Origin of the sequence: Pseudomonas sp. FeN3W (assembly GCA_030263805.2) — a bacterium.
Taxonomy (GTDB): domain Bacteria; phylum Pseudomonadota; class Gammaproteobacteria; order Pseudomonadales; family Pseudomonadaceae; genus Stutzerimonas; species Stutzerimonas stutzeri_G.
Genome location: CP136010.1, coordinates 2,297,065 through 2,408,881, shown reverse-complemented (window position 1 = coordinate 2,408,881; position 111,817 = coordinate 2,297,065). Strand labels below are relative to the sequence as shown.

111 protein-coding genes and 3 pseudogenes (2 of these 114 running past the window's edge) are annotated in these 111,817 nt (G+C 64.4%); 56 read left to right on the top strand and 58 right to left on the bottom strand.

Features of this window, described 5'->3' with window-relative positions:
• From P5704_011525 to P5704_011505, 5 genes are all read left to right on the top strand, one after another.
• Window positions 1–122, top strand: partial view of a sulfite exporter TauE/SafE family protein gene (locus P5704_011525; GenBank protein WOF81050.1) — the 3' end only. The gene continues 661 nt to the left of window position 1, outside the view; the window shows 122 of its 783 coding nt (coding positions 662–783); its start codon lies beyond the left edge, outside the window; its stop codon occupies window positions 120–122.
• 10 nt (window positions 123–132) lie between these two features.
• Window positions 133–933: a prolipoprotein diacylglyceryl transferase gene (gene lgt, locus P5704_011520; GenBank protein ID WOF81049.1), complete on the top strand. Its 801-nt coding sequence runs from the start codon at window positions 133–135 to the stop codon at window positions 931–933.
• 105 nt (window positions 934–1,038) lie between these two features.
• A complete protein-coding gene (locus P5704_011515; protein WOF81048.1) occupies window positions 1,039–1,833 on the top strand; it encodes a thymidylate synthase in 795 nt (264 codons plus the stop codon).
• Between the two features lie 89 nt (window positions 1,834–1,922).
• Window positions 1,923–2,693, top strand: coding sequence for a ParA family protein (locus P5704_011510; GenBank protein WOF81047.1), 771 nt, complete (start codon window positions 1,923–1,925; stop codon window positions 2,691–2,693).
• A gap of 455 nt (window positions 2,694–3,148) precedes the next feature.
• Entirely contained in the window at window positions 3,149–3,688 is a 540-nt protein-coding gene (locus P5704_011505; protein WOF81046.1) for a hypothetical protein, read from the top strand.
• Window positions 3,689–3,845: 157 nt separating this feature from the next.
• Here the strand turns inward: P5704_011505 and P5704_011500 are convergent, their stop codons facing one another.
• The 7 genes from P5704_011500 to P5704_011470 form a co-directional block, all read right to left on the bottom strand.
• Window positions 3,846–3,986, bottom strand: coding sequence for a hypothetical protein (locus tag P5704_011500; GenBank protein WOF81045.1), 141 nt, complete (start codon window positions 3,984–3,986; stop codon window positions 3,846–3,848).
• 105 nt (window positions 3,987–4,091) lie between these two features.
• Complete coding sequence (locus P5704_011495; protein WOF81044.1) at window positions 4,092–5,078, bottom strand: branched-chain amino acid ABC transporter permease; 987 nt, start codon at window positions 5,076–5,078, stop codon at window positions 4,092–4,094.
• A complete protein-coding gene (locus P5704_011490) occupies window positions 5,078–5,965 on the bottom strand; it encodes a branched-chain amino acid ABC transporter permease (protein ID WOF81043.1) in 888 nt (295 codons plus the stop codon). The genes P5704_011495 and P5704_011490 overlap by 1 nt, the downstream gene beginning before the upstream one ends.
• Window positions 5,965–6,669: an ABC transporter ATP-binding protein gene (locus P5704_011485; protein ID WOF81042.1), complete on the bottom strand. Its 705-nt coding sequence runs from the start codon at window positions 6,667–6,669 to the stop codon at window positions 5,965–5,967. Before P5704_011485 ends, P5704_011490 begins: the two co-directional genes overlap by 1 nt.
• Window positions 6,662–7,468, bottom strand: coding sequence for an ABC transporter ATP-binding protein (locus tag P5704_011480; protein ID WOF81041.1), 807 nt, complete (start codon window positions 7,466–7,468; stop codon window positions 6,662–6,664). Before P5704_011480 ends, P5704_011485 begins: the two co-directional genes overlap by 8 nt.
• Before the next feature lie 2 nt (window positions 7,469–7,470).
• Window positions 7,471–8,676: an ABC transporter substrate-binding protein gene (locus tag P5704_011475; GenBank protein WOF81040.1), complete on the bottom strand. Its 1,206-nt coding sequence runs from the start codon at window positions 8,674–8,676 to the stop codon at window positions 7,471–7,473.
• A gap of 394 nt (window positions 8,677–9,070) precedes the next feature.
• A complete protein-coding gene (locus P5704_011470; protein ID WOF81039.1) occupies window positions 9,071–9,883 on the bottom strand; it encodes a universal stress protein in 813 nt (270 codons plus the stop codon).
• Window positions 9,884–10,061: 178 nt separating this feature from the next.
• On the opposite strand from P5704_011470, the gene P5704_011465 reads away from it, so the two are divergent.
• Window positions 10,062–10,979 (top strand): response regulator, encoded by a 918-nt coding sequence (locus tag P5704_011465; protein WOF81038.1) that lies wholly within the window; start codon window positions 10,062–10,064, stop codon window positions 10,977–10,979.
• A 146-nt stretch (window positions 10,980–11,125) separates the two neighbouring features.
• Window positions 11,126–12,022, top strand: a complete 897-nt coding sequence (locus tag P5704_011460; GenBank protein WOF81037.1) for a peptidoglycan DD-metalloendopeptidase family protein — start codon at window positions 11,126–11,128, stop codon at window positions 12,020–12,022.
• A gap of 90 nt (window positions 12,023–12,112) precedes the next feature.
• Here P5704_011460 and P5704_011455 read toward each other — a convergent pair whose 3' ends face one another.
• The 6 genes from P5704_011455 to glcC all read right to left on the bottom strand — a co-directional run bounded on the left by P5704_011455 (window position 12,113) and on the right by glcC (window position 18,096).
• Complete coding sequence (locus P5704_011455) at window positions 12,113–13,453, bottom strand: hemolysin family protein (protein WOF81036.1); 1,341 nt, start codon at window positions 13,451–13,453, stop codon at window positions 12,113–12,115.
• A 98-nt stretch (window positions 13,454–13,551) separates the two neighbouring features.
• Complete coding sequence (phoR, locus tag P5704_011450) at window positions 13,552–14,853, bottom strand: phosphate regulon sensor histidine kinase PhoR (protein ID WOF81035.1); 1,302 nt, start codon at window positions 14,851–14,853, stop codon at window positions 13,552–13,554.
• A 68-nt stretch (window positions 14,854–14,921) separates the two neighbouring features.
• The gene (phoB, locus tag P5704_011445) at window positions 14,922–15,611 is read right to left on the bottom strand and encodes a phosphate regulon transcriptional regulator PhoB (GenBank protein ID WOF81034.1); all 690 of its coding nucleotides are present in this window, start codon (window positions 15,609–15,611) and stop codon (window positions 14,922–14,924) included.
• Between the two features lie 120 nt (window positions 15,612–15,731).
• Entirely contained in the window at window positions 15,732–16,625 is an 894-nt protein-coding gene (gene ubiA, locus P5704_011440; GenBank protein ID WOF81033.1) for a 4-hydroxybenzoate octaprenyltransferase, read from the bottom strand.
• A gap of 43 nt (window positions 16,626–16,668) precedes the next feature.
• Window positions 16,669–17,208 carry a chorismate lyase gene (locus P5704_011435; GenBank protein WOF81032.1) on the bottom strand — a complete coding sequence of 180 codons (540 nt, stop codon included), beginning with the start codon at window positions 17,206–17,208 and terminating at the stop codon, window positions 16,669–16,671.
• A 114-nt stretch (window positions 17,209–17,322) separates the two neighbouring features.
• Window positions 17,323–18,096, bottom strand: a complete 774-nt coding sequence (gene glcC / locus P5704_011430; GenBank protein WOF81031.1) for a transcriptional regulator GlcC — start codon at window positions 18,094–18,096, stop codon at window positions 17,323–17,325.
• A gap of 237 nt (window positions 18,097–18,333) precedes the next feature.
• On the opposite strand from glcC, the gene glcD reads away from it, so the two are divergent.
• The 11 genes from glcD to P5704_011375 all read left to right on the top strand — a co-directional run bounded on the left by glcD (window position 18,334) and on the right by P5704_011375 (window position 30,665).
• The gene (glcD, locus tag P5704_011425) at window positions 18,334–19,833 is read left to right on the top strand and encodes a glycolate oxidase subunit GlcD (protein WOF81030.1); all 1,500 of its coding nucleotides are present in this window, start codon (window positions 18,334–18,336) and stop codon (window positions 19,831–19,833) included.
• Window positions 19,833–20,894: a glycolate oxidase subunit GlcE gene (gene glcE, locus P5704_011420; protein WOF81029.1), complete on the top strand. Its 1,062-nt coding sequence runs from the start codon at window positions 19,833–19,835 to the stop codon at window positions 20,892–20,894. The genes glcD and glcE overlap by 1 nt, the downstream gene beginning before the upstream one ends.
• A gap of 6 nt (window positions 20,895–20,900) precedes the next feature.
• Window positions 20,901–22,118 carry a glycolate oxidase subunit GlcF gene (gene glcF, locus P5704_011415; GenBank protein WOF81028.1) on the top strand — a complete coding sequence of 406 codons (1,218 nt, stop codon included), beginning with the start codon at window positions 20,901–20,903 and terminating at the stop codon, window positions 22,116–22,118.
• A 183-nt stretch (window positions 22,119–22,301) separates the two neighbouring features.
• A complete protein-coding gene (locus P5704_011410) occupies window positions 22,302–22,706 on the top strand; it encodes a heme-binding protein (GenBank protein ID WOF81027.1) in 405 nt (134 codons plus the stop codon).
• Window positions 22,707–22,724: 18 nt separating this feature from the next.
• The gene (locus P5704_011405; GenBank protein ID WOF81026.1) at window positions 22,725–24,905 is read left to right on the top strand and encodes a malate synthase G; all 2,181 of its coding nucleotides are present in this window, start codon (window positions 22,725–22,727) and stop codon (window positions 24,903–24,905) included.
• Between the two features lie 216 nt (window positions 24,906–25,121).
• Window positions 25,122–26,825 carry an L-lactate permease gene (locus P5704_011400; protein ID WOF81025.1) on the top strand — a complete coding sequence of 568 codons (1,704 nt, stop codon included), beginning with the start codon at window positions 25,122–25,124 and terminating at the stop codon, window positions 26,823–26,825.
• Between the two features lie 115 nt (window positions 26,826–26,940).
• The gene (locus P5704_011395) at window positions 26,941–27,108 is read left to right on the top strand and encodes a rubredoxin (GenBank protein ID WOF81024.1); all 168 of its coding nucleotides are present in this window, start codon (window positions 26,941–26,943) and stop codon (window positions 27,106–27,108) included.
• Between the two features lie 36 nt (window positions 27,109–27,144).
• Window positions 27,145–28,329, top strand: coding sequence for an FAD-dependent oxidoreductase (locus P5704_011390; GenBank protein ID WOF81023.1), 1,185 nt, complete (start codon window positions 27,145–27,147; stop codon window positions 28,327–28,329).
• Window positions 28,330–28,478: 149 nt separating this feature from the next.
• Entirely contained in the window at window positions 28,479–28,751 is a 273-nt protein-coding gene (locus P5704_011385) for an HU family DNA-binding protein (protein ID WOF81022.1), read from the top strand.
• Between the two features lie 142 nt (window positions 28,752–28,893).
• On the top strand, window positions 28,894–29,268 hold the full coding sequence (locus P5704_011380) for a helicase (GenBank protein ID WOF81021.1): 375 nt from the start codon (window positions 28,894–28,896) through the stop codon (window positions 29,266–29,268).
• Between the two features lie 230 nt (window positions 29,269–29,498).
• Window positions 29,499–30,665, top strand: coding sequence for a Fic family protein (locus P5704_011375; protein ID WOF81020.1), 1,167 nt, complete (start codon window positions 29,499–29,501; stop codon window positions 30,663–30,665).
• A 28-nt stretch (window positions 30,666–30,693) separates the two neighbouring features.
• Here P5704_011375 and P5704_011370 read toward each other — a convergent pair whose 3' ends face one another.
• Complete coding sequence (locus P5704_011370; GenBank protein ID WOF81019.1) at window positions 30,694–31,614, bottom strand: LysR family transcriptional regulator; 921 nt, start codon at window positions 31,612–31,614, stop codon at window positions 30,694–30,696.
• Between the two features lie 172 nt (window positions 31,615–31,786).
• On the opposite strand from P5704_011370, the gene P5704_011365 reads away from it, so the two are divergent.
• Window positions 31,787–32,968 carry an acyl-CoA dehydrogenase gene (locus P5704_011365; GenBank protein WOF81018.1) on the top strand — a complete coding sequence of 394 codons (1,182 nt, stop codon included), beginning with the start codon at window positions 31,787–31,789 and terminating at the stop codon, window positions 32,966–32,968.
• Window positions 32,969–33,101: 133 nt separating this feature from the next.
• Window positions 33,102–34,325, top strand: coding sequence for a CaiB/BaiF CoA-transferase family protein (locus P5704_011360; protein WOF81017.1), 1,224 nt, complete (start codon window positions 33,102–33,104; stop codon window positions 34,323–34,325).
• A gap of 6 nt (window positions 34,326–34,331) precedes the next feature.
• On the opposite strand, the gene P5704_011355 is transcribed toward P5704_011360, so the two are convergent.
• Window positions 34,332–35,345 (bottom strand): zinc-binding alcohol dehydrogenase family protein, encoded by a 1,014-nt coding sequence (locus P5704_011355; protein ID WOF81016.1) that lies wholly within the window; start codon window positions 35,343–35,345, stop codon window positions 34,332–34,334.
• A 100-nt stretch (window positions 35,346–35,445) separates the two neighbouring features.
• Between P5704_011355 and P5704_011350 the strand changes: the two genes are divergently transcribed.
• From P5704_011350 to P5704_011335, 4 genes are read left to right on the top strand one after another with little or no spacing between them, the layout of a single operon-like run.
• Entirely contained in the window at window positions 35,446–36,381 is a 936-nt protein-coding gene (locus P5704_011350; protein WOF81015.1) for a LysR family transcriptional regulator, read from the top strand.
• 46 nt (window positions 36,382–36,427) lie between these two features.
• Entirely contained in the window at window positions 36,428–37,051 is a 624-nt protein-coding gene (locus P5704_011345) for a LemA family protein (protein ID WOF81014.1), read from the top strand.
• Window positions 37,048–37,806, top strand: a complete 759-nt coding sequence (locus P5704_011340; protein WOF81013.1) for a TPM domain-containing protein — start codon at window positions 37,048–37,050, stop codon at window positions 37,804–37,806. Before P5704_011345 ends, P5704_011340 begins: the two co-directional genes overlap by 4 nt.
• An 18-nt stretch (window positions 37,807–37,824) precedes the next feature.
• The gene (locus tag P5704_011335) at window positions 37,825–38,442 is read left to right on the top strand and encodes a TPM domain-containing protein (protein ID WOF81012.1); all 618 of its coding nucleotides are present in this window, start codon (window positions 37,825–37,827) and stop codon (window positions 38,440–38,442) included.
• A gap of 34 nt (window positions 38,443–38,476) precedes the next feature.
• Here the strand turns inward: P5704_011335 and P5704_011330 are convergent, their stop codons facing one another.
• Complete coding sequence (locus tag P5704_011330; GenBank protein ID WOF81011.1) at window positions 38,477–40,453, bottom strand: AAA family ATPase; 1,977 nt, start codon at window positions 40,451–40,453, stop codon at window positions 38,477–38,479.
• A 498-nt stretch (window positions 40,454–40,951) separates the two neighbouring features.
• Between P5704_011330 and P5704_011325 the strand changes: the two genes are divergently transcribed.
• From P5704_011325 to P5704_011315, 3 genes are all read left to right on the top strand, one after another.
• Entirely contained in the window at window positions 40,952–41,710 is a 759-nt protein-coding gene (locus P5704_011325; protein WOF81010.1) for an ABC transporter substrate-binding protein, read from the top strand.
• A 297-nt stretch (window positions 41,711–42,007) separates the two neighbouring features.
• Window positions 42,008–42,469, top strand: a complete 462-nt coding sequence (locus tag P5704_011320) for a FecR domain-containing protein (protein WOF81009.1) — start codon at window positions 42,008–42,010, stop codon at window positions 42,467–42,469.
• Window positions 42,466–43,050 (top strand): OmpA family protein, encoded by a 585-nt coding sequence (locus P5704_011315; protein WOF81008.1) that lies wholly within the window; start codon window positions 42,466–42,468, stop codon window positions 43,048–43,050. Before P5704_011320 ends, P5704_011315 begins: the two co-directional genes overlap by 4 nt.
• A 41-nt stretch (window positions 43,051–43,091) precedes the next feature.
• Here the strand turns inward: P5704_011315 and P5704_011310 are convergent, their stop codons facing one another.
• The 5 genes from P5704_011310 to P5704_011290 all read right to left on the bottom strand — a co-directional run bounded on the left by P5704_011310 (window position 43,092) and on the right by P5704_011290 (window position 47,678).
• A complete protein-coding gene (locus P5704_011310; GenBank protein ID WOF81007.1) occupies window positions 43,092–43,472 on the bottom strand; it encodes a RidA family protein in 381 nt (126 codons plus the stop codon).
• 104 nt (window positions 43,473–43,576) lie between these two features.
• Complete coding sequence (gene spoT / locus P5704_011305) at window positions 43,577–45,685, bottom strand: bifunctional GTP diphosphokinase/guanosine-3',5'-bis pyrophosphate 3'-pyrophosphohydrolase (protein ID WOF81006.1); 2,109 nt, start codon at window positions 45,683–45,685, stop codon at window positions 43,577–43,579.
• A 60-nt stretch (window positions 45,686–45,745) separates the two neighbouring features.
• Entirely contained in the window at window positions 45,746–46,009 is a 264-nt protein-coding gene (gene rpoZ / locus P5704_011300; protein WOF81005.1) for a DNA-directed RNA polymerase subunit omega, read from the bottom strand.
• 115 nt (window positions 46,010–46,124) lie between these two features.
• Window positions 46,125–46,745, bottom strand: a complete 621-nt coding sequence (gene gmk / locus P5704_011295) for a guanylate kinase (protein ID WOF81004.1) — start codon at window positions 46,743–46,745, stop codon at window positions 46,125–46,127.
• A gap of 69 nt (window positions 46,746–46,814) precedes the next feature.
• Window positions 46,815–47,678, bottom strand: a complete 864-nt coding sequence (locus P5704_011290) for a YicC/YloC family endoribonuclease (GenBank protein WOF81003.1) — start codon at window positions 47,676–47,678, stop codon at window positions 46,815–46,817.
• Between the two features lie 152 nt (window positions 47,679–47,830).
• Between P5704_011290 and rph the strand changes: the two genes are divergently transcribed.
• Window positions 47,831–48,553, top strand: a complete 723-nt coding sequence (gene rph / locus P5704_011285) for a ribonuclease PH (GenBank protein ID WOF81002.1) — start codon at window positions 47,831–47,833, stop codon at window positions 48,551–48,553.
• Window positions 48,554–48,570: 17 nt separating this feature from the next.
• Complete coding sequence (locus tag P5704_011280; protein ID WOF81001.1) at window positions 48,571–48,939, top strand: DUF4870 domain-containing protein; 369 nt, start codon at window positions 48,571–48,573, stop codon at window positions 48,937–48,939.
• A 197-nt stretch (window positions 48,940–49,136) separates the two neighbouring features.
• Here P5704_011280 and P5704_011275 read toward each other — a convergent pair whose 3' ends face one another.
• Window positions 49,137–49,916, bottom strand: a complete 780-nt coding sequence (locus tag P5704_011275) for an exodeoxyribonuclease III (protein ID WOF81000.1) — start codon at window positions 49,914–49,916, stop codon at window positions 49,137–49,139.
• Between the two features lie 85 nt (window positions 49,917–50,001).
• On the opposite strand from P5704_011275, the gene pyrE reads away from it, so the two are divergent.
• The 3 genes from pyrE to P5704_011260 all read left to right on the top strand — a co-directional run bounded on the left by pyrE (window position 50,002) and on the right by P5704_011260 (window position 52,921).
• Window positions 50,002–50,643, top strand: coding sequence for an orotate phosphoribosyltransferase (pyrE, locus tag P5704_011270; GenBank protein ID WOF80999.1), 642 nt, complete (start codon window positions 50,002–50,004; stop codon window positions 50,641–50,643).
• Between the two features lie 47 nt (window positions 50,644–50,690).
• The gene (locus P5704_011265) at window positions 50,691–51,257 is read left to right on the top strand and encodes a DUF4124 domain-containing protein (protein ID WOF81214.1); all 567 of its coding nucleotides are present in this window, start codon (window positions 50,691–50,693) and stop codon (window positions 51,255–51,257) included.
• Between the two features lie 188 nt (window positions 51,258–51,445).
• Entirely contained in the window at window positions 51,446–52,921 is a 1,476-nt protein-coding gene (locus tag P5704_011260) for a DUF3360 family protein (GenBank protein WOF80998.1), read from the top strand.
• A gap of 59 nt (window positions 52,922–52,980) precedes the next feature.
• Here P5704_011260 and argB read toward each other — a convergent pair whose 3' ends face one another.
• The 4 genes from argB to coaBC are packed head-to-tail and all read right to left on the bottom strand — an operon-like array spanning window position 52,981 to window position 58,178.
• Window positions 52,981–53,883, bottom strand: coding sequence for an acetylglutamate kinase (argB, locus tag P5704_011255; protein ID WOF80997.1), 903 nt, complete (start codon window positions 53,881–53,883; stop codon window positions 52,981–52,983).
• Between the two features lie 15 nt (window positions 53,884–53,898).
• Window positions 53,899–56,469 (bottom strand): phosphomannomutase/phosphoglucomutase, encoded by a 2,571-nt coding sequence (locus P5704_011250; GenBank protein ID WOF80996.1) that lies wholly within the window; start codon window positions 56,467–56,469, stop codon window positions 53,899–53,901.
• A 43-nt stretch (window positions 56,470–56,512) separates the two neighbouring features.
• Window positions 56,513–56,968, bottom strand: coding sequence for a dUTP diphosphatase (gene dut / locus P5704_011245; protein WOF80995.1), 456 nt, complete (start codon window positions 56,966–56,968; stop codon window positions 56,513–56,515).
• A gap of 1 nt (window position 56,969) precedes the next feature.
• Complete coding sequence (gene coaBC / locus P5704_011240) at window positions 56,970–58,178, bottom strand: bifunctional phosphopantothenoylcysteine decarboxylase/phosphopantothenate--cysteine ligase CoaBC (GenBank protein ID WOF80994.1); 1,209 nt, start codon at window positions 58,176–58,178, stop codon at window positions 56,970–56,972.
• Between the two features lie 138 nt (window positions 58,179–58,316).
• Here coaBC and radC point away from each other — a divergent pair, with 138 nt between their 5' ends.
• Window positions 58,317–58,991, top strand: a complete 675-nt coding sequence (gene radC / locus P5704_011235) for a DNA repair protein RadC (protein WOF80993.1) — start codon at window positions 58,317–58,319, stop codon at window positions 58,989–58,991.
• A 3-nt stretch (window positions 58,992–58,994) separates the two neighbouring features.
• On the opposite strand, the gene P5704_011230 is transcribed toward radC, so the two are convergent.
• Window positions 58,995–60,338: a hypothetical protein gene (locus P5704_011230; GenBank protein ID WOF80992.1), complete on the bottom strand. Its 1,344-nt coding sequence runs from the start codon at window positions 60,336–60,338 to the stop codon at window positions 58,995–58,997.
• A gap of 3 nt (window positions 60,339–60,341) precedes the next feature.
• Window positions 60,342–60,785 (bottom strand): PaaI family thioesterase, encoded by a 444-nt coding sequence (locus P5704_011225; GenBank protein ID WOF80991.1) that lies wholly within the window; start codon window positions 60,783–60,785, stop codon window positions 60,342–60,344.
• Between the two features lie 118 nt (window positions 60,786–60,903).
• Between P5704_011225 and P5704_011220 the strand changes: the two genes are divergently transcribed.
• The 3 genes from P5704_011220 (at window position 60,904) to P5704_011210 (ending at window position 64,793) form a co-directional block, all read left to right on the top strand.
• Window positions 60,904–62,427, top strand: coding sequence for a 3-hydroxyacyl-CoA dehydrogenase (locus P5704_011220; GenBank protein WOF80990.1), 1,524 nt, complete (start codon window positions 60,904–60,906; stop codon window positions 62,425–62,427).
• A gap of 172 nt (window positions 62,428–62,599) precedes the next feature.
• Entirely contained in the window at window positions 62,600–64,165 is a 1,566-nt protein-coding gene (locus tag P5704_011215; GenBank protein ID WOF80989.1) for a methyl-accepting chemotaxis protein, read from the top strand.
• A gap of 103 nt (window positions 64,166–64,268) precedes the next feature.
• A complete protein-coding gene (locus P5704_011210) occupies window positions 64,269–64,793 on the top strand; it encodes an Mpo1-like protein (protein ID WOF80988.1) in 525 nt (174 codons plus the stop codon).
• 2 nt (window positions 64,794–64,795) lie between these two features.
• Here the strand turns inward: P5704_011210 and P5704_011205 are convergent, their stop codons facing one another.
• The 4 genes from P5704_011205 to P5704_011190 form a co-directional block, all read right to left on the bottom strand.
• Window positions 64,796–65,539: a hypothetical protein gene (locus P5704_011205; GenBank protein WOF80987.1), complete on the bottom strand. Its 744-nt coding sequence runs from the start codon at window positions 65,537–65,539 to the stop codon at window positions 64,796–64,798.
• Window positions 65,540–65,852: 313 nt separating this feature from the next.
• Entirely contained in the window at window positions 65,853–67,400 is a 1,548-nt protein-coding gene (locus tag P5704_011200) for a phospholipase D family protein (GenBank protein WOF80986.1), read from the bottom strand.
• A gap of 59 nt (window positions 67,401–67,459) precedes the next feature.
• A complete protein-coding gene (locus P5704_011195) occupies window positions 67,460–68,770 on the bottom strand; it encodes an FAD-binding oxidoreductase (GenBank protein WOF80985.1) in 1,311 nt (436 codons plus the stop codon).
• A gap of 127 nt (window positions 68,771–68,897) precedes the next feature.
• Entirely contained in the window at window positions 68,898–69,386 is a 489-nt protein-coding gene (locus P5704_011190) for an Lrp/AsnC ligand binding domain-containing protein (protein WOF80984.1), read from the bottom strand.
• Window positions 69,387–69,532: 146 nt separating this feature from the next.
• On the opposite strand from P5704_011190, the gene dadA reads away from it, so the two are divergent.
• The 5 genes from dadA (at window position 69,533) to P5704_011165 (ending at window position 73,103) form a co-directional block, all read left to right on the top strand.
• The gene (dadA, locus tag P5704_011185) at window positions 69,533–70,831 is read left to right on the top strand and encodes a D-amino acid dehydrogenase (protein ID WOF80983.1); all 1,299 of its coding nucleotides are present in this window, start codon (window positions 69,533–69,535) and stop codon (window positions 70,829–70,831) included.
• The gene (locus P5704_011180) at window positions 70,806–71,180 is read left to right on the top strand and encodes a RidA family protein (GenBank protein WOF80982.1); all 375 of its coding nucleotides are present in this window, start codon (window positions 70,806–70,808) and stop codon (window positions 71,178–71,180) included. The genes dadA and P5704_011180 overlap by 26 nt, the downstream gene beginning before the upstream one ends.
• A gap of 118 nt (window positions 71,181–71,298) precedes the next feature.
• Complete coding sequence (locus P5704_011175) at window positions 71,299–71,847, top strand: cupin domain-containing protein (GenBank protein ID WOF80981.1); 549 nt, start codon at window positions 71,299–71,301, stop codon at window positions 71,845–71,847.
• Window positions 71,848–72,008: 161 nt separating this feature from the next.
• Complete coding sequence (locus tag P5704_011170; protein ID WOF80980.1) at window positions 72,009–72,434, top strand: c-type cytochrome; 426 nt, start codon at window positions 72,009–72,011, stop codon at window positions 72,432–72,434.
• Window positions 72,435–72,569: 135 nt separating this feature from the next.
• Window positions 72,570–73,103, top strand: a complete 534-nt coding sequence (locus P5704_011165; protein ID WOF80979.1) for a cupin domain-containing protein — start codon at window positions 72,570–72,572, stop codon at window positions 73,101–73,103.
• Window positions 73,104–73,146: 43 nt separating this feature from the next.
• On the opposite strand, the gene P5704_011160 is transcribed toward P5704_011165, so the two are convergent.
• The 4 genes from P5704_011160 to P5704_011145 all read right to left on the bottom strand — a co-directional run bounded on the left by P5704_011160 (window position 73,147) and on the right by P5704_011145 (window position 77,611).
• A complete protein-coding gene (locus P5704_011160) occupies window positions 73,147–73,719 on the bottom strand; it encodes a xanthine phosphoribosyltransferase (protein ID WOF80978.1) in 573 nt (190 codons plus the stop codon).
• Window positions 73,720–73,855: 136 nt separating this feature from the next.
• Window positions 73,856–74,443: a DUF1080 domain-containing protein gene (locus P5704_011155; protein ID WOF80977.1), complete on the bottom strand. Its 588-nt coding sequence runs from the start codon at window positions 74,441–74,443 to the stop codon at window positions 73,856–73,858.
• A 10-nt stretch (window positions 74,444–74,453) separates the two neighbouring features.
• A complete protein-coding gene (locus P5704_011150) occupies window positions 74,454–76,073 on the bottom strand; it encodes an alpha-amylase family protein (protein WOF80976.1) in 1,620 nt (539 codons plus the stop codon).
• Between the two features lie 2 nt (window positions 76,074–76,075).
• Complete coding sequence (locus P5704_011145; GenBank protein WOF80975.1) at window positions 76,076–77,611, bottom strand: alpha-amylase family glycosyl hydrolase; 1,536 nt, start codon at window positions 77,609–77,611, stop codon at window positions 76,076–76,078.
• A gap of 188 nt (window positions 77,612–77,799) precedes the next feature.
• Here P5704_011145 and gap point away from each other — a divergent pair, with 188 nt between their 5' ends.
• From gap to P5704_011120, 5 genes are all read left to right on the top strand, one after another.
• Complete coding sequence (gene gap, locus P5704_011140) at window positions 77,800–78,810, top strand: type I glyceraldehyde-3-phosphate dehydrogenase (protein WOF80974.1); 1,011 nt, start codon at window positions 77,800–77,802, stop codon at window positions 78,808–78,810.
• Entirely contained in the window at window positions 78,810–79,391 is a 582-nt protein-coding gene (locus P5704_011135; protein WOF80973.1) for a cyclodeaminase/cyclohydrolase family protein, read from the top strand. Before gap ends, P5704_011135 begins: the two co-directional genes overlap by 1 nt.
• A 164-nt stretch (window positions 79,392–79,555) precedes the next feature.
• The gene (locus P5704_011130; GenBank protein ID WOF80972.1) at window positions 79,556–80,722 is read left to right on the top strand and encodes an iron-containing alcohol dehydrogenase; all 1,167 of its coding nucleotides are present in this window, start codon (window positions 79,556–79,558) and stop codon (window positions 80,720–80,722) included.
• Window positions 80,723–80,726: 4 nt separating this feature from the next.
• Window positions 80,727–82,229, top strand: a complete 1,503-nt coding sequence (locus P5704_011125) for a CoA-acylating methylmalonate-semialdehyde dehydrogenase (protein ID WOF80971.1) — start codon at window positions 80,727–80,729, stop codon at window positions 82,227–82,229.
• A 91-nt stretch (window positions 82,230–82,320) separates the two neighbouring features.
• Complete coding sequence (locus P5704_011120) at window positions 82,321–83,109, top strand: IclR family transcriptional regulator (GenBank protein ID WOF80970.1); 789 nt, start codon at window positions 82,321–82,323, stop codon at window positions 83,107–83,109.
• A 57-nt stretch (window positions 83,110–83,166) separates the two neighbouring features.
• On the opposite strand, the gene P5704_011115 is transcribed toward P5704_011120, so the two are convergent.
• Together P5704_011115 and rep are read right to left on the bottom strand one after the other, a co-directional pair.
• Window positions 83,167–83,784: a hemolysin III family protein gene (locus P5704_011115; GenBank protein ID WOF80969.1), complete on the bottom strand. Its 618-nt coding sequence runs from the start codon at window positions 83,782–83,784 to the stop codon at window positions 83,167–83,169.
• Between the two features lie 88 nt (window positions 83,785–83,872).
• On the bottom strand, window positions 83,873–85,882 hold the full coding sequence (gene rep, locus P5704_011110; protein ID WOF80968.1) for a DNA helicase Rep: 2,010 nt from the start codon (window positions 85,880–85,882) through the stop codon (window positions 83,873–83,875).
• A 247-nt stretch (window positions 85,883–86,129) separates the two neighbouring features.
• On the opposite strand from rep, the gene P5704_011105 reads away from it, so the two are divergent.
• Entirely contained in the window at window positions 86,130–87,767 is a 1,638-nt protein-coding gene (locus tag P5704_011105; GenBank protein ID WOF81213.1) for a bifunctional diguanylate cyclase/phosphodiesterase, read from the top strand.
• 39 nt (window positions 87,768–87,806) lie between these two features.
• Here P5704_011105 and betT read toward each other — a convergent pair whose 3' ends face one another.
• The 3 genes from betT to P5704_011090 all read right to left on the bottom strand — a co-directional run bounded on the left by betT (window position 87,807) and on the right by P5704_011090 (window position 91,705).
• Window positions 87,807–89,780 carry a choline BCCT transporter BetT gene (gene betT / locus P5704_011100; protein ID WOF80967.1) on the bottom strand — a complete coding sequence of 658 codons (1,974 nt, stop codon included), beginning with the start codon at window positions 89,778–89,780 and terminating at the stop codon, window positions 87,807–87,809.
• Between the two features lie 132 nt (window positions 89,781–89,912).
• Window positions 89,913–91,409 carry a YifB family Mg chelatase-like AAA ATPase gene (locus P5704_011095; protein ID WOF80966.1) on the bottom strand — a complete coding sequence of 499 codons (1,497 nt, stop codon included), beginning with the start codon at window positions 91,407–91,409 and terminating at the stop codon, window positions 89,913–89,915.
• Between the two features lie 35 nt (window positions 91,410–91,444).
• The gene (locus tag P5704_011090; protein WOF80965.1) at window positions 91,445–91,705 is read right to left on the bottom strand and encodes an accessory factor UbiK family protein; all 261 of its coding nucleotides are present in this window, start codon (window positions 91,703–91,705) and stop codon (window positions 91,445–91,447) included.
• A 399-nt stretch (window positions 91,706–92,104) separates the two neighbouring features.
• On the opposite strand from P5704_011090, the gene glnK reads away from it, so the two are divergent.
• The 6 genes and pseudogenes from glnK (at window position 92,105) to P5704_011060 (ending at window position 96,908) form a co-directional block, all read left to right on the top strand.
• Complete coding sequence (glnK, locus tag P5704_011085; protein WOF80964.1) at window positions 92,105–92,443, top strand: P-II family nitrogen regulator; 339 nt, start codon at window positions 92,105–92,107, stop codon at window positions 92,441–92,443.
• A gap of 39 nt (window positions 92,444–92,482) precedes the next feature.
• Window positions 92,483–93,799, top strand: coding sequence for an ammonium transporter (locus tag P5704_011080; GenBank protein ID WOF80963.1), 1,317 nt, complete (start codon window positions 92,483–92,485; stop codon window positions 93,797–93,799).
• Window positions 93,800–93,923: 124 nt separating this feature from the next.
• Window positions 93,924–95,174, top strand: a complete 1,251-nt coding sequence (locus P5704_011075) for an ammonium transporter (GenBank protein ID WOF80962.1) — start codon at window positions 93,924–93,926, stop codon at window positions 95,172–95,174.
• Between the two features lie 102 nt (window positions 95,175–95,276).
• The gene (locus P5704_011070; GenBank protein ID WOF80961.1) at window positions 95,277–95,702 is read left to right on the top strand and encodes a secondary thiamine-phosphate synthase enzyme YjbQ; all 426 of its coding nucleotides are present in this window, start codon (window positions 95,277–95,279) and stop codon (window positions 95,700–95,702) included.
• A gap of 78 nt (window positions 95,703–95,780) precedes the next feature.
• Window positions 95,781–96,110: a transcriptional regulator SutA gene (sutA, locus tag P5704_011065; protein ID WOF80960.1), complete on the top strand. Its 330-nt coding sequence runs from the start codon at window positions 95,781–95,783 to the stop codon at window positions 96,108–96,110.
• Between the two features lie 117 nt (window positions 96,111–96,227).
• Window positions 96,228–96,908: pseudogene (locus P5704_011060) on the top strand (transposase domain-containing protein).
• 46 nt (window positions 96,909–96,954) lie between these two features.
• Here the strand turns inward: P5704_011060 and P5704_011055 are convergent.
• Genes P5704_011055 through P5704_011030 form a run of 6 tightly spaced genes read right to left on the bottom strand, consistent with a single transcriptional unit; the run spans window position 96,955 to window position 101,549 of the window.
• Window positions 96,955–97,656, bottom strand: a complete 702-nt coding sequence (locus tag P5704_011055) for an HAD family hydrolase (GenBank protein WOF80959.1) — start codon at window positions 97,654–97,656, stop codon at window positions 96,955–96,957.
• On the bottom strand, window positions 97,653–98,558 hold the full coding sequence (gene xerC, locus P5704_011050) for a tyrosine recombinase XerC (GenBank protein ID WOF80958.1): 906 nt from the start codon (window positions 98,556–98,558) through the stop codon (window positions 97,653–97,655). Before xerC ends, P5704_011055 begins: the two co-directional genes overlap by 4 nt.
• A gap of 57 nt (window positions 98,559–98,615) precedes the next feature.
• A complete protein-coding gene (locus tag P5704_011045) occupies window positions 98,616–99,311 on the bottom strand; it encodes a DUF484 family protein (GenBank protein ID WOF80957.1) in 696 nt (231 codons plus the stop codon).
• Window positions 99,308–100,138, bottom strand: coding sequence for a diaminopimelate epimerase (dapF, locus tag P5704_011040; GenBank protein WOF80956.1), 831 nt, complete (start codon window positions 100,136–100,138; stop codon window positions 99,308–99,310). The genes P5704_011045 and dapF overlap by 4 nt, the downstream gene beginning before the upstream one ends.
• A 10-nt stretch (window positions 100,139–100,148) precedes the next feature.
• Window positions 100,149–101,396: a diaminopimelate decarboxylase gene (gene lysA / locus P5704_011035; protein WOF80955.1), complete on the bottom strand. Its 1,248-nt coding sequence runs from the start codon at window positions 101,394–101,396 to the stop codon at window positions 100,149–100,151.
• A gap of 12 nt (window positions 101,397–101,408) precedes the next feature.
• Window positions 101,409–101,549, bottom strand: coding sequence for a lipoprotein (locus tag P5704_011030; GenBank protein WOF80954.1), 141 nt, complete (start codon window positions 101,547–101,549; stop codon window positions 101,409–101,411).
• A gap of 189 nt (window positions 101,550–101,738) precedes the next feature.
• Here P5704_011030 and cyaY point away from each other — a divergent pair, with 189 nt between their 5' ends.
• Both cyaY and rnk read left to right on the top strand, forming a co-directional pair.
• Window positions 101,739–102,071 carry an iron donor protein CyaY gene (cyaY, locus tag P5704_011025; GenBank protein ID WOF80953.1) on the top strand — a complete coding sequence of 111 codons (333 nt, stop codon included), beginning with the start codon at window positions 101,739–101,741 and terminating at the stop codon, window positions 102,069–102,071.
• 159 nt (window positions 102,072–102,230) lie between these two features.
• The gene (gene rnk, locus P5704_011020) at window positions 102,231–102,635 is read left to right on the top strand and encodes a nucleoside diphosphate kinase regulator (GenBank protein WOF80952.1); all 405 of its coding nucleotides are present in this window, start codon (window positions 102,231–102,233) and stop codon (window positions 102,633–102,635) included.
• 81 nt (window positions 102,636–102,716) lie between these two features.
• Here the strand turns inward: rnk and P5704_011015 are convergent, their stop codons facing one another.
• From P5704_011015 to P5704_010980, 8 genes and pseudogenes are all read right to left on the bottom strand, one after another.
• On the bottom strand, window positions 102,717–102,947 hold the full coding sequence (locus tag P5704_011015; protein WOF81212.1) for a DUF4880 domain-containing protein: 231 nt from the start codon (window positions 102,945–102,947) through the stop codon (window positions 102,717–102,719).
• A gap of 78 nt (window positions 102,948–103,025) precedes the next feature.
• Complete coding sequence (locus tag P5704_011010) at window positions 103,026–103,346, bottom strand: sigma factor-like helix-turn-helix DNA-binding protein (GenBank protein WOF80951.1); 321 nt, start codon at window positions 103,344–103,346, stop codon at window positions 103,026–103,028.
• Window positions 103,347–103,591: 245 nt separating this feature from the next.
• The gene (locus P5704_011005) at window positions 103,592–106,414 is read right to left on the bottom strand and encodes a class I adenylate cyclase (GenBank protein ID WOF80950.1); all 2,823 of its coding nucleotides are present in this window, start codon (window positions 106,412–106,414) and stop codon (window positions 103,592–103,594) included.
• A gap of 151 nt (window positions 106,415–106,565) precedes the next feature.
• Complete coding sequence (locus tag P5704_011000) at window positions 106,566–106,811, bottom strand: TIGR02647 family protein (GenBank protein WOF80949.1); 246 nt, start codon at window positions 106,809–106,811, stop codon at window positions 106,566–106,568.
• Between the two features lie 78 nt (window positions 106,812–106,889).
• The gene (locus P5704_010995) at window positions 106,890–107,333 is read right to left on the bottom strand and encodes a hypothetical protein (GenBank protein ID WOF80948.1); all 444 of its coding nucleotides are present in this window, start codon (window positions 107,331–107,333) and stop codon (window positions 106,890–106,892) included.
• A 72-nt stretch (window positions 107,334–107,405) separates the two neighbouring features.
• Window positions 107,406–107,933 (bottom strand): hypothetical protein, encoded by a 528-nt coding sequence (locus P5704_010990; GenBank protein ID WOF80947.1) that lies wholly within the window; start codon window positions 107,931–107,933, stop codon window positions 107,406–107,408.
• Window positions 107,934–108,026: 93 nt separating this feature from the next.
• Window positions 108,027–109,175 (bottom strand): NnrS family protein, encoded by a 1,149-nt coding sequence (locus P5704_010985; GenBank protein WOF81211.1) that lies wholly within the window; start codon window positions 109,173–109,175, stop codon window positions 108,027–108,029.
• A gap of 35 nt (window positions 109,176–109,210) precedes the next feature.
• Window positions 109,211–109,606: pseudogene (locus tag P5704_010980) on the bottom strand (GNAT family N-acetyltransferase).
• Between the two features lie 74 nt (window positions 109,607–109,680).
• On the opposite strand from P5704_010980, the gene P5704_010975 reads away from it, so the two are divergent.
• Complete coding sequence (locus P5704_010975; GenBank protein WOF80946.1) at window positions 109,681–110,706, top strand: IS110 family transposase; 1,026 nt, start codon at window positions 109,681–109,683, stop codon at window positions 110,704–110,706.
• 260 nt (window positions 110,707–110,966) lie between these two features.
• Here the strand turns inward: P5704_010975 and P5704_010970 are convergent.
• The 3 genes and pseudogenes from P5704_010970 to argH all read right to left on the bottom strand — a co-directional run.
• Window positions 110,967–111,047: pseudogene (locus tag P5704_010970) on the bottom strand (GNAT family N-acetyltransferase).
• Between the two features lie 18 nt (window positions 111,048–111,065).
• The gene (locus P5704_010965; protein WOF80945.1) at window positions 111,066–111,611 is read right to left on the bottom strand and encodes an AAA family ATPase; all 546 of its coding nucleotides are present in this window, start codon (window positions 111,609–111,611) and stop codon (window positions 111,066–111,068) included.
• Window positions 111,608–111,817, bottom strand: the 3' end of a protein-coding gene (gene argH / locus P5704_010960) for an argininosuccinate lyase (GenBank protein ID WOF80944.1). 1,185 nt of this gene lie beyond the right edge of the window; 210 of the gene's 1,395 nt are visible here — the last part of the coding sequence; its start codon lies beyond the right edge, outside the window; it ends in the stop codon at window positions 111,608–111,610. The genes P5704_010965 and argH overlap by 4 nt, the downstream gene beginning before the upstream one ends.

Here is a 111,817-nt window from a genome sequence, read left to right as displayed (position 1 = left end):
CCATCACCAGCATGTTCTTCGCCCGTATCGGCGCGAACCTCGCGCACCGGCTGTCGGCCAGGGTCCTGAGACGCCTGTTCGCCCTGCTGCTGGTGAGCGTCGGCATCAATTTTCTGGTTTGAGGAGTAACGGATGCTGCCCTATCCGCAGATCGACCCGGTGGCCATCGCCATCGGCCCCTTGCAGATTCACTGGTATGGCCTGATGTACCTGATCGGCATCGGCGGCGCCTGGTGGCTGGCTTCGCTGCGGGTGCAGCGCTTCGCACCCGAGTGGCCGAAGGACAAGCTCTCCGACCTGGTGTTCTGGGTCGCCATGGGGGTGATCGTCGGTGGGCGTCTGGGTTACGTACTGTTCTACGACCTGGCCGCCTACATCAATCAGCCGAGCCTGATCCTGCAGGTATGGAAGGGCGGCATGTCGTTCCACGGCGGCTTGATCGGGGTGCTGTTGTGCAGCTGGATCTTCGCCCGGCGCAACGGCAAGAGCTTCTTCGAGCTGATGGACTTCATCGCGCCGTTCGTGCCGATCGGCCTGGGCGCCGGGCGCATCGGCAACTTCATCAATGCCGAGCTGTGGGGCAAGGCCACCGACGTGCCCTGGGCGATGGTCTTCCCGACCGACCCGCAGCAACTGGCGCGGCACCCGTCGCAGCTCTATCAGTTCGCCCTGGAGGGTGTCGCGCTGTTCGTGATCCTCTGGCTCTATTCGCGCAAACCGCGGCCGACCATGGCGGTTTCAGGACTGTTCGCGGTGTGCTACGGCATCTTCCGCTTCATCGTCGAGTTCGTCCGCGTGCCGGATGCGCAGCTGGGCTACCTGGCGTTCGGCTGGCTGACCATGGGCCAGCTGCTCTGCGTGCCGATGGTGCTGCTCGGTGCCGGGATGATCGCCTGGGGCTATCGCCGCGACGCCAGCCAAGGTCCGGCCTGATTCCGTAGCCCTGCCTGTCGCCATGAGGGCGACAAGCGGGGCGCAGGCCTTTTACTATTCGCGCAGCCTTTTCACCGCGCTTCGGCGCCTGCTTCGAGTCAATCGATGAAACAGTACCTCGACCTGATGCGCCACGTGCGCGAACACGGCACCTTCAAGACCGACCGCACCGGCACCGGCACCTACAGCGTGTTCGGCCATCAGATGCGTTTCGACCTGGCCGAAGGCTTTCCGCTGGTCACCACCAAGAAGTGCCACCTCAAATCCATCATCCACGAGCTGCTGTGGTTCCTTCAGGGCGACACCAACATCAAGTACCTGAAGGAAAACGGCGTGCGCATCTGGGATGAGTGGGCCGATGAGAACGGCGAACTGGGCCCGGTCTATGGCTACCAATGGCGTTCGTGGCCGGCGCCGAACGGTGAATCCATCGACCAGATCGCCAATCTGCTGGCGATGATCAAGAAGAATCCGGACTCGCGCCGGCTGATCGTTTCGGCCTGGAACCCGGCGCTGGTCGAGCAGATGGCGCTACCGCCGTGCCACGCGCTGTTCCAGTTCTACGTCGCGGAAGGCAAGCTCAGCTGCCAGCTGTACCAGCGCTCGGCGGATATTTTTCTCGGCGTGCCGTTCAACATCGCCAGCTACGCGCTGTTGACGCTGATGGTGGCGCAGGTCTGCGACCTGCAGCCGGGCGAGTTCATCTGGAGCGGCGGCGACTGCCATCTGTACGCCAATCACCTGGAGCAGGCCGACCTGCAGCTGACCCGCGAGCCGCTGCCGCTGCCGACCATGAAACTCAACCCGGACGTGAAGGACCTGTTCGCTTTCCGTTTCGAGGACTTCGAATTGGTCGGCTACGAAGCACATCCGCACATCAAGGCGCCCGTCGCGGTCTGACTTTGGTCGGGTTTGCCGTCGTGGGTAACCCGGCTGTCACATTTGCCGTATAGACTCGACCGCTCAGGGTTTCTTGGGGGGGGCGGGTCATGCGCAGGGTCGTGTTCAATCAGAAGGGTGGTGTCGGCAAGTCGAGCATCGCCTGCAATCTGGCCGCGGTCAGCGCATCGCAGGGCTACCGCACGCTGCTGGTGGATCTGGACGCGCAGGCCAACTCCACGCATTACCTGACCGGGCTGACCGGCGATGACATTCCCACTGGCATCGCCGACTTCTTCAAGCAGATCCTCGCCGGCGGTACCGCGGGCAAGAAGGCGCGCCCGCCGATCCTCGAAACGGCCTTCGACAACCTGCACCTGATCAGCGCCACGGCTGAGCTGGCCGACCTGCAGCCCAAGCTGGAGGCCAAGCACAAGATCAACAAGCTGCGCAAACTGCTCGACGGCCTGGCCGAGGATTACGACCGCATCTACCTCGACACACCGCCGGCACTGAACTTCTATACCGTTTCGGCGCTGATCGCAGCCGAGCGTTGCCTGATCCCCTTCGACTGCGACAGCTTTTCCCGTCAGGCGCTGTACAGCCTGCTGGACGAGATCGAAGACATGAAGGACGACCACAACGAAGCGCTCGAGGTCGAGGGCATCGTGGTCAATCAATTCCAGCCGCGGGCCGCGCTGCCGCAACAGATGATCGACGAGTTGCTGAGCGAGGGGTTGCCGGTGCTGCCGGTCAACCTGATGAGTTCGGTGAAGATGCGCGAATCGCACCAGGCCTGCATGCCGCTGGTCTACCTGGACCCGCGGCACAAGCTGAGCCAGCAGTTCGTCGAGCTGCACGACCTGCTCGAGCACGGCTGAGGGGAAAAGCGGCGTAAGGTTGCACCCCGCCGAACGCGAGGTTCACCGAACGTCGTCGCTTTGTAGGGTGCGCTCCGCGCACCGCGAGCCCTGGTGCAAGAGCGCTGGTGTGCGGAGCGCACCCTACAGGCATCGGACGTATGGGGCGCAAGCCCCGAAGCGGCAATCCCCCGCCCGGGTCGGCAAGGTATTGCCGGCGGAGAACGCCTTCCCGGGGCGTCTGCACAGTCCGGTTCCGCGGAGATCGTCGGTGAATGGCCCTTTTGCTTCCGACGGGTCGCGACTATCGCCGTCGGTTGAAGAGATCCAGGTGCACGTGTCCATTCAGTGGCTTGGTTCTTGCTGTCGACGCACCAGCAAGCCAATGCGATGAGGTGGATCATCGATAGCGTGTCGATCGCCAGGGCGATTGGGATGTAGGTCGATCGACCCTAAAGGACGAGGGGAGAACTTTCATGCATATCCATAATGCGTATCCGGCGGCGAACGCTGCTTATGCCAGTCAGGTGAAAGCCGCGAAAGCCGAGGAAGCCGCCCAGGAGTCCCGAGGCGGCAGCAGACCGCACAACGCGGACAGCGTAACGATATCGGATGCGGCCAGGCGGGCTGCCAGCGCCGAAGGCGTGATACCGGGTATGCAGGGCGGCTCTTCGGGAACCTATCCCCTGGAGATGTATCAGGTTCCGGCTTGGCGAGCCGAATATATGTTCCAGGTACCCGGCAAGCTGGGTGTCGGGGCCGACTGGTTCGCCGACAAGTATCCGCAGGCTGCATCCACGTCAGAGGCCGAGCGTAGCGAATATGCCGACCTCGTTCAGGGGCATTACCACGCTGTGCTTGAAGCCAATGGCATCCAAGGAATAGAGGCGCATTACCAGGCTACGATTCTGGATCAGAACGTCAGTGAGTCTCTTCGCCTGCAGATGAACGAGCGGGTACAGGGCGATGACAGGCTGCTTCAGTTGATGGCGAGAATGGGCAAGTCGATTCTGTAACCGCGGATAGCCATGCAGACCGTAGGTTGGGTTGAGCGAAGCGAAGCCCAACGCATACGGGCAACGGGGCGACATCGATGATGGGGAACATGTTGGGCTTCGGCGCTGCGCGCCTCAACCCAACCTACGCGTGCCGTCCCATCCAGGTCTCCCAGCCTCAATCCTCCGCGCGCCGTTCGAGCTTCTTGCCCAGCCGCGAGGCGTACAGTTCGCCGATCATGCCGCGGCGGAAGACCAGGCCGTAGGTTGGGTTGAGCGAAGCGAAGCCCAACGCATACGGGCAACGGGGTGACATCAATGATGGGCAACGTGTTGGGCTTCGGCGCTTCGCCCCTCAACCCAACCTACGCGCTGCGCCCCTCAACCCAACCTACGCGTGCCGTCCCATCCAGGTCTCCCAGCCTCAATCCTCCGCGCGCCGTTCGAGCTTCTTGCCCAGCCGCGAGGCGTACAGCTCGCCGATCATGCCGCGGCGAAAGACCAGCACGCAGACCATGAAGATGATCCCGGTGACCAGCGTCACCGGCAGCTCCGAGGTGGCGAAGTAGTTGCCCAGACTGGTCACCAGTGCGGCGCCGAAGATCGGCCCGACCAGGGTACCGATGCCGCCGAGCAGGGTCATCAGCACCACCTCGCCGGACATCTGCCAGCTGACGTCGGTCAGCGTGGCGAACTGGAACACCAGTGCCTTCAGTCCGCCGGCCAGCCCGGCCAAGGCGGCGGACATGACGAACGCGCCGAGCTTGTAGCGCGACACCGAATAACCCAGGGAAATGGCGCGGTTCTCGTTCTCGCGGATCGAGCGCAGGATCATGCCGTACGGCGAGTTGATCACGCGCCAGATCAGCAGCATCCCGGCGAGGAATACCGACAGCACGAAGAAGTACATATACAGGGGTTCCTGCAGGTCGATGAAGCCGAGCAGGTGCCCACGTGGAATGTTCTGAATGCCATCCTCACCATGGGTGAAGGGCGCCTGCAGGCAGAAGAAAAAGAACATCTGCGACAGCGCCAGGGTGATCATCGTCGAGTAGATGCCCTGCCGGCGGATCGCCAGAAAGCCGATGATCAGGCCGAGAAACGCCGCGCCGGCAACGCCGACGAGAATACCCAGCTCGGGCGGCAGCCCCCATTCCTTGACCGCGTGGGCGGTGAAATACGCCGCGCCGCCGAAGAACGCCGCGTGGCCGAAGGAGAGGATGCCGGTGTAGCCGAGCAGCAGGTTGAAGGCGCAGGCGAAGAGGGCGAAGCACAGCACCTTCATCAGGATGATCGGGTAGAAGTAGAAGGGCGCCAGTGCGAGGGCGACCACGCCGATCAGGATCAGCACGGTCTCCAGGCGCAGCAGCGGGCGTTTGGCGGTGGCGCTCATGGATACTGGCGTGGTCATCAGGCGTCCCTCCCCATCAGGCCGGCCGGACGCACCAGCAGCACGATCGCCATGATCACGAAGATCACGATGTTGGAAGCCTCCGGATAGAACACCTTGGTCAGCCCCTCGAGAATGCCCAGCAGGTAGCCGGTGATGATCGCGCCGAGAATCGAGCCCATGCCGCCGACCACCACCACGGCGAACACCACGATGATCAGGTTCGAGCCCATCAGCGGACTGACCTGATAGATCGGCGCGGCGAGCATGCCAGCCAGCCCGGCCAGTGCCGCACCCATGCCATAGGTGAAGGTCAGCAGCAGCGGCACGTTGATGCCGAAGGTGCGCACCAGCGTCGGGTTCTCGGTGGCGGCACGCAGGTAGGCGCCGAGTTTGGTCTTCTCGATCAGCAGCCAGCTGGCGATGCAGATCACCAGCGAGGCCAGCACGACCCAGGCGCGGTACTTGGGCAGGAACATGAAGCCCAGGTTGTAGCCGCCGGCCAGTGCTTTCGGCACGGCATAGGGCTGCCCGGACGAGCCGTAGAAGTAGCGGAAGGCGCCTTCCAGGGCGAGCGCTAGGCCGAAGGTGAAGAGCAGGCTGTAGAGGTGGTCGAGGTTGTACAGCCGCGAGAGTGCGAGGCGCTCGATCACCGCACTGCACAGGCCGACGATGATTGGCGCGAGGATCAGCGCCGGCCAGTAGCCGATGCCGAGGGTCGCCAGCAGCAGGTAGCCGCCGAAGGCGCCGATCATGTACTGCGCGCCGTGGGCGAAGTTGATGATCTTCAGCATGCCAAAGATGATCGCCAGGCCCAGACTGAGCATGGCGTAGAACGAGCCGTTGATCAGGCCGATCAGCAATTGTCCGAGGAAGGCCTGGATCGGCACATCGAAAATCGTCGTCATCAGACCCCCAGGGCTTCGTTGAGCATGGACATGCGGCCGGGCAGATCGGCGACGTCGAACGAGTCGATGACCTTGCCGTGATCGACCACGTAGAAGCGGTCGGCCACTTTGCTGGCGAAGCGGAAGTTCTGCTCCACCAGCAGGATGGTCATGCCGCGCTGCTTGAGCGTCTGCAACACTTCGCCGATGCGCTGGATGATCACCGGTGCCAGGCCTTCGGTGGGTTCGTCGAGCAGCAGCAGCTTAGCTCCCGTGCGCAGGATGCGTGCCATGGCGAGCATCTGCTGTTCACCACCGGAGAGCTTGGTGCCGGGGCTCTTGCGGCGTTCCTCGAGGTTGGGAAACAGCTGGTAGATCTCCGCCAGGGTCATGCCGCCCTTGGCGATCACCGGCGGCAGGGTGAGGTTCTCCTCCACTGTCAGGGTGGAAAAGATGCCGCGCTCCTCCGGCACATAGCCGATGCCGTGGCGGGCGGTGCGGTGCAGCGGTACGCGCAGCATGTCCTTGCCGTCGAAGCGGATGCTGCCACTACGCTTGCGGATGATGCCGACGATCGAGCGCAGCGCGGTGGTCTTGCCGACGCCGTTGCGGCCGAGCAGGGTCACCGTCTCGCCCTGGCGCACGTCGAGGTCGATGCCGTGCAGGGCATGGCTTTCGCCATACCAGGCGTTGAGGTCGCGCACGCTGAGCAAGGGTTCAGTCATCTTCGGTCCCCATGTAGGCCACGCGCACGCGTTCGTCCTGACTGACCGTGCGGTAGTCGCCGGAGGTCAGGATTTCGCCACGCTGCAGTACCGTCACCTGATGGCAGAGGTCGGCGACCACCTTGAGGTTGTGCTCGACCATCAGCACCGCGCGCTGGGTGGCGACCTCACGAATGATCTCGGCCACCACGTGCACGTCTTCGTGGCCCATGCCGGCCATGGGTTCGTCCAGCAGCAGCACCTTGGGCTCCAGCGCCAGGGTGGTGGCGATCTCCAGCACGCGTTTGCGCCCGTAGGAGAGATCAGCGGCCAGCTCGTTGCGCTTGTCGGCCAGGCCGACCGACTCGATCAGCTGCATGGCGCGCTCGTTGAGGCGGTTGAGCGAGCGCATCGGCAGCCAGAACTGCGTGGCCAGCCCGCCCGGTCGCTGCAGGGCGACGCGCACGTTGTCCAGCACGGAGAGGTGCGGAAACACCGCCGAGATCTGGAACGAGCGCACCAGGCCCATGCGCGCCACCTTGGCCGGGTCGGTACGGGTGATGTCATGGTCGAGCAGGCGGATGGTTCCGCTGGTGGGTTGCAGGAACTTGGTCAGCAGATTGAACACGGTGGTCTTGCCCGCGCCGTTGGGCCCGATCAGGGCGTGCACCTGTGCATGGCGCACGTCCAGATCGACATTGTTGACCGCGACGAAGCCGCCGAACTCCTTGCGCAGGCCGCGGGCAGAGAGCATCACTGGCGTGTCCGTGGCTGTGCCGGCGGTCGGCCCGCCGGCGTCTAGGCTTTGCGCTGCAACCATGCTCACTGCCCGGCCAGATCGCAGCCGCTCTCGGCCGGATCGATATAGGCCTCGTTGCCCGGTACAGTCGCCAGCACCTTGTAGTAGTCCCACTCGCGCTTGCTTTCCTCGGGCTTCTTCACTTCCATCAGGTAGACGTCGCTGATCAGCCGGCCGTTGGCGCCGACCTTGGCGTTGCGTGCGAAGACGTCGTCCACCGGCATCTCGTGCATCGCCTTGGCAACCGGCTCGGTGGCGTCGGTGCCGGCCTTCTCGATCGCCTTGAGGTACTGCATGACGCCGGAGTAGGTGCCGGCGTGGACCATGTTCGGCATACGCCCGGTGCGCTTGAAGAAACGCTCACCGAACTCGCGGGACTTGTCGTCGCGATCCCAGTAGAAGCTCTCGGTCAGGGTCAGGCCCTGGGCGGCGTCGAGGCCCAAACCGTGCACTTCGGCGAGGGTGAACAGCAGTGCGGCGAGGCGCTGGCCGCCAGCGACGATGCCGAACTCGGCGGCCTGCTTGATGCTGTTGGCGGTGTCCAGGCCGGCATTGGCCAGGCCGATGACCTTGGCGCCGGAGGATTGCGCCTGCAAGAGGAACGAGGAGTAATCGGTGCTCGCCAGCGGATGACGCACGGCGCCCTTGATCTCGCCGCCCTTGGATTTGACGAACTTGCCGGTCTGCTCTTCCAGCGAGTAGCCGAAGGCGTAGTCGGCGGTGAGGAAATACCAGCTGTCACCACCCTGGGACACCAGCGCACCGCCGGTGCCGACCGCCAGCGCGTGAGTGTCATAGGCCCAGTGGAAGCCGTAGGGCGAGCACTGCTTGCCGGTCAGCTCGGTGGTGGCGGCGCCGGTCACCAGATTGATCTTCTTCTTGCTCTTGGAAATGCCCTGTACCGCCAGCGCCACCGAGGAGGTGGTCAGCTCCATGATCGAGTCGACCTGCTCGCGGTCGTACCACTGCCGCGAGATGTTGGAGGCGATGTCCGGCTTGTTCTGGTGATCGGCGGTGACGATCTCGATCGGCGCGTCGAGCACCTTGCCGCCGAAGTCCTCGGCGGCCATTTTCGCCGCCTCGAACGACCACTTGCCGCCGAAATCGGCATACACGCCGGACTGATCGTTGAGGATGCCGATCTTCACCTTGCCGTCGGAAATCTCGGCCGAGGCGGGTATGGCGACCACTGCCGTCAGGGTTGCCGCTGCGATTGCTGAAAGCTTCATGCGTATCTCCTTGCACGGTTTGCTCGGCATACGGGCTCGCCCCATGCGAAGCGGTCCGTATGGCGGGTTAGGGAAAAGCTGGGCAGGCGGTCAGGCGCGCAATGCCGTGGATCGTTGGCGGGCTGAATGCAGCGGCCAGGCATTGACGCACGCACGGCGAACGCAAGCGTGCGCGGGGCACCACGTCGTCGTGAAACGTTGCAGAGATGGGAGCTGGAAAGCGGGACCAGAAACGAGTCGAAGCGAGGCACATGGGCGTCTTCTTCTTATTGTTGTTCTGGCTCTAAACGTAGCAGGGGTTTGCAAGGACGCAACCTGACGGTGGCGTGTCGCTCGGCAATGCGGTGCCTGCTATGCACCGGCGCCATCGGGCGCAGGCGGGCAAAGATGCGCTTCAGCGCGCGATCAGGATGTCGCAGGGCGGCTTGTCGATAAACTGCCGAGTCAGGCTGCCGAGCAGGGCGCTGCTCAGTTCGCCGCGGCTGTGACCGCCGAGTGCCAGCAGCAGCGGTTGCAGGTCGCGCAGCGCCGCGTCCATGCAATTGTTACGCTCGCCCTGATGCAGGCTGTAGCTCAGCAGCGCGCCCGTATCCGGCAGTTGCGGCTGGATGTCTTCGATCAACTGATCGAACAGTTCCTGCTGCAGCGACAGGCCTTCGTAATCGGGGCCGTGTACTTCGGCCATCTCGTCGATATGCAGGGCATGCAGTTCGGCCCCCTCGCCAAGCAGTGTCCAGGCGCATTGCATGGCACGGGTGGCGCAGTCGGAGAAATCCAGCGCAGCCACAGCGCGTTGGTACGGGATGTCCGCCGGGGTGATGGCCAGCAGCAGCGGTGCCCGGCTTGCCAGCATGATGTGCTCCAGCGTGGTACCGGCGAATCCCTGGCTAGATCCCTTGTGATGGCGCCCCAGCACCAGCAGATCGGTCTCCAGACCCTCGGCCTGGGTGAGAATCTCCTCCACCGGCTGTCCGCGGCGAATCCAGGGTTCGAGCTGCCCCAGCCCGTTTTCCTGCAGGCGTTGCTGCAGGAATGCGCGTGCCTGTTGTTCGTCACTCTCGGCACCGCGCTCGTCGAGCACGTAAAGCAGGCTGATGCGAGCGCCGGCCTGGCGCGCCAGGCCGGCGGCACGTTGCAGCGCGAGATCGGCGTCCGGGCTGAGATCGTGGGCGACAAGAATGTGCTGAACCCGTTTGTGCTGAAGCATGGGCGGCCTCGCGAAGCTGGCGAAAGGCGCAAGTATGCCGTGGCCGCGGGGGCATGTCCCGCCCGTGACCCGCGTCGCCCCTTGATCGGGCGCATCAACTTCAAGGGCAATGGCCACTCGTGCTTTTGTCGATCCGATCCTGCGGCTATGCTTGCCGGCATTCGCGCAGGAGAGATGGATGAGCAAGGTCAGTGTGCTGGTAGTGGATGACGCGCCCTTTATCCGCGACCTGGTGAAGAAGGCGCTCCGTAGTCACTTTCCCGGCATTCGCATCGAGGATGCGGTCAACGGGCGCAAGGCCCAGCAAATGCTCAGCCGCGAGCGTTTCGACCTGATTCTCTGCGATTGGGAAATGCCGGAGATGTCGGGGCTCGAGCTGCTGACCTGGTGCCGCTCGCAGGATTCGCTGAAAAGCACGCCGTTCATCATGGTGACCAGCCGTGGCGACAAGGAGAACGTCGTGCAGGCCATTCAGGCCGGCGTTTCGGACTTCATCGGCAAACCCTTTTCCAACGAACAGCTGACCAGCAAGGTGCGCAAGGCCCTCGGCCGTGCCGGCAAGCTGGATGCCCTGGCTGCCAGCGCGCCGACGCGAAGCCTCGCGACCGGCATAGCCAACGATTCGCTGGCCGCTCTGACTGGCGGCAAGGCCGAGGTGGTGCGGCCCGCAGCACCCGCCGCTCCTGCCGTTGAGAGTAAAGCCTCGCCCCTTATTCAGCCGCCGCCGGTACCTGCCAGCGCGGCAGCCGGTGCAGCGTCCGGTCGCGGGCAGGGCCAGCTACGACTGGCCAATGGCAGTGTCGCCTGCGTGATCAAGGCGCTGAGCCTCAAAGAGGCACTGCTGGTGGTCAAGCGCGGCGAACAGCTGCCGCAGGTGCTGGAAAGTGCCGTACTCGATCTCGAGCAGGGGGAGGGCGGTGAGATCGCCCGCCTCAACGGCTATCTGCACGCCGTTGCGGCTTTCGAGCCGAAGCCCGACAGCGAATGGCTGCAGCTGTCGTTCCGCTTCGTCGACCGCGACCCGCAGAAGATGGACTACCTGTCACGCCTGATCGCCCGCGGCACGGCGCAGCGGCACTTCATTCCCGGCGCCTGATCTGCGCCCCGTCAGGCGACCGTTCGGCGCCTGGTCGCGCAGACAAACTGACCGGCATCACACCCCGACGGTCGGTGGCTCGCACAGGCCAGTCGCCGCTGCTAGAGTTCCCGTTCCAACACATAATCACTAGAACATCTGCCGTTATGCTGGGGCGCATTCTCTTGTTGCTCGGGCTGCCGCTGCTGGCTACGCCGGCGCTGGCCCTGACCATCTACAAATACACCGACGCCAATGGGGTCGTGACCTACAGCGACCAGGCCGCGCCCGGCGCGCAGGTCTTCGTCTTCAGTGACCGCATGGTGGAAAAGCTCGATACCCAGGTCAAACTGGAAACCCGCAAACATGCGGCGGGCGAGACGTTGCTGGTGCGTAACGACCTGTTCGCGCCGGTGGATATCGAGCTGAAGCTGGAAAACGTCGTCAATGCCGTCGGCGCACCGGCCAAGCCGATCCGCTGGGTATTGCCGCCGCGCAGTCAGATTCGTCTGGCCACCCTGGCCCCGCGCGATGCCAGCAAGCCACTCAAGTACACGCCCAAGCTTCGCCATGCCCTGGGCGATCCGCGCCTGTTACCCAAACCCTACAAGTACCCGTTGCCCTGGCGCGGCGGTCCTTTCCGCCTGACCCAGGGCGCCAACGGCCAGTACAGCCATTTCACGCCCAAGGGGCGCTACGCGGTCGACATCGCCATGCCCGAAGGCACGCCCATCGTCGCCGCGCGCGGCGGCATGGTGGTGAAGATCGAGAACCAGCAGAGCGGCCGCGGCAACAACCCGGCCGGCAACTTCGTGCGCATCATGCATGACGACGGCACCATGGGCGTCTATCTGCACCTGATGAAGGGCTCGGTGGCGGTACGTGAAGGCCAGCGGGTGGAAACCGGCACCCGCATCGCGCGCTCCGGCAATACCGGCAACAGCACCGGTCCGCATCTGCACTTCGTGGTGCAGCGCAACGTCGGTCTGGCGATCGAGTCGATCCCGTTCGACTTCTCGCAGCCGGTCAACAGCCTGCCGAACTTCGCCGTTGGTGGGGAATAAGAGGTAAAAGCAGCCTGAAGCTTGAAGCCTGAAGCTGGAAGAAAGAGCTTGACGGGGTGCTGGCCCCAGCCCGCAAGCTGGCTTCCAGCTTTAAGCCTGCCTGAGCACCTTGGCCAACACGATCTTCGGGCCGCGCATTTTCTTGATGACGATCTGCAGGCCTTCGACCTGCAACACTTCATCTTCATCGGGAACGCGCTTGAGCGTTTCGTAGACGAGTCCGGCCAGGGTTTCGGCTTCGATGTGATCGAGGTCGATTTCCAGCAGACGCTCCAGCTTGAACAGCGGGGTGTCGCCGCGGACCAGCAGCTTGCCGGGCTGGTAGGCGAGCACGCCACGTTCGGCCTTGCGATGTTCGTCCTGGATATCGCCCACCAGCACTTCGAGCACGTCTTCCATGGTCAGGAAGCCGATTACCTTGTGGTCGCCTTCCTCGACCAGCACGAAATGCGCACCACCCTGGCGGAACTGTTCGAGCAGGCTGGCCAGCGGCATGTGCTTGGACACGCACTCCAGTGGACGCAGCAGCTCGTTCAGGCAGAAGTGTTCGGGCAGGCGATCATCGGCGGCCAGCGCCAGCAGCAGATCCTTGATGTGCAGCAGGCCGACGTACTCGCCCTTCTCGCTGTCGTAGACCGGGTAGCGGCTGTACTTGTGGCGGCGGATAACTTCGAGAATCGCGCTCAGCGGAGCGTCATGCTCCAGCTGCAGCAGATCCTCACGCGAGTTGGCCCAGTCGACCACTTCCAGCTCGCTCATCTCCACCGCCGAGGCCAGCACCTGAATCTGCTGATTGCCAGGGTCGCGGGCGCGGTTGGAGTGCAGGATCAGCTTGAGCTCTTCGCGGCTGTAGTGGTGGTCGTGATGTGCGCCGGGCTCGCCCTGGCCGGCGATGCGCAGGATGGCGTTGGCGCTGGCATTGAGCAGGTAGATGGCCGGGTACATCAGCCAGTAGAACAGGTACAGCGGCACCGCCGTCCACAGCGACAGCAGCTCCGGCTTGCGGATCGCCCAGGACTTCGGCGCCAGCTCACCGACCACGATGTGCAGGTAGGAAATGATGAAGAAGGCGGTGAAGAAGGCGATGCCGTGCACCACCGCCGGGGACTGGATGCCGATGCTGGTCAGCAGCGGTTCGAGCAGGTGGGCGAAAGCGGGTTCGCCGACCCAGCCGAGGCCGAGCGAAGCCAGGGTGATGCCCAGCTGGCAGGCGGAGAGGTAGGCGTCGAGCTGAGCGTGGACGGTGCGCAGGATGTGCCCGCGCCAGCCGTGCCGGCTGGCGATCGCTTCCACCTTGGTGGAGCGCAGCTTGACCATGGCGAACTCGGCGGCAACGAAGAAGCCGTTGAGCAGCACGAGGAACAGGGCAAAGAGAATCAGGCCGAAATCGGCGAAGTAGGACGAGGCGGCGTAACTGGGGGAGGGGTCCATGAAGGGATCGGGTAGCCAATGGTCGCGACAGGATGGCGGCGGCGGGCCGGCTTTTCAAGCGATGAGCCGGGATTTTTCCGGCTCGCGCAGGCGGTGGATCAGCGCTCGGACACCTGGCTGTTCTGGAAGTGGCAGGAGAAGCGGCTGCCCCGGCCTGGCGTGCTGCTGATATCCAGGCGGCCCTGGTGGCGCAGCAGCACGTGCTTGACGATGGCCAGCCCCAGTCCAGTACCGCCGGTGCTGCTGGCGCGGCTGGAGTCGACCCGGTAGAAGCGCTCGGTCAGGCGCGGCAGGTGCTTCTGTTCGATGCCGATGCCGGTGTCCTCGACACTCAGGTGCGCGCCCACCTCGTCGCCCCACCAGCGCACATGCACGCTGCCGCCATCGGGCGTGTACTTCACCGCATTGAACACCAGGTTGGAGAAGGCACTGCGCAGCTCCGTCTCGCTGCCCTTGAGCAGCAGCGCCGGGTCGGCATCGAGGCTGATCAGGTGCCCGCGACTGCCGGACAGCGCGCGGGCATCGCTGACGATCGATTGCAGCAGCAGGCTCACCGCCACCGGCTGGTTGTCGGTCGGGCGGCTGCTGGTTTCCAGGCGGGCCAGCAGGAGCAGGTCGTTGAGCAGGTGTTGCATGCGCCCGGCTTGCTGGTTCATCTGCTGCAGGGCTCTGAGCCAGCGCGGGTTCACCGCATCGGCGTTTTCCAGCAGCGTCTCCAGATAGCCGGCGATGACGGTGAGCGGCGTGCGCAGCTCGTGGGATACGTTGGCGACGAAGTCTTTGCGCATCTGCTCCAGCTGGTGCAGGCGGGTGACGTCGCGGACCAGCAGCAGGTGCTCGCGGTTGCCGTAGCGGGTGATGTTGAACTGCAGGCGAATGCGGTCGTCGACGGGCGAGGCCAGTTCCAGCGGCTGGTCGTAGTTGCCGCCATCGAAGTATTCCTTGAACGCCGGATGGCGCACCAGATTGCCGATCGGATGACCGGCGTCCTGCGGCTTCTTCAGCCCCAGCAGGCGGTTGGCGGCGGGGTTCCACCATTCCAGGTTGCCGTCGCTGTCGAGCATGATCACCGCGTCTTTGAGCGCGGCGGTGGAACCTTGTGCGCGATCGATGATGCCCTGTAGCTCGCCGCGCAGGCGCAGGTCGCGGCGCTGCATCTGGTACAGGCTGTCGAAGACGTCGCCCCAGATGCCCGCCGAATCCGGCGGCGCTTCGTCCGGGTCGGTACGCCGCAACCAGCGCTGCAGGCGTAGCAGCTGGCGTAGGGTCCAGACCAGATAGCCGCTCAGACCAAGGACCAGTGCCCAGGCATATTCGCCGGTCAGCAGTCCCAGTAGCAGGCAGCCGCCGAGCATGAGCAGCAAGCGACGCACGAGGGCTCCTTGCCAGTCCTGATTCAACCGAAGCACTCCAGAGAGGTGGCGATGATGGGGCGGATTACGCCGGGACGCATGCTCACCCGGCGTGCTCAGCTTTTGCTGGAGAAACGATAACCGGTGCCGCGTACCGTCTGCACCAGGTTCTCGTAGGCTTCACCGAGTGCCTTGCGCAGCCGGCGGATATGCACATCGACGGTGCGCTCCTCGACATAGACATTGCCGCCCCAGACCTGATCGAGCAGCTGGCTGCGGGTGTAGGCGCGTTCCTGGTGGGTCATGAAGAACTGCAGCAGGCGGTATTCGGTGGGCCCCATCTCGGCCGGCTTGCCGTCGATGGTGACGCGATGGCTGACCGGATCGAGCAGCAGCCCGCCGATCTCGATCGGCGATTCGCTGTCCACCGGCGTCGCGCGGCGCAGCACGGCCTTGAGGCGGGCCACCAGCTCGCGCGGGGAGAAGGGCTTGGTGATGTAGTCGTCGGCACCGACTTCCAGACCCTGGATCTTGTTGTCTTCTTCACCCTTGGCGGTGAGCATGATGATCGGCGTGTCGGCGGTCAGCTCGTCGCGCTTGAGGCGACGGGCCAGCTCGATGCCGGAAGTGCCGGGCAGCATCCAGTCGAGCAGGATCAGGTCTGGCTTGCGGTCGATGATCAGCGCGTGGGCCTGCTGGGTGTTTTCTGCTTCGAGACAGTCATAGCCGGCCATTTCCAGGGCGACGACGATCATCTCCCGGATCGGCGCCTCGTCATCGACGATCAGTATGCTCTTGCCGTTCATGGTCAAGCCTCGGGTCTGTTCTTGTCGTCCGGCATTAGATAACGGAATTATTGCAGCCATGTGACAGGCAGACGGCAGCAGGCTGCCGTGCTCCGGCGCTCTGGCCCGGCGCGCCTGGGCTTAAGCCTTGGTGGCGTAATCCAGCACGATGCCCGCAAGGATCGCCAGCCCTGCCCAGTGGTTGTGCAGGAACGCCTTAAAGCAGACCTGCGGCTTGCGCGACCTGGTCTTCCAGAACTCCCAGGCGAAGCAGCCGGCGGCGACCACCAGCCCGAGGTGGAACCACTGGCCCAGCTCGAAGCGCACGCCGGCAAGGAGCAGACAGAACAGCGCCAGGCCCTGCAGGGTGACGATGATGACGCGGTCCGCTTCGCCGAAGAGGATGGCAGTGGACTTGATGCCGATCTTCAGATCGTCCTCGCGGTCGGCCATGGCGTAGTAGGTGTCGTAGGCCACCGTCCACAGCAGGTTGGCGATGAACAGCAGCCAGGCCTCGGGCGGCAGGTTGCCGGTCTCGGCGGTGAAGGCCATCGGCATGCCCCAGGAGAAGGCTGCGCCGAGCACCACCTGCGGATAGAAGGTGTAGCGCTTCATGAACGGGTAACAGGCGGCCAGCGCCAGGGCGCCGAAGGACAGGTAGACGGTGGTTGCGTTGGTCAGCAGCACCAGGCCGAAGCTCAGGCCCACCAGCACGGCGAACAGCGTCCAGGCCTCGCGGGAGCTGATCTTGCCGGTGGCCATGGGGCGCGTCTGGGTGCGTTGCACGTGGCCGTCGAAGTTGCGGTCGGCGAAGTCGTTGACCACGCAGCCGGCGGCGCGCATCAGGATCACGCCGGTGATGAAGATGAACAGATTCTTCGCGCTGGGTACGCCTTCGGCAGCTATCCACAGCGCCCACAGCGTTGGCCACAGCAGCAGATAGGTGCCGATGGGCCGGTCCAGACGCATCAGCTGGATGAAGTCCCAGGCGCGCGGGTGCAGGCGATTGCACGATTGCAGCAGTTTCAGATACATCAGCGGCTCTCCTTGGCGGAAGGGGGCATGCAGAGCGGCGCGCTCAGGGCGTGACGGCGGCGGCCTGCCACAGCTCGGGGAGGAACACCTCGGCGACCAGCACGCCGAGCCGATTCTGGCGGAAGCACGAGCGCCGCGCCCAGAGGCCGTCGACACGGCACGCATCCGGTAGCCAGCGCGCGGGGTAATGACAGGCCTCGAGCGTGCCGCGGGCAAAGGGCGGATCGCTGAACAACAGCTCACCCAGGGAACGATTGCCCAGGCGCTGCAGGTCGAGGCCGGAGTCCTCCAGCTGCGCTCGCGCGGCGACGCTGCGGGCGAACACCCAGGGCTGGCCTTGACCGCACAGATAGACCTCACGCACCCAGCCCTCGCTGTCGGCCGGAACGCCAAGCGCGGCGCACTCGTCGGCGCGCAGGGGCTGCCAGGCTTCGTGTAGCGGCGTCACGCTGAAGGCGCCATCGGCCAGCTCGGTCAGGCGGCGGGTGAGCGAGCCCTTGTCGACGTAGAGCCAGTCGTGCAGGGCGGGATCGAGGGGGGAGGGGAGGCGGTCGGCACTTAGCCAGTCATGAATTTCGGACACGGTGCGTCAGAGCTAGCGGAAAAGAGCGGCGAGTCTAGCATGCGACTTGGGCGCGGCACGGGTGCGGGCTGTCCGGCCAGGCTGTAGCCGCGCTCGGTAAACGCTACATACGCCTCAGGTCCAGCCTTCAAGACGCATGGTGGCGCGCACCAGGCGCTGCTCCTCCTGCTCGATCTCCTTGAGGTTGTCGCGAATGCCGTGGATATGGTCGCGTGCCGCACGCTGGGCCTGTTCGGGCAGACGCTCGATCACCGCGTGATAGAGACGCGAGTGCTGGCGGTCGATCTGGCGCTTCTGTGCCGGTCGGTGGTAGAGGTTGTTCACCGAGGCGAAAACCGTGCTGAGCATCAGGTCGGTCAGCGACTGCAGCGTGTGCACCAGCACCGGGTTGTGCGAGGCCTCGCAGATCGCCAGATGAAACGCGTGGTCGAGGCGGGCGTGCTCGCGGGGGTCGGCGCCCTCTTCGCTGGCGTGGGCGGCGAGCATTTCCTCGTAGCGGCGGCGTAGCAGCACGAAATCCGCGTCGGTGCCGCGCAAGGCCGCCAGCCGCGCCGATTCGCTTTCCAGCAGCGCACGCACTTCCAGCAGGTCATAGAGCGTGCGCGGTTGCGAGTTGAACAGGTGCATCAGTGGGCTGGCGTCATGGTTGCCGGACAGTTCGGCAACGAAGGAGCCACGGCCCTGGGACGTCTCGATGATGCCGCGTCCACGCAATACGCGCAGGCCCTCGCGCAACGCCGAGCGGGAAATGCCCAGCTTCTCGCACAGGCGGCGTTCCGATGGCAGCGCCTGGCCGACCTTCAATACGCCGTCGACGATCAAACGTTCGATACGCTCGGCGACGACATCGGCGACTTGACGACGGTCATTGTGGTTTTCGTTCTGCATGTCCTTCGTTCTCCCACTGGTAGGACCAGTTTGGCGGGAGTTTACCCTGAATGCCTGAATACCAGTAACAGCACCGTCTGGAGGACTATTCGGTAGTGCCTTTCATCGGGCGACTACAAAAAACTGGTAGGACCAGTTGTCTAGGTCATGGACTGGGGACCATCTTCGACGTTAAAGATGCGTCATTCCACCGCAGTCGTTCGCGCTGGCTGCAACCCACGAGAACCGGAACCTGCCATGAACATTCTCTACGACGAACGCGTCGATGGTGCGTTGCCCAAGGTCGACAAGGCCGCCCTGCTGGCCGAGCTGCAGGCGCAGTTGCCCGATCTGGACATCCTCCACCGCAGCGAGGACCTCAAGCCCTACGAGTGCGACGGGCTTTCCGCCTACCGCACCACGCCGCTGCTGGTGGTGCTGCCCGAGCGCATTGAGCAGGTCGAGACGCTGCTCAAGCTCTGCCATCAGCGCGGCGTGCCGGTGGTTGCCCGTGGCGCCGGTACCGGCCTGTCTGGCGGCGCGCTGCCACTGGAGCAGGGCATCCTGCTGGTCATGGCGCGTTTCAACAAGATTCTCGAAGTCGACCCGGCTGGGCGCTTCGCCCGGGTCCAGCCCGGCGTGCGCAACCTGGCGATCTCCCAGGCCGCGGCCCCCTATGAGCTGTACTACGCGCCGGACCCCTCATCGCAGATCGCCTGCTCCATCGGCGGCAACGTCGCCGAGAATGCCGGCGGTGTGCATTGCCTGAAGTACGGCCTGACCGTGCACAACCTGCTCAAGGTGGACATCCTCACCGTCGAGGGCGAGCGCATGACCCTCGGTTCCGATGCACTGGATTCGCCGGGCTTCGACCTGCTGGCGCTGTTCACCGGCTCCGAAGGCATGCTCGGCATCGTCACCGAGGTGACGGTCAAGCTGCTGCCCAAGCCGCAGGTGGCCAAGGTGCTGCTCGCCGCCTTCGACTCGGTGGAGAAGGCCGGTCGTGCGGTGGGCGACATCATCGCCGCCGGCATCATCCCCGGTGGCCTGGAAATGATGGACAACCTGTCGATCCGCGCTGCCGAGGACTTCATCCACGCCGGTTATCCGGTGGATGCCGAGGCCATCCTGCTCTGCGAACTGGATGGCGTCGAAGCTGACGTGCATGACGACTGCGCCCGCGTCAGCGAAGTGCTCAAGCTGGCCGGTGCCACCGAAGTGCGCCTGGCCAAGGACGAAGCCGAGCGCGTGCGTTTCTGGGCCGGACGCAAGAACGCCTTCCCGGCGGTCGGGCGCATCTCGCCGGACTACTACTGCATGGACGGCACCATCCCGCGGCGCGAATTGCCGGGCGTGCTCAAGGGCATTTCCGATCTGTCCGAGCAGTTCGGCCTGCGCGTGGCCAACGTGTTCCACGCCGGCGACGGCAACATGCACCCGCTGATCCTCTTCGATGCCAACCAGCCCGGTGAGCTGGAGCGCGCCGAGGAACTGGGCGGCAAGATCCTCGAACTCTGCGTCGAGGTCGGCGGCAGCATCACCGGCGAGCACGGTGTCGGCCGCGAGAAAATCAACCAGATGTGCGCGCAGTTCAACAGCGACGAGCTGACCCTGTTCCACGCGGTGAAGGCGGCGTTCGACCCGAGCGGGCTGCTCAACCCCGGCAAGAACATCCCGACCCTGCATCGCTGCGCCGAATTCGGCCGCATGCACATCCACAACGGCCAGCTGCCTTTCCCTGAACTGGAGCGTTTCTGATGTCCGTAATCGCCAACGACGCCAGCGCGCAGTTGCTGGACCAGGTCAACCAGGCACTTGCCGCCAACACGCCGCTGCGCATTCAGGGCAGCGGCAGCAAGAGCTTTCTCGGGCGGCAGGCCGACGGTGTGCTGCTCGATACCCGCGAGCACCGCGGCATCGTCAGCTATGACCCTACCGAGCTCGTGGTCACCGTTCGCGCCGGCACGTCGCTGACGGAGCTGGAAGCCGCGCTGGATGCTGCAGGGCAGATGCTGCCTTGCGAGCCGCCGCACTTCGGCGAAGGTGCCACGGTTGGCGGCATGATCGCCGCCGGGCTGTCCGGCCCGCGTCGCCCGTGGAGCGGTTCGGTGCGTGATTTCGTCCTCGGCTCGCGCGTGATTACCGGCCAGGGCAAGCACCTGCGTTTCGGTGGCGAAGTGATGAAGAATGTCGCTGGCTACGACCTGTCACGTCTGATGGCCGGCAGCTTTGGTTGCCTCGGCGTACTTACTGAAGTCTCGCTCAAGGTGCTGCCCAAGCCACGCCTGTGCACCAGCCTGCGTCTGGAAATCGACCTCGACCGCGCGCTGCTCAAGCTTGCCGAGTGGGGCCAGCAGCCGATCCCGATCAGCGCCGCCAGCCATGACGGCCAGGCGCTGCACCTGCGTCTGGAAGGTGGCGAAGGCTCGGTGGGCGCGGCGCGCGAGCGTATCGGTGGCGAGGGTCTAGACCCCGGCTACTGGAACGACCTGCGCGAACAGCGCCTGGCCTTCTTCGCCGACCCGCGCCCGCTGTGGCGCCTGTCGCTGCCGAACAACACGCCGGCCGTGGCGCTGCCGGGCGAGCAACTGCTGGACTGGGCCGGCGCCCAGCGCTGGCTGAAGAGCGACGCCGACGCCGAGACGATCCGTGCCATCGCCCACGAGGTCGGCGGCCATGCCATGTGCTTCAGCGCAGGCGCCACGGCCAGCCCGTTCCAGCCGCTGGCCGCGCCGATGCTGCGCTATCACCGCCAGCTCAAGGCCGCACTCGACCCGCAGGGGATCTTCAACCCCGGCCGCATGTATTCCGAGGTCTGACGACGTATGCAAACCAATCTGAGCGAAGCCGCGAAAAAACTGCCGCGCGCCGAGGAAGCCGAAAGCATCCTGCGCTCCTGCGTGCACTGCGGCTTCTGCAATGCCACCTGCCCGACCTACCAGTTGCTGGGCGACGAGCTCGACGGCCCGCGCGGGCGCATCTACCTGATGAAGCAGATGTTCGAGGGCGGCGAGGTGACCGAGAGCACCCAGCTGCACCTGGATCGCTGCCTGACCTGCCGCAACTGCGAGACCACCTGCCCGTCCGGGGTGAAGTACCACAACCTGCTGGACATCGGTCGTGACTTCATCGAACGCCAGGTGCAGCGCCCGCTGGGCGAGCGCATCGTGCGCGGCGGCCTGCGCACGGTAATCCCGCGTCCGGGGCTGTTCAAGGCGCTGCTCGGTACCGGCAACGCGCTGAAGCCGCTGATGCCAGCCTCGCTGAAGGACCATCTGCCGCGCGAGATTCGCCCGGCCAAACCGCGCCCGCAGGTGATGCACAGCCGTCGCGTGCTGATGCTTGAAGGCTGCGTGCAGCCGAGCCTGTCGCCGAGCACCAACGCCGCTGCCGCGCGCGTGCTCGACCGCCTCGGCATCAGCGTCAGCCCGGCGCGCGAAGCCGGCTGCTGCGGTGCGGTGGATTACCACCTCAATGCGCAGGACGCCGGCCTCGATCGCGCGCGTCGCAATATCGATGCCTGGTGGCCGGCCATCGAAGCCGGTGCCGAAGCCATCGTGCAGACTGCCAGCGGCTGCGGTGCCTTCGTCAAGGAATACGGCCATCTGCTCAAGGATGACCCGGTCTACGCTGCCAAGGCCGCCCGGGTCAGCGAGCTGGCCAAGGATCTGGTCGAAGTGCTGCGCAGCGCGGAGCTGGAAAAGCTCGACGTGCGCGCCGACAAGCGCATGGCCTTCCACTGCCCATGCACCCTGCAGCACGCACAGAAGCTCGGCGGCGCGGTCGAAGACGTGCTCACCCGTCTGGGCTACCAGCTCACTGCGGTGCCCGATGCGCACCTGTGCTGCGGCTCGGCCGGCAGCTATTCGATCACCCAGCCGGAGATTTCCCACCAGCTGCGCGACAACAAGCTCAACGCGCTGGAGAGCGGCAAGCCGGAAGTGATCGTCACCGCCAATATCGGCTGCCAGACACACCTCGACGGTGCCGGCCGCACGCCGGTCAAGCATTGGATCGAGGTGGTCGAGGAGTCGATGGGGTGAGATGGGGGCTGCGGCAGGGGCCGGTAGGTTGGGTTGAGAAGCGAAGCGACGAAGCCCAACTCACGCTGCAGCGCCGCCTGACACCCCCGCCCGTTGGGCTTCGCTGCGCTCAACCCAACCTACGGCGTGCGTAGGCAGCCCAAACGCAACGAACAACCGAAATACGAAGACAGGAGAATCGAGATGAAAAGCAAAGCCGTACTGAGCCAGACCGAAGTCGCCACCATCCTTGCCGCCGCCCGTGCCGAAGCGCAGGCCAACGGCTGGGCCGTGACCATCGTCGTCGCCGACGACGGCGGCCATCCGCTGGCGCTGGAGCGTCTGGACGGCTGCGCGCCGATCGCCTCCTACATCGCCACCGAGAAGGCCCGCAGCGCCGCGCTCGGTCGCCGCGAAACCAAGGGCTATGAAGACATGGTCAACAACGGCCGCAGCGCCTTCCTCTCCGCGCCGGTGGTCTGCTCGCTGGAAGGCGGCGTGCCGGTGGTGGTCGATGGCCAGGTGATCGGCTCGGTGGGCGTGTCCGGCGTGACCGCCACGCAGGATGCCCAGATCGCCAAGGCCGGCGTCGCCGCCCTGGCCAACTGAACAGAAGGAGAACGACAGATGACCGAGCGTGTAACCCTGGGCCGCCTGCAAGTGGCGGCCAATCTGCAGCGTTTCATCGAAGACGAAGTTCTGCCGGGCACCGGTATCGAAGCCGCCGCCTTCTGGCAGGGCCTGGACGCACTGGTCCATGACCTGGCGCCGAAGAACCGTGAGCTGCTCGCCGAGCGCGACCGCCTGCAGGTCGAGCTCGATACCTGGCACAAGGCCAATCCAGGCCCGATCAAGGACATGCCGGCCTACCGTGCCTTCCTCGAATCCATCGGCTACCTGCAGCCGGTGCCGGGCGAGGTGAAGATCGACACCGCCAATGTCGACAACGAGATCGCTACCCAGGCCGGTCCGCAGCTGGTGGTGCCGATCATGAACGCGCGCTACGCGCTGAACGCCGCCAACGCCCGCTGGGGCTCGCTGTACGACGCGCTGTACGGCACCGACGCCATCTCCGAAGAGGGCGGCGCGCAGAAGGGCCCAGGCTACAACGAAGTCCGTGGCGCCAAGGTCATCGCCTACGCGCGCAATTTCCTCGATCAGGCCGCGCCGCTGGCGCAGGGCAGCCACGCCGATGCCACCGCCTACCGCGTACAGGACGGCCAGCTGAAGGTCACCCTGGAGAACGGCAGCGTCACCGGGCTCAAGCAGCCGGAAAAATTCGTCGGCTTCCAGGGCGAAGCGGTCGAGCCGAAGGCTGTGCTGCTGAAGAACAACGGCCTGCACGTCGAGATCCAGATCGATCCGAACAGCCCGATCGGCCAGACCGATGCTGCTGGCGTGAAGGACCTGCTGGTCGAGTCCGCCGTTTCCACCATCCTCGACTGCGAAGACTCGGTCGCCGCGGTGGATGCCGACGACAAGGTGCTGGCCTACCGCAACTGGCTGGGCATCGTGCAGGTCACCCTCAGCGAGGAAGTCGCCAAGGGCAGCTCGAGCTTCGTCCGCCGCCTGAACCCGGACCGCGAATACAGCGCGCCGAATGGTGGTGAGCTGAAGCTGCACGGTCGCTCGCTGTTGTTCATCCGCAATGTCGGTCACCTGATGACCAACCCGGCGATCCTGCTGGAAGACGGCCGCGAGATCCCGGAAGGCATCATGGACGGCGTGTTCACCAGCCTGATCGCCAAGCATGACCTCAAGCGCAAGGGCAACTCGCGCACCGGCAGCGTCTACATCGTCAAGCCGAAGATGCACGGGCCGAAGGAAGTCGCCTTCGCCGACGAGCTGTTCGGTCGCGTCGAGGACCTGATCGGTGTGCCTCGCTATACCCTGAAAATGGGCATCATGGACGAGGAGCGCCGTACCAGCGCCAACCTCAAGGCCTGCATCGCAGCCGCCAAGCACCGCGTGGCCTTCATCAATACCGGCTTCCTCGACCGTACCGGCGACGAGATGCACACCTGCATGGAAGCCGGCCCTGTGCTGCGTAAGGGCGACATGAAGTCCACTCCGTGGATCCAGTCCTACGAGCGCAACAACGTGCTGGTCGGCCTGGCCTGTGGCCTGCGCGGCAAGGCGCAGATCGGCAAGGGCATGTGGGCCATGCCGGACCTGATGGCGGCCATGCTCGAGCAGAAGATCGGCCATCCGAAATCCGGTGCCAACACCGCCTGGGTGCCGTCGCCGACCGGCGCCACCCTGCATGCGCTGCACTATCACCAGGTGAACGTGCAGGCCGTGCAGAGCGAGCTGGAAAAGGTCGATCTGGCCGCCGAACGCGAGCAGCTGCTCAACGACCTGCTGACCATCCCGGTGGTCGCCGAGGACAAGTGGAGCGCTGAGGAGAAGCAGCAGGAGCTGGACAACAACTGCCAGGGCATCCTTGGCTACGTGGTGCGCTGGGTCGAGCAGGGCGTCGGCTGCTCCAAAGTGCCGGACATCCACAACGTCGGCCTGATGGAGGACCGCGCCACCCTGCGTATCTCCAGCCAGCACGTGGCCAACTGGCTGCACCATGGCGTGGTGACCCGCGAGCAGGTGCAGGAAACCCTGGAGCGCATGGCCAAGGTGGTCGACCAGCAGAATGCCGGTGATCCGCTCTATCGCGCCATGTCTGCCGACTACACTCAGTCGGCGGCCTTCCAGGCGGCTTGTGATCTGGTGTTCAAGGGGCGCGAGCAGCCTGCCGGTTATACCGAGCCTCTGCTGCACGCCTGGCGCCAGCGTTTCAAGGCGGCCCAGGGCTGACAGGCAGGATCGGCCGCGTGCTGCCGGAAGCCCGGCGCATGCGGTAAAGGACAGAAGCCCCAGGCGCTCCACGGCGCCCGGGGCTTTCGAGCATGAGCGGCGAGGTTTCGGCCTGGTCGCTGCGAGGCGCGCCGTGTGGGGGCGTTTCATGCGAGGCACCGGGCATGCCCGGACACAATAGAAGCGGTTCACAACAAAAAAGCAGGGACCCAACAAATGAGTCAAACACTACTGTCCATCCTGGCCTTCGTGCCGCTGGTGCTGGCGGGTGTGCTGCTGATCGGCTTTCGCTGGCCGGCCAAGTACGCCATGCCGCTGGTTTTCGTCCTCACTGCAGTGATCGGCCTGCTGGCCTGGGACATGACCCTCAACCGGGTCATCGCCTCGACCTTGCAGGGCCTGATCCTCACCGCGGCGATCCTCTGGATCATCTTCGGTGCGATTCTGCTGCTCAACACGCTGAAACATTCCGGGGGGATCAGTTCGATTCGGCGTGGCTTCTCCAATGTCAGTCCTGACCGTCGCGTTCAGGTGCTGATCGTCGCCTGGCTGTTCGGTTGCTTCATCGAGGGGGCGTCGGGCTTCGGTACGCCGGCTGCGGTGGCGGCGCCGCTGATGGTCGCGCTGGGCTTCCCGGCTCTGGCGGCAGTGGTCATGGGGATGATGGTGCAGTCCACGCCGGTATCCTTCGGCGCGGTGGGCACGCCGATTCTGGTCGGCGTCGGTGCGGGGCTGGACAAGACCGGCATCAGCGAGCAGCTGGCAGCGGTGGGCAGCAACTGGGAGGTGTTCTTCCACCTGATTTTCTCGCGCGTCGCCATCATCCATGCGCTGTGCGGGATTCTCATGCCGCTGATCATGGTCAGCATCATGACCCGCTACTTCGGCCGCAACAAATCCTGGACCGAAGGTCTGGCGGTTGCGCCGTTCGCCGTGTTCACCGGTCTGGCCTTCGTCATTCCGTATGCCGCGGCGGGTGTGTTCCTCGGTCCGGAATTCCCGTCGATGATCGGTGCGCTGGTCGGTCTGGCCATCGTTGTGCCGGCGGCCAAGGCCGGTTTCCTGCTGCCCAAGGACAGCTGGGATTTCGCCCCGGCGAGCGAGTGGCCGTCCGAGTGGATGGGCAAGATCGAGATGAAGATCGAGGATGTCGCCGGCAAGACGCCGATTTCCGTGCCGATGGCCTGGGCGCCGTATCTGATCCTCGCAGCACTGCTGGTGGCATCGCGGGTGTTCCCGGATTTCAAGGCGCTGCTGATGTCGCTTACCTTCGGCTGGAAGGACATCCTCGGTGAGACCGGCGTGTCCGGTACGCTGGAGCCGCTGTACCTGCCGGGTGGCATTCTCTGCATCGTGGTGCTGATCACCTTCTTCCTGCATCGGATGAAGGCCGGTGAACTGGGCGCGGCGATTTCCGAGTCGAGCAAGACCCTGCTTGGCGCGGGCTTCGTGCTGATCTTCACTATCCCGATGGTGCGGATCCTGATCAACTCGGGCGTGAACGGCTCCGATCTGGTGTCCATGCCGGTGGCCATGGCGCAGCTGGTGGCCAACAGCGTGGGTAGCGTCTATCCGTTCTTCGCTCCGGCAGTCGGTGCGCTGGGCGCCTTCATCGCCGGTTCCAACACCGTATCCAACCTGATGCTGTCGCAGTTCCAGTTCAACACCGCGGGGCTGCTCGGCCTGTCTGGTGCACTGATGGTGGCGCTGCAGTCGGTGGGTGCGGCGGCGGGCAACATGATCGCCATTCACAACGTGGTGGCGGCTTCGGCCACGGTAGGCCTGCTCGGTCGCGAAGGGATCACCCTGCGCAAGACCATGCTGCCGACCCTGTACTACCTCATCCTGGCCGGCACCATCGGCCTGATCGGGTTCTACGTGATGGGCATCAGCGATCCGCTGGCGGGTACCGCAGGCTAAGCCTGGCGGTAAGCGCGACGGGCGGCCCAGGCCGCCCGTTTTCATTTGTGGGATTGGTGCGGCGCGCTGTTCTGGTATAGCGTGCGTCGCAGTCGAAAGAGCATCGAGGTTACCCATGAAGAAATGGCAATGTGTGGTGTGCGGCTACATCTATGACGAAGCGCTGGGCGTACCGGAAGAAGGCATCGCGCCCGGGACTGCCTGGGAAGACGTGCCGGAAGACTGGGTTTGCCCGGACTGCGGTGTCGGCAAGATGGACTTCGAAATGATCGCCATCGGCTGAAAACCGTATCGCCAACCACCCATACGAGGACATGACGTGAGCGCACCTGTAGTCATCATCGGTACCGGCCTGGCCGGCTACAACCTGGCCCGTGAATTCCGCAAGCTGGACACGCAGACGCCGCTGTTGCTGATTACCGCCGATGACGGGCGCTCCTATTCCAAGCCGCTGCTGTCCACCGGTTTCGCCGCCAACAAGAACGCCGAAAGCCTGGGCATGGCCACCGCCGGTGCCATGGCCGAGCAGCTGAACGCCGAGATTCGCATCCATACCCGCGTCACCCGCCTCGATCCGGCGAATCGGCGCGTGTGGATCGGCAATGAACCGGTCTCATATCGCGATCTGGTACTGGCCTGGGGGGCGCAGACGATCCAGGTGCCGGTCGCAGGCGATGCCGCCGACGCGGTATTCCCGATCAACGACCTGCACGATTACGGCCGCTTCCGCGCCGCCGTCGCCGGCAAGCGCCGCGTGCTGATCCTCGGTGTCGGGCTGATCGGCTGCGAGTTCGCCAACGACCTGCTGCTGGGCGGCCACGAGGTCGATCTGGTCGCGCCGAGCGAGCAGGTCATGCCCGGCCTGCTACCGCTGCAGGCGGCCCAGGCGGTAAGGCGTGGCCTGGAGGGCATAGGCGCGCGCTTCCATCTGGGCGCCACGCTGCAGCGCCTCGAACGCAGTGACGACGGCCTGCAGGCGCAGCTTTCCGATGGCAATCGCCTGGCCTGCGATCTGGTGGTCAGCGCCGTTGGCCTGCGCCCGCGCACCGAGCTGGCTGCCGAGGCGGGGCTTGAGGTCAAGCGCGGCATCGTCGTTGATCGTCTGCTGCAGACCTCGGCGGCCCACGTCTACGCCCTCGGCGATTGTGCGGAAGTGGAGGGGTTGAACCTGCTCTACGTGATGCCGCTCATGGCTGGTGCGCGGGCCCTGGCTAAAACGCTGTTTGGCAATCCTACCTTTGTCAGTTATGGCCCCATGCCGGTCACCGTAAAGACCCCGGCATGCCCGGTGGTGGTCTCACTGCCTGCGCTTGATAGTGTCGGCAGCTGGACCGTGGAGGCCGAGGGTAATGATGTCAAAGCGCTCTATCTCGGCGCTTCCGGGCAGCTGCTCGGCTACGCCCTGACGGGCGCGGCGGTGCAGGAGCGGCTGGGGCTGAACAAGCAGCTGCCGCCGGTGCTGGCGGAACTACCGCAAATTCGGTCGCTAAAGTCCCCCGGCTGAGCTGGCGAGCCGCCTACAGGGACTGGCGCAGGTGCTAGCGCCGTGCCATTCTCCATGGGTCTGCCCCAGCCTAGAGCTGTTGCAGCGCCTTTAGCGCTGTTCTTGTGAACAGTACGGACACAACAACAAAAACGTCTCAGAGGCTCCCAATGCGTAAACCGGAACTCGCCGCAGCCATTGCCGAGAAGGCCGATCTGTCCAAGGACCAGGCCAATCGCGTACTCAACGCCGTGCTGGATGAAATCACCAACGCGCTGAACCGCAAGGACAGCGTGACCCTGGTTGGTTTCGGCACCTTCGTTCAGCGCCACCGTGGTGCCCGCACCGGGAAAAACCCGCAGACCGGGCAAACGGTAACCATCAAGGCCAGCAATACCGTCGCCTTCAAACCGGGCAAGATGCTCAAAGACGCCGTCAACTGACGCTGCGCCGACCCGGAGCCGATCGGCTCCGGGTAAACCTGACCAGCCGGTCCGCCCCGGACCCGTTCGTACCCGTCCTTCCCCCCGCCGATCAAGCCACTACAATGCGGCCTTCCTCTCGTACCGGTCGGGACTACACGTCATGAAATTCCGCTTTCTGCTTTGGATGCTTGGCCGCCTGATGGCCAAGGCCAGCCGCACCAATCCCGAGTTCCAGCAGCAGCTGGGCGATAAGGACCTGAGCTTCCAGCTGCATACTCTGGACGGCAAGGTCGCCCGGCATTTCGTGGTGAAGAACCAGCGCGTCACCAGCAAGCGCGGCCCGGCGAGCGAGCCGGCTTTCTCCCTGGGGTTCAAGGATGCCGCCTATGGCTTCGCCACCATGACGGCGAAGAACAAGCAGCTGGCGTTCATGCAGGGGATTCAGAACAAGGACATCCAGATTCAGGGAAATCCGGCGCTGGTGATGTGGTTTCAGGGGCTGACCAAATACCTGAAGCCTCGTAAGAAGAAGTGACCCTGCCGCGTCACCTTCTCATGTCCGGCCAAGCCCCCGTAGGGTGGAGAACCGCGTAGGGCGTTCATGCCTGAGCCGATCAGCTTTGACTTGGTCGTACTCAAATTTAAGTTTTCTGAATGCATGAGTTGACTTGTGGTGTGAACTGAATATTGAAGTTGGCTAGTATTTTTGCGGCTTTGCGTGGCATTGTGTCGACTTAATTGTTGGGCGCAGTGGAGATGTTCAACATGCCGAATTTCACTCATCACGACTTGGCTCTCCTCAATCCAGCCTTCGACTCACCACTTGTCGATGTCCTGAATGAGCTGGAGCACCTACGCCGCTACAGGCTGGCGGGTACGACTCCAGCGAGCCTTTTCTTCCAGCTCAAGAATGTTTTCCACATTCTGGAAAGCCTTGGATCCGCCCGAATTGAAGGCAACCACACAACCCTCGCTGATTATGTGGAAAGTAAGATGGAGGGAGATGACGCGGCTACCGATCAACTGCGCGAAATCTCCAACATCGAGAGGGCCATGAGCTTCATCGAGCAGCATTTCAAGGAAGGAGACGACGTCAGCCTCCATCTCATTCGAGAATTGCACGCCATTACTGTAGGGGGGCTCGACAGGGAAGGGGATCGGACTCCCGGTCAGCTCAGGACGACCCAGGTTCGCATTGCGCAATCGGAGCACCTCCCGCCGGACGCGGTGCAAGTCGGTGGGTACATGGATGAGTTGGTGGCGTTCATCAATGCGCACGATCCGCAGAAGTACCACCTTATGAAAGTGGCGCTCGCGCATCACCGATTCGCATGGATTCACCCGTTCACCAAGGGCAATGGACGGGTGGTTCGTTTGTTGACGTACCTGATGCTCATCAAGTACGGATTCGATGTCTGCGCCGGCGGTCGACTGCTGAACCCCACTGCAGTGTTCTGCAATGATCGCGAGCGTTACTACGAGATGCTGGGCGAGGCTGATCGCGGTACACAGCAAGGCCTGGAACGGTGGTGTATCTACGTACTCCAAGGCATCCTCACAGAGCTGAGCAAGCTCGATCGGCTGTGCGACTATGGCTACCTTAAAGCCAGAATCCTGCAGCCGGCACTCGCCTTCTCTCGCGAGAGAGAACACATCACCGTCCAGGAGCACTCAATTCTTCGTCGACTTCTGGACACTGACAGCGGCGTGGCGAAGTCTGCAGACCTTGCGGGTGCGATGCCTGACCTGAACGGGCCGCAGCGGACCTATCAAATCAAGAAGTTGGTGGACAGACGAATGCTGGTCCCGATTCAGCCCAACTCCCGCCAGTACACACTGGGCTTCACGAACAACTACCTGCTTCGGGGCGTCATTCGCACGTTGACGGCCGAAGGCTTTATTCCTGAGCCTGTTGTAGCAGCACGACCATAAGTGGCTCCTGCTAAGGTTGGTTGCTTGATTATCTTGGCGCTGTGAGCCCTAGGGCCTCCCGCCAAACCCTCGCCTCACCCTTCAACCAGTCCCGAAACGCCACCAGCCCCGCCGACTCCACCTTGCGCTCGGGAATCATCAGGTAGTAAGCCCGCGTCTCGCTGCGATAGGCCTGCGGATGCGCCAGCACCAGCCTTCCCTCGGCCAGTTCCCGTTGGATCAGGAACGGCGGAATCAGCGCCACCCCCATGCCATGCTCGGCCGCCTGCGCCAGCATGGAGAACAACTCCAACCGCGGGCCGGTCATGTCGCGGGCGACTTTCAGCCCCAACGAATCGAACCACTGGCGCCAGGCGTAGGGGCGGGTGGTCTGCTGCAGCAGCGGCAGTTCGGCCAGGGCCAGGGTCGTGAACGGCTGAGCGTCGCGCAGCAGAGCCGGGCTACACACTGGCTGCAGGTCCTCGGGCATCAGGTAGTGCGCCTCGGTACCGGACCAGTCGGCATCGCCGAAATAGATGGCAGCATCGAACTCGGTATCGGCAAAGAGAAAGGGCCGGGTGCGGTTGGTCAGGTTCACCGTGATCTCCGGATGCAGCGCCTGGAAATGCCTGAGGCGCGGCACCAGCCACTGGGTGCCGAAGGTCGGCACCACGGCCAGCTCGATGCTCATCGCGCCTTGCTGACCCATTACCGACAGCGTGTCGCGCTCCACCGCGTCCAGCTGCGCGGCGATGCGACGGGCGTAGGACTGCCCGGCAGCGGTGAGCTTCACGCCGCGCCGCGAACGGCGGAACAGCGCCAGGCCGAGGAACTCCTCCAGCCCGCCGATCTGCCGGCAGATGGCGCTCTGGGTCAGCGCCAGCTCGTCGGCCGCGCGGGTGAAGCTCTCGTGGCGGGCGGCGGCCTCGAAGGCGATCAGCGCGGCGGTACTGGGAATCTTGCGGCGCATTATGCAAAGACCTCACGGGATAAGCCTGCTGGTGGTGGCAAAGGTTATCTCGGAGTGAGCAAAACGCACAGCTGGATGCGTAATCCTCGGTTGCGACGCATTGATGCGGCGCCTAGGATCAGCCCATCCCGCCCGCGACCGCGGTGCCGAAGACAACAAGAGGAGCCCCCGAATGGCCGGCAAAGCAAGCTTCAACTGGATCGACCCGCTGCTGCTCGACCAGCAGCTGACCGAAGAAGAGCGCATGGTGCAGGGCAGCGCCGCGCAGTTCGCCGCCGACAAGCTGGCGCCGCGAGTGCTGGAAGCCTTCCGCCATGAGCGCACCGATCCGGCGATCTTCCGCGAGATGGGCGAAACCGGCCTGCTCGGCGCGACCATTCCCGAAGTCTACGGTGGCAGCGGCCTGAATTACGTGTGCTACGGCCTGATCGCCCGCGAGGTCGAGCGCATCGATTCCGGCTATCGCTCGATGATGAGCGTGCAGTCCTCGCTGGTGATGGTGCCGATCTTCGAATTCGGCAACGAGGCGACCAGACAGAAGTACCTGCCCAAGCTGGCGAGCGGCGAATACATCGGCTGCTTCGGCCTGACCGAGCCGAACCACGGCTCCGACCCCGGCTCGATGGTCACCCGGGCGAAAAAGGTCGACGGCGGCTATCGCCTGTCCGGCAGCAAGATGTGGATCACCAACAGCCCGATCGCCGATGTCTTCGTGGTCTGGGCCAAGGATGACGCTGGCGAGATTCGCGGCTTCGTGCTGGAAAAGGGCTGGGAAGGGCTGTCCGCCCCGACGATTCACGGCAAGGTCGGCCTGCGCGCCTCGATCACCGGCGAGATCGTCATGGACAACGTGTTCTGCCCGGAAGAGAACGCCTTCCCCGACGTACGCGGGCTGAAGGGGCCGTTCACCTGTCTGAACAGCGCCCGCTACGGCATCAGCTGGGGCGCGCTGGGCGCCGCCGAGTTCTGCTGGCACACCGCGCGCCAGTACGTGCTCGATCGCCAGCAGTTCGGCCGGCCGCTGGCCGCCAACCAGCTGATCCAGAAGAAGCTGGCCGACATGCAGACCGAGATCACCCTGGCGCTGCAAGGCTGCCTGCGCCTGGGACGGATGAAGGATGATGGCAGAGCCGCGGTGGAAATTACCTCGATCATGAAGCGCAACAGCTGCGGCAAGGCGCTGGACGTGGCGCGCATGGCGCGCGACATGATGGGCGGCAATGGCATCAGCGACGAGTTCGGCGTGGCCCGGCACCTGGTCAACCTGGAGGTGGTGAACACCTACGAGGGCACCCATGACGTGCATGCGCTGATCCTCGGTCGCGCGCAGACCGGTATCCAGGCGTTCTTCTGAGGTAGTTGGAAAACCGTAGGTTGGGTTGAGGCGCGTAGCGCCGAAGCCCAACACTCGCCGAAGCGTCCGCTCGTTGGGCTTCGTGGGCTCAGCCCAACCTACACCCGTCTATTGCCATCCCGTGGAGACTTCCATGCCCGGCGCATTATCCAATATCCGCGTCCTCGACCTCTCCCGCGTGCTCGCCGGGCCCTGGTGCGGGCAGATCCTCGGCGACCTCGGCGCCGAGGTGATCAAGGTCGAACGGCCCGGCACGGGCGACGACACCCGTCACTGGGGCCCGCCGTTCCTGCGCGATGAACATGGCGCCGACACCGCCGAGGCCGCCTACTACCTGAGCGCCAACCGCAACAAGCAGTCGCTGACCGTCGACTTCACCCAGCCCGAGGGTCAGCGCATCATTCGCGAGCTGGTGACGCAGTGCGATGTGCTGCTGGAGAACTTCAAGGTCGGCGGGCTGGCCGCCTATGGGCTGGACTACGCCAGCCTGAAGGCGATCAATCCGCGGCTGATCTATTGCTCGATCACCGGCTTCGGCCAGGACGGGCCTTACGCCACACGCGCCGGCTACGACTTCATGATCCAGGGCCTCGGCGGGCTGATGAGCCTGACCGGGCGCAGCGATGTGGAGGAGGGCGCCGGGCCGGTGAAGGTCGGCGTGGCGCTGACCGATATCCTCACCGGCCTGTACGCCAGCGTCGGCGTGCTTGCCGCGCTGGCACATCGCGAACGCAGCGGCGAGGGCCAGCATATCGATACCGCGCTGCTCGATGTGCAGGTCGCCTGCCTCGGCAACCAGGCGCTGAACTACCTCACCACCGGCGTGGCGCCCAGGCGCATGGGCAACGCCCATCCGAACATCGTGCCCTATCAGGACTTCCCCACCGCCGATGGCGACATCATTCTCACCGTCGGCAACGACAGCCAGTTCCGCAAGTTCTGCGAGGTGGTCGGGCGTCCCGAGTGGGCGGCCGATCCACGCTTCGCCACGAACCGCGCGCGGGTCGCCCATCGTACTGAATTGATTCCGCTGATCCGCCAGGTCACGGTGTTCCGCACTACGGCCGAATGGGTCGGTGCGCTGGAGCTGGCCGGCGTGCCCTGCGGGCCGATCAACGACCTGGCACAGGTGTTCGCCGACCCACAGGTGCAGCATCGCGGGCTGAGCGTCGAGATACCGCATCCGCTGGCCGGCCGCGTGCCGCAGGTCGCGAGCCCGCTGCGGCTATCCGCCTCGCCGGTGGATTACCGCAATCCGCCGCCGCTGCTCGGCGAGCACAGCGAGGCGCTGTTGCAGCGCCTGCTGGGCATGAGCGACGAGCAGATCGCCGGCCTGCGTGCGTCTGGCGTCATCTAGTCGGGCTCAGAAGCCTTCCAGCACGATCTTGCCCTTGGCCTTGCCGCTTTCCAGCAGGGCATGCGCGCGGCGCAGGTTGGCCGCGTTGATGGCGCCGAAGTGCTCGCCGAGGGTGGTGCGCAGCACGCCCTGATCGACCAGCTGACTGACGCGCTGCAGCAAGTGGTGCTGCTCGATCATGTCCGGTGTCTCGAACAGCGAGCGGGTGAACATCAGCTCCCAGTGCAGCGACAGGCTCTTGCGCTTGAGCTTCATCACATCCAGCGGCTGGGCCGGGTCGTCGATCAGCGCCAGGCGGCCCTGCGGTGTCAGTGCCTCGACCAGCTGGTCGAAATGCTGATCGGTTTGGGTCAGGCTGGCGACATGGCTGACGCTGGCGAAACCGGCGCGCTGCAGCTCGGCGTGCAGCGGCTGGCTATGGTCGATGACATGATGCGCGCCGAGTTCGCGGGCCCAGGCCTGGGTTTCCGGACGCGAGGCGGTGGCGATCACGCTGACCTCGGTGAGCTGACGGGCCAGCTGCAGCATGATCGAACCGACCCCGCCGGCGGCACCGACGATCAGCAGCTGCTGCCCGGCGCCCTGGTCTTCCACCATTTGCAGGCGTTCGAACAGCAGCTCCCAGGCGGTGATGGCGGTCAGCGGCAGCGCGGCGGCCTCGGCGAAGCCCAGGCTCTGCGGCTTGCGGCCGACGATGCGCTCATCGACCAGATGCCGTTCGCTGTTGCCGCCGGCGCGGGCGATGGAGCCGGCGTAGAACACCTCGTCGCCGATCTTGAACAGGCTGACTTCGCTGCCCACCCCGACCACCACGCCGGCCACGTCCCAGCCCAGCACCTTCGGCTGACCGGCCTCGGGCTGGGTGTTGCGGCGTACCTTGGTATCCACCGGGTTGACCGAAATGGCGCGCACCTCCACCAGCAGGTCACGCGGGCCGGGTACCGGCTCGGGCAGTTCCACGTCCTGCAAGGCGCGGGGATCGTCGATGGCGAGGGATTCTGAGTAGGCGACCGCTTTCATGCTGTGGCTCCGTATGGGTTCGGTGGAGGGGCATGCTCAGCTATTTGACTTGGCGAAAAAACAGGGTGATAAGCGAGGCTCTTTCAACAGGATTTTGAAAATGCTGCGTATCGACGACCTGCAGCTGTTCGTCCGTACCGCCGACAGCGGCAGCCTTTCCGCCGCGGCGCGCGGGCTCGACGTATCGCCGGCGGTGGCCAGCGCGGCGTTGAAACGCCTGGAAGCGAGCCTGGGTGCACGGCTGTTCGTGCGCTCCACCCGCAGTCTGCGCCTGACCGCCGAGGGCGAGGCGTATCTGCAGCATGCCCGGGCAGCACTGGCCAGCCTGCATGACGGGGCGCAGGCGCTCGCTGGCGGGCGCGAGGCGATCAGCGGTGTGCTGCCGCTATCGGCGCCGTCGGATTTCGGGCGCAACGTGCTGTTGCCCTGGCTTGATGAATTCCAGGCGTGCCATCCGCAATTGCAGGTGCGCCTGCTGCTGGGGGACGGCCTGACCGACCTGTTTCGTCAACCGGTGGACCTGGTCCTGCGCTATGGCGAGCCACAGGATTCGAGCCTGGTGGCGCTGCCGGTGGCCGCGGGCAATCGCCGGGTGCTGTGCGCCTCGCCGACCTACCTGCAGCGCCACGGCGTGCCGCAGCGGCTGGACGAACTGGCCGCGCACAACTGCCTGCGTTTCATGCTCGCCGGGCGCGTGCATGACCGCTGGTGCTTTCAGGAGGGGCGCCGTGAGCACGCCGTACAGGTCGCTGGCGACCGCGTCAGTGACGATGCCGACGTGGTGCGGCGCTGGGCGCTGGCCGGAAACGGACTGGCCTACAAATCCTGGCTGGACATCGCCGACGACGTGGCCGCGGGCCGTCTGCAGGTGCTGTTGCCAGGCTGTCTTGGTGAAGCGGCGCCCTTGAATCTGCTCTGCGCCCATCGGGCCCAGCTGAGCAAGCCGGTGCGGCTGCTGCGCGAGTATCTGCAGGAGCGCTGTATGTGCTTGCTGAGTCGCGCGCCGTGGCAGGGGATAGTTTCATCGCGCGCCTGAACTCTTATGGCCTTTGGCTATTCTTATCTGCGTACTGGTTAACAGAATGGACAAGCGCATCATGCAGACGCAGCGTTATCGAAACACCTGGCAACTGGCGGTTGTAGTCCTTATGTCCTGGCTACTGGCCGGCTGCGGCATCAACAACATTCCGCGCTACGACGAACAGGTGAAATCCGCCTGGTCGCAGGTGGAGAACCAGTATCAGCGCCGTGCCGACCTGATTCCCAATCTGGTCGAGACGGTCAAGGGCTTCGCCCGTCAGGAGCAGGAGACGCTTACGGCGGTGGTCGAGGCGCGGGCCAAGGCCACCTCGATTCAGATCGATGCCAGCACCCTGGACGATCCGCAGAAGCTGCAGCAGTTCCAACAGGCGCAGAACCAGCTGACCGGCGCCCTGAGCCGGCTGATGGCGGTATCCGAGCGCTATCCGGAGCTGAAGTCGAACCAGAACTTCCTTGCCCTGCAATCGCAGCTTGAAGGCACCGAGAACCGCATCGCGGTGGCACGCCGCGACTTCATCGCCGCGGTCGAGCGCTACAACACCGAGATTCGTACCTTCCCCGGACGTATCTGGCACACGCTGATGTACAGCGACATGCCGATTCGCGAGAACTTCGAGGCTACCGCCGAGAATGCCGAGCAGGCGCCACAAGTGCAGTTTCAATGACCTCCAGGTTTCCGCTACTGCTGATCCTGCTGCTCTGGGCCGCTAGCCTGGTCGCCCAGGAAGCCGAGGTCCCGGAGCTGACCGGGCGCGTGGTCGATCGCGCCGAGCTGCTCGACAGCCAGGCCGAGGCGCGTCTGACCAGCATGCTGGCGGCCCACGAGCAGGCGACCGGTGAGCAGGTGGTGGTCGTGACGGTGCCGAATCTCGGCGGGCGTAGCATCGAGGAATTCGGCCTGCAGCTCGGCCGCACCTGGGGCATCGGCCAGGAGGGCGAGGACAACGGCGCGCTGCTGATCGTCGCCCGCGATGATCGCAAGATTCGCATCGAGGTCGGCTACGGCCTGGAAGGTCGGCTCACTGACGCGCAGTCCTCGGTGATCATCAATCGGGTCATCGCGCCGGCGTTCCAGCGCGGCGACTTCACGGGCGGCATCACCGAGGGTGCAGAGGCGATCGTCACGGTGCTTGGCGGCGACGCGTTGCCGGCCGAGCTGCGACCGGTCATGCCGATGGCGCAAGAGCAGCCCGGCGGGCTAGGGATTCTCGGCTTCTTCCTCATGCTGGTGGCTATCTTCGTTATCGGCGGCGGGCGCGGTGGTCGCGGTGGCGGTCGTCGCGCCTTGCTGCTGGGCGCCTTGCTTGGCGGTATGGGGCGGGGCGGTGGCGGCGGTTTCGGCGGTGGTGGCTTCGGCGGTGGTGGCTTCGGTGGGGGCGGCGGCGGTTTCGGAGGCGGCGGTGCTTCCGGCGGCTGGTAAATCAATGATGGATGAACGATGACCTTACTCAGCGAGAGAGAACTGCAACAGGTAGCCGAAGCGATCGAGCGCGTGGAGCGCAGCACCGACGCCGAACTGGTGACGGTGCTGGCCGCCCAGGCGGACGACTATCACTACATCCCGCTGCTGTGGGCCGGTCTGATCGCACTGCTGCTGCCCGGCGCGCTGCTGTTCTTCAGTGGCTGGCTCGGCGCCTGGCAGCTGTTGCTGGTGCAGTGGGCGACCTTTATCGTGCTCGCGGTGCTGTTTCGCATGCCGGCGCTGACCAGCCATCTGATCCCGCGTTCGGTGCGCAACTGGCGCGCCTGCAACCTGGCGCGGCGGCAGTTCATCGAACTCAATCTGCATCACACCGACGGCGACACCGGAGTGCTGATCTTCGTCTCGGAAGCCGAGCGCTACGTGGAGATTCTGGTCGACCGCGGCATCTCCAGCCGCATCGACAATGCCGCCTGGGAGTCTGTCGTCGCCTGCTTCACCGAGCGGGTGAAGCAGGGGCAGGTGCTCGAGGGCTTCCTCGGCTGCATCGAGGCCAGCGGTGCGCTGTTGGCACAGCATGTGCCGAAGACCCACGAGCGCAACGAACTACCCAATCGCCTGGTGTTGTTGCCCTGAACGCACGGGCTTTGCCGAGCGATCAGGCAGCGTTCTAGGCCATGCCGGGGCCTTCCGGTTCGGTAATGTCCTTCGGCTCGCCGGCGACGAGGTCGAACAGCGCCCCGGTGCCGTCGTCGAAGCCTGAGGCGGCGACGCGCTCGAGCCCTGAGAGCGGGCCGTGCAATGGCGAGACGCCATGGGCACGGTCGGCGGGAATCGCGGCAACCGCAGCGAGCACTTCCTCACCCGGCACGGTCTCGCACTCCAGCAGGCGCTCGGTGATGTGGTCGAGCGCCGGCTTCAGGCGCTGCAGCAGTGCAAGGCACTCCTGATTGAGCTGCTGCAGCAGCTCATCGGCCGCTTCCAGCGCTTCGCGCGGATCGCTGTCCAGGTGCGCGTCGCGCACGGCCTGCAGGCTCAGCAGCGAGCCGCGCGGGCCCATGCCGAGGGCGCCGACCATGGAAAGGGCGATCTTCGAGGCTTCCTGCAGATCCTGCCCGGCACCGGACGATACCTCGTGGAAATACAACTGCTCGGCGCCACGGCCGGCCAGCAGCATCTGGATGCGGTTGCGCAGTTCGGAGTACATGTGCAGACGCTTGTCCTCCACCGGCGTCACCAGGGTCACGCCCAGCGCCTGGCCGCGCGGCAGGATGGTGACCTTTTCCACCCGGCCGACATTCAACGCCGCCGCCACCAGCGCGTGGCCGGCTTCGTGCACGGCGATGCGCTTGCGGTCGGTGGCGGACATCGGCGTCACGCCGGAGGGCTGCTCGCCGATGCGGCAGGTTTCCACGGCATCGACGAAGTGCGCCATATCGACCTGGCTGGCGGCCGCGCGGGCGGCCAGCAGCGCCGCGTGGTTGACGATGTAGGCGATGGCGGCCGGCGTGAGACCGACGGTATTGCGCGCCAGCTGCGGAAAGTCCAGATCGGTCGCCGCGCTGATCTTGCCGGCATACAGGCGGAACAGCGCTTCACGGTCATCGAGGCCGGGCAGGCCGACGGCGATGGAGCGGTCGAAGCGGCCTTCACGTACCAGCGCCGGATCGAGCGAGTTGGGGAAGTTGGTGGCGCCCAGCACCAGCACGCCGGCGGCGCCATCGAAGCCGTCCATCTCGGCGAGGAACTGGTTGATGATGCGGTTGCTCTCGGCATCGCTGGAGCGCTGCTGTTCGGCGCGCTTGCCGATGCCATCGATCTCGTCGATGAAGATGATGCACGGCGCCTGTTTGCGCGCGGTGCGGAACAACGCCTTGACCTTCTGGATGCCGACGCCGAAATACATCGAGGAGAAATCGCTGCCGGTGACCTGGATGAAGCTGGCATTCGACTCGCTGGCCAGCGCCTTGGCCAGCTGGGTCTTACCGGTGCCGGGTTCGCCGGTCAGTAGCACACCCTTGGGTGGGCGCGCGCCGAGACGCGCGTAGGCGGCCGGATCGCGTAGGTAGGTGGTGACGTCGCTGAGGGCCTGCTTGGCTTCCGCGGCACCGATCACGTCGGCGAAGGTCACGCCGCTGCCCTTGCGCTGGACCTCGAAGCTGCGGGTCTTCATGGCGAAGAAAATTGCCGCCCCGAGCAGCAGCAAGGCGATTGGCGAGTAGGGCAGCAGGTAGGTGTAGAAAGGCTTTTCCGCGTCGGTCTGGAACATCGCCAACGGGAACAGCTCACCGCTGGCTTGCGCGTACTGCTCGAGCAACAACCCGGCGACGCGACCGGACTGGTCCGGCACCCAGTAGCGCAGGCCATCGTGCAGGCTGACGTACACCGCATCCTTACCCAATGCGGCGCTGGCGATGCCGGCGCCACGCAGGTCGCTCATCAGCACCGAAAGGTCGCGGCGATTGACCTGCCAGGGCTCGGTGGAGTCCTGCAGGGCTTCGAGCATGCTCGCCGCCGCACCTGTGGCCGGCGTCGATGGGGCGTTGGGGCGCAACTGCCAATAGGCGACGCTGGCGGCGATCAGCAGGAGCAGAAAAATGGAGAGTACAGGGCCGCGGCGACCTTGTAGCAGACGGGGTGTTTTCATTTCACATCCAATCGGGAAGGCCCGACGTTTCGACAAACCACCGCCAGGAGGCGGACCACAGTTGTTCGCGGGAAACCCCGCGGCGCCATTTGCATGGCGCGCCACAGTTCGGATGTGTTGGATGCGATTTATATGCCCGACTGTGTCTCGGCTCGGCAGACTCCGATAGCCGGCGAGAATACGGCAAGTGCCACCATAGGAGTGGCCACGCGACGAACGGACGGAAGGTTTTCGACGAATGACCGGTCACGCGGGGAACGAAAATCTGTGTCGGATGACGTGCCGCGGCGTCTGGCTCGGCGCGCGGCGGCTGGGACTGGCGGCGGACGGCATCTGTCACGTAAGTGATCCGACGCAGAGATTGTCCCGCAACGGCCTGTTAGGGTTCATCGCCGCACGGTCGCTTGTCACGAACCGGGCGCAATAAGAACCTGCCGACAGCCGCCCGGAACCGATGCCGGCGCGAAAAATAATGTCCGACCGACCCGAGACTTCAACATGCCGACCAACAAGAAGTATCTTCGCTGCGCTTTTCTCGGCGCGCTGATTACCCTCCTGCCACTCGCCTCGGCCAGCGCCGACGGGGAGACCATCAACCTGCTCACGCAGAATTTCCCGCCGTTCAGCATGGCCGACGATGGCAAGAATTTCGCCAAGGAGGGGGCGATCAGCGGCATCGACGCTGAAGTGGTGGCCGCCCTGTTCAAGCGCGCGGGCGTGCCCTATGCGATGACGCTGCGTTTCCCGTGGAGCCGCCTGCAGCAGCTGGCCGAAAAGACGCCGGGCTTCGCCGTGTTTTCCCTCAGCCGTACCCCCGAGCGCGAACCCAAGTACAAGTGGGTCGGTCCGCTCAGCGAGATCCAGATCGTGCTGCTCAAGACTCCTCAGAGCCAGATTCAGGTCTCCAGCCTGGAAGATGCCAAGCAGTACCGAATCGGCTCGAAGGATGGCAGCGTGGGCAGTCAGTACCTGATCAACCGCGGCATCGAGGTGCAGAGCTCGCTGATCGATACGCCGGCCAAGCTGAAAGCCGGCCAGTTCGATCTGTGGGCGACCACCAACCCCTCCGGCGAATACGAGGCGAACCAGGCCGGCGTCGGCCCGCTAACCGTGGCGCTGACCCTGAGTCGGGTCGATCTCTATCTGGCGCTGAACAAGGAAACGCCGGATGCGGTCGTCGAGAAACTGCAGCGCACCCTCGACCAGATGAAGCAGGAAGGGCTGCTGCAACAGGCGGCGCAGCGTTACGTGAACTGAAGGCATTTCACGCTACCGGATGATCGCCCCTGAGGCGATGAGCCATGTGTGTGCGGCATTCGGCTCAGGCTGGCGCAAGCGAAGACCGGTTCGCTCTGACTTGCATATCTCGCCTGGCCGGGTTCTGACAAACGCCTGTTGGTCGAGGCACCTCGGGCAAATACAGCCCAGTGCGCCCCTGTTCGACCAACAAATCACCGGAAAACGAAACGGCAGGGGATTTTTTGCCGGTTTGGACTGCCTTAGTCCAGTGGAGCGGGATCGCTCCAACCGCATTCCTGACGATTCGAGAATTCGATGACTGGCTTCAACAACTACATGCGGCGCGCCCTCTACATGGCTGCTGCAGTCTGGATTGCGCCTGCCACCGCCGAAAGCCTGCCCGAACCGGTCGGGCATGTGGCGCGGGTGGAAGGCGCTGCGTACATCAGCAGCCGCGGCTATACCAATGCCGCCAAGGTCGGCCAGGCGATCGTGCCGGGTGTGGCGTTGAGCACCGGCGCCGAAGGCGCACTGGGAGTGATTCTCGGCGACGGCAGTGTGCTGGCGTTCGGTCCGCACAGTGAACTGACCCTCGACGACTATCGCTTCGCCCCGGCATCGGATGAGCTGCGTCTGCGCGCAACGCTCTCTCGCGGCACGCTCAACCTGATTGCGGGCGACCTGGCCCGCCTCGATCCACAAGCCATCGCCGTCGATACGCCTGATGGCCGCATCGGCGTACGCGGTGGCCAGGTATTGATGAAGGTGGCGCCGTGAGACCGCTGGCGTTGAGCAAAACCATGGCGCTGCTGACGATGGTACTGCTGGGCGGTTGCGCGCAGCATTCCTATGTGATGCTGGCGGACGATGCGAATGGGCGCGGTGGTGTGGTGCTGGGGGAGGAGGGAGAGCATCGGCTGGATGCGTCCGGCAAGGGTATGGCGATAGCGGGGAGTGGTCAGCCCTACGCCGTGTCCGAAATGCGCCGCAAAGCGGATTTCGACAAGGCGCTGGCCGCCCAGCCGGCCCTGCCCGAGCGCTTCACGCTTCACCTGACATCGTCCGGTGGGCTGGACGACGCGGCCGGGCAGTTGCTGGACAGCGTTCTCTTGGCCGCGCGGCGCCGCGATTATCCGGTGGTCACGGTGATCGGCCACACCGATACCCTGGGTCATCGTGCGGCCAACGAGCAGGTCGGTTTGCGTCGCGCCCAGGCGGTTGCCGAGCTGCTGCGCAGCAAGGGCCTGGAAGCGATGGAGTTGCGGGTGGAGTCTCACGGTGAGCGCAATCTGCTGATAGCGACGCCGGATGCCATTGCCGAGCCGCGCAATCGGCGGGTCGAAATTCTGGTGCGTTGAGGTCGATGACGCGGCGACTGGCGCCGCGCCGGCAGGTCCGATCAGTCGATGACCAGAACCGCGTCCATTTCCACCTGTGCCCCCTTCGGCAGCGCGGCGACGCCGATGGCAGCACGTGCCGGGTACGGCTGCTGGCAGTAACGGCTCATCACCTCGTTGACGGTGGCGAAGTTGCCGAGGTCGGTGAGGAAGATGTTGAGCTTGACGATGTCCTTCAGCGAGCCGCCAGCCGCTTCGGCCACCGCCTTGAGGTTCTCGAACACCTGCACTGCCTGCGCTTCGAAACCCTCCACCAGTTCCATGCTTTTCGGATCCAGCGGAATCTGCCCGGACAGGTAGACGGTGTTGCCGGCCTTGATGGCCTGGGAGTAGGTACCAATGGCGGCCGGGGCCTTGTCGGTGTTGATCACGGTCTTGCTCATGGAGACTCCTCTGGGAATTGGGCGACGGGCAGCCAGCATAATGGCTGACGGCGAGAGCGGCCAGCCGTGGCGTTTTGCAGACAGGTCGAAGTCGACGGAGGAGGTCAGGCCTTGACGCGGGTGATGCGGGTGACGCCCTTGATCGCGCGCAGCTTCTTGATGACCCGGGCCAGGTGCACGCGATCATGCACACTGACCACCAGCTGGACGACGCTGATGCGCCCGTCGCGCTCGTCCATGCCGATTTTTTCGATGTTGCCGTCGGCGGCATTGACGCTGCCGGCCAGCAGTGCGATCAGACCGCGCTGGTGCTCCAGCTCGACGCGCAGCTCGACATTGAACTCGCCGGTGACATCCTTCGACCAGGACAGCTGGATGCACTTGTCCGGGTTGTGGCGCACATCGGCGATGTTCCGGCAGGTTTCCAGATGCACGACCATGCCCTTGCCGGCCGACAAGTGCCCGACGATGGGGTCGCCGGGAATCGGCGTACAGCACTTGGCATAGTTCAGCACCAGCCCTTCGGTGCCGCGGATCGCCAGCGGCCCTTCGAGCGCCGGCGCCTGCTCGTCGTCGCGCAGGATTAGGCGGCGCGCGATCACATAGGCCATGCGGTTGCCCAGACCGATGTCCTCCAGCAGGTCCTCGACGTATTCCATGTGGTACTCGGCGAGTACCTGTTGAATGCGCTCCGGGCTGATCTTTTCCAGGCTGGTTTCGAAGCCGCTGAGCGCCTTGCTCAGCAAGCGCTCGCCGAGGTTGATCGACTCCGAGCGGCGCTGCAGCTTGAGCGCATGGCGGATATGCGTACGTGCCTTGCCGGTGACGACGAAGTTCAGCCAGGCCGGATTCGGTCGGGCACCCGGCGCGGTGACGATCTCCACTGTCGAGCCACTCTCCAGCGGCTGCGACAGTGGCGCCAGGCGACGGTTGACGCGGCAGGCGATGCAGGTGTTGCCGACGTCGGTGTGCACCGCGTAGGCGAAGTCGACGGCGGTCGATCCCTTGGGCAGCTCCATGATGCGGCCCTTGGGCGTGAAGACGTAGACCTCGTCGGGGAACAGGTCGATCTTCACGCTCTCGATGAATTCCAGCGAGTTGCCGGCACGCTGCTGCAGCTCCAGTACACCCTTGACCCACTGGCGGGCGCGGGCGTGGGTGCCCTTGGGCACTTCGTCCTCGGGGGACTTGTACAGCCAGTGCGCGGCGATACCGTTGTTGGCCATCTCTTCCATCTCGCGGGTGCGGATCTGGATCTCGATGGGCACGCCGTGCATGCCGAACAGCGTGGTGTGCAGGGACTGGTAGCCGTTGGCCTTGGGGATCGCGATGTAGTCCTTGAAGCGGCCCGGCAGCGGCTTGTAGAGGCTGTGCACGGCGCCGAGCACGCGGTAGCAGGTGTCGACCTTGTCCACCACGATGCGGAACGCGTAGACATCCATGATCTCGTGGAATGCTTTTCGCTTGCCGCGCATCTTCTTGTAGATGCTGTACAGGTGTTTCTCGCGGCCCAGCACGTCGCCTTCCAGGCCTTCGCGCTCGAGGCAGTGGATCAGCGATTGTTCGATCTTGTCGACGATCTCGTTGCGGTTGCCGCGGGCGCGGCGTACGGCGGCGCGGATTCGCTCCGAGCGCATCGGGTGCATGGCCTTGAAGCCCAGATCCTCGAACTCCACGCGCATGGTGTGCATGCCCAGCCGATTGGCGATGGGCGCGTAGATCTCGAGGGTTTCCTTGGCGATGCGGCGGCGCTTTTCGCCGGCCAGCACTTCCAGGGTGCGCATGTTGTGCAGGCGGTCGGCGAGCTTGACCAGGATCACGCGAATGTCGCGGGCCATGGCCATGGCCATCTTCTGGAAGTTCTCGGCCTGGGCCTCGGCCTTGGTCTCGAAGTTCATCTGGGTCAGCTTGCTGACCCCGTCGACCAGTTCCGCAACGGTTTCGCCGAACTGCGCAACCAGTGCGTCCTTGGGAATGCCGGTGTCTTCGATGACGTCATGCAGCATCGCGGCCATCAGGCTCTGATGGTCCATGTGCATGTCGGCGAGGATATTGGCTACCGCGAGAGGATGGGTGACGTAGGCTTCACCGCTGCGCCGGCGCTGCCCGTCGTGGGCCTGCTCGGCGTAGAAATAGGCACGGCGGACCAGGTTGACCTGGTCCGGGCCGAGATAGGTCGATAGGCGATCCGCAAGCGCGTCTATGGCTGGCAAGACAGTGCTCCTTGCCAGCGGGCTTCGATGTTATCGGTTCGACTTCGACCTGGCATTTATTCAGATGGCCTCGTTCGGCTCTTCCTCGTACTGGGTGAAGAGCGGTTCGTCGTCAACGATCTCGTCTTGTGCAATGACATCGTAGTCGACCAGGCCGGAAGCGATTTCGCGCAGGGCGACGACGGTCGGCTTGTCATTTTCCCATGCGACCTTGGGCTCCTTGCCACCGGTGGCCAGCTGGCGCGAGCGCTTGGTAGCGAGCATGACCAGCTCGAAGCGGTTATCGACGTTGTCCAGGCAATCTTCAACGGTAACGCGGGCCATGGTGTTCCTCATCAATAGCGGTAGAGCGTGCCCGAATGGGCGAGCGGACGGAGTAGTCTAAAAAATCACCAGCCGTAATGGAAGCGCTGTTTCTGCGGGCTATGCGCCAACGGGGCTACGCGAGCAATTCGCCGAGCAGGCGGGCGTGGCGCTGTTGCTGGGTCTTCTGTATCAGCTGGTTGGCACGGAAAATCGACTGCAGGTCGATCAGGGCGTGGGCGAAGTCGTCGTTGATCACCAGGTAGTCGTATTCGACGTAGTGGCTCATTTCGCTGACAGCTTCGCGCATGCGCTTGTCGATGATCTCGTCACTGTCCTGACCGCGGTTGTTGAGGCGTTGGCGCAGTGCTTCCTGGGTCGGCGGCAGGATGAAGATCGACTTGGCCTGCGGCATCAGCCGGCGCACCTGCTGGGCACCCTGCCAGTCGATTTCCAGGATCAGGTCGAAGCCCTCGGCCAAGGTCTGCTCCAGCCAGCGCTGCGAGGTGCCGTACAGGTTGCCGAACACCTCGGCATGCTCGAGAAACTCGTTGCGCTCCAGGCGCGCGAGAAAATCCTCGCGACTGACGAAGTGGTAGTTGACCCCGTCGACCTCACCCGGTCGCATGGCGCGAGTGGTGTGGGACACCGACACGCGTACCTGCGGTTGTGCATCGACCAGCGCCTTGACCAGGCTGGTCTTGCCGGCCCCGGAAGGCGCGGAAACGATATAGAGCGTACCGGTGGTGGCGGACATGACGGGTTCCTGAAAAGCGCTGTTAATGCTGTGGGACAAAAATAGACCAGCCGCTGCGGCGGCTGATGGTTATTCGAGGTTCTGCACCTGCTCGCGCATCTGCTCGATCAGTACCTTCAGATTGACCGCGGCCTGAGTGCTGCGCGGGTCGAAGGCTTTCGAGCCGAGGGTGTTGGCTTCGCGATTGAGCTCCTGCATGAGGAAGTCGAGTCGGCGTCCGGCCGCGCCGCCGGTCTTGAGTACGCGTCGTACTTCGGCCACGTGGGTATCCAGACGGTCCAACTCTTCGGCGACATCGCTCTTCTGCGCCAACAGCACCATTTCCTGTTCGAGGCGCTGCGGGTCGAGCTCTGCCTGCATTTCGCTGAATCGGTCGAGCACCTTCTGGCGCTGGGCTGCGAGCATCTGCGGCACCTGTTCGCGCAGCGTGGCCACTTCTTCGAGGATGCTGTCCAGACGATCGTTGAGCAGCTTGGCCAACTCGTCGCCTTCACGCCGGCGGCCTTCCTTGAGCTGCTCGAGTGCGCTGTGGAAGAGCTGTAGAGCGCTCTGGTTGAGTGCCTGTGGGTCGACTGCGTCGCCGACCAGTACGCCCGGCCAGCCAAGTACCTGCAGCGGGTCAATCGGTGCGGGTTGGCGGATCAGTGCGGCAACGCTTTCGGCGGCGGCGATCAACTGGCTGGCGCGCTCGCGGTCGACCTGCAGGGCGGTGCCGTTGTTTTCCTCGGTGAAGCGCAGGGTGCATTCCACCTTGCCGCGTGAGATGCCTTTGCGCAGCGCATCGCGAACCGCGCCTTCGAGGTCGCGGAAGGCTTCCGGCAGGCGCAGGTGCGGCTCGAGATAGCGATGATTGACCGAGCGGATTTCCCAGCTGAGGGTGCCATGGGCGCCGGCCTGCTCGCTGCGGGCAAAGGCCGTCATGCTGTGGACCATCGGGGGATACCTCTCGATTACGGGCTGCGAAAGGCGAAGGATTGTAAAGGAAAACGGGGTGTCACGGCAGCGATGGCCGGACGGTCGCGACCCTTTTCCGCGCCAATGGGCTCTATAATGCCGGTCAATTTCCTATCTAGCAGGACCTATACATGAAGCGACCTAGTGGCCGTGCCGCCGATCAGCTGCGCTCGATCCGCATCACCCGCAACTACACCAAACATGCCGAGGGTTCGGTGCTGGTGGAGTTCGGCGACACCAAGGTGATCTGCACGGTCAGCATCGAGTCCGGCGTTCCGCGTTTTCTCAAAGGGCAGGGGCAGGGTTGGCTGACCGCCGAGTACGGCATGCTGCCGCGTGCTACCGGTGAGCGGAACCAGCGTGAAGCCTCGCGCGGCAAGCAGGGTGGACGCACGCTGGAAATCCAGCGCCTGATCGGTCGTTCGCTGCGTGCGGCGCTTGATATGAGCAAGCTCGGCGAGAACACGCTGTTCATCGACTGCGATGTGATCCAGGCCGACGGCGGTACGCGCACGGCGTCGATTACCGGTGCCATGGTGGCGTTGATCGATGCGCTCAAGGTACTGAAGAAGCGTGGCGGTCTGAAGGCGGGCGATCCGGTCAAGCAAATGATCGCTGCGGTGTCGGTCGGTATCTATCAGGGCGAGCCGGTGCTGGATCTGGATTACCTGGAGGATTCGGCGGCCGAAACCGACCTGAACGTGGTGATGACTGACGCCGGTGGCTTCATCGAGGTGCAGGGTACTGCCGAAGGTGCGCCGTTCCAGCCTGCTGAACTCAATGCCATGCTGGCCCTGGCTCAGGACGGTGTACGTCAGTTGTTCGAGTTGCAGCGCGCCGCGCTGGCTGACTGAGCGAGAGGTAACGCGAAATGACCGATCAGGACCTCGTGCCGCTGCCCAGTCGCGAAGCGCGTCAGTGGGCGATGTTTTGCCACTACTCGTCGTTCTTCTGGTTTCTGGCGCCGATGATCGGCAACGTGATCGGTCCGCTGATCGTCTGGCAGTTGAAGAAGGACATGGATCCCTTCGTCGATCAGCAGGGCAAGGAAGCCCTGAATTTCCAGCTTACCTTCAGCATCGTGATGATGATCTGCGGCTTACTGGCCTGGATCCTCATCGGCTTTCCGCTGATGGTACTGGTGAGCGTAGTGGCGCTGGTGCTGGTGGTGATCGCCGGCATCCGTGCCAACGAGGGCAAGCCCTACCGCTATCCGTTCTGCTGGCGGCTGGTCAAATGAAGGCGAGCTGCAAGCCATAAGCGGCAGGAAAAGCAGGCTCAAGCCATAAGCTGCAAGGCAGGAACAGGTTTGGCAGGCGTTTGGCGCCGCCCGGACACTGATTCGCTTGCAGCTTGCAGCTTGCAGCTTGCAGCTTGCAGCTTGCAGCTTGCAGCTTGCAGCTTGCAGCTTGCAGCTTGCAGCTTGCAGCTTGCAGCTTAAAGGCTCAGCGTCCAGTCGTAGTCCACGATCAGCGGCGCGTGCTGGGAGAAGCGCGGCTGACGTGGCAGGCGAGCACCGCGTACGAAGCGGCGCAGGCCGGATGTCAGTATCTGGTAGTCGAAACGCCAGCCGAGATTGAGCATTTCGGCCTGCTCGGTATCTGGCCACCAGCTGAACAGATCGCCTTCGCGATTGACTTCGCGCAGGGCATCGATATAGCCCATGTTGCCGAAAATCTCGTCCAGCCAGGCGCGCTCGGGAGCCAGGAACCCTGGGTCCTGCTGACAGTCGCGCCAGTTCTTCACATCCAGCTTCTGGTGGGCGACATACAGCGAGCCGCAATAGATGTACTCGCGACGCTTGCGGCGCTGCTTGTCCAGGTAGTGGGCGAACTCGTCCATGAACTTGAGCTTGTGGTTCAGGTTGGCATCGCCGCCGTGGCCGGAAGGCACTAAGAGACTGGCGATACTGACCTTGTCGAAATCCGCCTGCAGGTAGCGCCCGTAGCGATCCGCCGTCTCGAAGCCCAGTCCGGTGATGACGGCCTTCGGCTGCAGCCTTGAGTAGAGCGCCACGCCTCCCTGCTCCGGAATCTCTGCATCGCAGGCATAGAGAAAGTAACCGTCCAGCTGATAGGCCGGATCGTCGAGTTCCAAGGCAGAGGCGCGGGTATCTTGCAGGCAGATGACATCGGCATTCTGCGCTTGCAGCCAGCTGAGCAATCCCCGCTGTGCCGCCGCTTGAATGCCATTCACGTTGACGCTGATGATCCGCATAAATGGCCCCTAAAAACACGTGCGTGTATGATAACCCAAGCTCTTCGCAATTAGCTAAAACAGTGGTTTTCCGGGAAATTTCTTCATGCAGGCGTACCAGCGCGAGTTCATTCGCTTCGCCATCGAGCGCGGCGTTCTGCGTTTCGGTGAGTTCACTCTCAAGTCGGGACGCACCAGTCCCTATTTCTTCAATGCCGGCCTGTTCAACAGTGGCAGCGCACTTGCGCAGCTCGGCCGCTTCTATGCATCGGCGGTGATGCAGAGCGGTCTGGATTTCGACGTCATCTTCGGCCCGGCCTACAAGGGGATTCCGCTCGGAGCGGCCACCGCCATCGCGTTGGCCGAGCAGCATCAGCGCGACTTACCGTGGTGCTTCAACCGCAAGGAAGCCAAGGATCATGGCGAGGGCGGCACATTGGTTGGTGCGCCGTTGGCGGGGCGTGTGCTGATCGTCGATGACGTGATCACCGCCGGCACCGCGATCCGCGAAGTGATGCAGATCATCCAGGCGCAGAAAGCCGAGGCCGCCGGCGTGCTCATCGCCTTGAATCGACAGGAAAGAGGGCAGGGCGAGCTATCGGCGATTCAAGAAGTTGAACGTGATTATCGAATGCCGGTAATCAGTATTGTGTCCCTGGAGCAAGTGCTGGAATATCTCGCCGACGACGCTCAACTGAAACAGCACCTGCCCGCGGTACAGGCTTATCGCGAGCAGTACGGAATCTGACTCTGGGTAGGTAATGCGCCATGCGTAAATCGGTAGCCGCTCGTACGATGCTCCTGCTGGGAGTCATATGTCCGGTACTGGCCTCGGCTGCCGAGCTGTATCGCTATGTGGACGACCGTGGCGTGGTCGTACTCGATCGCCATGGCGTGCCGCCGCAACACATTTCGCGCGGATATCAGGTGCTCAACGAGCAAGGGCGAGTGGTCCGCGAGGTGCCGCCGGCACCGACCGCGGAGGAGTTTGCCCGTATGCAGGCGCAGAAGGCTCGCGCTGCATCGGATGCGCAGCTACTGCGTCTGTATACCAGTGTCGAGGATGTCGAACGGGCGGAAACCCGCAAGCTTTCCGAGCTCGACAGCGTGATGGGCTTGGCTCGGGGCAATCTGCAATCCATACGCAGCCAGCACGCCAGCTTGCGCAAGCAGGCGGCGGACCATGAGCGAGCGGGCCGCAAGGTGCCGGGTAACCTGTTGGCACAGATCGAAAACCTGGAAAAGGAAGAGCAAAGCCTGCTGCGCGACCTCAAGCGTTTCGAAAAGGCGCGCGCCGATGCGGAAGTCAGCTTTGCCAGCGATCGCCAGCGAATTGCCGAACTGCTAGGGCAAAAGCAGTAAGATGCTGATACCTCTTTGATTCAACTGATCTGCGCGGTTCGGCGTGGCTATTTGGCATGCCAGTAGCTCAATGAGTAGCTTGCTTACTATCATAAAAGACCGCTCTAGCTCAATAGTTTCAAGGTCGTGATGAGTTGCTCGGGGTCAGTCTGTACCGTGGCGCAAATTTTTCGGTATGGCTGACTAGCATGAATGGTAGGGACCTACGCAGTTATCAGGAGCTTCACAAGCCGAAGGGAGATTTCGCGACTCGCTCTGAATACCTCGAGCACGAACTGGAGATCATGGCGCCGAAGCGCTGGGGCATAAACCTGCCGTTTCGTGACTACCGTTTCGAGTACGAGGACTGGGTGCCGGCGATGGCGGCGACCATCGGCAAGATCGTCATGGTGGCGGCTGTTGTTGCGGCTTTCGCCGGCCCGATGGGGCTTTCCAACGAGTTCGTGATCGAGAACGCGCGCTACGAGATGCTGATTGCGGCGCTGCTGTTTGTCGTGGTGTTCTCCGGTTTTCTCAATCCCACGGTCAACCTGGCCGGGACCCACGGGCCGCTGATCCCGCTGATTCCCTTGATCGTCGCGTCGGGCGGGCATCCGATGGCGTTGGGAATCATGGTGGGTGTGCTCGGTTTCACCTTGGGTGTCTTCAAGGGCGGTAGCCTGTTGGCGCGCCTGACCAGCGACGGCGTCTGCGGTGGTCTGCTGCTGTACCTGGGCTTCATCGGCATCACCTCGCAGATCAAGAAACTGTTTGGCTGGGCCGACAGCTTCGACATGGGCTACATCGCCTTCGTCGTGGTGTTCGCCACCATCGTGATGTACGCCTATCTCGAACACATCCGCATGCGCTGGCTGGCGATTCCGTTGGGCTCGGCGCTCGCGGCGGTGATCGCCTTCGCCTTGGGCGCTCCGTTCGAATTCACCACCGAGCCGGGCGTGCCCAGCCTGAATCCAATGTACTGGTGGGGCGAGAACACCGGCTGGCAGATCGGTCTGCCCGAGTTGCATCACTTCATTGCCGTCGCGCCCTTCGCCGTGCTGGCGGTAGCCATGTGGTCGCCGGACTTTCTCGGACATCGAGTGTTCCAGCAGCTGAACTATCCGCCGAAGGCGAAGAAGGTGTTGATGAACATCGATGACACCATGTGCGTTGCAGCGGCACGGCAGATCGTCGGGACGTCGCTGGGCGGCGGTAACCTGGCCTCGTCCTGGGGCACCTTCATGGTGCCGGCTGCCATTGCCAAGCGCCCGATTCCCGCCGGTGCGTTGCTCACCGGCCTGCTCTGCGTGGTTGCGGCGCTTTGGGGTTATCCGATGGACCTGGCGATCTGGCCGCCGGTACTGAGCGTGGCATTGATGGTCGGGGTGTTCCTGCCGCTGCTGGAAGCGGGCATGCAGATGACCCGCGAGGGCAAGACCTCGCAGTCGGCAGCCATCGTGATCTTCTCTTCGGCGCTGGTTAACCCGGTGTTCGGCTGGTCACTGACCGTGCTGCTCGACAATCTCGGGCTGATCGGCGACAAGGAGCGGGGCCAGTCCCTGAGCCACCTGCACCGTTGGGTCATCCCGACGATCGTCTTCATCGTGCTTTGCGCGGTGATGCTGGGCATCGGTATGTTCCCGGGCATTCCGGCTATGCTCGAGTCGTTCCGTATCGATCTCTGACTGGCGGACAGCGCGGCATGAAAAAGGGAGCCTAGGCTCCCTTTGCTTTTGCGTCTGCTTCAGCCCTGGCTGTTGGTGATCAGCGTGCCGACGCCGACGTCGGTGAAGATCTCCAGCAACACCGCATTGGGCACGCGGCCATCGATGATGTGAGCGCTGTTGACGCCGCCTTGCACCGCTTCCAGCGCGCAGCGGATCTTCGGCAGCATGCCGCCGTAGATGGTGCCATCGGCGATCAGTGCGTCGACCTGGGCCGTGGACAGGCCGGTCAGCACGCTGCCCTGCTTGTCCATCAGGCCGGCGATGTTGGTCAGCAGCATCAGCTTCTCGGCTTTCAGCGCTTCGGCCACCTTGCCTGCGACCAGGTCGGCGTTGATGTTGTAGGACTCGCCGTTCTCGCCCACGCCAATCGGCGCGATCACCGGGATGAAGTTGCCCTGCACCAGCATTTCCAGCAGTTCGGCATTGACGCCGGTGACTTCGCCGACATGGCCGATGTCGATGATTTCCGGTTTGGTCATTTCCGGTGTCTGCCGCGTGGCCTTGAGCTTCTTGGCGCGGATCAGGCCGGCGTCCTTGCCGGTCAGGCCGATGGCGCTGCCGCCATGCTGGTTGATCAGGCTGACGATGCTCTTGTTGACCTGCCCGCCGAGGACCATCTCCACCACGTCCATGGTCTGGCTGTCGGTGACCCGCATGCCGTCGATGAAGTGGCTTTCGATGTTCAGCCGCTTGAGCAGGTCGCCGATCTGCGGACCGCCACCGTGCACCACCACCGGATTGATGCCGACCGCCTTCATCAGCACGATGTCGCGCGCGAAGCCGGTTTTCAGCTCCTCGCTCTCCATCGCGTTGCCGCCGTACTTGATGACCAGCGTCTTGCCGACGAAGCGGCGGATGTAGGGCAGCGCCTCGGACAGTACCTTGGCGAATTGGGTGGCAGCTTCACGGCTGAGGGTCATGCAGGGCTCCGCAAATCAGAACGGCAGTTTGAGGTCGGGTGCAACGTTGAGTAGCTGTGCGCGGAAAACGTCCTGAATACGGCCGAGTTCTTCCTCGCTGTCGGCCTCGAAGCGCAGCACCAGAACCGGTGTGGTGTTCGAGGCGCGGATCAGGCCCCAGCCCTTGGGATAGTCGACCCGTACACCGTCGAGGGTGATCAGGTTGGCTTCGCCCCACTGAGCGTCACGTTGCAGGGCGTCCATGATGGTGAATTTGCTTTCCTCTGTCACCGTGATGTTGATCTCCGGCGTCGAGATATCGCAGGGGAACGCGGCGAACACCTGCTCGGCGTCACGCTTGTCCTGGCTGAGGATTTCCAGCAGCCGCGCGGCGCTGTAGATGCCGTCGTCGAAGCCGAACCAGCGCTCCTTGAAGAAGATATGCCCGCTCATTTCACCGGCCAGCAATGCCCCGGATTCCTTCATCTTCTTCTTGATCAGCGAGTGGCCGGTCTTCCACATCACCGGGCGGCCACCGTAGCCGCTGATCAGCGGCGTCAGGCGGCGGGTGCATTTGACGTCGAAGATGATGTCGGCGCCTGGGTTGCGTGATACCACATCCTTGGCGAACAGCATCAGCAGACGGTCTGGGTAGATCATGCTGCCGGCGTTGGTCACCACGCCGACGCGGTCGCCGTCGCCGTCGAAGGCCAGGCCCAGGTCGGCCTTCTCGGATTTCACCTTGGCGATCAGATCGACCAGATTCTCGGGCTTGCCCGGGTCCGGATGGTGGTTCGGGAAGTTGCCGTCGACCTCGCAGTACAGCGGGATCACGGTGCAGCCCAACGCCTCGATCATGCGCGGGGCGATGACGCCGGCCACGCCGTTGCCGCAGTCGACCACCACCTTCATCGGCTTGGCCATGGCAATGTCATTGCGAATCTGCTCGAAGTAGCGCTCCAGTACATCGACCTGCTCGACCTTGCCGACGCCGCTGGACAGGTCGTTGGTCTCGATGCGTTTGCGCAGGGTCTGGATCTGTTCGTTGGCCAGGGTGTCGCCGGCGATGACGATCTTGAAGCCGTTGTAGTCCGGTGGGTTGTGGCTACCGGTGAGCATCACGCCGGACTTGCCGGCGAGAATGTTGGCTGCGTAATAGAGCACCGGCGTCGGCACCATGCCGATATCGCTGACGTCGCAACCGCTGTCGAGCAGGCCTTGGATGAGGTGCTGGACCAGTTCGGGGCCGGACAGGCGTCCGTCGCGGCCAACCGATACGTTGGGTTCACCCTTGGCGAGGCTCTCGGACCCGATGGCGCGGCCGACCCAGTAGGCGGTCTCGGTAGTCAGGCTGTCGCCGACAACGCCACGGATATCGTAGGCGCGGAAGATACTGGCGGGCAAATTCGGGGCTTTGGCACTGCTCATTGCGGGTTCTCGCTCCTTGGTGTCGAGGCCGAAGATGTCCTGGTCCTCGTCGAGAATATCGATGTCGAGAATATCGGTGTCCGGCAAGCGCGGATCGACGTACTCGGTAGGTTTGGCGGGCCGAACGGCTGGAGCCGCGGCGGGTGCCTGAGTCGGAGCCGGCCCAGCTTGGCGGACAGGCAGTCGGACCATGTTCCTGGCCAGTGCGTCGAGGACCGGCAGGCTCAAGGCCGGTATTTTGATGGTCTTGCCGGTGGAGAGTTCCTGTAGCAGACGGCTCATCTGCAACACGTCTTCGCGTAGCCTGCGTTGCTGGCTACCGAGCACCAGCTGCAGGCCGATCAGCACGCCGGCAATCGCCACCAGAGCGGCCGCGAGCAGGAGCAGCGGCATGAGCGCCGGCTGATCGATAGCACCGGGCAGGTAGGCCAGCTTCCAGTTGGCGTTGCCGCTGGCGAGGGTCAGCGCGGAAGCATTGTCGGCCGCGGTGCCGCGCTGCAGCAGCACCTGCTCGGGTGCGCCGGAGAACTGCTGGGTCAGCCGCAGCTGGCCGGCTTCGTCGGGCAGCGCCGGGAGTGTCGCGAACAGGTGCTGGAGATCGCTGACCAGCAGCAGCGTGCCACGAATCGCCTGCTCACCCTCTGCGCGCAGCGGAATCGCACTGTAGAGCAGCCAGCGGTTGTCGATCTTGTAGGCTTCCGGAGCGGCCGACTGGCCTGCTTCGACCCGCTGCAGCAGATCGAGCGCAGCGAAGTTCAGCGGGCCCGGGCGGCTGGTGTCCGGCACCGCTCTGCCGCGTGGATTGAGGTGCGCGTCGACCACGCCGGGCAACTCCAGCAGGCGCTGTTCGGCTTCGCGCCTGCGCTCGGCATCACCGCGGACGACGTCCACCAGACGTTGCTGCTCCACCGCTGTCTGGGCGTCGGCACGCAGTCGTCGCAGTGCCTGCTGCAATGCGCTTGCCTGGCTCTGGCTCCAGGCCTCGGCGAGTTGCGTCTGTTGCTGCTGCTGAGCGCCCTGCAGCCCGAGCCAGATCAGCGCGGCGGCCGCGCCGAGCCCGATCAGGCAGGCTGTTAGGCCACCGAGCAATGGCTTGAGGGTGAACCCGCCGCGCTTGCTGCGGGTATCGGTCGGGTTCAGAACGCCTGAATCCTTGGCGGTGCGCTTGAAGAGTGCCATGAAGCTCCTCGAATCATCCTGAAGATAAGCGGTACGCGGTGACTCAGTGGCTGCCGGAGTGGCCGAAGCCGCCAGCACCGCGGTCGCTGCTGTCGAAGCTGTCGACCAGTTCGAAGCGGGCCTGTACCACCGGTACCAGCATCAGCTGTGCGATGCGCTCGCCGACGGCGATGGTGAAGGCGCTCTGCCCGCGGTTCCAGCAGGACACCATCAGCTCGCCCTGGTAATCCGAGTCGATCAGACCGACCAGGTTGCCGAGCACGATGCCGTGCTTATGGCCCAGGCCCGAACGCGGCAGGATCAGCGCGGCCAGGGTCGGATCGGCGATGTGGATGGCCAGGCCGGTGGGAATCAGCAGCGTCTGGCCCGGTTCGAGCACGGCGTCGCTCTGCAGCATGGCGCGCAGGTCAAGGCCGGCGGAGCCCGGTGTCGCATACTCGGGAAGGGGGAAGTCCTGGCCGAGGCGAGGGTCGAGAATCTTGGCTTGAAGTGCGTGCATGTCAGGACTCTTTGTAGCGGTCGGCGATGAAGGCCACCAGCGCGCGGGCGATATGTCCCTTGCTGGCCTGGCCGAAACGGGTTTCGTGTTGCTGGCGGTCGATCACGCTGACGGCGTTGTCTTCGCTGTTGAAGCCGATGCTGGGGTTGGCGACGTCATTGGCGACGATCAGGTCGAGATTCTTGTCGCGCAGCTTGCGTGTGGCGTACTCCAGCAGATTCTCGGTCTCCGCGGCGAAACCGACGCAGAACGGGCGGTCCGCGCGGCTGGCCAGCGTGGCGAGAATGTCCGGGTTGCGCACCATCTGCAGCAGCAGGCCGTCACCGGTCGTGGGGTCTTTCTTCAGTTTGTGCGGTGCCACCACTTCCGGGCGGTAGTCGGCTACCGCTGCTGCGGCGACGAGAATGTCGCAGGGCATCGCCGCTTCGCATGCGGCGAGCATGTCGCGGGCGCTGACCACGTCGATGCGCTGTACGCGATCGGGCGTCGGCAGGAATACCGGGCCGGTCACCAGCGTGACCCGCGCGCCAGCTTCGGCGGCCGCCTCGGCCAAGGCGAAGCCCATCTTGCCGGAGCTGTGGTTGGTGATGTAGCGAACCGGATCGATGTTTTCCTGGGTCGGACCTGCGGTGATCAGCAGATGCTTGCCCGTCAGCAGGCCGGTCGCGAAGCAGTCCGCGGCGGCCTGGGCCAGTTCGTCGGCCTCGAGCATGCGGCCCATGCCGACGTCGCCGCAGGCCTGGCTGCCGGAACCGGGGCCGAACAGACGAATGCCACGTTCCAGCAGCAATTCGCGATTGGCCTGGGTGGCCGGGTCGGCCCACATGGCCTGGTTCATGGCCGGTGCCAGGGCGACCGGGGCATTGGTCGCCAGCACCACGGTGGTCAGCAGATCATTGGCGACGCCCTGAGCCAGGCGGGCCATGAGGTCGGCGGTGGCCGGCGCGATCAATACCAGGTCTGCCCAGCGTGCCAGTTCGATGTGGCCCATCGCCGCTTCGGCGGCGGGGTCAAGCAGGTCCAGATGAACCGGATGGCCGGAGAGCGCCTGCAGGGTGAGAGGCGTGATGAATTCACGACCGCCCTGGGTCATCACCACCCGGACTTCGGCGCCGTGGTCGCGCAGGCGGCGGACCAGTTCGGCGCTCTTGTAGGCGGCGATGCCGCCGCCGACGCCCAGGACGATGCGTTTACGATACAGCCGCTGCATAGGCCTGCCTTGTTATCTCTTAGGGACTCTCCGGAGTGAGAACCAGGTCAGAACACGCCCGATACCCCGGAAAAATGACGGGCTAAGATAGCACAGCGCCCACAGCGGAAAAGTGGGCTTGCTCGACAGGGAGAGGACATGAGCATACGTGACTGGCCGGCGGCGGAGCGGCCGCGGGAAAAGCTACTCGAACAGGGCGCCGCTGCGCTTTCCGACGCCGAATTGCTGGCGATATTTCTGCGTACCGGGGTCGCCGGCAAAAGTGCGGTGGATCTGGCTCGCCATCTGCTCGCCGAGTTCGGCAGCCTGCGCGCATTGCTGGAGGCGGAGCTCGATCAATTCAGTGCACACCTGGGCCTGGGGCCGGCGAAGTTTACCCAGCTGCAGGCAGTGCTGGAGATGGGCCGCCGGCATCTGGCCGAGCGGCTGCGCCGGGATTCGGCGCTGGAGTCGCCGCAGGCGGTGCGCGACTACCTCAAGGCGCGGCTGCGGCATGAGCCGCACGAACTGTTCGGCTGTCTGTTTCTCGACTCCAAGCATCGCGTGCTGGCCTTCGAGGTGTTGTTCCACGGCACCATCGATGGCGCCAGCGTTTACCCGCGGCAGGTGGTCAAACGCGCCCTGGCGCAGAATGCGGCGGCGGTCATCCTCACCCACAATCACCCGTCCGGCGTCGCCGAGCCAAGTCAGGCGGATCGTCAGCTGACCCAGCGGCTGAAAGAAGCGCTGGCACTGATCGATGTGCGGGTGCTCGATCACTTCATCGTCGGTGACGGCGAGCCGCTGTCGATGGCCGAATACGGCTGGATGTGAACGCTACGCCAGCAGCGGCACCAGCAACAGCGGGCCGAGCACCAGCAGCACGAAGCGGCCGTTCCAGCCGAAGGCGATGCGCCACGGCGACAATTGCGCGTGGCGCGCCAGCATTAGCGCCGAGGGGCCATAGGGCGAGAGCAGCATGGCCAGCGAAAAACCGATCAGCAGCGCCACTGCCGGCTGCATGATCGCCACGCCGTGTCCGGCCAGCTGCGCGAGCAGTGCGGCGCACAGGCTCAGGGAGATGATCGGCGCGACACCGAGCAGGGCCAGGGCGATGATCGCCAGCATGCCGGCACTGCCGAGACCGAACAGCGCCAACGGCGTGCTGCTGAAGTGGCTGGCGAGTCTCTCGACCGGGATCAGCACAGCCGTGAGGCCACCGAGCAGTGCCGAGCAGGCGAAGATGAAGGTTTCGTTGCGCATGCCGGCCAGGGTGTCGCGTACCTCGGCATAGACCGTTGTCGGCGAGCCGCCCTGATACAGCAGCAGCCCGACTACCGCGAGCGGCACCAGCAGCATGGCGGCCTGGGTCGCCGAGAGTGGGGTCAGGCTGGCCAGCAGCGCGATCAGCAGGATGCCGAGCAAGCTGCCGTACAGCAGGTTGCGCAGCCCATTTGCCGGCCCGGTAGTGCTCGAGCCACTTGCCGGGGCATCGGTTTCCCGCAATTGCCGCAGACGGTGGTTTTCCATCGGCCAACCCACCAACAGCAGGATGGCGCCGCAGAGCAGGCCGAATGGCAGCAGGGCGCTCCAGCTCAGTCCCGGCAACTCGCGGGTGAGGATCGCTACTGCCACGCTGGTCGGTGCCAGCAAGGGCACCAGAGCGAAGCCGCGCAGGGCCGTCACCATCACGCCCCTGGCGCCCTCGCGGCGCTGGGTCGGACTGTACGACTGCCGATCCAGATAGCGCTCCAGTGAACCGCAGACCAGATTGAGCATGCCGAAGCTCAGCACCGAGCTGATCGCAAAGGTGCTGAACAGATAGCTCGGGTAGAGGCTGGCACCCGGTTGCCGTAACAGCAATCGATGCAGCTCGCCAAGTTGCGGCATCCGCTTGACCGCGCAATGGGCAAGCCCGAGCGCGCCGATGAACGCGCCATAGTAGGCCGCGGCGCCGAGCATCCGCTGGGCCTGCCGCCAGTCAGGCTCGTTGAACAATACCCAGTAGCCGAACAGCCCCAGGGTGACCACTCCGAGCCGGCGCGGGTAGGGCATCAGCGAGCGCCAGCGCCAGGCGAAGAACAGCACCAACAGCGCACCACTGATCACGCTCGGCAACTGCAGGCGCGTGACCAGCGCGAACAGCTCGCAAACGAGCGCCAGCGGGAGCAGGGCAAGCATCGCTCAGGGCAGCTCGCTACGCAGTTTGCCGCGCTTGTATACGCCTTCGCCGAAGACCAGCAACTGGTCCTTTTCGTCCAGCAGGTCGCAGCTGGCCATGAACACCTTGTGCCCGGCGGAGCGGCAGACAGCGATCGCACGGATGCGGCTGCCCACTGGCGCCGGTGCGCTGAAGTTCACGTTCATCGACAGCGTGGTCGCCACGCGGCGCTGTTCCGGCTGTTCGACCCAGGTTCCGCAGAGCCCCATCGCCACGTCCAGCAGGGTCGCCGTGACGCCGCCGTGCAGGTTGCTGGCGTTGTTCAGGTGACGCGGCAACAACAGCAGTTCGACCACCACGCGCTGCGGGCCGTACTCCTTGAGCTGGCAACCCAGGTCCCGGAAGAACCCGGTCAACGAGCTTTCGACCTGTTGCAGTGTGGCGGCAGGATAGGACTGATCGGACATGAACGAGCGGTTCGGCTGCTGACTTGCACTGGAGATTGGCAGTCTTTACGCTCAGGGTCAATTCGATGGAATCTTGTTCCGCACTGCGAAATTTCACATTGCTCGTGAGGAGGTTTGCATGTTTGAGCGTATCGGCATCGTCGGCGCGGGCGCCATGGGCCGCGGGATCGCGCAATTGTTCGCCGGCGCCGGCAAGCAGGTGTGGTTGCATGATGCACGCAGCGAGTCGATCAGCGAGGCGCTGCGCTTCAACCGCGAGCTGCTCGAGCGCGGCGTGGCCAAGGGGCGGCTGAGCGTCGCCGAGCTCGACGCCACGCTGGCGCGCATGCAGGCGGCACCCGCGCTGGCCGATCTGTCCGGCTGCGATCTGGTGATCGAGGCGATCGTCGAGAATCTCGAGGCCAAGCAGGCGCTCTGCCTCGAGCTGGAGTCGCTGCTCGCCGAGGACGCGGTGCTGGCGACCAACACCTCGTCGCTTTCCGTCACGCGCATCGCCGCGGCCTGCCAGCACCCGGAGCGGGTGGCGGGTTTTCACTTCTTCAATCCGGTGCCGCTGATGAAGCTGGTGGAAGTGGTGCGCGGTGAGCGCAGCGATCCGCAGAACATCGAGCGACTGGTCAAGCTGGCCGAAGAGGCTGGGCATTTTCCGGCGATCACGCCGGATACTCCCGGCTTTCTGGTCAACCATGCCGGTCGCGCCTATAGCACCGAGGCGCAGCGCATCCTTGCCGAGGGTATCGCCGATGCCGAGCAGATCGATCGCATTCTGCGCGACGGCCCGGGCTTTCGCATGGGGCCGTTCGAGCTGTTCGATCTCACCGGGCTGGATATTTCCCATGCGGTGATGGAGTCGGTGTACCAGCAGTTCTATCAGGACCCGCGCTATACACCGTCCTACCAGGCGGCGCAGCGGGTCGCCGCGGGGTTGCTCGGACGCAAGACCGGGCAGGGTTACTACCGCTACGAGAACGGCCAGCAGATCCGCACGCCGGAGCCAAAATTGCCGCCGGTAGTCGTCGAGCGCCCGTTCTGGCTGGACAGTCAGGATGCCGAATTGCGTGGCCAGCTGGCGGCGTTGTTACGCGAGGCCGGTACGCAGCTGGAAACCGGCGAGAGGCCATCGGAGCGCGCCATCTGCCTGATCACCCCGCTGGGTGAGGATGCCGCCACGATGATCGCCAGGCTGAATCTGCCCGCCACGCGCAGTATCGCCTTCGACCTGTTCGCCGACTTCGACCGGCGCCGGGTACTGATGCGCCAACCGGCGCTCGACCCCGCGCTCGAAGCACAGGCGCGACAGGCCCTGAGTCACGATGGCGTACCGGTGGAGGTGATCAACGACTCGCCCGGTTTCGTCAGTCAGCGGGTGGTGGCGAGCATCGTCAATCTCGGTTGTGAGATTGCGCAGAAGGGTATTGCCGATGCGCAGACGCTCGACCGCGCGATCACCCTGGCGCTGGGCTATCCGAAAGGGCCACTGGGCTTTGCCGAGCACTACGGCGCGGGGCGAATTCTCGCCATCCTTCAGGCCATGCAGGGCTGCTATGGCGGCGAGGCGCGCTATCGCCCCAGCCCGTGGTTGCGTCGGCGCGTGCAGCTGTCCCTGCCGCTGACCGCGCCTGATCGTCCAGTCGCTGGCTGACGACCGACGGCGCTTGGAGAAGGAGGTCTATCGCTTCAGTTTGCGCGGGTGCGGCCGTTAAGACTGGAGTAAGCCTCCGATGACGGCACGTTGCTACTAAGGCACTACTGTTCTTTATTGGAGGGTATGGGTACAACGTCGGATCGATCCGACAAAGCACAAGAGGCCGTCCATGAGCCCCGCCTACCGCCACTCCAAGGCCGCCGCGTTCCATGCCGTGCTGATCATCGGTGTGCTGCTCGTGCATTATTGGCTGGCACCGCCCTTGCCAGTGACCGCTGCGCTGCTGATGGTGGCGGCGCTTTGGCCCTGGTTCACCTCGTGGGGTGCGGCGGCCGGCGGCGCCACGGCTGTCGACGAGGCGCCGCAGAGCTTCGCCGAGCTGACCAAGAATCTCTCGCGCAATACCTGCCACAACGCCCTGTCTGCTGCTCAGGTCGCTTTCAGCGCCGAGCAGCTGGCCATTCGCTTGAAATCGCAGCTGCAGGCAGTCAGCGAAATCGCCAATGGCGCCCAGGCCATCGCCGCCACCGAGCAGGACAGCGCCGAGCGGGCCCGGCACACGCTGGATGCCGCGCAAGCCGTGCGCGAGCGCAGCGACACCGGGCAAGCCGAACTGCAGCGTGCCATCGAACGCATGCAACAGCTCAGTGCCCAGACCCACGCCAGCCGTGAGCTGATTGACGGGCTCTCGGTGCGGACCGAGGAAATCCGCCGCATTACCGACGTGATCCAGTCCATCGCCAGCCAGACCAACCTGCTGGCCCTCAACGCAGCCATCGAGGCCGCCCGTGCCGGTGAAGCCGGCCGCGGCTTTGCCGTGGTCGCCGACGAGGTGCGCAGCCTGGCGGCGCGCACCTCCAGTGCCACCGAGGAGGTCGGTCGCATGGTGGCCGACATCCGCGAGCAGAGCGAAGCGGTGGTCAGTTACATCCAGCGCCAGGGCAACGAGCTGGACGCCGCGGCCGAGCAGATCGCCAGCACCGGTGAGCAGCTCAGCGGCATCGCCGAACTGGCCGGCAGCGTCGAAAGCCAGGTCGAGCAGATCACCACCGGCACCGCCGACAACCATCAGCGCCTGACCGGCCAGTTCGGTGCCCTCGATCAGCTGCGTACCGATGCCCTGGACAGCGAGGAGCAGACCCGCCAGCTCGAGCTGGCGGCGGAACGTCTGGTAGCGCAGGCCGAGAGCGCCAGCGAGCAACTGGCCGAAGTCCAGCTCGACGATTATCACCAGGCCATGTTCGACTTGGCGCGCCAGGGGGCAGCGGCCATCGGTGCGCGTTTCGAAGCCGATATCCAGGCTGGTCGGGTCAGTCTCGATGACCTCTTCGACCGCAACTATCGGGCGCAGGCCAACACCGATCCGGTGAAGTATCAGACACGCTTCGACCGCTATGCCGACGAGGTCCTGCCGGCTATTCAGGAGCCGTTGCTGCAGAAACATTCGGCGCTGGTGTATGCCATCGCCACGACGCCGGAAGGCTACGTGCCGACCCACAACCGCGCGTTCAGCCAGCCACCGGTGGGCAACCCGGAAATCGACCGCCTCAAGAGCCGTAGCAAGCGCCTGTTCAACGATCGCACCGGCGGGCGCTGCGGCAGCCATCAGCGCCGTCTGCTGTTGCAGACCTACAGCCGCGATACCGGGGAACTGATGCACGACCTGTCCGTGCCGATCATGGTCGGTGGGCGCCACTGGGGTGGTCTGCGGCTGGGCTATCGTCCCGAGCAGTAGCCCGGCAGCCACCGATGTTGGCGCGATCGCCCTGTTTCTGGCGACGCTGCAGTCGCAGCGACCGGCTAAGCTTGGCCAGACGCGACTTCCGGAGATGCCGCCAATGAAGACCCTCACCGATCACCTGACGCAGTACGCGGCCTATCATCGCGATCCGCGCAACCTGCTCACCCATTTCATCGGCATTCCGCTGATCGTGCTGGCGGTGGCGATCCTGCTGTCGCGGCCGGGCATCGTATGGGCCGGGTTGTGGCTGAGCCCGGCGGCGCTGGTGTCGCTCGCCGCTGCGGTTTTCTACCTTCGTCTCGATCTGCGTTACGGCTTGCTGATGAGCGCCGTGCTGCTGCTCTGCGTATGGCTGGGCGCAGTTCTGGCCGGCGCGACGATGGCGCTGTGGCTGGGCGTTGGGGTGGGATTGTTCGCGCTCGGCTGGATCATCCAGTTCATCGGGCATTATTTCGAGGGACGCAAGCCGGCGTTCGTCGATGATCTCACCGGGCTGATCATCGGGCCGCTGTTCGTCGCTGCCGAGCTTGGTTTCATGCTCGGTCTGCGTGAACCGTTGCGCCTCGCCATCGAGGCACGGGTCGGTCCTGTGCGGCTGCGCGACTCAGCCGCCCACGGTTGATGTCAAGGCTTGGCCGCCATCCACTGATCGCTGAGGCTGCGCGCATGGCGGTCGACCATGATTGGCGCGAAGGGCCGACCTGAGGCGGTGGTGAAGTTGTTGCTGCCGCTGTTCATGTCTGCCAGCGCCACCTTGAGGAAATCCCAGCGGGTCTTGAGTTTGGCCAGCGCCGGATCGCGCTTGCCATCCAGTTCGGCCAGCTGAGCGTCGATCGCCGGTACCAGGTGGCGCTCGTCCTGTCCGAGATAGGTGTCCGGCTGTTCGCGGGCGATCTCGAACGAGCCGATATAGGCGCGGCTGAGGTATTGAACGGCCAGGTATTCAACCTTGGCCGGCAATTCGGCTTGAGCGTCCGCCCCTTGCTGCGCGCGAACGGCGGTGAGGAAGTCGCGCAGCGCCTTGCTCATCTCCAGCGGCCAGCCCCAGGGCATGTCGTCTTCCTCGTAGCCGAAGCCAGCGCCTTCGCGCAGCCGAGCCTGAAGCGCCTGGTGACTTTCGCGCAGGGCACTGGTGGGATTGGCGACGTTGAGCAGGGCGGCGTTCAGTGCACGGATGTCGTCTTCCAGGCGCGACAGGTGCGCCTTCTGAAAACCTTCGCCTCGGTAGAGCAGCAGGCTGCTGGTCGCGCGATTGGCGTGGATCTGCAAGTTCTGCAGTGCAGAGGGGCTTTCGGGCGGGGCCGCCTCGGTAAAGCCGGGCGATATCACGAGTATCAGCAATAGCCAGAAGCGAGTTAAACGGTCCATTGTCGTGCTCCTTTTTATTTTTATAGAAGCTATGCGTGCGTGGCAGCAACACGTTGGAGCCTAACGGACTGCTGGCCGAGTGGTATCACCCCAAAGAATGATTTGTCACGGCTTGTAGCCGAACGGACGACATCGTGCGGCAGCTTGTCGCGAACCTTGTGGCCTGTGCGGTGAGTTGGTTGAGGCAAGTTCGGCTGAATATTGCTCCGCGAAGGCTTTGTGACGAGTCATAGCCGGGCTCAGGCAAGGAGCAGCGACGCGATATCGGGCCATGGGCAGCGAAATTGACCAACTGGACTTAGCAAACAGGCCACTAAAGCATCTTCTCGAGGCCGATGACGTCGGCGAACCAGGCGTTGAAACGTCGCCAGAGCCCGCCAGGTTCCTTTTCGATCGTGCGTAGCTGGCCGCCATCCTCGGCGATCCACGTCAGTTGCTTGCGGCCATCGCGCTCCACCAGCCGTACCTCGTAGCTCAGTGCTGGCGACATGCCCTCCAGTATGAGGCGGTGGACCTCGCGGGCCAGTTCGTGGCTTTCCACCAGAATCCCCACCTCGGTATTCCACAGTACCGAGCGCGGATCGAAATTCAGCGAGCCGATGAAAACCTTCTGCTGGTCGAATACCGCTGCCTTGCTATGCAGGCTGGATTCCGACTCCCCGAGAAAACTGTAAGAGGCTTCCTGCTCCGGCTGCCGTCGCAGTTCGAACAGGCGCACGCCGAGTTCCAGCATGGTCTCGCGGTAGGGTGCATAGCCACCATGGGCGGCCGGCACGTCGGTGGCCTCCAGTGAGTTGGTGAGAATGCGCACCGTCACGCCTGCGCCGGTGCGATCGGCCAGGTATTCCACGCCGCTATCGGTCGGCACGAAGTAGGCCGAAACCAGTGTCAGCTCGCTGCTCACGGCCTGCATGGTCGGTGCAAGTTGCGTGGTCAGCAGCAGCGATGCCGCCGGTACACCTTCGGCGAGCAGTTTTTCCGGCGCGTCCCACATCGCCCTGCCAGGTGCCCAGATCAGTTCGTCCAGCCACTGCTGCAATTGCGGGCGCTGCTTGTACTGCATCAGGCGCTGGTACTGCTCGCTGTTTTCCTGTTTGGCCTGCTGCAGATAGTCGCTCAGCTGCTGGCGCGCCTTGTCCAGCTGGCGCGGTTTCGGTTGCCACCAGAGAAAATGCTGGATAGGCACGCTCAGCTGGTTGTTCCAGTAGCGGTCGAAACTCTTGCCGAGCTGCTCGGCGACCGGACCGGCGCCAAGCAGATCAATGTCGGTGAAGTTCATCGCCTGGTCGGCCTCGAAGTACTCGTCGCCGAGGTTGCGTCCGCCGACGACGGCCAGGCTGCCATCGACCAGCATCAGCTTGTTGTGCATGCGTCGATGCTGCAGCGAAAGGTGCAATAGGCGTCCCATGGATCGGGTGATGGCGTTGCTGCGGCCGAGGTGAAGCGGGTTGAAGACGCGGATCTGAATGTTGGGGTGCGCGGCCAGAGTGCCGATGCGGTAGTCCTCGCCATGGCTGGTGGTGTCATCCAGCAGCAGCCGCACGCGCACGCCGCGGTCGGCGGCTTGCAGCACTTCGTCGATCAGCGCGCGTGTGGTGAGGCCGTCATGGACGATGTAGTACTGGATATCGAGGCTGACCTGCGCCGCGCGGATCATCTCGGTGCGTGCGGCGAAGGCTTCGGTGCTCTCCGGTAGCAGGCGAAAACCCGAGTGGCCGTACGCGTGTTCGGTGGCGAGCTGCTGGATGCGCCGGCCAAGCGGCGACGCGTCCGGTGCCACGGAATAGGACTCGGTTGGCGTGGGGTGGCTGGCACAACCGGCCAGCAGCAGTAGCAGCAGGAGCGTCAGGTAAGTGCGCAAGGTTTCTCCGGGTATGCATCCTTTCATTCATGCTTGGACGTTGCGCTTCGTCCGAAAATTCAGAATCGGTCCTTTAGTCGATACCAGAGCATGCCCAACGCCAGCAGTGGCGAGCGCAGTGCCGGTCCGCCGGGGAAGGTCGGATGCGGCACTTTGGCGAACAGATCGAAGCCGCTGCTTTGCTGGCCGGCAATGGCTTCGGCAAGCAGGCGACCGGCCAGGTGCGTGGCATTCAGCCCGTGGCCGGAATAGGCCTGGGCGTAGAACACGTTGGGATGGTCGGCCAGGCGACCGATCTGCGGCAGCCGGTTGGCGCCGATGCCGATCATCCCGCCCCACTGATAGTCGATGCTGATGCCGACCAGCTGCGGAAATACCTCGAGCATCTTCGGCTGCATGTAGGCGGCGATGTCCTGTGGGTCACGGCCGGAATAGTGACAGGCGCCGCCGAACAGCAGACGGCCATCGGCGCTGAGACGGAAGTAATCGAGCGCCACGCGCTGATCGCAGACCGCCATGTTCTGCGGCAACAGCTCGCGGCAGAGCGGCTCAGGCAGGCGCTCGGTGGCGATGATGTAGCTGCCGGCCGGCAGCACCTTGCCGGCGAGCTTCGGTTGCAGGCCGTTGAGGTAGGCATTGCAGGCCAGCACCAGGTTGTCCGCGTGCACCACGCCCTGAGCCGTATGCACCTTGGCTTGCGGGCCGTACTCGATGCGCTCGACCGCCGACTGCTCGAACAGCCGCACGCCCAGCGACTGCGCCGCCGCCGCCTCGCCGAGTGCCAGATTCAGCGGGTGCAGGTGGCCCGAGCCCATGTCCAGCAGGCCGCCTAGGTAACGCTGCGAACCCACCACCGTGACCAGGTTGGGACGCGACACGCGCTGCAGAGGATGCGGATAGCCGAGGCGCAGCAGGTCGGAGTACTCCTCGTCGAAGCCTTTCAGATGCCGTGGCTTGGTCGCCAGGTCGCAATAGCCCCAGGTCAGGTCGCAGTCAATGGCGTAGCGCTCGATGCGCTGACGGACGATGTCGACGGCTTCGAAGCCCATGCGCTTGAGTTCATCGACGCCTTCTTCGCCGATGATCTTGCTGAACTGCTCGACGTCATGGCCGACGCCGCGGATCAGTTGCCCGCCGTTGCGCCCGCTGGCGCCCCAGCCGATTCGGTGCGCTTCCAGCAGGATCACGCTGAGGCCCCGCTCGGCCAGTTCGATGGCCGTGTTGAGGCCGGAGAACCCACCGCCGACGACGCATACGTCGGCCCGCTGCTCGCCCTGCAACGGCTCGAAGGCCAGTTCGCGATTGACGCTCGCGGCATAGTAGGAGGGTGCATGTACGGCGCCGTTCGGCGCGGATGCGCGGTGATTCATCAAGGTGTCATGAGAGGTCTGCATGCGCCTAGGGTAGACCGGAGCGAGGCCGCGGAGCAAAGCCAGGCATGACCAGCGGTGCCTCGCAGGCTGCCCGACGAGGCCGCAGAACTGGCCGTCATCGGCTCTAGTCCGGGACTGGCAGGTCGAGGGATTCCTTGATCTCTTCCATCACGATATAGCTCTTCGATTCGCGCACGTGGGGCAGCTTCAGCAGGATGTCGCCGAGCAATTTTCGGTAGGAGGCCATCTCCGAAATCCGCGCCTTGACCAGGTAATCGAAGTCGCCGGACACCAGGTGGCATTCGAGCACGTGGGGCAGCTTGAGCACGGCGCGGCGGAACTCCTCGAAGATGTCGCCGGACTTGTACGCCAGGCTGATCTCGACGAATACCAGTAGCCCCGCCTTCAGATGCTGTGGGTTCAGCCGCGCCGAGTAGCCCATGATGATGCCTTCGCGCTCCAGGCGCCGGACGCGCTCGGTGCAGGGCGTGGTCGACAGGCCGACGCGCTCGCCCAGCTCGGTGAAGGGCAGGCGCCCTTCGGCTTGGAGGATGCGCAGGATGTGGCGGTCGATCTTGTCAAGTTCGCGACGTGTCTGGTGCCGGGTTCTCAAGGGATATACCCTCCAAATAAAGCGCCGATGGCGTGAATAATGGCCAAAGATAGCTTTTTATATGGTGAATAACACTGCTTGAGCATTTTTATACTCCGTTTCAATAGTGATCCGGAAAAGCCCGTTCGAGCGGGTGGGAGGCTGCAATGCGTGTACTGGTATTGGGTAGCGGCGTGGTCGGCACTGCCAGCGCCTATTATCTGGCGCGGGCCGGTTTCGAAGTGGTGGTGGTCGACCGGCAGCCGGCGGTGGCGATGGAGACCAGCTTCGCCAATGCCGGGCAGGTCTCGCCCGGCTATGCTTCGCCGTGGGCGGCACCTGGCATCCCGCTGAAGGCGATGAAGTGGCTGTTGCAGCGCCATGCGCCGCTGGCGATCAAGCTTACCGGTGACGTCGACCAGTACCTGTGGATGGCGCAGATGTTGCGCAACTGCACGGCTGCGCGCTATGCGGTGAACAAGGAACGCATGGTGCGGCTGTCCGAGTACAGCCGTGACTGCCTCGATGAGCTGCGCGCGGAAACCGGCATCGCCTATGAAGGTCGTCAGCTCGGCACCACGCAGCTGTTCCGCACCCAGGCGCAGCTTGATGCCGCCGCCAAGGACATCGCTGTGCTGCAGCGCTCCGGGGTGCCCTACGAGCTGCTCGATCGCGCCGGCATTGCACGGGTCGAACCGGCCCTGGCAAAGGTTTCGCACAAGCTCAGCGGTGCGCTGCGGCTGCCCAATGACCAGACCGGCGACTGCCAGATGTTCACCGCGCGTCTGGCGGAAATGGCCGTGGCGCTCGGGGTCGAGTTCCGTTTCGAACAGAATATTCAACGCCTCGACTACGCCGGCGACCGGCTGGCCGGTGTGAGGATCGACGGCAAGCTGGAGACGGCCGATCGCTACGTGCTGGCGCTCGGCAGCTACAGCCCGCAGATGCTCAAGCCGCTGGGCATTCGTGCACCGGTCTACCCGCTCAAGGGTTATTCGCTGACCGTACCGATAAGCGATCCGGCGATGGCACCGCAGTCGACCGTGCTCGATGAAACCTACAAGGTCGCCATCACCCGCTTCGATCAGCGCATCCGTGTCGGTGGCATGGCGGAGATCGCCGGGCACGATCTGTCGCTCAACCCGCGCCGGCGGGAAACCCTGGAAATGGTGGTGGGCGACCTCTATCCGCAGGGCGGCGATCCGTCTGACGCGGTATTCTGGACCGGCCTGCGACCGGCCACGCCAGATGGCACACCGATCATCGGCGCGACACCCTATCGCAACCTGTTCCTCAATACCGGCCATGGCACCCTTGGTTGGACCATGGCGTGCGGCTCCGGCCGTGTGCTCGCTGACCTGCTGGCGTCCAAGCGTCCGCAGATCAGCACCGAGGGACTGGATATCTTCCGTTACGGCAAGCACAAGGAGACCCGTAAACATGCCCATCCGGCGGCTGCACACTGAAACCCGCTATAGCGAAGCGGTGATCCACAACGGCGCGGTGTATCTCTCCGGGCAACTGGCCGATGACCTGACCGGTGATATCCGCGAGCAGACCCGCGAAACGCTGTCGAGCATCGAACGCTTGCTGGACGAGGCGGGTACCAGCAAGACGCGCCTGCTTTCGGCAACCATTCACCTGAAGGACATCGCCGCCGATTACGCCGGTATGAACGAGGTGTGGGATGCATGGATCACACCGGGCACGGCGCCGGCACGGACCACTGTTCAGGCCCTGATGTATTCGCCGGATGTGCGGGTCGAGATCACCGTCGTCGCTGCCATGCCGGATCTCGCCGGCCCGGTCCTCTGACTCTTGGGAGAGCCACGTGTGCCGGGCGACGGCTCGTCTGGAGCCAGTGTTGTAAATTCTGAACGCCATTGCCATGATAGCTCCCTCTTCGCATCGCTCTTGAAAGGGGGCTCCCGTATTGGACGTTGGCGTTCGACTGCAAACCATCCGCAAGCTCAAGGGTCTGTCCCAGCGTGAACTCGCCAAGCGTGCCGGCGTTACCAACAGCACCATTTCCATGATCGAAAAGAACAGCGTCAGCCCCTCGATCAGTTCGCTGAAGAAGGTGCTGAGTGGGATTCCCATGTCGCTGGTGGAGTTCTTTTCCCCCGACTTCGAGCAGGACAGCGACACCCAGGTGGTCTACAAGGCCGGCGAGTTGATCGATATATCCGACGGCGCGGTGAGCATGAAACTGGTGGGCAAGGCGCATCCGGGACGAGCCATCGCCTTTCTCGACGAGACCTATCCGCCGGGCTCCGATACTGGAATGGACATGCTCTCGCACCAGGGCGAGGAGGCCGGGATGCTGGTCGAAGGCCGTCTGGAGCTGACCGTGAACGGTCAGGTGTACGTGCTGGAGAGCGGCGATAGCTACTACTTCGAGAGCAGCAAGCCGCATCGTTTCCGTAATCCGTACGACGCGCCGGCACGGTTGATCAGCGCGACGACGCCGGCGAACTTTTAACCGCATCGGTCTTGATTCATCCGAAAGTTGCGATGCGACAAAGCGTCGCGGAGAAACGCCGGGCCTTTCGTATTGTTTCAGCCGGCATGGCTTGCCGTTATACTGACCGCCGCTCGCGATACCGTGGCCGCGGGCGTGTCTAGCCACAATGAGGGTGTAAGGTGAACCTGATTAAGAAGATCCTGGTAGCACAGACTGCCGTATTGGCCCTGTGGGCAATGAGCGCTAAGGCTGCGACCGACGAAGCAATCGCCGAGCGCCTCAAGCCGGTGGGCGAAGTATGTATTCAAGGTGAAGAGTGCGCAGCCGCTGGTGCCGGCGCTGCCGCAGCCGCCGGTGGTGCCGCCCGTAGCGGTTCCGACGTGTACGGCAAGTTCTGCACTGCCTGCCACGGCTCCGGCCTGCTGAACGCGCCGAAGACCGGTGACAGTGCAGCCTGGACGGCCCGTGCCGATGCTGCCGGTGGTCTGGACGGCCTGCTCAAGCACGCCATCAGCGGTATCAATGCCATGCCGCCGAAGGGCACCTGTGGCGACTGCTCCGATGACGAGCTGAAGGCCGCCATCCAGCACATGTCCGGCCTCTGATCGAGCGCCAGGCGTCACCAGCAAAGCCGCCTCCGGGCGGCTTTGTCGTTTCTGCGGTGAGCAAAGCAGGCAGCTCTCGAGTCGAATTCGATACGGCCTACCGGTCGGATTCCCGTGACGACAGAGGAGCCCCGCATGCCCAGTTCCGCACCACAACCCGAACAGCTGCACCTGGCCAGTGACGGGCGCACGCCCAACAGCCCGCATCCGGTGCTGATCTACCGCCAGCTGCCATTGGCCGGGACAAGCCCCGCGGAAGCCTTCGAGCGACTGTTCGACAGCCATCTGTGGCCGTCTGCCTGGCGTGGGACGGTTTACGACTACCATCACTACCATTCCACCGCCCACGAAGCGCTCGGCGTGGCCAGCGGCTGGGCGCGGGTCATGTTGGGTGGCGATAACGGTCAGGAGGTCGAGCTGAAGGCGGGCGACGCGCTGGTGCTACCGGCCGGGACGGGGCATTGCGCGCTCGAGGCCAGCACAGATTTTCAGGTGGTGGCGGGTTATCCGGTCGGCCAGCAGTACGACATGCAGCGGCCTGACGCGGCCACCCATGATCAGGCGCGTGAGCGAATTGCCCAAGTCGGCGTGCCCATCAGCGATCCGCTGGCAGGCACGCAGGGTGCGCTGGTGGCGCTATGGCGCGCAGAGGCGCCGCCGGCCGGTTGAGCCGGGTTCAGCTTTTGAGCTGCGCCCGGACTATGAACTGCACTCAGTCAATGAACTGAACCTGGCCATCAGCCAGCGAGGCGACACGGGCCAGGGACTCGACGCGGTAACCGGCTTCTTCCAGCTCCTGACGACCGGCCTGGAAGGCCTTTTCGATGACGATGCCAAGGCCGGCGATGCTCGCGCCGGCCTGGTTGATGATCGAGATCAGGCCCTTGGCGGCTTTGCCGTTGGCGAGGAAGTCGTCGATGATCAGCACGCGGTCGTTCGAGGACAGGTGCTGGGTGGACACGGCGATGGTGCTTTCCACCTGCTTGGTGAACGAATAGACCGTGGCGGTTAGCAGGTTGTCCTGCAGCGTCAGCGACTGGTGCTTGCGGGCGAAGATCACCGGCACGCCCAGCTCCAGGCCGGCCATGACGGCCGGCGCAATGCCGGAGGCTTCGATGGTGACGATCTTGGTGACGCCGGCATCGCGGAACAGACGGGCGAATTCCTGCCCGATGGCCTGCATCAGCACGGGATCGATCTGGTGGTTGAGGAACGCGTCGACCTTGAGTACCCGGTCGGAAAGCACGATGCCCTGACTGCGAATCTTATCTTTCAGCTGTTCCACGAACGCTACCTCAAGCGTGGGCGGCCGCGGCTTGCCTGACGCTTGGCGCCGGAGCGCTTCTGCCGTCACTGCGTTTCGCAGCCTGGAAAAGCCGCGCATTCTCGCTCAATTCGGCGTGCCGATCCAAGGCCGACGTTCAGCCCAGCGCTTCGATCGACAGGCGGCGAAAGCGCACCGCCTCGCCGTGGTGCTGCAGGACGATATGCCCGGCTGGCGCCTTGGCGAACAGCGGCTTGTCGGCGAATTTGCTGGACTCGATCAGCGTGTGCAGGGCCGGGTCGTCCAGGCGATAACTCAGCACCATACGATTGCCCAGCCAGTGCTCGACCGTGCCCTGGCGCACGACAAGCGCTGCGTGCATGAAGCTGCCGGGTTCGATCCGGGTTTCCTGTTCGGGCGCGAGCAGGCCATACAGGGCACCGTTGCGGGTGGTTGGTTCTTCGCCGTCGGGGTGAACGGCATCATCCAGCAGCTGCATTTCCGGCCCGCTGTGCCAGGCGAGGCCGGCGCTTTCGTCGACGCGGTAGAAGACCCCGGAATTGCCGCCGACCGGTAGGGCGAACTCGAACTGCAGGATGAAATCGCCATAGCGCTCGCGCGAGACCAGGTCGACCCGGGGGGCGCCGACAATGGCACACAGCTGTTCATCGTCGTCGCGGTACCAGCTTTCGTCGGGAAAGGTTGCGCCATGCCAGGCGTGCCATTGTGCTGCGTCGAGATTCATCAGCCGCTCCTCATCCGAACAGTTGCTGCTTGCGCCGCAACCAGCGATAGCCGTAGGGCCCGAGGCGAATCCTCAGCGGCGAACCTTCCGGCTGCCCGTAATCGCAGTCGGCGAGCACATCGACCATGTCCTGAAGGTCGTCCGCGGTGATCTCGACGGTGGTTTCCTTGTCGGCAAGATTGACCAGCATCAGCACCGTCGAGCCGTTGTCGTGGCGGATGGCAAAGACGGCGGGGTCGTTCACCTCGACCGTTGTGCGCTTGCCGATGCCGATCTCGCGCAGGCCTATGCGCGTGCGGATCATGTTGCCGGTGCGCGCCATCAGCGAGTCGCTGCGCAGGGTTTGTGCGAACACGTTGATCTTCTCGTACGAGAACGGGCCTTCGTCGATCACCGGTGCGGCCAGTTCACCTTTGGTGCAGGAAAAGCCGGCGTTGGGTTCGTTGGACCACTGCATGGGCGTGCGTACGGCCAGTCGCTCGGGGCGGTCGAGGTCATCGCCCATGCCGATTTCCTCGCCGTAGCGGATGATCGGCGTGCCGGGCAGCGAGAACAGCAACGCATGAGTGGCCGCGATGCGTCGCTCGTCGCCGTCGAGCATCGGCGCGAGCCGCCGGCGAATGCCGCGATCGTAGGCGCGCATGTTCTCGTCAGGGGCGAAGGTGTCCATCACTTCCTTGCGCTCATCCTCTTCCAGCCGGTCGAGGCTCAGCTCGTCGTGGTTGCGGATCCATAGCGCGTATTGCGAATGGCTGGGCGGCAGCGGCTGGCTGTTCAGTGCGCGCACCAGTGGCTCGGCCTGCTGCCGTGCCAGGGCCAGGAACAGGTGGTTGTTGGTCCAGAAATCCAGCAGCAGGGTGACGCGGTCCGCTTCGTCGCCGAAGTATTCGACGTATTTTTCCGGATCAGTGTCGATCTCACCGAGCAGCACGGTCTCGGGCCGGCGCATGGTCACGAAGTCGCGCATGTGTTCGAGTAGCCAGTAGCCCTTTTCCAGTTCGCCGCCGCCGGCCTGGCGCACCATGTGCACCGCGGCGTCGATGCGGAAACCGGAGACACCCAGACGCAGCCAGAACGACATGATCCGCTCGATCTCGTGGATGACCTTCGGGTTGGTCAGGTCAAGATCCGGCTCGTGCTTGTAGAACAGGTGGCGGTAGTACTGGCCGGCTTCCTCGTCCCAAGTCCAGATGCTGTCTTCGACCGTCGGGAAAATCGGCTCCATGAAGTCGTCGGGTTCGTCGGCCCATATGTAGTAGTCGCGATAGGGCGACTCGCGGTCACGGCGCGCCTCCTGAAACCATTTGTGCTGGATGGACGTGTGCTGCACTACCATTTCGATAATGACGTGCAGGCCCAGCTCTTCGGCCTTTTCCAGCAGCGCGACGATGTCGGCCAGATCACCGAAGCGTTTGTCCACCTGCAGATGGTCAGTGATGTCGTAGCCTGCGTCGTCGAATGGCGATTGATAGAACGGCATCAGCCATACGGCCGTGCAGCCGAGGCCGCGAATGTAGTCGAGGCGCTCGGTGATGCCGCGCAGATCGCCGCAGCCGTCTCCATTACTGTCACGAAACAGGGTGGGATCGATCTGATAGATCGCCGCGTTGCGGTACCAGAGTGGACGCATGCTCAGTTCTCCGTTGGGCGCAGCACGACGGCCTGCTCTGGGTTAAGGGTGCCGTTGTAGGGAGCGCCTTCACCGACGCCGTCACTGGCGATCTCGAGGTGCCATTCTCCGGCGTGCGGGTGGGCGTGGGGCTGGTCGGAGAAGTTGATGCAGACCAGTCGCTGATCGCCGCCCAAGTGCCGGCGGTAGGCAAGCACTTCGGGGTGTGAGGCCAGTTCTTCGAAATCGCCGTGATGCAGCGCCGGGCTGGCTTTGCGAGCGGCCAGCAGGCGCTGGTAGAGCGCGAACATGGAGTTCGCTTCACCAGTCTGCCGCTCGGCTGCCAGCTCGTTGGCGTCAGGCGGGAAGGGCAGCCAGGGTTCTGCACCTTGCCAGCCATGTGGCGGTTGGGCCTGCCATGGAATCGGGGCGCGACAACCATCGCGGCCGCCCGGATCGGTTCGGGTTTCGGCGGTAATAACCGCGTCTTCCAGCCCCAATTCCTCACCCTGATAGATGAACGGCGTACCGCGCAGGGTGAGCAGCATTACCGCAGCCGCCCGTGAGGCGCGCTCGGAGCCCTGGTAACGGCTGCGCTGGCGCACGTTGTCGTGATTGGACAGCACCCAGGTCGGCCAGGCGCCAGCGGGTTGCAGCCAGTGTTCGACCTCGCGGATGCAGGTGCGAAACAGCACCGGGTCCCAGGGCGCATCGAGCGGATTGAAGTTGAAGGCCAGGTGCAGCTCGTCGCCGGCGCCGTAGTACTGCAGCACGCGTTCGGTGGAGCGGATGTTCACCTCGCCCACCAGCATGCGATTACCGGGATAGCTGTCGACCAACTTGCGCAGGCCGCGCAGGACTTCGTGGCTGTAAGGCTGATCGTTGAAGTCCGACAGCGGCTGGCCAGCCCCGCAGCGCGGGTCGTCGGCGAAGCTCGGGTCCTTGCCGGTGCAATGAATGACGTCGATACGAAAGCCGTCCACGCCGCGGTCGAGCCAGAAGCGCAGCACGTCGTGCATGGCCTCGACCACCTCGGGGTTGCGCCAGTTGAGGTCCGGCTGCTTGGCCAGGAACAGGTGCAGGTAGTACTGCTGGGTGTGCTCGTCCCACGTCCAGGCGCTGCCGGCACCCAGCGCGGCGCGCCAGTTGTTCGGCTGGTCACGCCAGATGTACCAGTCGCGCTTGGGGCTGTCCCGCGAACTGCGCGACTCGACGAACCAGGGATGCTCATCCGAGGTGTGATTGGGCACGAAGTCCAGCAGCACACGGATATCGCGCGCATGGGCTTCGGTGATCAGCCGGTCGATATCGTCCAGCGAACCGAACAGCGGATCGATATCGCAATAGTCGCTGATGTCGTAGCCGGCGTCGGCCATCGGTGAGCAAAAAATCGGCGATAGCCAGAGGGCATCGACGCCCAGCTGCTGCAGATGATCGAGGTGGCGCAGCACGCCATTGAGGTCGCCAATGCCGTCGCCGTTGCTGTCGGCGAAGGATCGCGGGTAGATCTGATAAACGGTCGCGCCCATCCACCACGGTGTTCGGGTTGTCTCGCTCATTGCTACGCACCCCCTGATTTGCCTCAGGTCGCGGCCGGCCCTGCACCGCCGCCTCGTCAGGTTTACGACTGGCCAACGGCACATGGGTTCGCCACTTAATTGATCCTGGTCGTTCGGCGATGAACGCAAGGGTGGATACTCCGCCTAAGCTAACTACTGACTTTCAACCCCCTCCGAGGAGATTTGCCATGCTGCGTATTGCCATCAATGGGTATGGACGTATTGGTCGCGCCGTCGTACGAGCGCTGTTCGAGCGTGGATTGCAGGATCGGGTACAGGTCGTTGCCATCAACGATCTCAGCGACCACAAAACGCTGGTGCATCTGACGCGCTTCGATTCGACCTTCGGTCGCTTTCCCGAACCGGTGGAACTGGACGGTGAGTCAATGGTGGTGCGCGGCCAAGCGATCCGCCTGCTGGCCGAGCGCGATGCAACCCAGCTGCCGTGGAAGGAGTTGGGCGTGGATGTGGTGCTGGAGTGCACCGGCAAGTTCAAGAAACGTGCGCTGATCGAGCAGCATCTACAGGCGGGCGCAGGTCGGGTATTCGCCTCGCACCCGCTGGATGGCGGCGACCTGACCGTGGTCTACGGCGTGAACCACCAGCTGCTCGGCGATCAGCGCGTCGTCTCCAATGCCTCCTGCACCACCAATTGCCTGGCGCCGCTGGCCAAGGTGCTGCACGAGGCAGTCGGCATTCGTCAGGGCCTGCTCAACACTGTGCATTCCTACACCAACGACCAGAACCTGCTGGACAAGGCGCACAGCGATCTCTACCGCGCGCGCGCCGCGGCGTTGTCGATGATTCCGTCCACCACCGGTGCGGCCAAGGCTATCGGCCTGGTGCTGCCGGAGCTGGCCGGGCGTCTGGACGGCCTCTCGGTGCGGGTGCCGACGCCGAACGTCTCGCTGGTCGACCTGACCTTCATCGCTGAGAACGCGCCGGACAGCGTCGAGGCGATCAATCAGATCCTGCGCGAAGGTGCGCAAAAGATGCCGGCCGGTGTCATGGAGTGCAACGAGGAAGCGCTGGTCTCCTGCGACTTCAACGGCTATCCGGCTTCCTGCGTCGCCGACCTCAGCCAGACCCGCGTGCAGGGTGAGCTGGTCAAGGTGATGGCCTGGTACGACAACGAATGGGGCTTCTCCAACCGCATGCTCGATGTGCTGCTGCACTGGGACGGAGCCAAGCCGGCCTGATGGACGAAGCCGACCGGCCGGGCGCGGGGCAGGGGCTCTGGCAGCTGAGCCTTGCGCAGTTTCGCCACGCCGTGGCCGAGCGCGCGCTGCCCGGTTGCGGTGCGGTAACCGCGGTCAGTGCCGATCTCGCTGTGGCGCTGATCGTCAAGGCGCTGCGAGTCAGCGCCGCACATGGCGATGCTTGCTGTGGCGCGCTGCTGGTCGAAGCTCGCTCGCTGCTGGGTCGTCCCGGTGCCTTCGCCGCTGACGACGTGGCGGTCTTTGCCGAATACCTGAAGGACGACGAGGGCCGGGCGCCTGACCTGTCGCGGCAGGCCTGTGCGGTGCCGCTGGCGACGGCGCATGCCTGCGTCGAGGCGCTGGGCATCGCCGAGCGCGCCTTGCCGATGGTCGAGTCGTCGCTGCGCTGTGATGTCGAGGCGGCGGTGCCGTTGCTGAGTGCCTGCGTCGATGCCGTGCTGCTCAATGTCGAGGCTGACATGCAGGGCCTGGATGCCCAGGCGCGGACCGGTGTGCTTTCCGCACGTGATCGCCTTCGTCAGCAATCGACTCAACTTCGCGATCGTCTGCGCGCCCGCTGATCCTGTTTCCCAATAAGCACAGCCTGTACCCCCTGAGACGAAAGGTCTCGTTTCAGGTTGACGGCGGCTGCCTGCACTACCTAATCTCCAATGCATAGTGAGACATAAAGTCTCAAAATAAGAAGCTGCCAGGTCTTCAGGCAGTCCATTTTCGGAGAGTGCCCATGACTCATCGCATCGTTCTGCCGCGCCTGATGGAAGTCGGCGCCGGCGCCAGCCAGCAACTCGCCCGCGTGTTGCAGGAGCTGGGCTGCAATCGCCCGCTGATCGTCACCGACCGCATGATGGTCGAGCTCGGCTATGTCGCGCGCATCGCCGGGCAACTGGAAGAGGCCGGCATCGCCAGCCAGTGTTTCGCCGATACCCTGCCCGAACCCACCGCCGCGTCGATCCGCGCCGGCGTCGAGATGGTCCGCCAGGGCGACTTCGACTCCATCGTCGCCCTCGGCGGCGGCAGCCCGATCGATTCGGCCAAGGCAATAGGTATCCTCGGCAAGTTCGGCGGCGAGATGCGCGACTACCGCTTCCCACGCGACGTCAGCGAAGCCGGCCTGCCGCTGATCGCCATTCCCACCACCGCCGGCACCGGCTCGGAGGCGACGCGCTTCACCATCATCACCGACGAGACCAGCGACGAGAAAATGCTCTGCGCGGGCCTCGGCTTCATGCCCATCGCCGCGCTGATCGATTACGAGCTGACCCTCTCGCTGCCGCCGCGGGTCACCGCCGACACCGGCATCGACGCGCTGACCCACGCCATCGAAGCCTATGTCAGTCGCAAGGCCAGCCTCTACAGCGATGCCCAGGCGCTGGAGGCCATGCGCCTACTGGCGCCGAACCTGCGCGCGGCTTTCCACGAGCCGGACAACCGCGCCGCGCGCGAGGCCATGATGCTTGGCGCGACCCTGGCCGGGATTGCCTTCTCCAACGCCTCGGTGGCGCTGGTGCACGGCATGAGTCGGCCGATCGGCGCCTTCTTCCATGTGCCGCACGGGCTGTCCAACGCCATGCTGCTGCCGGCGATCACCGCCTTCTCGATTCCCGCGGCGCCCGAGCGCTACGCCGATTGCGCGCGGGCCATGGGCGTCGCCGCGCAGACCGATAGCGTCGAGGTGGCCAACGACAAACTGCTCGCCGAACTGCGCGCAATCAATCAGGAACTGAAAGTGCCGAGCCCGGAACAGTTCGGCATCACCCGCGAACGCTTCTTCGAGCTGCGAGAGACCATGGCGCGTCAGGCGCTGGCCTCCGGCTCGCCGGGCAACAACCCGCGGGTGCCCACGGAAGCGGAAATCATCGACCTCTACGAAACCGTCTGGAACCAGGAGTGAAGCCATGCAGACCCTCGGCAATCTGATCAACAACGAGGCCGTCGCCGGCCGCTCCGAGCGCCACGCCACCGTCTACAACCCGGCCACCGGCGAGCCGCGCCTGTATGTCTCGCTATCCTCGGCGGACGAGACCCGCGAAGCGATCGCCGCTGCCCAGGCCGCCTTCGACGGCTGGTCGAAGACGCCGCCGCTGGTGCGCGCGCGGGTCATGTTTCGTTTCAAGGAACTGCTCGAAAAACGTCGCGACGACGTCGCCCGGCTGATCACCAGCGAGCACGGCAAGGTCTTTTCCGACGCTCAGGGCGAAGTGACCCGCGGGCTGGAAGTGGTGGAGTTCGCCTGCGGCATCCCGCACCTGCTCAAGGGCGAGTTTTCTTCCAACGTCGGCCGCGACATCGATTCGAACTCGCTGATGCAGCCGCTGGGCGTCTGCGCCGGCATCACCCCGTTCAACTTCCCGGCGATGGTGCCGCTGTGGATGCTGCCGGTGGCCATCGCCTGCGGGAATACCTTCGTCTTGAAACCCTCGGAAAAGGACCCCAGCGCGACCATGCTGATCGGCGAGCTGCTGGCCGAAGCCGGGCTGCCGGCCGGCGTGCTGAACATCGTCAACGGCGACAAGGAAGCGGTGGACGTGCTGCTCACCGATGAGCGTGTGCAGTCGGTGAGCTTCGTCGGCTCGACGCCGATCGCCGAATACATCTATGCCACCGCCTCGGCCCACGGCAAGCGTTGCCAGGCCCTGGGCGGGGCGAAGAACCACATGGTGGTGATGCCTGACGCCGATCCGCAGCAGGTGGTCAGCTCGCTGATGGGCGCGGCCTACGGCTCGGCGGGCGAGCGCTGCATGGCGATTTCCGTCGCGGTGTGTGTCGGCGACGAGGTGGCTGACAAGCTGGTCGAAATGCTCAAAGGCGAAATCAGCCAGATGCGCACCGGTCCGGGCCTGGGCGTCGAGCCCGAGCCGCACATGGGCCCGCTGGTGACCCGCGAGCACCAGCAGAAGGTCAGCGGCTACATCGATCTGGGCGTGGAAGAGGGCGCAACGCTGGTCTGCGACGGTCGCGGCATCAAGGTCGAGGGCCATGAGAACGGCTTCTATGTCGGCCCGACGTTGTTCGACCGGGTCACTCCGGACATGCGCATCTACCAGGAGGAAATCTTCGGCCCGGTGCTGGCCGTGGTGCGGGTTGCATCGTTCGACGAGGCGTTGCAGCTGATCAACGATCACGAATACGGCAACGGCACCTCGATCTTCACCCGCGACGGCGATACCGCGCGGCAGTTCGAGGAGAACGTCAAGGTCGGCATGGTCGGCGTCAACGTGCCGATCCCGGTGCCGATGGCCTTTCACTGCTTCGGCGGCTGGAAGCGCTCGGTGTTCGGCCCGCTGAACATGCACGGCCCGGACGGGGTGCGCTTCTTCACCCGCATGAAGACCGTGACCCGGCGCTGGCCCACCGGTATCCGCGCCGGTGCGGAGTTCGCCATGCCGACCATGAAGTGACCCGCGCGGCACCGTTGCACTGGCGGTGCCGGTCGCTACACTCCGGGGCGCCCTGCGGGGCGTCCATCTTCAATGAACGACAAGGCAGACGATGCGCAGCACTCCCCGCGAAAAAGGCTCTTCCATCACCCGTGTGCTGGAAATCATCGAGGCGGTCGCTGCGGCAAACGAGCCGCTCAGCCCGACCGCACTGGCTGAGCGGCTGGATATCCCAAAAGCCAGCGCGCACCGCCTGGTGCAGACGCTTGAGAAGGAAGGCTTCCTGCAGTTCGGCCTGCGCGGCGGGCTGCTGCCGGGTGAGCGCCTGCATGTCGCGGCGCTGAACATCCTGCGCAGCAGCCGGCACAAGGCGTTGCGCCAGGCGATCCTGCGTCAGCTCTCCGAGGCCATCGGCGAGACCTGCGGGCTGGCGATCCCGGACGGGCTGGACATGCTCTATTTCGACCGGGTGCAGACCAACTGGCCGCTGCAGATCAACCTGCCGATCGGCAGCCATACGCCGCTCTGGTGCACCGCCAGCGGCAAGCTCTACCTCGCCTCGTTGCCCCCCGAGCAGTTGGAGCGGGTGCTTCCGCGTCTGCCGATCCGCCAGCTGGCGCGCAATACCCTCACCGATCCCAGCGCCCTGCGCGACGACCTCGCGCGGGTGCGCGAGGAGGAGCTGGGCAGCGATTCGGAGGAGTTCATCGACGGCATGGTCGCCTGCGCGGTGCCGGTGCGCGACGAGCGTGGCGAACTGCTCGCCTGCCTGTTCAGCCATGCGCCGGTGATCCGCTGTTCGATGGAGCAACTGCTCACCTTCGTGCCGGCCATGCGCACGGCGGCGAGGGAGCTGGAGGCGGTACTCGGCACTGCGGCGCCGCTGGACGGGCCGCGCTGAGGGCAGGCTCAAGATCTGCTGCGCGTCGGTCCTGCTGCGTTAAAAACAGGCTCCGGGTCAGATCACGTAGAACAGAATCGCGATGAAGTGCAGCAGGCTGCCGACCATCACGAAGAGGTGCCAGATGCCGTGCCAATGGCGAAAACGCTCGTCGAAGACGAAGAACACGATGCCCACCGTGTAGCAGATGCCGCCGGCCAGCAACCAGGTGAAACCGGCGCCGCCCAGGGCGGCGAACAGCGGCTTGACCGCCACCAGCACGATCCAGCCCATCACCGCGTAGATCACCAGTGACAGCACCCGTGCTTCCGAGCGCGGCTTGATCTCCTGCGCCATGCCGATCAGCGCCAGGCCCCAGACGATGCCGAACAGCGTCCAGCCCCAGGCGCCGGCCAGGGTCACCAGGCAGAACGGCGTGTAGCTGCCGGCGATCAGCAGGTAGATCGACAGATGATCGAGCTTGCGCATGACCACCTTCGCCCGCCCGCGCAGGCTGTGGTAGAGCGTCGAGATGCTGTAGAGCAGGATCAGGCTGGGGCCGTAGATCGCTGCGCTGACGATCTTCGCCAGCTCACCGTCGAGCGCCGCCAGTACCAGCAGCCAGATCGCACCGAGGCACGCCAGCGCAGCACCGACCAGGTGTGTCCAGGCATTGAAGCGTTCGCCGTGGTACATCCCAACCCTCCCGAAATCGCGACGCCATCAGCATGCCGCGCCCGGGTTACAGGATTCAAATCGGTCGCGAGAAATCGGAGGCGGCGCGTCAGCGCTTGAGCATCGCCCGCATCGCCGCGAGGGCGTCGTTGCCGCGCGCGGCCTTGACCTCCACCGGCGCGTCTTCCTGGCCTTCCCAGACCAGGTCCTCGGGCGGCAGCTCGTCGAGGAAGCGGCTCGGCGTGCAATCGATGATCTCGCCGTACTGCTTGCGCTTGGCGGCGAAGGTCAGCGCCAGGTTGCGCTTGGCGCGGGTGATGCCGACGTAGGCCAGGCGCCGCTCTTCCTCGATGGTGTCGGCCTCGATGCTGGAGCGGTGCGGCAGGATTTCCTCCTCGAAGCCGATGATGTACACCGAGGGAAATTCCAGGCCCTTGGAGGCGTGCATGGTCATCATCTGCACGCCCTCGGCGCCTTCTTCCTCTTCCTGCTGGCGTTCGAGCATGTCGCGAAGCACCAGCTTGCCGATGGCGTCCTCGATGGTCATGTCGCCGTCTTCGTCTTTTTCCAGCGTGCTTTTCAGCGCGTCGACGAGGAACCAGACGTTGCCCATGCGCGCGTCGGCCACCTTGTCGCTGGAGGCGTTCTGGCGCAGCCAGTTCTCGTAGTCGATGTCCATCACCATGCTACGGATGGCGGCGATCGGCTCGTTGACCACGCATTGCTGGCGCACGTTGTCCATCCAGTGCTTGAAGCGCGCCAGGCGCTCGGCGTAACGGCTGTCCAGATGCGCGCCGAGGCCGATCTCGTCGGATGCGGCGTACATGCTGATGCCGCGTTCGCTGGCGTAGTTGCCGAGCTTTTCCAGGGTGGTCGAGCCGATCTCGCGGCGCGGCACGTTGATCACGCGCAGGAAGGCGTTGTCGTCGTCCGGGTTGACCAGCAGGCGGAAGTAGCTCATCAGGTCCTTCACCTCCTGGCGGGCGAAGAAGCTGGTGCCGCCGGACAGGCGATAGGGAATCTGGTGGTGCTGCAACTTCAGCTCCATCAGCTTGGCCTGGTAGTTGCCGCGGTAGAGGATGGCGAAGTCGCTGTACGGGCGCTGGGTGCGCAGGTGCTCGGTAAGAATCTCCAGCGCCACCCGCTCGCATTCGGCGTCCTCGTTGCGCGTGCGGATCACACGGATCTCGTCGCCATGGCCCATCTCCGACCACAGCTGCTTCTCGAACACGTGTGGGTTGTTGGCGATGAGGATGTTGGCGCATTTGAGGATGCGGCTGGTGGAGCGGTAGTTCTGCTCCAGCATCACCACTTTCAAGGACGGATAGTCCTCCTTCAGCAGCATCAGGTTTTCCGGGCGCGCGCCGCGCCAGGCATAGATCGACTGGTCGTCATCACCGACCACGGTGAACTGGTTGCGCATGCCCACCAGCAGCTTCACCAGCAGGTACTGGCTGGCGTTGGTGTCCTGGTATTCGTCGACCAGCAGGTAGCGGATGCGGTTCTGCCATTTCTCCAGGATGTCGGCGTGCTCCTGGAACAGCTTCACCGGCAGCAGGATCAGGTCGTTGAAGTCCACCGCGTTGTACGCCTTGAGCGTGCGCTGGTAGTGCAGGTAGACGATGGCGGCGGTCTGTTCCTTGGGATTGCGGGCGCCCGCCAGGGCCTCGTCCGGCAGGATCAGGTCGTTCTTCCAGCTGTCGATGTAGTTCTTGATCTCGTCGGCACCGTCGTCGCCGGAATACTCCTTCTGCATGATGTCGGTGAGCAGCGCCTTGATGTCGCCGTCATCGAAGATCGAGAAGCCCGGCTTGTAGCCCAGGCGTGCGTATTCCTTGCGGATGATGTTCATGCCCAGGTTGTGGAAGGTGGACACGGTCAGCCCGCGCGCCTCGCTGCCCTTGAGCAGCGTGCCGACGCGTTCCTTCATCTCGCGTGCGGCCTTGTTGGTGAAGGTCATGGCGACGATGTGGCGGGCCTGGATGCCGCATTGCTGCACCAGATAGGCGATCTTGCGGGTGATCACGCTGGTCTTGCCGGAGCCGGCACCGGCGAGCACCAGCAGGGGGCCGCCGACGTAGTTCACGGCTTCCTGCTGCCGAGGGTTGAGTCGGGACATGTCGTTCAGGTCGTTCGAAACGGGGGGCGCGAGTTTAACAGGCCGAAAGGCTGATGCAGGCGGGTCGAGGACGCAATAAAGCACCGATCGTCGCGCTTGGGGCTTGGCTGATCGAAATAATGGATTAGTCTTATGCGCGCTGCAGGAGGCAGGGCGTTTGCATAGGGTTGTGCGGGAAACCGGGTGTGTACCGCCCGTCTTGCAAATCACTGAGTCCGGAGGCCGCTTGCCAGCGCCCGCTCAATCCATGCCGCTGTTGCTGTTGGCCGATCGATCCGAATGGGCCGAGCGGCTGCACGCCTGCCTGCAGGGCTCGCACAGCGCGGAGCGGCTGATCATTGCGGCGGATTGGGACACGGCCAGCGCGTATCTGGAAACGCCCTGCCTGTTGCTGGCGACGCCGGAATGCCAGGCGCTCGCCGAACGCTTCCCCTGGCCGCTGATTCTGCTGCTCGACGAGGAGCCGGCGCAGATGCCGGAAGGCGCGGTCGACTGGCTGGTGGGCGACCAGCTCAGCGCCGAGGTGCTGCGCCGCTGCCTGCGCTATGTGCGCGAGCGCTGCAACCTGCAGGGCACCTTGCAAAGGCTGGCCGAGCAGGATCCGCACACCGGTATCGTCAACCGCCAGGGCTTCCAGGCGCTGCTGTTCGAGGCCCTGGCCGAGCATCAGGAGCAGGGTCTGGTGCTCGGCTATCTCGATCTGGACAACTTTCGCCACGTCAACGATGCCCTCGGCCACCAGGCTGGGGACCGCTTGATCCTGCAGGTGGTGGCGCGGCTCAAGGCGCAGCTGGAGGTCGGCGACATGCTGGCGCGGCTGGGCGGCGACGAGTTCGCCCTGCTGCTCGATACCCGCGACGATCCGGAGCGCGCAGTGGCGGTCGCCGATCGCATCGTCGAAGCACTGGCGGAGCCTTACTGGGTGGAGGGCGAGAGCCTGATGCTCGGCTGCAGCGTCGGACTGGCGCGCGCCAGCGAGGGGATCGACGCCGATCCGCTGCTTTGGCACGCGCAGATCGCCATGCGCCAGGCCAAGGCTGGCCAAGGCTGCACCTGGTGTTTCTACGATGAACAGGTCAGTCGCAGCGCGCGCAGCCTCGCCGATCAGGAGGGCGAACTGCGCCGTGCGTTGCGTCGCGGTGAGCTGGAGCTGCACTACCAGCCGCGGCTGTGCCTGGAAAGCGGGCGCATCGTCGGGCTGGAGGCGCTGGTGCGCTGGCTGCATCCGGAGCGCGGTCTGCTGGCGCCCGATGCCTTCATTCCCATGGCCGAGGAGAGCGGGCTGATCGTGCCGCTCGGCTACTGGGTGATCGCCCGCGCGCTGCGCGATCTGCAAAGCCTGCACGAGGGCGGCGCGGATTCGCTGCACATGGCGATCAATCTGTCGTTCCGCCAGTTTCAGGACAGCCAGCTGCTGCCGACCCTCAACCGGCTGATCGACGAGCGCGGCATCGACCCGCACTGGCTGGAATTCGAACTCACGGAAACCGCGGTGATGCGCCGCAGCGAGCAGGTGCAGAGCGCCATGCATGCGCTGGGCGAGCTCGGCGTACGCTTCTCGCTGGACGACTTCGGCACCGGCTTTTCATCGTTCGTGCACCTGTCCAGCCTGCCGATCACGCTGCTGAAGATCGACAAGAGCTTCGTCGCCGGCATGGTCGTGCGGCCCGAGAAGTCGCAACTGGTGCAGGCGATGGTCGGTTTGGCGCACAACCTCGATCTGGATGTGGTTGCAGAGGGCGTCGAGACCACCGCGCAGCTCGAGTTGCTGCGCCAGTTCGGCGCGCAGCAGGTGCAGGGCTATCTGGTCAGCCAGCCATTGCCGTTGGCCGAGCTGCTGCATTTCATGAGCGCCGAGCGACTGGCCGCCGGCCTGGCGCACTGATCGACCGCGTCCTGGCCGGCGCCAGGACGCGGCTCGGCTTCAGCGAACCATGTGCAGGAAGTGCATGTGCTTTTCGTACTGGCCGAGGATGTCTCCGATCACGTCTTCCCGGCTCCAGCCCATCACGTCATAGTCCTGGCCGCCTTCCTTGAGATGCACCTCGGCGCGGAAGTACTTGCGCTCCTCGCGCTCGTCGTCCTCGCTGGTGGCGATGAAACTCGGCATGGCGTAGGCCCGCGGGCGCACCTCGTAGATGAAGTCCGGCTCGCCTTCGTGGGTGATCTCGAAGCGCAAGCGACGATCGTCACCTTCGCTGATCTCCACCGCATAGCCCTGCTTGCGCATTTCCTCGGCGATGTCCTCGTAGGCCGGGCGCACCACTTCGGTGATGAAGCGCACCACATGGGCGCGTCGCGGGAACAGCATCAGCGTACGCAGGCGACGTTGCCAGCCACCGGCACTGCGCGGAGCACTGGGTGAAATGCTCAGGGCCTGGTAGCGCAGGCCCTGCTTGGTGGCATCCAGGCGCAGCGCCTTGAGCAGGCCCCACATCGAACAGAGCAGCGCGATGGTGAAGGGCAGGGCGCTGGCAATGGTCGCCGTCTGCAGCGCGGTCAGGCCGTCGGCCAGCAGCAGCGCGATGGCCACGCCGCCCATGGAGGCGGCCCAGAAGATGCGCTGCCAGACCGGCGTGCCCTGCTGGCCGCCGGAGGCGAGCATGTCCACCACCAGTGCGCCGGAGTCCGCCGAGGTGACGAAGAACACCACCACCATGATGATGGCGATCAGCGAGATGAAGCCCGAGAAGGGGAAATGCTCGAGGAAGGCGAACAACGCCAGCGAACTGTCCTGCTCGATGGCTTCACCGAGGCTGGTGACGTGCTCCCAGAGGATCATGTGGATCGCGCTGTCGCCGAACACGGTCATCCACAGCAGGGTGAACGCCGTCGGCACCAGCAGCACGCCGGCGACGAACTCGCGGATCGTGCGGCCACGGGAGATGCGTGCGATGAACAGGCCGACGAAGGGCGACCAGGCCAACCACCAGCCCCAGTAGAACAGGGTCCAGCCGCCGATCCAGTCGTTCGGCTCGTAGGCGTAGAGGTTGAAGGTCTTGTCGACGATGTCCGACAGGTAGCTGCCGGTGTTCTGCACGAAGGTCTGCAGGATGAACACCGTGGGTCCGGCGACCAGCACCAGCAGCATGAGCAGGCCCGCCAGCGTCAGGTTCAGCTCGGACAGCCGGCGCACTCCCTTGTCCAGCCCGGTGACCACCGAGATCGTCGCCAGCAGCGTGGTGGCGATGATCAGGCCGATCTGCACCGGCACCGATATCGGCAATCCGTACAGGTGGTTGAGCCCGGTGTTGATCTGGGTGACGCCCAGGCCCAGCGAGGTGGCGACGCCGAGCACCGTGCCGATGATGGCGAAGATGTCCACGGCGTGCCCGATCGGTCCGTGGATGCGTTCGCCGATCAGCGGGTAGAGCGCCGAGCGCAGGGTCAGCGGCAGGCCGTGGCGGTAGGCGAAGTAGGCCAGGATCATCGCCACGATGGCGTAGATCGACCAGGCATGCAGGCCCCAGTGGAAGAAGGTGATCTTCATCGCGTCGCGGGCGGCGAGGACCGTGCCGCCTTCGCCCGTCGGCGGCGAAAGGAAATGCATCACCGGTTCGGCCACGCCGAAGAACATCAGGCCGATACCCATGCCGGCGGAGAACAGCATGGCGAACCAGGTCAGGGCGCTGTAGTCCGGTTCGCTGTGATCCGGTCCGAGCTTGATGTCGCCGTAACGACTGAACGCCAGCAGCACCACCATCAGCAGGATGAGTGCGACGGCGAGAATGTAGAGCCAGCTGACGTTGGCGATGATCCAGGCTTGGGTATCGCCAAACAGCGTCTGCGCGTGGCTCTGGAAGGCCACGCTGTAGATCACCAGGACCAGGATGATGACCGCCGAGCCATAGAAGACCGGGGCGTTGAGGTGGGAAGACGAGGGCTGTTTTGCCTCCATGCTGCGCTCCTTCGGGTTGTGTCTGGGGAGTGGCCGCCTGTGGCGAAAGCCAGCTAACTTAACACAGACCGCAAAGGGTGCCGGTCGTCCGCAGCTAATTGATGGTGTCTGAAGGCCCGTGCTTGAACAATCTCAGCCTTGACTGCCGGGCCGGTATTGCAGGGCTTCGGCAAGATGCTGGCGGCTGATGCGCTCGGCCTGCTCCAGGTCGGCGAGGGTGCGCGCCACCTTGAGCAGACGGTGTGCGGCGCGTAGCGACAGCGCCAGGCGTTCGCAGGCGCGCTCCAGCCAGGTTTGATCCTCGATGCCGAGCTGGCAGTGGCTGCGCAATCCGGCGAGGCCGAGAAAGGCATTGGCGCAGCCCTGACGGGCAAGTTGCAGCTGTCGCGCCTGGGCTACCTGGGCGGCGAGCACGGCACTGCTCTGACCCGTCTGCGGCGCAGCGTTGAGGGCCGTGGCCTCGCGCGCCACGGTCAGGTGCAGATCGATGCGGTCGAGCAGCGGGCCGGAGAGCTTGTTGCGATAGCGCTGGATCTGCTCCGGTGTGCAGCGGCAGCGCCCATTGGGGTCGCCCAGATAGCCGCAGGGGCAGGGGTTCATCGCCGCTACCAGCTGAAAGCGCGCCGGAAAACGCACCTTGTCGCGGGCCCGGGCGATCACGATATGTCCCGACTCCAGAGGTTCGCGCAAGACCTCGAGCACCTTGCGGTCGAACTCCGGCAGTTCATCGAGAAACAGCACGCCCTGATGCGCCAGAGTGATCTCCCCCGGCTGCGGACGGCTGCCGCCACCAACCAGCGCAGGGCCGGATGCACTGTGATGGGGCTGCCGAAAGGGGCGTTGCGGCCAATGTTCGAGGGGGCTGTGACTGGCCACCGAATGGATGGCGGCGACTTCCAGCGCCTCCTGTTCGTCCAGTGGCGGCAACAGGCCGGGCAGGCGGCTGGCGAGCAGGGTCTTGCCGGTGCCCGGCGGGCCGGAAAACAAGAGGTTGTGCGCGCCAGCCGCAGCGATCAGCAGCCCGCGCTTGGCCGCCTGCTGGCCTTGCACGTCGGCCAGGTCGGGGTAGGGCTGGACCTGCCGCAGCAGACCCTGGGCGACATAGGGTTCGAGCGGCGTGACGCCGTTGAAGTGCGCGGCGACCTCGAGCAGGTGCTCGGCGGCATAGACGGTGAGCCCGGAGGCCAGACTGGCCTCCTCGGCGTTGGCCCGTGGCACCAGCAATGCGCGGCCGGCGGCGCGCGCGGCGAGGGCAGCCGGCAGCACGCCCTGGACCGGGCGCAGGGCGCCGGACAGTGCCAGCTCGCCGAGGCATTCCAGCTTGTCGAGTCGCTCGGCCGGCAGCTGACCACTGGCCGCGAGGATGCCCAGGGCAATGGACAGGTCGAAGCGGCCACCGTCCTTCGGCAGGTCGGCGGGGGCAAGATTGAGAGTGATGCGTCGTGCGGGAAAATCGAAGCCGGAGGTGAGGATGGCGCTGCGCACGCGATCCTTGCTTTCCTTGACCGCGGTTTCCGGCAGGCCGACCAGGGTCAGCGCCGGCAGACCGTTGGCCAGATGGGCTTCGACGGTCACCGAAGGCGCTTCGACGCCGATCTGTGCGCGGCTATGAACTATGGCCAGGGACATCCGATCACTCCTTGATCGTGTCGCGGCCCGGTCTGTCAGGACACGGGCGGCGTGAGCTTTTCTTCCAGTTCGGCAACCTTGGCTTCGAGCGCCTCCAGGCGCGCGCGGGTGCGGGCGAGCACCACCATCTGGCTGTCGAATTCGTCGCGGCTGACCACGTCGAGCTTGTTCAGCGCACCCTGCACCACGCCCTTGAGCTGGGCTTCGAACTCGCCACGCGGCAGCGGCGTCTCGCCGTTGAACAGGCGCGAGGCCTGGGAGCCGATGGCATCTAGGAAAGCTTTTGGCGGCAACATTGAAAACACCTGTGGTTGAACCGGGCGCAGTGTAGCACGGGCTTTTTTCGGTCTTTCTCGGGTGTCGTGCACAAAAAATGAGCAGCTGTTGGTGCATGTGCGCACCAAAGTTGTGCGCGTTCTGCCTGCGACCGTCCGTCGGGCATCCACTCCATCCGCGCGCACCCCGTAAAAACGGGCATTGCGTAAAGCTGGCACTGATTCTGCTTTGTCCCCAGCGACGCATGCACCAACGGGTTGCGGTGCATCGGTGATTCGCGACGCTTTTGTTGGAGAGGTTGGTGGTGTCGGACTGCGGACCGGCTACAGCCGGAGCGTTACAAGAGCCAGACACTGAGCTTAGACTTGAGCCGGGTTCGTACTTCTGGGGCAAGTCCACCTAAAACGGGAGAAGTTTTCATGAAACTAGTCACTGCCATCATCAAGCCGTTCAAGCTGGACGACGTGCGCGAGTCGCTGTCGGAAATTGGCGTACAGGGCATCACCGTTACCGAAGTCAAAGGCTTCGGTCGTCAGAAGGGCCACACCGAGCTGTATCGCGGTGCCGAATACGTCGTCGATTTCCTGCCGAAGGTGAAGATCGACGTGGCCATCGCCGACGATCAGCTCGATCGCGTGATCGAGGCCATCACCAAGGCGGCCAACACCGGCAAGATCGGTGACGGCAAGATCTTCGTGGTCAACCTGGAACAGGCCATTCGCATCCGTACCGGCGAAACCGATACCGACGCGATTTAAGCAGCACCTCCGAACCCCCCACGCCCCAGGAGTAAAACCATGACTCTGCGAAAATTCGCAGGGCTAGGAGCCCTTTTGTCTCTGATAAGCCCAGGCCTGGCCCTGGCGCAGGAGGCAACGCTGGATTCAGGCGACACGGCATGGATGCTGACGGCCACTGCGCTGGTGCTGTTCATGACCATCCCTGGGCTGGCGCTGTTCTACGGCGGCATGGTCCGCTCGAAGAACATCCTCTCGGTGATGATGCAGTGCTTTGCGGTCACCGGCCTGATGAGCATCCTCTGGATGGTCTACGGCTACAGCCTCGCCTTCGACACCACCGGTATGGAAGCTGGGGTCACCAACTTCAATTCCTTCGTCGGTGGCCTGGGCCGCGCTTTCCTCAGCGGTCTGACGCCCGACAGCCTGGTCGGCGCCTTCCCTGAAAGCGTCTTCATCACCTTCCAGATGACCTTCGCCATCATCACCCCGGCACTCATCGTCGGCGCCTTCGCCGAACGCATGAAGTTCTCCGCGATGCTGGTGTTCATGGGCGTCTGGTTCACCCTGGTCTATGCGCCGATCGCGCACATGGTCTGGGGCGGCGACGGCGGCCTGATGTGGGATTGGGGCGTGCTCGATTTCGCTGGCGGCACCGTGGTGCACATCAACGCCGGTATCGCCGGTCTGGTGGCCTGCCTGGTGCTGGGCAAGCGCAAGGGCTATCCGACCACGCCGATGGCGCCGCACAACCTGGGCCTGACGCTGGTCGGTGCGGCAATGCTCTGGGTCGGCTGGTTCGGCTTCAATGCAGGCTCGGCCATCGCCGCCAACGGTACGGCCGGCATGGCCATGCTGGTCACGCAGATCGCTACTGCCGCCGCGGCGCTGGGCTGGATGTTCGCTGAGTGGATCGGTCACGGCAAACCCAGCGCGCTGGGCATCGCCTCCGGCGTGGTCGCCGGCCTGGTCGCCATCACGCCGGCGGCCGGCACGGTGGGTCCGATGGGCGCGCTGGTCATCGGCCTGGTCTCCGGGGTGGTCTGCTTCTTCTGCGCCACCAGCCTGAAACGCAAGCTCGGCTACGACGATTCGCTGGACGCCTTCGGTGTGCACGGCGTGGGCGGCATCGTCGGGGCGCTGCTCACCGGCATCTTCGCGGCACCCATGCTGGGTGGCTTCGGCGAGGTGGAGAACATCGGCCTGCAGCTGTGGATTCAGTTCAAGGGCGTGCTGTTCACCGTGGTGTACACCGGCATCGTCACCTACCTGATCCTCAAGGCTATCGATCTGGTAATGGGGCTGCGGGTCAACGAGGAGCAGGAAACCATCGGCCTCGACCTCAGCTTGCATAACGAGCGTGGCTACAACCTGTAATCCATTCAGGGCACCCCGGAGCCAACCCCGGGGCCAATCCGAAAAAGCGGCACCGGCCATCGACGCGGCATGCGATGGCCTGTGGACCGAACAGCGCATAGAGCGCGACAGCAAGAGGTGAAACATGGATAGCACTGCATTGATACCCGTCCAGTACGGACTCGATACCTTCTACTTCGTGATCTGCGGAGCGCTGGTGATGTGGATGGCGGCAGGTTTCGCCATGCTCGAAGCCGGTCTGGTCCGGGCGAAGAACACCGCCGAGATCCTCACCAAGAACATCGTGCTCTACGCGCTGGCGTCGATCATGTATCTGCTGGTCGGCTACTACATCATGTACTCCAGCCCGGACGGCGGCATCCTGCCGAGCCTGGGCTTCCTGATCGGCGACGAGAATGCCGTCGACGTGGTCGCCGCCGGTGGTGAGGACGCGCCTTACTACTCCGCGCGTGCCGACTTCTTCTTCCAGATCGTGTTCGCCGCGACCTGCATGTCGGTGGTTTCCGGTGCGGTGGCCGAGCGCATGAAACTGTGGGCGTTCATCGCCTTCGCGGTGGTGATGACCGGCTTCATCTACCCGGTTCAGGGCTTCTGGAAGTGGGGCGGTGGTTTCCTCGACGCGGCGGGTTTCCTCGACTTCGCCGGCTCCGGCATCGTGCACATGGCCGGTGCGGCCGCTGCTCTGGCGGGTGTGCTGCTGCTCGGTCCGCGTAAGGGCAAGTACGGTGCGAACGGTCAGATCAATGCCATCCCCGGTGCCAACATGCCGCTGGCGACCCTCGGCGCCTTCATCCTGTGGATGGGCTGGTTCGGCTTCAACGGTGGCTCGCAGCTGAAGATGAGCACCATCGAAGACGCCAATGCCGTCGCCCAGGTCTTCGTCAATACCAACATGGGCGCCGCCGGTGGCCTGATCGCCGCGCTGATCACCGCGCGCTTGCTGTTCGGCAAGTCCGACCTGACCATGGTGCTCAACGGCGCGCTGGCCGGTCTGGTGGCGATCACTGCCGAACCGCTGACCCCGAGCGCGCTGCAGGCGACGCTGATCGGCGGCGTGGGTGGTGTGCTGGTGGTGTTCAGCATTCTCGCGTTGGATAAGCTCAAGCTCGATGACCCGGTCGGTGCCATCTCCGTGCATGGTGTTGCCGGCATGTGGGGCCTGCTGGCCGTACCGCTGACCAACGCCGATGCCACCTTCGGTGCCCAGCTGCTGGGTCTGGTGTCGATCTTCCTCTGGGTGTTCATCGCCAGCCTGATCGTCTGGGCCATCATCAAGGCGGTGATGGGCCTGCGCGTCAGCGAGGAAGAGGAGTACGAGGGTGTGGACGTCGTCGAGTGCGGTCTGGAGGCCTATCCGGAGTTCACTCGCCAGTAACGATTCGCTGGTACATGACAAGGGCGCCTTTTGGCGCCCTTTGTTTTTTTTGGCGCCACGCTAGAATGCGCGCGACCCGCCGTTGAACATGAGCCTTCGAACATGTGGCAACAGACCCTGATCACCTTGCGAGCGCGCCCACGCGGCTTTCATCTCATCACCGATGAGCTGCTCGACGCACTGCCGGAACTGCGGCAATGCCGGGTTGGTCTGTTACACCTGTGGTTGCGGCATACCTCGGCCTCGCTGACGATCAACGAGAATGCCGATGCAGCGGTTCGGCGAGATTTCGAACGCTTCTTCAATCGCCTGGTGCCGCAGGGTGAGGGAGGCTACGAGCACGACTACGAAGGGCCGGACGATCTGCCGGCGCATTTCAAGGCCAGCCTGCTCGGCTGCCAGTTGAGCCTGCCGGTCAGCGACGGGCGTCTGACACTTGGTACCTGGCAGGGCATCTATCTCGGAGAGCACCGCGACCAGGGTGGCGCGCGGCAGATAGTGGCAACGCTGCACGGGACGGCAAGTTGAATTTTTTTTGGCGGTGTCGGTCTTTCCGCATCGCTGGGCTATAACTTACTCCGCTTTGGCAAGGCCATGAGGTTGAACATGAGCGACGAAGAACTAGAACAAGACGATCTGGACGTTAGCGACGAGGAGGAAGGGGAAGAGCTGAACGCCGCCGATGATGGCGACGACAGCCTCGACGACGAAGGGACCGACAGCGAGCGCGCCACGCCGGCCAAGAAGGCCAAGGCGAAGGCCGTGGAACCGGACGAGCTGCCGAGCCTGGAAGCCAAGCAGAAAGAGCGCGATGCGCTGGCGCGGGCCATGGAAGAATTCCTCGCGCGTGGCGGCCAGGTGCAGGAAGTCGAGCCCAATGTGGTCGCCGACCCGCCGAAGAAACCGGATAGCAAGTACGGCAGCCGCCCTATTTGAGCACCCAGGAATTGCGAAAAAGCCCTTCTCTTAGGCGTAATGCTGTTCACTTAAGCATTTGAGCCCCAGCGGGGCTGCCCCGAAATCCGATGCCAGGCTTCTGGCATCGGATTTTTTATGTCTCTCCAACAGCAACTGCTCGACTTGGGTGAACTGTTCAACTTCGCCGATCTGAGCACCTTCACTCAGAACATTCCAGTCGAGTGGGTCGCGTCCGCGCTGGACCTCTCCGCCCAGGCCTCGATCCGGCGGCGTCTGCCCGGCGATCAGGTGCTCTGGTTGGTGCTTGGCATGGTTTTGTTTCGCGACGAGCCAGTCCATGAAGTAGCGCGGCGCCTGAACATCTGCGCTCAGGGCCTGGCTTCTCACGACTTGCTGGCCAGAAGCGGTATTACGGAGGCGCGCAAACGACTGGGGGCCAATCCGGTGGAGTGGCTGTTCCGCCAAACGGGTAGCCAGTGGGGTCGCGAGCGCTACGATGGCCAAGGAGTTGATTTACCAGGAGGTCTGGGGGCTATTGCTGGCCTACAACATCATCCGCCGTGAAGCCGGTCAGGCGGCAGTCGCCCTTGGCCGTTCGACATCTGCTTCAAGCCCGTGGCCCAATACATCGCTGTGCAATTGATCGTGATGGCTGCGGCCAACCCGATTTCAGCAACAGGAAGACGGTTGTCGGAGTTGAGGGCGGGAATCGGCGGGCTGTTCCTGGACCACCGTCCGAGGCCATCAAGACCAAGGACGGTGAAGATTTCCAAGACCCGCTACCCAGTGGATCGGAAGGCTGCTCCGCTTAAGTGAACAGCATTACGCTTGCAGGTGGGCTTTTTCGCATCTGGCGTCTGGCTCAGTCGCCGCGCCAGCTGAGCAGCAGCTTGGGCAATTCGGCCAGGCTCTGGATCTGCGCATCGGGATGGTAATCGTGCGGCCAAGCGTTGCGCTTGGGGTTGAACCAGATCGCCCGCATGCCCGCCTGCTGCGCCCCGGCAATGTCGTCCAGCGCATGGTCGCCGACGTGCACGGCCTGTTCCGGGCGCGCATCGCCCAGGCGCAAGGCTTGCTGGAACGGATGCGGGTCGGGTTTGCCGACGCCCAGCTCCTCGGCGCACAGGGTGAACTGGAAATAGTCGGCCAGGCCGAGGCGGCGCACGTCGGCGTTGCCGTTGGTGATCACGCCGAGGCTGTAGTGATTGGCGAGAAATTCCAGCGTGGGCTGCACGTCCGGGAAAATCTGCACCTCGTGGCGCGCATCGAGAAAGACCTGAAACGCCTGCTCGGCCAGCGCGTCCGCTTCATCGGCGGGATAGCCGGCATCGTGCAGTGCGTGCTGCAGGATGCGTCGGCGCAGCTCGCTGATACGGTGGCGTAGCGCCGGGTCCTGTTCGATCAGCATGCGGCGGATCGCGCCCAGGGCTTCGACGGGAAATTCGCCCAGGCGCGGTGCTTGCACAGCCAGCCAGTCGCGCAGTGCGGTTTCGGCGCTCTGGATGGCCGGCGTGGTTTCCCAGAAGGTGTCGTCCAGGTCGAAGGTGATCAGGCGAATGCTCATGTGTCGGTGTCCTGCTTGCGCTTGGCGCGCGGATGCGCCTGATCGTAGACCTTGGCCAGGTGCTGGAAATCCAGGTGCGTGTAGATCTGCGTGGTGCCGATGTCGGCATGGCCGAGCAGCTCCTGCACCGAGCGCAGATCCTGCGAGGATTCCAGCAGGTGGCTGGCGAAACTGTGGCGCAGCATATGCGGGTGCAGGTGCTGACCGAGCTCGCGCACGCCGGCCTGGCGCACCCGCAGTTGCACGGCCCGCGCGCCGAGACGGCGACCCTGCTGGCCGATGAAAACAGCGCCGTCGACCGGGTTGGCCAGTGCACGTACAGGCAACCAGGCTTGCAAGGCCTCGCGTGCCTTGCTCCCGACCGGCAGTTCGCGCACCTTGTTGCCCTTGCCGAGCACCCGCACCAGGCCGGCGGCCAGGTCGAGCTGGTCGAGGTTCAGGCCGACCAGTTCCGACAGCCGCAGGCCGGATGAATAGAACAGCTCGAGCATCGCCTGATCGCGCAGGCCGATGAAGTCGTCCTCGACGCCACCATCGAGCAGCTGCATGGCGCGATCGGTATCCAGCAGCTTGGGTAGACGCCGTTCACCTTTCGGCGCGGACAGGCCCGCTGCCGGATCGTGCCGGCAGAGGCCTTCCTGATTCAGGTAGCGGTAGAGGCCGCGCACCGATGAGAGCAGGCGCGCCAGGCTGCGGCTGGACTGGCCCTGGCGATGCAGTTCACCGACCAGCTGGCGCAGGTGCCGGCCTTGCAGCGCATCCCATTCGGCGATGTTTTCGCGCTCGCAGTAAGTCAGCAGCTTGTTCAGGTCGCGGCGGTAGCCGTCCAGCGAGTGGCCCGACAGCTGCCGGGCGCTGCGCAGGTGTTCGAAGTAGGCATCAAGAGCAGCGGCAAGCTTCAAGCTACAAGCTCCAAGTAAAAGCGTTTGGCCCCGCGCTGTTCGTTCTTGCAGCTGCTTCTAGCGTACCGAGCGCAGCGGCGTGCCGAAGCGCGGCAACACGCGGGTCAGCACTTCGGCGATATAGCCGAGGAAGAGGGTGCCCAGCGAGCTCTTGTAGTGCTGTGGGTCCGGGCTGCCGATCGCCAGCACACCCAGCTGATTGTTCAGGCTGACTACCGCCGCAGAGCCCACGCTGCCGCTGTCTTCGGCGCCGAACAGGAAACTCAGCTCGTGCGGGCGGAGCACGCCGCAGATGGTCTTGCCGCCGTCGAGCAGGCCGCCGATGCTCTGCTGCGCCTCGCCGGTGCTGACGCAGCGGCCCACCGGCAGTGTCGCGTCGCTGAACAGGATGAGGCTGACGTAGGGCACCTGGAACTCGTGGCGCAGGCTGTCTTCCACCGCGCTGACCACTTCTTCCAGGCTGCCGGCGTCGAGCAGGTCGAGCACCAGGCGGCGGGTCTTGTCGAACAGGCGGTCGTTGTCGCGCGCCACGTCCATCAATTGCGACAGCCGATGGCGCATCTCGATGTTGCGCTCGCGCAGCAGCTTGACCTGACGCTCCACCAGCGACACCGCGGTGCCTGGCTGATGAGGAATGCGCAGCTCGGGGATCAGCTCGTCGTGATCGACGAAGAATTCCGGGTGGGCGCGCAGGTAGGCGGCGACGGCTTCGGCGTCGGGTAGCGGGGTGCTGCCCTGAGTCTGGTCGGTCATAGGCGAACCTGTCCTTCAAATACACGAACGGCGGGGCCGGTCATCATAACCGGCTGCCCGGGACCTGCCCATTCGATGGACAGACGGCCACCCGGCAGCTCGATCTGCAGCGGCGAATCCATCCAGCCCTGGCGGATGGCGGCGACCGCCGCGGCGCAGGCGCCGGTGCCGCAGGCCTGGGTTTCGCCGGCGCCGCGTTCCCAGACGCGCAGCCGCGCATGGCGGCGGTCGACGACCTGCAGGAAGCCGGCGTTGACCCTCTGCGGAAAGCGCGGATGGTGTTCGATCTTCGGCCCCAGTTCATGCACCGGCGCCTGCTCGACGTTGTCGACGCGCAGCACTGCATGGGGGTTGCCCATGGACACCGCGGCCAGCTCTACGCGCTGGTCATCGACTTCGAGCGGATAGCTCAGCGCTTCCTGCTCGGCTTGGAAAGGGATATCTGCCGGTGCCAGGCGTGGCGGGCCCATGTCGACGCGGATCTGGCCGTCGGGTCGGATATCCAGCTCGATGATGCCGCCCTTGGTTTCGACCTTGATCTTGCGTTTGACGGTCAGGCGCTTGTCGACCACGAAGCGGGCGAAGCAGCGCGCGCCGTTGCCGCACTGCTCCACTTCCGAGCCGTCGGAATTGAAGATGCGGTAGCGAAAATCCACGTCCGGGTTCTGCGGCGGCTCGACGATCAGCAGCTGATCGAAGCCGACGCCGGTGTGGCGGTCGCCCCACTGCTTGGCGTGCTTGGGCTGGATGTGCGCGTGCTGGCTGACCAGGTCGATGACCATGAAATCGTTGCCCAGACCGTGCATCTTGGTAAAGCGCAGAAGCATGATCTTGGCCTCAAGTGGGCAGCAGGCTTTCGCCGGCGTATAGCTCCTGAACGCTCTCGCGGCGGCGCACTTCGAAGGCCTGCTCGCCGTCCACCAGCACCTCGGCGGCGCGGCCGCGGGTGTTGTAGTTGGAGCTCATGACGAAGCCGTAGGCGCCGGCCGAACACACCGCCAGCAGGTCGCCCTCGACCAGTGCCAGCTCACGATCCTTGGCGAGGAAGTCGCCGGTCTCGCAGATCGGTCCGACGATGTCGTAGCGACGCGTATCGCCTTCGTGCGGCTGCACCGCGATGACGTTCATCCAGGCCTGGTACAGCGCCGGGCGGATCAGGTCGTTCATCGCTGCGTCGACGATGGCGAAATCCTTGTGCGCGGTGTGCTTGAGGTATTCGACGCGGGTCAGCAGCACGCCGGCGTTGGCGACGATGGAGCGGCCTGGCTCGAACACCAGCGCCAGCCCGCGGCCTTCGATGCGTTGGCGCACGGCCTGGATGTAGTCGCCGGCCAGCGGCGGCTGCTCGTCGCGATAACGCACACCGAGGCCGCCACCGAGGTCGAGGTGACGAATCTGGATGCCGCGTGCGGCGAGGCGATCGGTCAGCGCCAGCAGGCGGTCGAGCGCATCGAGGAACGGCGGCAGGCTGGTCAGTTGCGAACCGATGTGGCAATCGACGCCGACCACTTCCAGGTTCGGCAGCTCGGCGGCACGGGCGTAGACTGCCTCGGCGTTGTCGATATCGATGCCGAACTTGTTTTCTTTCAGACCGGTGGAAATATACGGATGGGTACCGGCATCGACGTCCGGGTTGACCCGCAGCGACACCGGTGCCTTTTTGCCGAGCTCGGCGGCGACCTGCTGCAGGCGCTCCAGCTCGTCGGTGGACTCGACGTTGAAGCAGTGCACGCCGACTTCCAGCGCGCGGCGCATGTCGTCACGAGTCTTGCCGACGCCGGAGAAGACGATACGGTCCGGCTGGCCGCCGGCGGCCAGCACGCGCTCCAGCTCACCGCGCGAGACGATGTCGAAGCCGGCGCCGAGACGCGCCAGCACGTTCAGCACGCCAAGGTTCGAATTGGCTTTGACGGCGAAGCAGACCAGATGCGGCATGCCATCCAGCGCATCGGCATAGGCCCGGTACTGGGCCTCGATGTGCGCGCGGGAATAGACATAGGTCGGGGTGCCGAAGCGTTGCGCAAGTGCGGGCAGTGCCACGCCTTCCGCGAAGAGTTGACCGTCGCGGTACGAGAAGGCCTCCATGAACAGCCTCCTTTAGAGTTCGAAACGGTCTTTGGAACGTTCTTTGACGGTTTGCTCGTCATCCGGCAGGTACAGCGGACCTTTCTGGCCACAACCGCTGAGCGCGGCGGCGAAGACGGCGAGGGCGACGAAGGGAAGCAGAAGGCGCTTCATGGGAGCTGGAATCCTTGAAAAATCTAATCGCCGGAGTATACCCAGCACCCGGCGGATTGCCTATGCGAGCAGCGCGTCACATGGCGGCCGTGCTGGCGGGCGGCTCGCTTGATCCGGCTGCGCCCTGCTAAGCTCGCCGCCATCGCATGCGGCCCGCGTCGCGTGCAGAACAATTCGAGGAAGTGTTGCATGAGCCTGAGCGAAGCCCGTTATCACGATCTGGTCGATGCTGTGCAGGAGAGCGTCGAGGACGTGTTCGATGACACCAGTCTGGACGTCGACCTGGAGAACTCCGGTGGGGTGCTGACCGTGCGTTTCGATAACGGCAGCCAGCTGATCCTCAGCCGGCAGCCGGCGTTGCGCCAGCTGTGGGTCGCGGCGCGCTCCGGCGGCTTTCATTTCGACTACGACGAAGGCAGCCAGCTGTGGCTGTGCGATGCCAGCGGCGAGCGACTCGGCGAGCTGCTCTCGCGGGTGACGCTGGAGCAGGGCGGCGAAGCGCTGGAGTTCGAGGACATCTGACTCGATCTGCGTGCAGCCCCGCGAGCTGGGGGCTGCCGGCAGGGGCCTTGCTTATTCGGGCTGCTGTGATAGTGTCTTCGCAGGTCAACAAAACCCCGCCTTCGGGCGGGGTTTTGCTTTTTTCGTGTTTTATTTTTTCGCAGGAGCTTGCCAGAACCCATGACCAGTGCACCGCCGATCATCCTTACCCAACTCGATCTGCAGCGCCTTGAGCGGCTGCTCGACAGCCTGGACGACTACGGTCCGGCCGCCGAAGCGCTCGAGCAGGAACTGTCGCGGGCGCAGATCGTGGAACGCAGCGAGATGCCCGCGGGCGTCGTGACCATGAATTCGCGTGTGCACTGCCGCGACGAAGGCACGGGCAAGGACTACCACCTGACGCTGGTCTATCCGCACGACGCCGGCAAGGAAGGCACCGTGTCCGTGCTGGCGCCGGTCGGTACGGCGCTGCTGGGCATGAGCGTCGGCCAGCACATCGACTGGCCAGCGCCGGGCGGCAAGGTGCTCAAGCTCACCCTGCTCGCGATCGAATACCAGCCCGAAGCGGCAGGCGACCCCTTCTAAGCCTGCCTCCGCCTATCGGGCCGGCGTCCCGCTGGGCTTTCTATCGAAGTGGGGGCGGCGCCTGCCGCAAAAGGGGGCGCATCAGGCTTTCCGAGCGCGACTGCAGATTGCCCTGACGATCCAGGCGGCAGGGTTTTTGCCAGGTCGCCGCTGTCGTTGAGGTGCTGGCGGAAGCTGCCCAGCCAGCCGCCATATCTGCTCCGCTCGTTGCCAGGCGCTGGCATTGACAGGCGAGGCCCGTTGCCAGGCTTCGCAGGCAGCTCGCAATTCCTGGTCCTCGGGCGAAGCCTGCAGCCAGATAAGCCATTCCATGGCGCAATTCCATTGAGGGGCGGGAATTTCACTCATTTCGAGTTCACCGACGGTTGGAATAAACCCAGATTTGGCTTGTTACGGCAGCTTTGTCGCTCCGTTTGGCTGTCCGTCCAGCATGACCGCGCAGCGACTCAGTGCAGTACGTATCGCTTGGTGGGCCATGCCGGCAGTAATGTCCAGCTCCCTGGCGATCTGCTCCAGCGTGTAGCCGCGCAGGCGATGCAGTTCGAAGACCGTGCGGGTGTCCGCCGGCAGCTGTGCCAGGGCGGTGGCGATCAGTGTGAGTTCATCCGGATGCGCAGAGCCCTGCTCGCAACGATGCTCCTGTAAGCGAGACGCGTGGTCGTCCGCTTTGGCAAGCGTCGGCATGGTCAGGATATGTAGAAGGAAATTCACGACCTTGCCCAGCCTGAAGCGGGACTGAGCGACTCGGCGCGAACCATTGTGGCCATCCATTTGCGGTTTGGCTTGTCAGCGCTCGCTTCGCCGGCAATGAGCCGACGAAGATGCTGTGGTCAGCCGCGAACAGATCGGTTTTGTTGTCTTGCTCGTTCACGATGCTGCGCTCTCGAAGAAATGCGCGGATGGCCCGGTCATCCTAGCTTGATGTCAAAATGACATCAAGTAAGAGTCATTATCATTCAGCTGTCCATGGCGGCGTTTAGCGCGGCCTCCAGCCGCGCCTTGTAGCGTAGGTACTGCACCGTCTGACTGCGCCCGCCGCCGTGCAGGCCGGTGAGGTCGAGGTCGGTGATATAGCAGGGGTAGCGTTCACCGTCGCGGCGCCGGGAAATGATCATGCGGGTCACGGCGGCGAACAGCTCGGCGCCATATTCCAGGCCGGAAAACTCCTGATGGTTGCAGTACAGGGTGACCTGTGAACGACCGTTCTCTCCCGCTTCGACAATCGCCTGCACGTCGTAGAACGGATCATTGACCTCGCCCTGGGGCGCCGGTCTTCGTTCGAGTCGCGCCGGTCGCGCGCCTTGCCCAGGTTGAATGCGGTAGAAGAGGATCGCCGGGTCGACCAGCTGCTGGCTCTGGCCGGCCTGCTGAGCGTTGCGCCGATAGAGCATCGACTCGAGGAAGCGCATCAGCGGGCGCAACAGGGTGCGCTCGTCGCGATAGGGCAGCTGCTGGCGCCAGAGCGCATTGCATTCATCGAGCACGCTGAGTTCGGCGATTTCCCCCGCCGTGCGGTAGAACACCTGCAGGCATCCCGGGCGACCTTGCGCAAGGATCAGCGCCAGATCGTCACCGTCTAAGGCGGCACGCTCGAGCTGCAGCGGGCTGTAGGCATGGTGAGCCTCGCCGAGGTGTTCGAGCAGTGCGGCGCGATCGCTCAGGCTGGTGAGGTGCAGGGCGTTTGCGTCGCGCTGCAGCATGTGGAAGTGCTGGCGAACCTGCAGCAGGTAGCGTCCGTGAGCGGCGCTGGCGAGGCTTTGCTGGGCATCCTCGAATATCTGCTCGACCCGCCGCGCGATGGCCTGCCCGCGATTGCGGGCGAAGCAGAAGACCTGCAGCTGCGGTACCTGCATGGTCTGTCCGAGGCCATCCAGATAATCGCGCAGGCACAGAGGCAGCGCCTTAGGCCCTTCGTAGCGCGTCACCAGCATCTCGTTCCAGCTGTTGAGCGTGACCTGATCCACGCTCAACACCAGGTTTTCCGGTACCGCGTTCAGCATCGATTGCTCGCCGATGGCCGCTACGGCCGGGGCTTGCAGGGTGGGGTCCAGGCCGATGTTGATCAGCAGCAGCACCCGGCTGGGTTTGCTCGCGGCCAGCAGCGCCTCTTCGCCCACCGGGCACAGGGGCATCGGCAGTGCGCGGCGCAGGTCGTTGAACAGGGCGAACAGTTCCGCTTCGCTCAGGCCGCTGTCGCCAGGGAATAGGGACAGATGGGTGCTGACATCCACCACGCCGTTGCGGTGACACCAGGCCAGCAGTGCGACCAGCTCGCGGGAGCGCTTCAATGGGGCGAAATTGCTCAGTTCCGGCGCGGTGAGCTGGCCTTGATAGAGCGACCAGCGCACGTCGCCCGCTGCGTCGTAATCATGTACCAGGGTCAGGCTGTGTTCGGCCATGTCCGGCGAGATGCCGAGATTGACCACCTCCACCTTGCCGGCCTTGCGTTCGATCGCGGCGTACAGGCGACGGCCCAGCACGCCGAGGTCGCGACTGGTGAGCGGGCTGCTGGCTTGCAATCGTCGGGTGAAGTCGCTGAGAAAGCGGTAGCCGTAGGTCAGTTCGTTGACCAGCACGCGACGTTCCTGGCTGACCTGGCGTACTTTCCAGTGGGCACGATTGTCGAGCAGTGCGAACTGTCGCTCGTCCCAGTGCCAGTCATGGGTCAGCCGCTCGAGCAGGCTGCGCTGCCAGCTCTTGTTGCGGTTCACCGGCGGCCGGCTCAGCGGGCGATTGATCTTCAGGTACAGGCAGCGCCGCGCCAGCTCCAGGCGCTCGTGGTCGCCGCGCGCATCGAGGTAGCGCTCGATGGCAAGGTAGGCGGCGATATACGGATCGAGCTCGTTCAGTTCGATCCGTCCGTGATAGATGGCCTGTTTGAAGTCCAGCGCCAGGCAGCGCAGCTGCGGATACTGACTGGCGTAGACCTCCACCAGCAGCAGCTTGAACAGCGATTTGTAGGGCGAGGCTATGGCCTTGTAGAGCTGCCAGAGTCCAGCACCGACGAACTCGCCGGGCGGCACCTGGCCGAGGTGGCCGAGGTCGAGCACTTCGTCGGCGCGCACGAAACGCTTGGCCAGCAGCGTCGCCACATACTCGTCGTAGCGGTGCTCCTCGTAGTCCGGTACCAGCCACCACAGCGGCGTGCGCCCGCCGAGCCAGAGCGCCGTGCGGTAGAACTCGTCGAGCAGCAGGTAATGCTGGGTGGTACCGCAGTCATCGGAGGTCAGCTTGGCTTCGCGCTGGCCCTGGGTGAAGCGCTGTGGATCGACCAGAAAGAAGTGCGCTTCGCTGCCCTGGCTCGCCGCCCAGGCTTGCAGCAGTTCGCACTTGCGGCGCAGTTCCTCTATCTGGCCGGCGTCCAGGGCGGGATCGTGGCAGACCCACACGTCCAGATCGCTGTGTTCGTCCTGCGCCACGGTGCCGAGGCTGCCCATGAGGAACAGGCCGAGTATCGGCTGCGGCAGTTTTCCGCGCGCCGGCTTGTAGGCGAACGAGCGGCTCAGGCGCTGCGCCTCGGCGAGCTGTTCGGCGTCCGGCACGAAGTGGGCGAGTCCGGCAGGGGTGGTCGCCGAGACATAGCCGGGAAGGATCGGATGGTTGACGTGAAACAGCAGCGGTAACAGCTTGAGCACCTGCTGCTGGCGCGTCGACATGGCCTGCAGGGCCCGCTCCAGGCGCGCGGCGTTGACTGCGAGGAAGCGTGCTCGCAGCGTGCTCAGCACCTTGCGGTCGATGCCTTCTTCGAGAATCGGGTGGATGTGCTGGGTGCGGGTCATTGCGGTTCGTGCAGGCGAGACTGACCCCTGTTCATCGGCCAATCGGTTTGCGGCTTGAGGCGCGGCGCAAGTTTGCCTGCAGTGGGCGACCAACGGCCAGGGCCGGCGTCATCCGGGCCCTGGACTGGTGAAGCGCAATGGCATGGCGATGTCAGGCCGTGACGGTTTCCGAGAGGATGGTAAGCAGCGTTTGCGCCTGTTCGGCCGCGTCGCGGCCAAGGCTGGTGAGGTAGCCGCCGTCGGCCTGGGTGATCAGGCCCTTGGCATAGAGGCGGCCGAAAGCGGCGATGGTGGACGGGCTGGCATCGTGATGCACTTTCAGCCCTTCCTGCAGGTTCTCCAGATTGAACTGGCACAGCACTTCCAGTTCGGCGACCAACTCAGGGGTGTACGACATGCTCGCTCCTCGGGTGGTGGGCTCATGCCCTGTTCGCTGAGTGTAGATGCTGTCGACGGCCCTGCCTTGATCCAGATCCTATTCGGATGCTTCCGGCAGTTCCGGCAGCTTGCGCAGCATCGCCTCATAGGCAGCACCGTCGAAGGGGCGGTCTTCGCGAAGCATGGCGCGGATCTCATGGGCGAGAACCAGTGCCATCATCTGCAGGCATTCCTCGCGCTCGTAGCCGACCAGAGTCAACTTGTTCAGTGTGGCCTGGGTGGCCGCCGGCTCGCCGGCTTCAAGCTGGTTCTCGATCGCCTGGATCAGGGCCTCTTCGGCGAACGCTTCATCTTCATCGTTGCTGGGGGTGTCTTGCGCCATGGCAGGGATCTCGTCGAGCGGTGCCGGATTTTCTTCGTCCAGCTGGCAGATCGTGCAGCTGCCGTCATCCGGGCGGTTGGTTTCGACGTAGCGTACCCGTCGCTGGGCGGCCTGGCGATCGGCATCGACGCGATAGCGCGGGCGGTCTGAATCGGACATGGGTTCCTCCATACGGATGCATCCAGCTAAGCACCGGCTGCCCCGTGGAGCAATGCTGCGGCGCGCGGTGCGTCAGTCCATCAGGCTCAGGGCCAGGCAGAGCAGGCCGAATGCGCTCCAGACCAGCGAGAAGATGATCGGCGTGCGCAGTGAGAACAGCAAGGTGCGCTTGTAGCGAGGTCCGCCGACCGGGCTGCTGCCTTCGCCGAACAGTGCCGATTCGTTGTTCGGCAGCATGCCGACACGGCCTTCGAGCTGCAGCAGCTCCGACTGTTTCTGATGCCAGCGTTCGATGACATCGAAATTGGACTTGATGCCGGGCATCGCGTGCAACGAGGTGATCAGGCCCAGCACGGCCAGGATCGCCGGAACCACCAGACGGAACAGCTCGCCCCATTCCGGGTTGCTGTTGGCCATCGACGAGGCGAAGGCGATCATCAGGAACGATTGCGACGACAGGTAGGCGCTGGTGCGTTCGGCCAGCAGGGAGGATTCGAAATGGATTTCGGAGCGGTAGAAGATCAGACGCTCCTTGGGCGAGTCGAAGAGTTCGGCGCCCTGGGTGTTCTGGTTCAGCAGCAGGGTGCGCAGGTCGGTCATGCAGGCCTCGGCGAATGCGGCGACGGACAGGGGAGCAGTCGCCGTCGGTTGCATGTAGGTCAAGCGTAATGCGCGAGAGTTCCGAGTGATGACTCAGCGGTCAGTGTCGCTGCGAGGGCTGTCCGCGTGCGCAGCGCGACAACGCCAGAGCAGCACGGTCAGCGCCATAAAGGCCAGCGACCAGCAGCCGGCGGCGAGCAGCAGCCAGGCCGGGTGAGGCCGGCTCAGCAGAGCCGGCAGCACGCGAGCCAGCGCCGCCAGGCTGATCAGCAACGCCATCCCCTGTATCCAGGGCTGCGCCGCGGGATCGCGGAAACGGTAGATCAGCCGCGTGCGGGCCATGACCGTGAAGGTCAGACTGCCCAGCGCGCCGACGGTCAAGGCGTGCAGCGTTGCGCTCAATGGTAGCGCCGGTAACAGCGTACCCAGGCCAAGCAATAGCAGGCCAATGGCGAGCCAGGTGTAGCCGAGCAGCAGCGTCAGCAGCTCCGGCCGCGCGCAGCGCCAGGGTTGCCAGCGCAGCAGGCGGAGGGCCGTGAGTAGGGCGGCGGCGACCAGTACGGCGCCGGTCAGTTGCCGGGTGAGCGGCCAGGGCAGGAGATTCAGCAGCAGGGCGATGCCGAGCAGGATCAGCACGGCGCCTTCGATATGCGGCTGCACTCGCGCATCCAGTCGCCAGCCCTGGCTCTGCGCGTAACCGGCAACGGCTGGCGCGATGATTCGTCCGCCCATGAAGAACATCAGGGCGGCGAGCAATAGCAGCGCCTCCTCCAGCATGAGGCGGTCGAAGCCAGTTGCAAAGCCGCCGCTGGCGATGGCGCTGAGCAGACTCAACCCGGCGACCACGGGTGCGACGCTCTGGTTGCGCCATTTCTTCGCGGCGCCGAGAAAGCGCGGCAGCACTTTCCAGGCAAGGCCGGCGGCAAAGATCGCGGCGCTGGCCAGTGCCAGCCACGAACCCGGCCACAGCAGGAAGCTCAGTCGTGCCATCGCCCAGCAGCCGAGCAAAGTCAGGGTGAAGCGCCTTGGCTGCGGGCCGAGCAGGTAGCCGGCGATCACCGCCAAGGCGAAGCCGAAGAGCATCTCGTGGGCGTGGCCGATGGATGTGGCGAGCCCGGGCAACGCGGGAAGCAGACCGAGTAGCGCCAGTACCGAATACGGCAGGATCAGCGCCGCGTAGAGCGCGGCAGCCGGGAAGAACCAGGCGTTGGCAAAGGGCAGGCGCGCTTTGCGCGGCGGCAGCGCAGCGGCTGACGCAGGTGAGCTCGAATGATCGCTCAACCCGCTGCGAACTCAGACAAAGCATCGCCGGTAAGGCGGTAGCCGATCCACTCGTTCTGTGGCCTGGCGCCGATGGATTCGTAGAAGTCGATGGCCGGCTGATTCCAGTCCAGCACCGACCATTCGAAGCGCCCGCAACCGCGTGCCACCGCCAGTCTGGCCAGATGGCGCAGCAGCGCCTTGCCAGCACCGATGCCGCGCTGTTGTGGTGTGACGTAAAGATCTTCCAGATACAGGCCGTGCCTGCCCAGCCAGGTCGAGTAGTTGAAGAAATACACCGCATAGCCGATCGGCTCGCCGTCCAGTTCGCAGATCAACCCGTGGGCGGTGCTGCCGTCGGCGAACAGACTGTTCTCGATGCCGGCGACGTCGGTCTTCACCTCGTGCTCGGCCTAATGAGATGGTCACCCCCACACCCTGCGAGGGCTACGCTCTCGCAGGGTGTTTTATTTCGGAGGCCATCATCATGAGCAGCGTCGCACTGGTTGGTATCGATCTCGGCAAGCACAGCTTTCATTTGCACGGGCAGGACAATGTCGGTCGAGAAGTCTTGCGCAGGAAAGCGACACGCCAGCAGATGATGCGATTGTTGGGCAACTTACCAAGGTGCACAGTGGCGATGGAAGCTTGTGCGGGATCACACTTTCTGGCTCGGCAACTGGTAGCGTTCGGGCATGAAGTGAAGCTGATTTCGCCGCAGTTCGTGCGGCCTTTCGTTAAGGGCAACAAGAACGACTTCATCGATGCCGAGGCGATCTGTGAAGCCGCCTCCCGGCCTACCATGCGCTTCGTGACACCGAAGACCGAAGCCCAGCAAACCTTGTCGGTTTTGCACCGGATGCGCGAATCCCTGGTGCGTGACCGGACGAAAACGGCGAACCAGGCCCATGGGTTCCTGTTGGAATTCGGTATCAGCCTGCCCAAGGGGTTGTCGCTGGTCAGGCGGCTGCCGACCACGTTGAACGAGCACGAGTTGCCACCGCACCTGGTCGGGCTGCTGAGTCGCTTGCATGAGCACTTCTGCTACCTGGACGAGCAGATCAAATCGCTGGACAAGGAAATGACCGGCCAGCTTGCCGAGGACGAGCTGGGCAGCCGCCTGCTGAGCATCCCCTGTGTGGGGCCGATCACGGCCAGCCTACTGTGCGCCGAGATGGGCGATGGCAAACAGTATGGCGGCAGTCGTGATTTCGCGGCATCGGTGGGTCTGGTGCCACGCCAGTACAGCACGGGAGGCCGGGCCAATCTGCTGGGAATCAGCAAGCGCGGCGACAAGAACTTGCGCCGGCTGCTGGTGCAGTGCGCCAGGGTCTATCTGCAACGCCTGGAGTACCAGCAGGGCGCTTTGGCCGACTGGGTTCGCTCGCTGCGTGAGCGGCGGCACTCGAATGTGGTGGTGTGCGCCCTGGCCAACAAGTTCGCCCGCATCGCCTGGGCTATCGCAGCCAATCACTCGCAATTCAAAGCGAGGCCAGGCGCTGCTGTCGCCTGACCCCGCCATTACAGCTGTACCACGAAACACCCTTTCAGGCGATTTTTGCGATGTTGAACAACCGATGACATGAACGGCCCACCGGCCTGGCGAAGAACCTGACACAAAAATCGGCTTTAGAAGCCGTCGGCCTTTTCAGGATCGTCAGGCGCGACTCTCATCGTGGCGCGGGGCATGCCCCAGATAGACGCCGGATAGATTTAAGCAAGCCAAACAGCCATCGTTGATCAGTATTGCAAAAATGGGGGTGACCATAGATTTTCGTAGATGGCCAGATCGGTGATGAAGCGCAGGATCAGTGTGGCGTCTTCGCGTACCGCCGGACGAATGTTGAGTGGCATGGCAGGCATTCCTGAGAGTTATCGGGCTGGCAGCTGGGCCAGGAAGTCGTCGATGGCCTGGCGCGAGTCCAGGCGCAGGTAATGGCGATGGGGAGGGGCGTCGCGCATTTCCTCGCCATAGCGCTGGCGGTACTTGGCATGGCGCGTCCATGACCAGGCCAGGATCGACTGCTCGGGCTCGAGGCTGAACAGATTGGTCCAGCGCTCGCGGTTGCCGTTCCACAGCACCTGGCGCCCGAACAGGCGTCGCAGCGTACGCCACAGTACCTGACGCATCACAGTGGGGCGCGGCAGGTCCAGCCAGATCACCATGTCGGCCTGTTCGAGAATCTGCGGACGTACGGCGGAATAGTTGCCTTCGACCACCCAGCCGTCGCCTTCGATGGCCTCGGCTACGGCCTGCTGGAAGGCGGCGGTCGGCAGTGGCTGCCAGCCGGGCTGGTGATACAGCGCATCCAGCTCGATATGGCGGAAACCGAGCCGATGCGCCAGCCGGCGCGACAGCGTGGTCTTGCCGGCACCCGAACAGCCGACCACCGAGATACGGCGGCCGGGTGCGATCATCGCGAAGCGAGCAGCGCTTTGCCGCGCTCGACGGCGGCGCGCACCTGCGCCGGGGCGGTGCCGCCGATATGGTCGCGGGCGTTGACCGAGCCTTCCAGGGTCAGCACGGCGAAGACGTCATCGCTGATCTGGTCGCTGAAGCGGCGCAGTTCCTCGAGGCTCATCTCGGCCAGGTCCTTGCCGCTGTCCACGCCGTATTTCACCGC

Coding starts and splice junctions, on each gene's coding strand:
- lgt (WOF81049.1), top strand. CDS start 133: ATGCTGCCCTATCCGCAGATCGACCCGGTGGCCATCGCCATCGGCCCC.
- P5704_011515 (WOF81048.1), top strand. CDS start 1,039: ATGAAACAGTACCTCGACCTGATGCGCCACGTGCGCGAACACGGCACC.
- P5704_011510 (WOF81047.1), top strand. CDS start 1,923: ATGCGCAGGGTCGTGTTCAATCAGAAGGGTGGTGTCGGCAAGTCGAGC.
- P5704_011505 (WOF81046.1), top strand. CDS start 3,149: ATGCATATCCATAATGCGTATCCGGCGGCGAACGCTGCTTATGCCAGT.
- P5704_011495 (WOF81044.1), bottom strand. CDS start 5,078: ATGACCACGCCAGTATCCATGAGCGCCACCGCCAAACGCCCGCTGCTG.
- P5704_011490 (WOF81043.1), bottom strand. CDS start 5,965: ATGACGACGATTTTCGATGTGCCGATCCAGGCCTTCCTCGGACAATTG.
- P5704_011485 (WOF81042.1), bottom strand. CDS start 6,669: ATGACTGAACCCTTGCTCAGCGTGCGCGACCTCAACGCCTGGTATGGC.
- P5704_011480 (WOF81041.1), bottom strand. CDS start 7,468: ATGGTTGCAGCGCAAAGCCTAGACGCCGGCGGGCCGACCGCCGGCACA.
- P5704_011475 (WOF81040.1), bottom strand. CDS start 8,676: ATGAAGCTTTCAGCAATCGCAGCGGCAACCCTGACGGCAGTGGTCGCC.
- P5704_011470 (WOF81039.1), bottom strand. CDS start 9,883: ATGCTTCAGCACAAACGGGTTCAGCACATTCTTGTCGCCCACGATCTC.
- P5704_011465 (WOF81038.1), top strand. CDS start 10,062: ATGAGCAAGGTCAGTGTGCTGGTAGTGGATGACGCGCCCTTTATCCGC.
- P5704_011460 (WOF81037.1), top strand. CDS start 11,126: ATGCTGGGGCGCATTCTCTTGTTGCTCGGGCTGCCGCTGCTGGCTACG.
- P5704_011455 (WOF81036.1), bottom strand. CDS start 13,453: ATGGACCCCTCCCCCAGTTACGCCGCCTCGTCCTACTTCGCCGATTTC.
- phoB (WOF81034.1), bottom strand. CDS start 15,611: ATGAACGGCAAGAGCATACTGATCGTCGATGACGAGGCGCCGATCCGG.
- ubiA (WOF81033.1), bottom strand. CDS start 16,625: ATGTATCTGAAACTGCTGCAATCGTGCAATCGCCTGCACCCGCGCGCC.
- glcC (WOF81031.1), bottom strand. CDS start 18,096: ATGCAGAACGAAAACCACAATGACCGTCGTCAAGTCGCCGATGTCGTC.
- glcD (WOF81030.1), top strand. CDS start 18,334: ATGAACATTCTCTACGACGAACGCGTCGATGGTGCGTTGCCCAAGGTC.
- glcE (WOF81029.1), top strand. CDS start 19,833: ATGTCCGTAATCGCCAACGACGCCAGCGCGCAGTTGCTGGACCAGGTC.
- glcF (WOF81028.1), top strand. CDS start 20,901: ATGCAAACCAATCTGAGCGAAGCCGCGAAAAAACTGCCGCGCGCCGAG.
- P5704_011410 (WOF81027.1), top strand. CDS start 22,302: ATGAAAAGCAAAGCCGTACTGAGCCAGACCGAAGTCGCCACCATCCTT.
- P5704_011405 (WOF81026.1), top strand. CDS start 22,725: ATGACCGAGCGTGTAACCCTGGGCCGCCTGCAAGTGGCGGCCAATCTG.
- P5704_011400 (WOF81025.1), top strand. CDS start 25,122: ATGAGTCAAACACTACTGTCCATCCTGGCCTTCGTGCCGCTGGTGCTG.
- P5704_011395 (WOF81024.1), top strand. CDS start 26,941: ATGAAGAAATGGCAATGTGTGGTGTGCGGCTACATCTATGACGAAGCG.
- P5704_011385 (WOF81022.1), top strand. CDS start 28,479: ATGCGTAAACCGGAACTCGCCGCAGCCATTGCCGAGAAGGCCGATCTG.
- P5704_011380 (WOF81021.1), top strand. CDS start 28,894: ATGAAATTCCGCTTTCTGCTTTGGATGCTTGGCCGCCTGATGGCCAAG.
- P5704_011375 (WOF81020.1), top strand. CDS start 29,499: ATGCCGAATTTCACTCATCACGACTTGGCTCTCCTCAATCCAGCCTTC.
- P5704_011370 (WOF81019.1), bottom strand. CDS start 31,614: ATGCGCCGCAAGATTCCCAGTACCGCCGCGCTGATCGCCTTCGAGGCC.
- P5704_011365 (WOF81018.1), top strand. CDS start 31,787: ATGGCCGGCAAAGCAAGCTTCAACTGGATCGACCCGCTGCTGCTCGAC.
- P5704_011360 (WOF81017.1), top strand. CDS start 33,102: ATGCCCGGCGCATTATCCAATATCCGCGTCCTCGACCTCTCCCGCGTG.
- P5704_011355 (WOF81016.1), bottom strand. CDS start 35,345: ATGAAAGCGGTCGCCTACTCAGAATCCCTCGCCATCGACGATCCCCGC.
- P5704_011350 (WOF81015.1), top strand. CDS start 35,446: ATGCTGCGTATCGACGACCTGCAGCTGTTCGTCCGTACCGCCGACAGC.
- P5704_011345 (WOF81014.1), top strand. CDS start 36,428: ATGGACAAGCGCATCATGCAGACGCAGCGTTATCGAAACACCTGGCAA.
- P5704_011340 (WOF81013.1), top strand. CDS start 37,048: ATGACCTCCAGGTTTCCGCTACTGCTGATCCTGCTGCTCTGGGCCGCT.
- P5704_011335 (WOF81012.1), top strand. CDS start 37,825: ATGACCTTACTCAGCGAGAGAGAACTGCAACAGGTAGCCGAAGCGATC.
- P5704_011330 (WOF81011.1), bottom strand. CDS start 40,453: ATGAAAACACCCCGTCTGCTACAAGGTCGCCGCGGCCCTGTACTCTCC.
- P5704_011325 (WOF81010.1), top strand. CDS start 40,952: ATGCCGACCAACAAGAAGTATCTTCGCTGCGCTTTTCTCGGCGCGCTG.
- P5704_011320 (WOF81009.1), top strand. CDS start 42,008: ATGACTGGCTTCAACAACTACATGCGGCGCGCCCTCTACATGGCTGCT.
- P5704_011310 (WOF81007.1), bottom strand. CDS start 43,472: ATGAGCAAGACCGTGATCAACACCGACAAGGCCCCGGCCGCCATTGGT.
- rpoZ (WOF81005.1), bottom strand. CDS start 46,009: ATGGCCCGCGTTACCGTTGAAGATTGCCTGGACAACGTCGATAACCGC.
- gmk (WOF81004.1), bottom strand. CDS start 46,745: ATGTCCGCCACCACCGGTACGCTCTATATCGTTTCCGCGCCTTCCGGG.
- P5704_011290 (WOF81003.1), bottom strand. CDS start 47,678: ATGGTCCACAGCATGACGGCCTTTGCCCGCAGCGAGCAGGCCGGCGCC.
- rph (WOF81002.1), top strand. CDS start 47,831: ATGAAGCGACCTAGTGGCCGTGCCGCCGATCAGCTGCGCTCGATCCGC.
- P5704_011280 (WOF81001.1), top strand. CDS start 48,571: ATGACCGATCAGGACCTCGTGCCGCTGCCCAGTCGCGAAGCGCGTCAG.
- P5704_011275 (WOF81000.1), bottom strand. CDS start 49,916: ATGCGGATCATCAGCGTCAACGTGAATGGCATTCAAGCGGCGGCACAG.
- pyrE (WOF80999.1), top strand. CDS start 50,002: ATGCAGGCGTACCAGCGCGAGTTCATTCGCTTCGCCATCGAGCGCGGC.
- P5704_011265 (WOF81214.1), top strand. CDS start 50,691: ATGCTCCTGCTGGGAGTCATATGTCCGGTACTGGCCTCGGCTGCCGAG.
- P5704_011260 (WOF80998.1), top strand. CDS start 51,446: ATGAATGGTAGGGACCTACGCAGTTATCAGGAGCTTCACAAGCCGAAG.
- argB (WOF80997.1), bottom strand. CDS start 53,883: ATGACCCTCAGCCGTGAAGCTGCCACCCAATTCGCCAAGGTACTGTCC.
- P5704_011250 (WOF80996.1), bottom strand. CDS start 56,469: ATGGCACTCTTCAAGCGCACCGCCAAGGATTCAGGCGTTCTGAACCCG.
- dut (WOF80995.1), bottom strand. CDS start 56,968: ATGCACGCACTTCAAGCCAAGATTCTCGACCCTCGCCTCGGCCAGGAC.
- coaBC (WOF80994.1), bottom strand. CDS start 58,178: ATGCAGCGGCTGTATCGTAAACGCATCGTCCTGGGCGTCGGCGGCGGC.
- radC (WOF80993.1), top strand. CDS start 58,317: ATGAGCATACGTGACTGGCCGGCGGCGGAGCGGCCGCGGGAAAAGCTA.
- P5704_011230 (WOF80992.1), bottom strand. CDS start 60,338: ATGCTTGCCCTGCTCCCGCTGGCGCTCGTTTGCGAGCTGTTCGCGCTG.
- P5704_011225 (WOF80991.1), bottom strand. CDS start 60,785: ATGTCCGATCAGTCCTATCCTGCCGCCACACTGCAACAGGTCGAAAGC.
- P5704_011220 (WOF80990.1), top strand. CDS start 60,904: ATGTTTGAGCGTATCGGCATCGTCGGCGCGGGCGCCATGGGCCGCGGG.
- P5704_011215 (WOF80989.1), top strand. CDS start 62,600: ATGAGCCCCGCCTACCGCCACTCCAAGGCCGCCGCGTTCCATGCCGTG.
- P5704_011210 (WOF80988.1), top strand. CDS start 64,269: ATGAAGACCCTCACCGATCACCTGACGCAGTACGCGGCCTATCATCGC.
- P5704_011205 (WOF80987.1), bottom strand. CDS start 65,539: ATGGACCGTTTAACTCGCTTCTGGCTATTGCTGATACTCGTGATATCG.
- P5704_011195 (WOF80985.1), bottom strand. CDS start 68,770: ATGAATCACCGCGCATCCGCGCCGAACGGCGCCGTACATGCACCCTCC.
- dadA (WOF80983.1), top strand. CDS start 69,533: ATGCGTGTACTGGTATTGGGTAGCGGCGTGGTCGGCACTGCCAGCGCC.
- P5704_011180 (WOF80982.1), top strand. CDS start 70,806: ATGCCCATCCGGCGGCTGCACACTGAAACCCGCTATAGCGAAGCGGTG.
- P5704_011165 (WOF80979.1), top strand. CDS start 72,570: ATGCCCAGTTCCGCACCACAACCCGAACAGCTGCACCTGGCCAGTGAC.
- P5704_011155 (WOF80977.1), bottom strand. CDS start 74,443: ATGAATCTCGACGCAGCACAATGGCACGCCTGGCATGGCGCAACCTTT.
- P5704_011150 (WOF80976.1), bottom strand. CDS start 76,073: ATGCGTCCACTCTGGTACCGCAACGCGGCGATCTATCAGATCGATCCC.
- P5704_011145 (WOF80975.1), bottom strand. CDS start 77,611: ATGAGCGAGACAACCCGAACACCGTGGTGGATGGGCGCGACCGTTTAT.
- gap (WOF80974.1), top strand. CDS start 77,800: ATGCTGCGTATTGCCATCAATGGGTATGGACGTATTGGTCGCGCCGTC.
- P5704_011135 (WOF80973.1), top strand. CDS start 78,810: ATGGACGAAGCCGACCGGCCGGGCGCGGGGCAGGGGCTCTGGCAGCTG.
- P5704_011130 (WOF80972.1), top strand. CDS start 79,556: ATGACTCATCGCATCGTTCTGCCGCGCCTGATGGAAGTCGGCGCCGGC.
- P5704_011125 (WOF80971.1), top strand. CDS start 80,727: ATGCAGACCCTCGGCAATCTGATCAACAACGAGGCCGTCGCCGGCCGC.
- P5704_011120 (WOF80970.1), top strand. CDS start 82,321: ATGCGCAGCACTCCCCGCGAAAAAGGCTCTTCCATCACCCGTGTGCTG.
- P5704_011115 (WOF80969.1), bottom strand. CDS start 83,784: ATGTACCACGGCGAACGCTTCAATGCCTGGACACACCTGGTCGGTGCT.
- rep (WOF80968.1), bottom strand. CDS start 85,882: ATGTCCCGACTCAACCCTCGGCAGCAGGAAGCCGTGAACTACGTCGGC.
- P5704_011105 (WOF81213.1), top strand. CDS start 86,130: ATGCCGCTGTTGCTGTTGGCCGATCGATCCGAATGGGCCGAGCGGCTG.
- betT (WOF80967.1), bottom strand. CDS start 89,780: ATGGAGGCAAAACAGCCCTCGTCTTCCCACCTCAACGCCCCGGTCTTC.
- P5704_011095 (WOF80966.1), bottom strand. CDS start 91,409: ATGTCCCTGGCCATAGTTCATAGCCGCGCACAGATCGGCGTCGAAGCG.
- P5704_011090 (WOF80965.1), bottom strand. CDS start 91,705: ATGTTGCCGCCAAAAGCTTTCCTAGATGCCATCGGCTCCCAGGCCTCG.
- glnK (WOF80964.1), top strand. CDS start 92,105: ATGAAACTAGTCACTGCCATCATCAAGCCGTTCAAGCTGGACGACGTG.
- P5704_011080 (WOF80963.1), top strand. CDS start 92,483: ATGACTCTGCGAAAATTCGCAGGGCTAGGAGCCCTTTTGTCTCTGATA.
- P5704_011075 (WOF80962.1), top strand. CDS start 93,924: ATGGATAGCACTGCATTGATACCCGTCCAGTACGGACTCGATACCTTC.
- P5704_011070 (WOF80961.1), top strand. CDS start 95,277: ATGTGGCAACAGACCCTGATCACCTTGCGAGCGCGCCCACGCGGCTTT.
- sutA (WOF80960.1), top strand. CDS start 95,781: ATGAGCGACGAAGAACTAGAACAAGACGATCTGGACGTTAGCGACGAG.
- P5704_011055 (WOF80959.1), bottom strand. CDS start 97,656: ATGAGCATTCGCCTGATCACCTTCGACCTGGACGACACCTTCTGGGAA.
- P5704_011045 (WOF80957.1), bottom strand. CDS start 99,311: ATGACCGACCAGACTCAGGGCAGCACCCCGCTACCCGACGCCGAAGCC.
- dapF (WOF80956.1), bottom strand. CDS start 100,138: ATGCTTCTGCGCTTTACCAAGATGCACGGTCTGGGCAACGATTTCATG.
- lysA (WOF80955.1), bottom strand. CDS start 101,396: ATGGAGGCCTTCTCGTACCGCGACGGTCAACTCTTCGCGGAAGGCGTG.
- P5704_011030 (WOF80954.1), bottom strand. CDS start 101,549: ATGAAGCGCCTTCTGCTTCCCTTCGTCGCCCTCGCCGTCTTCGCCGCC.
- cyaY (WOF80953.1), top strand. CDS start 101,739: ATGAGCCTGAGCGAAGCCCGTTATCACGATCTGGTCGATGCTGTGCAG.
- rnk (WOF80952.1), top strand. CDS start 102,231: ATGACCAGTGCACCGCCGATCATCCTTACCCAACTCGATCTGCAGCGC.
- P5704_011015 (WOF81212.1), bottom strand. CDS start 102,947: ATGGAATGGCTTATCTGGCTGCAGGCTTCGCCCGAGGACCAGGAATTG.
- P5704_011005 (WOF80950.1), bottom strand. CDS start 106,414: ATGACCCGCACCCAGCACATCCACCCGATTCTCGAAGAAGGCATCGAC.
- P5704_011000 (WOF80949.1), bottom strand. CDS start 106,811: ATGTCGTACACCCCTGAGTTGGTCGCCGAACTGGAAGTGCTGTGCCAG.
- P5704_010995 (WOF80948.1), bottom strand. CDS start 107,333: ATGTCCGATTCAGACCGCCCGCGCTATCGCGTCGATGCCGATCGCCAG.
- P5704_010990 (WOF80947.1), bottom strand. CDS start 107,933: ATGACCGACCTGCGCACCCTGCTGCTGAACCAGAACACCCAGGGCGCC.
- P5704_010975 (WOF80946.1), top strand. CDS start 109,681: ATGAGCAGCGTCGCACTGGTTGGTATCGATCTCGGCAAGCACAGCTTT.
- P5704_010965 (WOF80945.1), bottom strand. CDS start 111,611: ATGATCGCACCCGGCCGCCGTATCTCGGTGGTCGGCTGTTCGGGTGCC.